This window comes from Acidaminococcus fermentans (assembly GCF_009696675.1).
Lineage (GTDB): Bacteria > Bacillota > Negativicutes > Acidaminococcales > Acidaminococcaceae > Acidaminococcus.
Genome location: NZ_VULN01000001.1, coordinates 57,137 through 172,479 on the forward strand (window position 1 = coordinate 57,137; position 115,343 = coordinate 172,479).

92 protein-coding genes, 2 tRNA genes, 1 pseudogene, 1 CRISPR repeat array and 1 riboswitch (2 of these 97 running past the window's edge) are annotated in these 115,343 nt (G+C 56.6%); of the genes and pseudogenes, 14 read left to right on the forward strand and 81 right to left on the reverse strand.

What is annotated here, in order from left to right; translation table 11 throughout:
* The 3 genes in view from FX155_RS00270 to mraZ are tightly spaced (at most 34 nt apart) and all read right to left on the reverse strand, a layout consistent with a single transcriptional unit that may run on beyond the window.
* A protein-coding gene (locus FX155_RS00270) for a septum formation initiator (RefSeq protein WP_022486907.1) crosses the window boundary here: on the reverse strand, positions 1-144 show its 5' end (the start). The gene continues 273 nt to the left of window position 1, outside the view; only the first 144 of its 417 coding nucleotides appear in the window; it begins with the start codon at positions 142-144; its stop codon lies beyond the left edge, outside the window.
* A gap of 28 nt (positions 145-172) precedes the next feature.
* Positions 173-1,102, reverse strand: coding sequence for a 16S rRNA (cytosine(1402)-N(4))-methyltransferase RsmH (gene rsmH / locus FX155_RS00275; RefSeq protein WP_022486908.1), 930 nt, complete (start codon positions 1,100-1,102; stop codon positions 173-175).
* Between the two features lie 34 nt (positions 1,103-1,136).
* Complete coding sequence (mraZ, locus tag FX155_RS00280) at positions 1,137-1,556, reverse strand: division/cell wall cluster transcriptional repressor MraZ (protein ID WP_229778381.1); 420 nt, start codon at positions 1,554-1,556, stop codon at positions 1,137-1,139.
* 468 nt (positions 1,557-2,024) lie between these two features.
* Between mraZ and FX155_RS00285 the strand changes: the two genes are divergently transcribed.
* Positions 2,025-2,246 carry a DUF1858 domain-containing protein gene (locus FX155_RS00285; protein WP_022486910.1) on the forward strand — a complete coding sequence of 74 codons (222 nt, stop codon included), beginning with the start codon at positions 2,025-2,027 and terminating at the stop codon, positions 2,244-2,246.
* 84 nt (positions 2,247-2,330) lie between these two features.
* Here the strand turns inward: FX155_RS00285 and pyrE are convergent, their stop codons facing one another.
* The 12 genes from pyrE to cas9 form a co-directional block, all read right to left on the reverse strand.
* Entirely contained in the window at positions 2,331-2,903 is a 573-nt protein-coding gene (gene pyrE / locus FX155_RS00290) for an orotate phosphoribosyltransferase (protein WP_154487286.1), read from the reverse strand.
* Positions 2,904-3,623, reverse strand: a complete 720-nt coding sequence (gene pyrF / locus FX155_RS00295) for an orotidine-5'-phosphate decarboxylase (protein WP_022486612.1) — start codon at positions 3,621-3,623, stop codon at positions 2,904-2,906. It lies immediately after the preceding gene.
* A 12-nt stretch (positions 3,624-3,635) separates the two neighbouring features.
* The gene (locus FX155_RS00300) at positions 3,636-4,574 is read right to left on the reverse strand and encodes a dihydroorotate dehydrogenase (RefSeq protein WP_154487288.1); all 939 of its coding nucleotides are present in this window, start codon (positions 4,572-4,574) and stop codon (positions 3,636-3,638) included.
* Positions 4,568-5,335 carry a dihydroorotate dehydrogenase electron transfer subunit gene (locus FX155_RS00305; RefSeq protein ID WP_022486614.1) on the reverse strand — a complete coding sequence of 256 codons (768 nt, stop codon included), beginning with the start codon at positions 5,333-5,335 and terminating at the stop codon, positions 4,568-4,570. Before FX155_RS00305 ends, FX155_RS00300 begins: the two co-directional genes overlap by 7 nt.
* A gap of 3 nt (positions 5,336-5,338) precedes the next feature.
* Positions 5,339-8,545 (reverse strand): carbamoyl-phosphate synthase large subunit, encoded by a 3,207-nt coding sequence (gene carB / locus FX155_RS00310; RefSeq protein ID WP_154487290.1) that lies wholly within the window; start codon positions 8,543-8,545, stop codon positions 5,339-5,341.
* Between the two features lies 1 nt (position 8,546).
* On the reverse strand, positions 8,547-9,623 hold the full coding sequence (gene carA, locus FX155_RS00315; protein ID WP_154487292.1) for a glutamine-hydrolyzing carbamoyl-phosphate synthase small subunit: 1,077 nt from the start codon (positions 9,621-9,623) through the stop codon (positions 8,547-8,549).
* Positions 9,611-10,903 (reverse strand): dihydroorotase, encoded by a 1,293-nt coding sequence (locus FX155_RS00320; protein WP_154487294.1) that lies wholly within the window; start codon positions 10,901-10,903, stop codon positions 9,611-9,613. Before FX155_RS00320 ends, carA begins: the two co-directional genes overlap by 13 nt.
* Positions 10,887-11,843, reverse strand: coding sequence for an aspartate carbamoyltransferase catalytic subunit (locus FX155_RS00325; protein ID WP_075580585.1), 957 nt, complete (start codon positions 11,841-11,843; stop codon positions 10,887-10,889). Before FX155_RS00325 ends, FX155_RS00320 begins: the two co-directional genes overlap by 17 nt.
* Before the next feature lie 228 nt (positions 11,844-12,071).
* A complete protein-coding gene (locus tag FX155_RS00330) occupies positions 12,072-12,650 on the reverse strand; it encodes a PdaC/SigV domain-containing protein (protein ID WP_195839582.1) in 579 nt (192 codons plus the stop codon).
* A gap of 1,310 nt (positions 12,651-13,960) precedes the next feature.
* Positions 13,961-15,051: direct repeats of the CRISPR family, unit length 36 nt; unit sequence GTTGTAGTTCCCTGCTGATTATTGGTTTGGTATAAT.
* 100 nt (positions 15,052-15,151) lie between these two features.
* On the reverse strand, positions 15,152-15,472 hold the full coding sequence (gene cas2 / locus FX155_RS00335) for a CRISPR-associated endonuclease Cas2 (protein ID WP_154487298.1): 321 nt from the start codon (positions 15,470-15,472) through the stop codon (positions 15,152-15,154).
* Positions 15,465-16,364, reverse strand: a complete 900-nt coding sequence (cas1, locus tag FX155_RS00340; RefSeq protein ID WP_154487300.1) for a type II CRISPR-associated endonuclease Cas1 — start codon at positions 16,362-16,364, stop codon at positions 15,465-15,467. The genes cas2 and cas1 overlap by 8 nt, the downstream gene beginning before the upstream one ends.
* A gap of 22 nt (positions 16,365-16,386) precedes the next feature.
* Positions 16,387-19,686 carry a type II CRISPR RNA-guided endonuclease Cas9 gene (cas9, locus tag FX155_RS00345; protein ID WP_154487302.1) on the reverse strand — a complete coding sequence of 1,100 codons (3,300 nt, stop codon included), beginning with the start codon at positions 19,684-19,686 and terminating at the stop codon, positions 16,387-16,389.
* Positions 19,687-20,839: 1,153 nt separating this feature from the next.
* Here cas9 and FX155_RS00350 point away from each other — a divergent pair.
* Entirely contained in the window at positions 20,840-21,787 is a 948-nt protein-coding gene (locus FX155_RS00350) for an Abi family protein (RefSeq protein WP_022486610.1), read from the forward strand.
* 618 nt (positions 21,788-22,405) lie between these two features.
* Here the strand turns inward: FX155_RS00350 and FX155_RS00355 are convergent.
* The gene (locus tag FX155_RS00355) at positions 22,406-22,603 is read right to left on the reverse strand and encodes a hypothetical protein (RefSeq protein ID WP_154487304.1); all 198 of its coding nucleotides are present in this window, start codon (positions 22,601-22,603) and stop codon (positions 22,406-22,408) included.
* 812 nt (positions 22,604-23,415) lie between these two features.
* Positions 23,416-23,842: pseudogene (locus FX155_RS00360) on the reverse strand (sugar phosphate nucleotidyltransferase).
* A gap of 513 nt (positions 23,843-24,355) precedes the next feature.
* Here FX155_RS00360 and FX155_RS00365 point away from each other — a divergent pair.
* Positions 24,356-26,410 (forward strand): transglycosylase domain-containing protein, encoded by a 2,055-nt coding sequence (locus FX155_RS00365; protein ID WP_022488164.1) that lies wholly within the window; start codon positions 24,356-24,358, stop codon positions 26,408-26,410.
* Positions 26,411-26,542: 132 nt separating this feature from the next.
* On the opposite strand, the gene FX155_RS00370 is transcribed toward FX155_RS00365, so the two are convergent.
* From FX155_RS00370 to FX155_RS11600, 21 genes are all read right to left on the reverse strand, one after another.
* The gene (locus FX155_RS00370) at positions 26,543-27,919 is read right to left on the reverse strand and encodes a pyruvate carboxylase subunit B (protein ID WP_022488163.1); all 1,377 of its coding nucleotides are present in this window, start codon (positions 27,917-27,919) and stop codon (positions 26,543-26,545) included.
* Between the two features lie 120 nt (positions 27,920-28,039).
* Complete coding sequence (locus FX155_RS00375; RefSeq protein ID WP_022488162.1) at positions 28,040-29,215, reverse strand: M20 family metallopeptidase; 1,176 nt, start codon at positions 29,213-29,215, stop codon at positions 28,040-28,042.
* A 13-nt stretch (positions 29,216-29,228) separates the two neighbouring features.
* Entirely contained in the window at positions 29,229-29,771 is a 543-nt protein-coding gene (locus FX155_RS00380; protein WP_022488161.1) for a hypothetical protein, read from the reverse strand.
* 31 nt (positions 29,772-29,802) lie between these two features.
* Complete coding sequence (mmuM, locus tag FX155_RS00385; RefSeq protein ID WP_022488160.1) at positions 29,803-30,753, reverse strand: homocysteine S-methyltransferase; 951 nt, start codon at positions 30,751-30,753, stop codon at positions 29,803-29,805.
* A gap of 43 nt (positions 30,754-30,796) precedes the next feature.
* Positions 30,797-32,188, reverse strand: a complete 1,392-nt coding sequence (locus tag FX155_RS00390; protein WP_399508478.1) for an alanine/glycine:cation symporter family protein — start codon at positions 32,186-32,188, stop codon at positions 30,797-30,799.
* Between the two features lie 110 nt (positions 32,189-32,298).
* Positions 32,299-33,489 (reverse strand): Zn-dependent hydrolase, encoded by a 1,191-nt coding sequence (locus tag FX155_RS00395; protein ID WP_154487306.1) that lies wholly within the window; start codon positions 33,487-33,489, stop codon positions 32,299-32,301.
* 447 nt (positions 33,490-33,936) lie between these two features.
* On the reverse strand, positions 33,937-37,509 hold the full coding sequence (locus FX155_RS00400; protein ID WP_022487004.1) for a PolC-type DNA polymerase III: 3,573 nt from the start codon (positions 37,507-37,509) through the stop codon (positions 33,937-33,939).
* Between the two features lie 21 nt (positions 37,510-37,530).
* On the reverse strand, positions 37,531-38,208 hold the full coding sequence (locus tag FX155_RS00405) for an MgtC/SapB family protein (RefSeq protein WP_022487003.1): 678 nt from the start codon (positions 38,206-38,208) through the stop codon (positions 37,531-37,533).
* Between the two features lie 82 nt (positions 38,209-38,290).
* A complete protein-coding gene (locus tag FX155_RS00410; RefSeq protein ID WP_154487308.1) occupies positions 38,291-40,006 on the reverse strand; it encodes a proline--tRNA ligase in 1,716 nt (571 codons plus the stop codon).
* Positions 40,007-40,008: 2 nt separating this feature from the next.
* The gene (gene ispG, locus FX155_RS00415; protein WP_022487001.1) at positions 40,009-41,076 is read right to left on the reverse strand and encodes a flavodoxin-dependent (E)-4-hydroxy-3-methylbut-2-enyl-diphosphate synthase; all 1,068 of its coding nucleotides are present in this window, start codon (positions 41,074-41,076) and stop codon (positions 40,009-40,011) included.
* 8 nt (positions 41,077-41,084) lie between these two features.
* Entirely contained in the window at positions 41,085-42,101 is a 1,017-nt protein-coding gene (rseP, locus tag FX155_RS00420; protein ID WP_022487000.1) for an RIP metalloprotease RseP, read from the reverse strand.
* A gap of 12 nt (positions 42,102-42,113) precedes the next feature.
* On the reverse strand, positions 42,114-43,268 hold the full coding sequence (locus tag FX155_RS00425; RefSeq protein ID WP_022486999.1) for a 1-deoxy-D-xylulose-5-phosphate reductoisomerase: 1,155 nt from the start codon (positions 43,266-43,268) through the stop codon (positions 42,114-42,116).
* Positions 43,269-43,279: 11 nt separating this feature from the next.
* A complete protein-coding gene (locus tag FX155_RS00430; RefSeq protein WP_022486998.1) occupies positions 43,280-44,110 on the reverse strand; it encodes a phosphatidate cytidylyltransferase in 831 nt (276 codons plus the stop codon).
* Positions 44,111-44,122: 12 nt separating this feature from the next.
* On the reverse strand, positions 44,123-44,914 hold the full coding sequence (locus FX155_RS00435; protein ID WP_022486997.1) for an isoprenyl transferase: 792 nt from the start codon (positions 44,912-44,914) through the stop codon (positions 44,123-44,125).
* Positions 44,915-44,980: 66 nt separating this feature from the next.
* Positions 44,981-45,154, reverse strand: coding sequence for an indolepyruvate ferredoxin oxidoreductase subunit alpha (locus tag FX155_RS00440; RefSeq protein ID WP_075579919.1), 174 nt, complete (start codon positions 45,152-45,154; stop codon positions 44,981-44,983).
* A gap of 232 nt (positions 45,155-45,386) precedes the next feature.
* The gene (frr, locus tag FX155_RS00445; RefSeq protein WP_022486996.1) at positions 45,387-45,950 is read right to left on the reverse strand and encodes a ribosome recycling factor; all 564 of its coding nucleotides are present in this window, start codon (positions 45,948-45,950) and stop codon (positions 45,387-45,389) included.
* On the reverse strand, positions 45,951-46,676 hold the full coding sequence (gene pyrH, locus FX155_RS00450) for a UMP kinase (protein WP_279126187.1): 726 nt from the start codon (positions 46,674-46,676) through the stop codon (positions 45,951-45,953).
* A gap of 198 nt (positions 46,677-46,874) precedes the next feature.
* Positions 46,875-47,756 (reverse strand): translation elongation factor Ts, encoded by an 882-nt coding sequence (tsf, locus tag FX155_RS00455; RefSeq protein ID WP_022486994.1) that lies wholly within the window; start codon positions 47,754-47,756, stop codon positions 46,875-46,877.
* A gap of 42 nt (positions 47,757-47,798) precedes the next feature.
* Positions 47,799-48,548 carry a 30S ribosomal protein S2 gene (gene rpsB, locus FX155_RS00460; RefSeq protein ID WP_022486993.1) on the reverse strand — a complete coding sequence of 250 codons (750 nt, stop codon included), beginning with the start codon at positions 48,546-48,548 and terminating at the stop codon, positions 47,799-47,801.
* 671 nt (positions 48,549-49,219) lie between these two features.
* A complete protein-coding gene (locus FX155_RS00465; protein WP_022487565.1) occupies positions 49,220-50,413 on the reverse strand; it encodes an alanyl-tRNA editing protein in 1,194 nt (397 codons plus the stop codon).
* Positions 50,394-51,392: an elongator complex protein 3 gene (locus FX155_RS11600; protein ID WP_022487566.1), complete on the reverse strand. Its 999-nt coding sequence runs from the start codon at positions 51,390-51,392 to the stop codon at positions 50,394-50,396. Before FX155_RS11600 ends, FX155_RS00465 begins: the two co-directional genes overlap by 20 nt.
* A gap of 210 nt (positions 51,393-51,602) precedes the next feature.
* Between FX155_RS11600 and FX155_RS00475 the strand changes: the two genes are divergently transcribed.
* From FX155_RS00475 to FX155_RS00485, 3 genes are all read left to right on the forward strand, one after another.
* Entirely contained in the window at positions 51,603-52,628 is a 1,026-nt protein-coding gene (locus tag FX155_RS00475; protein ID WP_012938730.1) for a branched-chain amino acid aminotransferase, read from the forward strand.
* Between the two features lie 357 nt (positions 52,629-52,985).
* Complete coding sequence (locus tag FX155_RS00480; RefSeq protein WP_195839583.1) at positions 52,986-54,659, forward strand: sensor domain-containing diguanylate cyclase; 1,674 nt, start codon at positions 52,986-52,988, stop codon at positions 54,657-54,659.
* Between the two features lie 77 nt (positions 54,660-54,736).
* A riboswitch (cyclic di-GMP riboswitch) is annotated at positions 54,737-54,813 on the forward strand.
* 95 nt (positions 54,814-54,908) lie between these two features.
* The gene (locus FX155_RS00485; protein WP_022487568.1) at positions 54,909-56,582 is read left to right on the forward strand and encodes a sensor domain-containing diguanylate cyclase; all 1,674 of its coding nucleotides are present in this window, start codon (positions 54,909-54,911) and stop codon (positions 56,580-56,582) included.
* 35 nt (positions 56,583-56,617) lie between these two features.
* On the opposite strand, the gene rnc is transcribed toward FX155_RS00485, so the two are convergent.
* The 13 genes from rnc to FX155_RS00550 all read right to left on the reverse strand — a co-directional run bounded on the left by rnc (position 56,618) and on the right by FX155_RS00550 (position 67,096).
* Entirely contained in the window at positions 56,618-57,322 is a 705-nt protein-coding gene (gene rnc / locus FX155_RS00490) for a ribonuclease III (protein WP_154487314.1), read from the reverse strand.
* 15 nt (positions 57,323-57,337) lie between these two features.
* Positions 57,338-58,585, reverse strand: coding sequence for a beta-ketoacyl-ACP synthase II (fabF, locus tag FX155_RS00495; RefSeq protein WP_022487570.1), 1,248 nt, complete (start codon positions 58,583-58,585; stop codon positions 57,338-57,340).
* A gap of 11 nt (positions 58,586-58,596) precedes the next feature.
* Positions 58,597-59,550, reverse strand: coding sequence for an NAD(P)H-dependent flavin oxidoreductase (locus FX155_RS00500; RefSeq protein WP_022487571.1), 954 nt, complete (start codon positions 59,548-59,550; stop codon positions 58,597-58,599).
* A gap of 87 nt (positions 59,551-59,637) precedes the next feature.
* Entirely contained in the window at positions 59,638-59,880 is a 243-nt protein-coding gene (locus tag FX155_RS00505) for an acyl carrier protein (RefSeq protein ID WP_012938736.1), read from the reverse strand.
* Between the two features lie 40 nt (positions 59,881-59,920).
* Positions 59,921-60,664 carry a 3-oxoacyl-[acyl-carrier-protein] reductase gene (fabG, locus tag FX155_RS00510; RefSeq protein WP_022487572.1) on the reverse strand — a complete coding sequence of 248 codons (744 nt, stop codon included), beginning with the start codon at positions 60,662-60,664 and terminating at the stop codon, positions 59,921-59,923.
* A 1-nt stretch (position 60,665) separates the two neighbouring features.
* Complete coding sequence (gene fabD, locus FX155_RS00515) at positions 60,666-61,613, reverse strand: ACP S-malonyltransferase (RefSeq protein ID WP_154487316.1); 948 nt, start codon at positions 61,611-61,613, stop codon at positions 60,666-60,668.
* Complete coding sequence (locus tag FX155_RS00520; protein ID WP_022487574.1) at positions 61,610-62,620, reverse strand: beta-ketoacyl-ACP synthase III; 1,011 nt, start codon at positions 62,618-62,620, stop codon at positions 61,610-61,612. The genes fabD and FX155_RS00520 overlap by 4 nt, the downstream gene beginning before the upstream one ends.
* Positions 62,621-63,637, reverse strand: a complete 1,017-nt coding sequence (plsX, locus tag FX155_RS00525; RefSeq protein WP_154487317.1) for a phosphate acyltransferase PlsX — start codon at positions 63,635-63,637, stop codon at positions 62,621-62,623.
* On the reverse strand, positions 63,621-64,211 hold the full coding sequence (gene fapR, locus FX155_RS00530) for a transcription factor FapR (RefSeq protein WP_022487576.1): 591 nt from the start codon (positions 64,209-64,211) through the stop codon (positions 63,621-63,623). The genes plsX and fapR overlap by 17 nt, the downstream gene beginning before the upstream one ends.
* Before the next feature lie 116 nt (positions 64,212-64,327).
* Positions 64,328-64,984 carry a fructose-6-phosphate aldolase gene (gene fsa / locus FX155_RS00535; protein ID WP_022487577.1) on the reverse strand — a complete coding sequence of 219 codons (657 nt, stop codon included), beginning with the start codon at positions 64,982-64,984 and terminating at the stop codon, positions 64,328-64,330.
* A 142-nt stretch (positions 64,985-65,126) separates the two neighbouring features.
* Positions 65,127-65,309 carry a 50S ribosomal protein L32 gene (rpmF, locus tag FX155_RS00540; RefSeq protein ID WP_012938743.1) on the reverse strand — a complete coding sequence of 61 codons (183 nt, stop codon included), beginning with the start codon at positions 65,307-65,309 and terminating at the stop codon, positions 65,127-65,129.
* Between the two features lie 24 nt (positions 65,310-65,333).
* Positions 65,334-65,837 carry a YceD family protein gene (locus tag FX155_RS00545; RefSeq protein ID WP_022487578.1) on the reverse strand — a complete coding sequence of 168 codons (504 nt, stop codon included), beginning with the start codon at positions 65,835-65,837 and terminating at the stop codon, positions 65,334-65,336.
* A gap of 62 nt (positions 65,838-65,899) precedes the next feature.
* Positions 65,900-67,096, reverse strand: a complete 1,197-nt coding sequence (locus FX155_RS00550) for an acetate/propionate family kinase (RefSeq protein ID WP_022487579.1) — start codon at positions 67,094-67,096, stop codon at positions 65,900-65,902.
* Positions 67,097-67,211: 115 nt separating this feature from the next.
* Here FX155_RS00550 and FX155_RS00555 point away from each other — a divergent pair, with 115 nt between their 5' ends.
* Positions 67,212-68,432, forward strand: coding sequence for a nucleotidyltransferase family protein (locus tag FX155_RS00555; protein ID WP_195839584.1), 1,221 nt, complete (start codon positions 67,212-67,214; stop codon positions 68,430-68,432).
* A gap of 31 nt (positions 68,433-68,463) precedes the next feature.
* Here the strand turns inward: FX155_RS00555 and FX155_RS00560 are convergent, their stop codons facing one another.
* From FX155_RS00560 to rsmD, 3 genes are read right to left on the reverse strand one after another with little or no spacing between them, the layout of a single operon-like run.
* The gene (locus FX155_RS00560; protein WP_022487440.1) at positions 68,464-69,024 is read right to left on the reverse strand and encodes a hypothetical protein; all 561 of its coding nucleotides are present in this window, start codon (positions 69,022-69,024) and stop codon (positions 68,464-68,466) included.
* Positions 69,025-69,055: 31 nt separating this feature from the next.
* The gene (gene coaD, locus FX155_RS00565; RefSeq protein ID WP_022487439.1) at positions 69,056-69,550 is read right to left on the reverse strand and encodes a pantetheine-phosphate adenylyltransferase; all 495 of its coding nucleotides are present in this window, start codon (positions 69,548-69,550) and stop codon (positions 69,056-69,058) included.
* 53 nt (positions 69,551-69,603) lie between these two features.
* Positions 69,604-70,158: a 16S rRNA (guanine(966)-N(2))-methyltransferase RsmD gene (rsmD, locus tag FX155_RS00570; RefSeq protein ID WP_022487438.1), complete on the reverse strand. Its 555-nt coding sequence runs from the start codon at positions 70,156-70,158 to the stop codon at positions 69,604-69,606.
* 60 nt (positions 70,159-70,218) lie between these two features.
* Here rsmD and FX155_RS00575 point away from each other — a divergent pair, with 60 nt between their 5' ends.
* Both FX155_RS00575 and FX155_RS00580 read left to right on the forward strand, forming a co-directional pair.
* Positions 70,219-71,874, forward strand: coding sequence for a DUF4127 family protein (locus FX155_RS00575; protein WP_022487437.1), 1,656 nt, complete (start codon positions 70,219-70,221; stop codon positions 71,872-71,874).
* Between the two features lie 24 nt (positions 71,875-71,898).
* A tRNA-Pro gene (locus tag FX155_RS00580) sits at positions 71,899-71,975 on the forward strand.
* Positions 71,976-72,918: 943 nt separating this feature from the next.
* Here the strand turns inward: FX155_RS00580 and FX155_RS11605 are convergent.
* Entirely contained in the window at positions 72,919-76,752 is a 3,834-nt protein-coding gene (locus FX155_RS11605) for a zinc-ribbon domain-containing protein (protein ID WP_154487319.1), read from the reverse strand.
* A 183-nt stretch (positions 76,753-76,935) separates the two neighbouring features.
* Here FX155_RS11605 and FX155_RS00590 point away from each other — a divergent pair, with 183 nt between their 5' ends.
* Complete coding sequence (locus FX155_RS00590; protein WP_154487320.1) at positions 76,936-77,076, forward strand: hypothetical protein; 141 nt, start codon at positions 76,936-76,938, stop codon at positions 77,074-77,076.
* A gap of 300 nt (positions 77,077-77,376) precedes the next feature.
* Here FX155_RS00590 and FX155_RS00595 read toward each other — a convergent pair whose 3' ends face one another.
* Together FX155_RS00595 and FX155_RS11715 are read right to left on the reverse strand one after the other, a co-directional pair.
* A complete protein-coding gene (locus tag FX155_RS00595; protein WP_154487321.1) occupies positions 77,377-87,327 on the reverse strand; it encodes an S-layer homology domain-containing protein in 9,951 nt (3,316 codons plus the stop codon).
* A gap of 236 nt (positions 87,328-87,563) precedes the next feature.
* On the reverse strand, positions 87,564-87,692 hold the full coding sequence (locus FX155_RS11715) for an ESPR domain-containing protein (RefSeq protein WP_154487322.1): 129 nt from the start codon (positions 87,690-87,692) through the stop codon (positions 87,564-87,566).
* 827 nt (positions 87,693-88,519) lie between these two features.
* On the opposite strand from FX155_RS11715, the gene FX155_RS00605 reads away from it, so the two are divergent.
* Positions 88,520-88,711 (forward strand): ferredoxin, encoded by a 192-nt coding sequence (locus FX155_RS00605; protein WP_154487323.1) that lies wholly within the window; start codon positions 88,520-88,522, stop codon positions 88,709-88,711.
* A gap of 279 nt (positions 88,712-88,990) precedes the next feature.
* On the opposite strand, the gene FX155_RS00610 is transcribed toward FX155_RS00605, so the two are convergent.
* The 5 genes from FX155_RS00610 to hydE form a co-directional block, all read right to left on the reverse strand.
* A complete protein-coding gene (locus FX155_RS00610) occupies positions 88,991-90,424 on the reverse strand; it encodes an amidohydrolase (RefSeq protein WP_154487324.1) in 1,434 nt (477 codons plus the stop codon).
* A gap of 78 nt (positions 90,425-90,502) precedes the next feature.
* Positions 90,503-91,063, reverse strand: coding sequence for a hemerythrin domain-containing protein (locus FX155_RS00615; RefSeq protein ID WP_022488167.1), 561 nt, complete (start codon positions 91,061-91,063; stop codon positions 90,503-90,505).
* A 13-nt stretch (positions 91,064-91,076) separates the two neighbouring features.
* Positions 91,077-91,685, reverse strand: coding sequence for a hypothetical protein (locus tag FX155_RS00620; RefSeq protein WP_022488168.1), 609 nt, complete (start codon positions 91,683-91,685; stop codon positions 91,077-91,079).
* 14 nt (positions 91,686-91,699) lie between these two features.
* Positions 91,700-91,912 carry a DUF1858 domain-containing protein gene (locus tag FX155_RS00625; RefSeq protein WP_022488169.1) on the reverse strand — a complete coding sequence of 71 codons (213 nt, stop codon included), beginning with the start codon at positions 91,910-91,912 and terminating at the stop codon, positions 91,700-91,702.
* 147 nt (positions 91,913-92,059) lie between these two features.
* Entirely contained in the window at positions 92,060-93,169 is a 1,110-nt protein-coding gene (hydE, locus tag FX155_RS00630) for a [FeFe] hydrogenase H-cluster radical SAM maturase HydE (protein ID WP_022488170.1), read from the reverse strand.
* Positions 93,170-93,284: 115 nt separating this feature from the next.
* Here hydE and FX155_RS00635 point away from each other — a divergent pair.
* A tRNA-Ser gene (locus tag FX155_RS00635) sits at positions 93,285-93,373 on the forward strand.
* A gap of 1,037 nt (positions 93,374-94,410) precedes the next feature.
* On the opposite strand, the gene FX155_RS00640 is transcribed toward FX155_RS00635, so the two are convergent.
* The 11 genes from FX155_RS00640 to FX155_RS00690 all read right to left on the reverse strand — a co-directional run bounded on the left by FX155_RS00640 (position 94,411) and on the right by FX155_RS00690 (position 102,584).
* On the reverse strand, positions 94,411-94,803 hold the full coding sequence (locus FX155_RS00640; protein WP_195839585.1) for a multidrug transporter: 393 nt from the start codon (positions 94,801-94,803) through the stop codon (positions 94,411-94,413).
* Positions 94,804-95,211: 408 nt separating this feature from the next.
* Positions 95,212-95,472, reverse strand: coding sequence for a YkgJ family cysteine cluster protein (locus tag FX155_RS00645; protein WP_154487325.1), 261 nt, complete (start codon positions 95,470-95,472; stop codon positions 95,212-95,214).
* Positions 95,456-96,454 (reverse strand): hypothetical protein, encoded by a 999-nt coding sequence (locus FX155_RS00650; RefSeq protein WP_154487326.1) that lies wholly within the window; start codon positions 96,452-96,454, stop codon positions 95,456-95,458. Before FX155_RS00650 ends, FX155_RS00645 begins: the two co-directional genes overlap by 17 nt.
* 13 nt (positions 96,455-96,467) lie before the next feature.
* Positions 96,468-97,883 (reverse strand): hypothetical protein, encoded by a 1,416-nt coding sequence (locus FX155_RS00655; RefSeq protein ID WP_154487328.1) that lies wholly within the window; start codon positions 97,881-97,883, stop codon positions 96,468-96,470.
* A 202-nt stretch (positions 97,884-98,085) separates the two neighbouring features.
* On the reverse strand, positions 98,086-98,562 hold the full coding sequence (locus FX155_RS00660) for an LURP-one-related/scramblase family protein (protein WP_022488176.1): 477 nt from the start codon (positions 98,560-98,562) through the stop codon (positions 98,086-98,088).
* 89 nt (positions 98,563-98,651) lie between these two features.
* Complete coding sequence (gene coaBC / locus FX155_RS00665; protein WP_022488177.1) at positions 98,652-99,851, reverse strand: bifunctional phosphopantothenoylcysteine decarboxylase/phosphopantothenate--cysteine ligase CoaBC; 1,200 nt, start codon at positions 99,849-99,851, stop codon at positions 98,652-98,654.
* Positions 99,852-99,864: 13 nt separating this feature from the next.
* Positions 99,865-100,086, reverse strand: coding sequence for a DNA-directed RNA polymerase subunit omega (gene rpoZ, locus FX155_RS00670; protein WP_022488178.1), 222 nt, complete (start codon positions 100,084-100,086; stop codon positions 99,865-99,867).
* Between the two features lie 14 nt (positions 100,087-100,100).
* Positions 100,101-100,748, reverse strand: coding sequence for a guanylate kinase (gmk, locus tag FX155_RS00675; protein WP_154487330.1), 648 nt, complete (start codon positions 100,746-100,748; stop codon positions 100,101-100,103).
* A complete protein-coding gene (gene remA, locus FX155_RS00680) occupies positions 100,741-101,031 on the reverse strand; it encodes an extracellular matrix/biofilm regulator RemA (protein WP_022488180.1) in 291 nt (96 codons plus the stop codon). The genes gmk and remA overlap by 8 nt, the downstream gene beginning before the upstream one ends.
* 20 nt (positions 101,032-101,051) lie before the next feature.
* Positions 101,052-101,948 (reverse strand): YicC/YloC family endoribonuclease, encoded by an 897-nt coding sequence (locus FX155_RS00685; protein ID WP_195839586.1) that lies wholly within the window; start codon positions 101,946-101,948, stop codon positions 101,052-101,054.
* A gap of 12 nt (positions 101,949-101,960) precedes the next feature.
* On the reverse strand, positions 101,961-102,584 hold the full coding sequence (locus FX155_RS00690; protein WP_022488182.1) for a hypothetical protein: 624 nt from the start codon (positions 102,582-102,584) through the stop codon (positions 101,961-101,963).
* Positions 102,585-102,687: 103 nt separating this feature from the next.
* On the opposite strand from FX155_RS00690, the gene FX155_RS00695 reads away from it, so the two are divergent.
* Both FX155_RS00695 and ilvD read left to right on the forward strand, forming a co-directional pair.
* The gene (locus FX155_RS00695; protein WP_154487332.1) at positions 102,688-104,427 is read left to right on the forward strand and encodes an Rqc2 family fibronectin-binding protein; all 1,740 of its coding nucleotides are present in this window, start codon (positions 102,688-102,690) and stop codon (positions 104,425-104,427) included.
* A 93-nt stretch (positions 104,428-104,520) separates the two neighbouring features.
* Positions 104,521-106,188, forward strand: a complete 1,668-nt coding sequence (gene ilvD, locus FX155_RS00700) for a dihydroxy-acid dehydratase (protein WP_154487334.1) — start codon at positions 104,521-104,523, stop codon at positions 106,186-106,188.
* Between the two features lie 64 nt (positions 106,189-106,252).
* Here ilvD and FX155_RS00705 read toward each other — a convergent pair whose 3' ends face one another.
* From FX155_RS00705 to FX155_RS00740, 8 genes are all read right to left on the reverse strand, one after another.
* A complete protein-coding gene (locus FX155_RS00705) occupies positions 106,253-107,599 on the reverse strand; it encodes an MATE family efflux transporter (protein ID WP_154487336.1) in 1,347 nt (448 codons plus the stop codon).
* A gap of 55 nt (positions 107,600-107,654) precedes the next feature.
* Positions 107,655-109,643, reverse strand: a complete 1,989-nt coding sequence (gene lysS / locus FX155_RS00710) for a lysine--tRNA ligase (protein WP_022488186.1) — start codon at positions 109,641-109,643, stop codon at positions 107,655-107,657.
* Between the two features lie 26 nt (positions 109,644-109,669).
* Complete coding sequence (greA, locus tag FX155_RS00715) at positions 109,670-110,188, reverse strand: transcription elongation factor GreA (RefSeq protein WP_022488187.1); 519 nt, start codon at positions 110,186-110,188, stop codon at positions 109,670-109,672.
* 203 nt (positions 110,189-110,391) lie between these two features.
* The gene (locus FX155_RS00720; protein WP_154487338.1) at positions 110,392-111,516 is read right to left on the reverse strand and encodes an SLC13 family permease; all 1,125 of its coding nucleotides are present in this window, start codon (positions 111,514-111,516) and stop codon (positions 110,392-110,394) included.
* 432 nt (positions 111,517-111,948) lie between these two features.
* Positions 111,949-112,458, reverse strand: a complete 510-nt coding sequence (tpx, locus tag FX155_RS00725; protein ID WP_154487340.1) for a thiol peroxidase — start codon at positions 112,456-112,458, stop codon at positions 111,949-111,951.
* Between the two features lie 644 nt (positions 112,459-113,102).
* Positions 113,103-114,734 (reverse strand): chaperonin GroEL, encoded by a 1,632-nt coding sequence (gene groL, locus FX155_RS00730; RefSeq protein WP_022487043.1) that lies wholly within the window; start codon positions 114,732-114,734, stop codon positions 113,103-113,105.
* Between the two features lie 73 nt (positions 114,735-114,807).
* Entirely contained in the window at positions 114,808-115,098 is a 291-nt protein-coding gene (gene groES, locus FX155_RS00735) for a co-chaperone GroES (RefSeq protein ID WP_022487044.1), read from the reverse strand.
* A gap of 124 nt (positions 115,099-115,222) precedes the next feature.
* Positions 115,223-115,343: the 3' portion of a cysteine-rich small domain-containing protein gene (locus tag FX155_RS00740; protein WP_154487342.1), read on the reverse strand. The gene runs 140 nt beyond the window's last position; only the last 121 of its 261 coding nucleotides appear in the window; its start codon lies beyond the right edge, outside the window; its stop codon occupies positions 115,223-115,225.

The following is a 115,343-nucleotide window of genomic DNA, read 5'->3' on the forward strand; positions in this document are numbered from 1 at the left end:
GGTTTTTTTCGGTTTGGACGTCTGCTGCCGCTGCCGGGGACGGGAAGGCGCAGGAGTCTCCTCTTCCTGCACGGCTGCAGAACCGTAGGTATAGTATTTCTGAGACGGCCACTCCATGGGTCGGCTGTTTTTCCTGGTATCCATGCTGCCTCTCCTTCGTTGGTTTGTTGTTTCAGATCTTCACGGCCCCCCGCAGCCGGGCGCTTCTGGCTCTGGGATTTTCCGCCAGCTCCCCTTCGCTGGGAGTGAATTCCTTCAATTTTTTCAGTTCCGGCTTCCGTCCGCAGACGCACACCGGCAGTTCCGGCGGGCAGATGCATCCCCGCTGGAGCCGTTTGAAGGCCTGTTTGATGATCCGGTCTTCCAGAGAATGGAAAGTGATCACCCCGATATGGCCCCCCGGTTTCAGATGATGGACCGCCGCTTCCATGGTGGCATCCAGGATCTTCAGTTCGTCATTCACTTCGATCCGGATGGCCTGGAAGGTCCGTTTGGCCGGATGGGGTCCGTCCTGACGGGCCCCCTTGGGAATGGCCGCCTTGATGATGTGGACCAGTTCCCCGGTGGTCCGGATGGGATGATCCTTCCGGGCTGCCACAATGAACTGGGCGATCCGTTTGGCCCACCGTTCTTCCCCGTATTTGTAGATGATCCCGGCCAGGTCGTCTTCCTTGTACCGGTTCACCACCTGTTCCGCCGTCAGGCTGGCCTCCTGGTCCATCCGCATGTCCAGAGGCCCGTCATGCATGTAGGAGAACCCCCTCTCCGGGGTATCCAGCTGATAGGAGGACACTCCCAGGTCGAACAGGATCCCGTCCACCTGGGGGATTCCCAGGTCTTCCAGGATGGCATCCAGGTTCCGGAAATTGTTGTGGACGATCTTTACCTGGCACGGGGCGTCCTTCAGCCGCTCGGTGGCTGCTGCAATGGCGTCCTCGTCCTGGTCGATGCCGATCAGCATCCCCTCCGGGTCCAGAAGTTCCGTAATCCGGTGGGAATGGCCGGCCCCGCCCAGCGTACAGTCCACATAGATCCCCTTGGGATCCGTGACCACCCACCGGACACTTTCTTCCAATAATACACTTTTATGGACAAATTCCATCTCTATTCCTCATTCTATCTGCCGTTGACCGCTTTTATTCAAAATCCAATTCTTCGATCAGTTCCGCCACATCGCTTTCCACGGCCTTGGTGTAATCCGCATAGCGCTGGGCATCCCAGATTTCCGCCTTGCTCCCCACCCCCACGATCAGGGCCGTTTCCCCGATCTGGGCATAGGTCCGCAGGTTGGCAGGCAGCAGGATCCGACCCTGTTTGTCCGGCTCCACCTCACAGGCGCCGCCGAAAATGAACCGGGACACATCCCGCATCTTCTGCTTGGGCATCATTTTCTGGGCAAAGCTGTTCTTCAGTTTTTCCCAGGCTTCCAGAGGGTACACGTCCAAACAGCCGTCCACTCCTTTGGTAACAACAAAGGAAGGGCCCAGGTTCTCCCGCATCTTTGCCGGGACGAACAGACGGCCCTTGCTGTCCAGCGCATGTTCAAATTCGCCCATCAGCATCGGCCATCCCACCCTTCCCAAAAAAATTCGCCACTTTCCACCACTTTTCCCCATTATAGAATGTTTTCCATGAAAAAGCAATGAAAAACCGGTCAAGACACCCGGAGGGCAGGGTCAGGTGGTTAGGTCGCTCACGGGTCCGTAGGGGCGGCAGGCCCGGCCGCCCGCCCCCATTTCCCGCCAGGCGCGGAAGATGGGTCGAAATTCACGAGTCTGGATGGCATGAGCCAGTCCATTCCTTCCAGGCGCGGAAGATGTACCCAGATACGCGAAAGCAGCGGATTTTGACTGGGACATAGTACAAGGACGTACATGTCACAGTCAAAATCCGCTGCTGACAAAGTAGATGGGTGCATATTCCGCGCCTGGGTTATGCGTTAGCCATTGCGTTAGCCATATTGTTCCTTGACAGACTATGGTATAATAAATCATACCCATTAAATGTAATTGAGGAGGATTCAGATGGAAAAGGTTACTGCTGATTCCAGCATTATTGAAACGGTGCAGATGCACCCTGAAATCGTCAACATTTTTATGCAGTATGGTCTGGGCTGCATCGGCTGCATGGCCGCCAACTTCGAAACCATCGGCCAGGGCGCCGCTGCCCACGGCATCGACGTAGATGCCCTGATCGCCGACATCAACGACTGCATTGCAGAAGTTGAAGGGGAAGAAAAGAAATAAGGAAAAAGGGGCTGTCCTTCCGGACAGCCCCTTTTTTGTCACTGGTCAGTGACCGGGGGTGTGAATTTTTTCACACCCCCTTTTTTATTTCCCCGTCCGGCCCCGCTGGGTCAGAGGCACACCCTGTTTGCACAGAGGGCAGTCTTCCGGTTTGTAGGCTTCCACGTCCAGGCGCAGCAGAGGCTCGGTGCGGACGCCGAAATCCACTTTGCCGCCGCTCCGGTCCACCAGGAGGCCTACGCCCACCGGTACGCCTCCTTCGCTTTTCACCACGTCCAGCACTTCCCGTACACTGCCGCCGGTGGTGACGATGTCTTCCACGATCAGTACCCGGGTCCCCGGTTCAATGTGGAACCCTCTCTTGAAGGTCATCTTCCCATTCACCCGTTCCGTAAAGAAGAACCGGGTGCCCAGGTTCTTGGCCACTTCATAGGCCAGCAGGATGCCGCCGGTCATGGGGCCCACCACCAGTTCCACGTTGTCGTTGACGAACCGGGCAGCGATTTCCTTGCACAGGGCTTCCGTGTACCGGGGCTGCTGCAGCACATTGAATTTTTCCACATAGGTGGGGCTGTGGAGGCCGCTGGTCAGCAGAAAATGACCATGCATCACCGCGTTGGTTTCTTCCAGCATATGCAGTACCGTTGTATCGTTCATTTAAAAAGCTCCTTCCATTTCTTCCAGGATCTTCCGTACAGCTTCCTGTTTGTTTTCCGCCTGGGTAATGGGCCGTCCCACCACCAGATGGGTGGACCCGTTGCCGATGGCAGCCGCCGGGGTGGCAATCCGGCTCTGGTCGTTGGTGGCAGCCCAGGCCGGCCGCACCCCAGGGGTCACAATGAGGAAATCTTTCCCGCATTTTTCCCGGATCCCGGCCGCTTCCCGGGGCGAAGCCACCACCCCGTCCAGGCCGCTTTCTTTGGTAAGGGCCGCCAGGTCCAGTACCTCTTCCCCAATGGGTTTGGCATAGTTCAGAGGCTTCCACTGGGCTTCATCCATGCTGGTGAGCACGGTGACGGCAATCAGTTTGGGTGCAGGCCGGCCCAGTTCCGCCGCCGCTTCCTTCACCGCCTTCATGCCTTCCGCCATCATCTTGGGGCCGCCCACCGCGTGGACGTTCATGATATCCGCTCCCAGCCGGGTCAGCACGGCCAGGCTGTGAGCCACCGTATTGGGGATGTCCTGGAGCTTCAGATCCAGGAACACTTTTTTGTCCTTGTCCTTCAGGTACCGGATGATGTCCGGACCGGCCCCGTAGAACAGTTCCATCCCCACTTTGTAAAAGGTCACTGCATCCCCCAGTTCTTCCACCAGGGCTTTGGCCCGGTCAAAGGTGGGGAAATCCAGGGCCGTGATCAGTCTGTCTCTTGCATCCATGGGTTCCACTCCTCAGTTCCGTCCCGGCAGGGCCTGTCCCCGGAGTTCCTCCAGAGAAGCCGCCCCGCTGGCGTCCAGATAATCCTGGATCCCCTGGCTGATGGTTTCCGCCAGGCTGGGATCCGTAAAGCTGCAGGTGCCCACAGCCACTGCCGTGGCCCCAGCCAGGATGAATTCCACCGCATCCTGCCAGCAGCTGATACCCCCCATGCCGATAAGAGGCACCTTCACTGCCTGGGCCACCTGGTACACCATGCGCACGGCCACCGGGTGCACCGCCGGGCCCGAAAGGCCTCCCACGATGTTTCCCAGCACCGGCCGCTTCTTCTGGATGTCGATTTTCATCCCCACCAATGTATTAATGAGGGAAATGGCGTCGGTGCCGGCGGCTTCCACCGCCCGGGCAATTTCCGTAATGTCCGTCACATTGGGAGACAGCTTGGTGATCACCGGCTTATGGGTATGGGACTTGGCTGCCTGCACCACTTCCCCTGCCGCATGGCAGTCGGTGCCGAAAGCCAAGCCCCCCTGGGCCACGTTGGGACAGGAAATGTTCAGCTCGATGGCGTCCACTCCGTCCACATCCAGCATTTCCGCCAGGGTGCCGTAGTCTTCCGCACTGTCCCCGTCGATGTTCACGATCACCGGGGTCTTGGTCACCTGCCGGAGATGGGGCAGGGTTTCCTTCAAAAAGTATTCCACTCCTGGGTTTTCCAGCCCCACACAGTTCAGCACTCCCGCCGGGGTTTCCACCAGCCGCTGGCCCTTGTTTCCGGGCCGGGGCTTCAGGGTGGTCCCCTTTACGGTAATGGCGCCGATATGGTCCAGGTTGAGAAAATCCGTAAATTCCAGACCGAACCCGAAAGTGCCGGAAGCAGTGGTCACCGGTGTCTTCATGATCACCCCCGCCAGGTTCACCTGCATCCGGGGATCTTCATAAGGCTTCACCATTCCACCACCTCCTGGCTCCAGAACACCGGGCCGTCCTTGCAGATCTTCATCCGCTTGCCGCCTTTTCCTTCGCAGGAGCAGGACAGACAGGCACCCAGGCCGCAGCCCATGTATTTTTCCAGGGATACCTGGCAGGGCACCCCGTACTGGTCCACCACTTCCACCACAGCCTTCATCATGGGGCTGGGGCCGCACACGTACACGCAGTCATACTGTCCCGTGGCCAGAAGCCCGGGCAGCACCGCGTTCACCGTGCCCTTCACCCCGTAGGATCCGTCATCGGTGGTTTCATACTGTTTGGCGGTTTTGTCCTTGAACAGGTCCGCCCAGAACACTTCCGCTTTGGTCCGGCCCCCTACGATCACTTCCATTTTGTGATCCGGGTCCGCCTGGGCCAAAAAGTGGAGAGGGGCCAGGCCCATGCCGCCGCCCACCAGGAGACCCCGTTTGGCCCCCAGATGGAACCCGTGGCCCAGGGGCCCCACCACACTGATGGGGTCCCCGGCCTCCATGGCATCCATAAGTTCCGTGGTTTCTCCCACGATCCGGTACATCAGGGAAAAAGTCCCGGCCGCCCGGTCCACCCCGGCCACCCCGAAGGGCCGCCGGAGCAGGGGCTGATGGAGCTTGTTCACCCGTACCGTCACAAACTGTCCCGGCTGGGCCGCTGCCGCCACTTCCGGACAGCGGATTTCCATGAGCCGGATGTCCCCGGAAAGTTTCTCCTGCCGGACAATGGTTCCTTCCATATATACTGCCATGGCTTACTCCGTCTTCAGATCCTGGAGAGCCACCACGCTTACCACGTTCCGCCGGCGCATGGCACCCATGGCCTTGTACAGGGCCCGGGCGGTATCCAGGCTGGTCAGGCAGGGAATGGCGTGTTCCACCGTGGACCGGCGGATCTTGAAGCCGTCCCGGGTAGCGTCGGAACCGTGGGTCAAAGTATTGATCACCATGCAGATCCGGCCTTCCTTGATGTCATCCAGCAGGTTGGGGGTACCGGCGCTGGCCTTTTCCACCCGGCCCACATGGATGCCTTTTCCTTCCAGGAACTTGGCGGTACCGGCGGTAGCCACCAGTTCATAGCCCAGGTTTTCAAACCCTTCCGCAATGGGCACCACTTCTTCCTTGTCCTGGTCCGCTACGGTGATCAGGATGGCACCGCTCTTGGGGATGTGGGTGCCGGCGGCAATGCAGGCTTTGTACAGGGCTCTGGGGAACTGGGCGTCGATGCACATCACTTCCCCGGTGGATTTCATTTCCGGCCCCAGGGTGATGTCCACGTCGGTCATCTTGTTGAAGGAGAACACCGGCGCTTTCACCGCATAGTAGTCCGGGAAGAGCTTCAGGCCCGGTTCCAGGCCCTGATCCCGGATGGATACGCCCATGGCGCATTTGGTGGCTACATCCACCATGGAGATGCCCGTCACCTTGCTCAGGAAAGGCACTGTCCGGCTGGACCGGGGGTTTACTTCGATCACATACAGCTTGTCATCCCGGACAATGTACTGGATGTTGATCATCCCATGGACTTCCAGGCCCAGGGCCAGTTTGGTGGTGTAGTCGATGATCTGTTCGATTACGTGCTCGCTGAGGGTCCGGGGCGGGTACACCGCAATGGAGTCCCCGGAATGGACCCCGGCCCGTTCGATGTGTTCCATGATCCCGGGCATCAGCACGTCCTTGCCGTCGCAGATGGCATCCACTTCCACTTCCGTACCCATCAGGTAGTGGTCCACCAGCACCGGGTGTTCGTGGGAAGCCTTTACGGCGTTGTTCATGTAGTATTTCAGTTCGTCGTCGTTGTAGACGATTTCCATGGCCCGGCCGCCCAATACATAGGAAGGACGCACCATTACAGGGTAGCCCACATCGTTGGCAGCCCGCAGAGCCCCGTCGATGTCAAACACCGTGTGGCCTTTCGGACGGGGAATCCCCACACTGGTCAGCAGTTCGTCGAACCGTTCCCGGTCTTCTGCCCGGTCGATGCTGTCTACGGAAGACCCCAGGATCTTCACCCCGCAGTCATGGAGCGGACCGGCCAGGTTGATGGCGGTCTGGCCCCCGAACTGGACAATGACCCCTTCCGGTTTTTCCCGGTCGATCACATTCAGCACGTCTTCCAGGGTCAAGGGTTCGAAATACAGCCGGTCAGCGGTATCGAAGTCCGTGGATACGGTTTCCGGGTTGTTGTTTACAATGATGGTTTCGTAGCCCAGATCCTTCAGAGCCCATACAGAGTGGACGGAGCAGTAGTCGAATTCCACCCCCTGGCCGATCCGGATGGGACCGGAGCCCAGTACCAGCACCTTCTTGTTGGGGGTGTCTTCCACTTCGTCTTCCACCCCGTAGGTGGAGTAGTAGTACGGAGTTTCCGCGTCGAATTCCGCGGCGCAGGTATCCACCATCTTGTAAACAGGGGTAATGCCCCATTCCTTCCGGATGGCACGGATTTCCAGACCGGTCTTCCCTACCAGTTTCCCGATGGTCACATCGGCAAAGCCCCGTTTCTTCACTTCCCGGAGCAGTTCCGGCGTCAGTTCTTCGCTCTTCAAACGCACTTCCAGTTCCACAATGTGGCGGATCTTCCGCAGGAAGAATTCGTCGATCTTGGTGATGGCATGGGCCTGGTCCACGGTCATCCCTCTCCGGAAGGCTTCGGCGATGGTAAAGAGCCGTTCGTCGTCCACTTTCCGGACCTTTTCAAAGACTTCCTGGTCCGTCAGCTTGTGGAGTTCCGGCATGTCCATATGAGTCAGGCCGATTTCCAGGCAGCGGACCGCCTTCAGCAGACCGGCTTCGATATTCCGTTCGATGGCCATCACTTCCCCGGTGGCCTTCATCTGGGTCCCCAGGGTGTGGTCCGCATTGACGAACTTGTCAAAGGGCCAGCGGGGGATCTTGATGACACAGTAGTCCAGGGTGGGTTCGAAGCAGGCGGAGGTTTTCTTGGTTACCGCGTTTTCGATTTCGTCCAGGGTATACCCGGCAGCGATCTTGGCGGCCACTTTGGCAATGGGATAGCCTGTTGCCTTGGAAGCCAGGGCAGAAGACCGGCTTACCCGGGGGTTCACTTCGATGACGATGTATTCTTCACTGTCCGGATTCAGGGCATACTGCACGTTGCAGGCCCCTTCCACCCCCAGTTCCCGGACGATGTCGATGGCGGCGGTCCGGAGCATCTGGACTTCCCGGTCAGTCAGGGTCTGGCAGGGAGCCACCACGATGGAGTCCCCGGTATGGACCCCCACCGGGTCGATGTTTTCCATGTTGCAGACGGTGATGCAGTTGTCTTCATGGTCCCGGACCACTTCATATTCGATTTCCTTCCAGCCGGCTACGGACCGTTCGATCAGGGCCTGACCGATCAGGGAGTACATGAGCCCTTTGGTGGTAATGTCATCCAGCTGATCCATGTTGTGGGCAATGCCGCCCCCGGTGCCCCCCAGGGTGTAGGCCGGCCGCACGATCAGAGGGAAGCCCACCTTCTTGGCAAATTCCTTGGCCGCATCCACGCTTTCCACAATGGTGCTCTGGGGAATGGGCTGGTGGAGTTTCTCCATGGTTTCTTTGAACAGTTCCCGGTCTTCCGCCTTCATGATGCTGGAGATCTGGGTGCCCAGGAGCTGCACATTGTATTTCTTCAGAATGCCTTTTTTGTCCAGTTCAATGGCCAGGTTCAGGCCGATCTGGCCCCCCAGGGTGGCCAGCAGGGAATCCGGCCGTTCCTTGGCGATGATGGCTTCCAGGAATTCCACATCCAGGGGTTCCACATACACCCGATCTGCAATGTGCACATCGGTCATGATAGTGGCCGGGTTGGAGTTCACCAGCACCACTTCCAGCCCTTCTTCCTTCAGGGCCCGGCAGGCCTGGGTGCCGGAATAGTCGAATTCAGCAGCCTGACCGATGATGATCGGGCCGGAACCGATGACCATGACTTTCTTTACATTCTCTTTTTTTGGCATATCAGTGCCCTCCCATCATTTTGATAAACCGGTCGAACAGATAAGCGTTGCCGCTGGGACCGGGGGATGCTTCCGGATGGTACTGCACTGTGAAGGTGGGATGGTTCAGATAGCGCAGGCCTTCGATGGTGTTGTCGTTCAGGGACCGGTTGATCACTTCCACCGGCAGTCCCTTCAGGGAATCCTCATCCACCATGAACCCATGGTTCTGGGAGGTGATGCAGATCTTGTGGTCCACCAGATCCCGGACCGGCTGGTTGATGCCCCGGTGGCCGAAAAGCATTTTCTTGGTCTTGGCCCCGTTGGCCAGCGCCATGACCTGATGCCCCATGCAGATGCCGAAAATGGGTTTCTTGCCGATCATCTTTTTGATGTTGTCGATTTCCACCGTCAGATCCGCCGGATCCCCAGGGCCGTTGCTCAGGAAAATCCCGTCCGGATCCATGGCCAGTACCTCTTCCGCCGGAGTTTCCGCCGGGAATACGGTCAGTTTGCAGCCTTTTTCCACCAGGCATTCCAGGATGTGCCGCTTCACCCCGTAGTCCATGACGGCTACGGAATATTTGGCGTCGTCCGGTCCCATGGTGTACACCTTTTTGGTGGTTACCTGGGCCACCTGGTCATGTTCTTCGGGAGTGGCCAAAAGAGCCTGGACTTCGTCGTCCGGAGTATCTGCCGGCACCAGCACCCCCTGAAGGGTCCCGTAGGACCGGATCCGCCGGGTCAGCGCCCGGGTATCCACACCGGCCAGCACCGGGATATCGTTCTTTTCCAGGAATTCCAGCACCGTGCCTTCATCCCGCCAGCTGGAGGGTTCGTCACACAGTTCGCTGACGATCAGCCCCTTGTAGCAGCAGCCGTCACTCTGGCAGAACAGGTCGTTGCAGCCGTAGTTCCCGATCAGGGGATAGGTGAAGATGACGATCTGCCCGCAGAAAGAGGGGTCCGTCAGGGTTTCCTGATACCCGGACATGCCGGTGGTGAACACCACTTCCCCCACTGCCTTATGGGTGCTGTACAAAGTTCCTTCATAGACGCTTCCGTCTTTCAATACCAACTTGCCTTTTACTTTTTGCATACTACACCGTCTTTCATCACAAACCGGCCATCGACCATGGTCGCCACTGCCATGCCTTTGCAGTGTTTTCCGTTGAAAGGAGTCACCTTGCCCCGGGTATAGAATTTTTCACTGTCCACCGTCCATTCCCGGTCCAGATCCAGGATGGTGATGTCCGCATTCCGGCCTACCTTCAGGCTGCCGGCGTCCAGATTCATGATCCGGGCCGGGCTGGTGCTCATTTTGTTGACGATTTCATTGATGGAGAATTCTCCCGTATGGTACAGCTCCGTCAGGATCACCCCTACGGAAGTCTCCAGGCCGCAGAACCCGTTGGGAGCATACCGGAATTCCACATCTTTTTCTTCCGGCGCATGAGGAGCATGGTCCGTTACGATGGCATCGATGGTGCCGTCCTTCAACCCCGCCCGCATGGCTTCCACATGATCCCGGCTCCGGAGAGGAGGAGAAACCCGGGTGGCCGTATTGTAACCGGCGCAGGCTTCATCGGTAAGGGTCAGGTGGTGGACCGTCACTTCGCAGGTGATGTTCACCCCTCGGGCCTTGGCCTTCCGGACAATGTCCACAGCCCCCTTGCTGGCAATGTGGGCAATGTGGATGTGGGCCCCGGTGTATTCCGCAATGGCCGCATCCCGGGCCACACAGATGTCTTCGGCGATGGAAGGGATGCCGGGCACACCCAGACGGGCGGAAACGGCCCCTTCGTGCATGAACCCTTCGTGGTTCATCTCTTCGTCGATGTCGTGGCAGATCAGGGGCTTGTCAAAAGCGCTCACATACTGGGCTGCCAGGTTCATTACATAGGCACTGGACACATAGTGGCCGTCATCAGAGAAGCCCATGACCCCGTGCTGGGCCATGTCCCCCATTTCAGACAGTTCCTTGCCTTTTTCCCCTTTGGTAATGGCCCCGATCACTTCCACATGGACGTACCCTTCCTTTTGGGCCCGTTCCTGGATGCCGCTGACCACAATGGAGCTGTCGATCACCGGTTTGGTGTTGGGCATGCAGGCCACCCGGGTGATGCCCCCGTGAGCCGCTGCCATAGTGCCGGTGACCAGATCTTCCTTGGCTTCCAGCCCCGGTTCCCGGAGATGGGTGTGCAGGTCGATGAACCCGGGAGCCACCACCAGGCCCGTAGCGTCGAACACTTCGTTCGCCGCTGCATCAATGTGAGGTGCCGCTTCCGCGATTTTCCCGTCTTCCACCAGAAGGTCCATCACCTGGTCCAGCTGCTGGCTGGGATCTACGATCCGTCCGTTCTTAATTAGCGTTTTCAACTGGCTTTCCTCCCATAATCGTCAAGAATAACACGGCCATCCGCACCGCGACCCCGTTGGTCACCTGTTCCCGGATCACAGCCTGGTCACTGTAGCCCGTATCCCAGGAGATTTCCAACCCCCGGTTCATGGGACCGGGATGCATCACCAGACAGTCCGGTTTGGCCAGTTTCATCCGTTCTTCGTTGACCCCGTAAATCCGGGCGTATTCCCGGGGAGTGGGGAACATGGCCTTGTCCTGGCGTTCCAGCTGGATCCGCAGCACATCCACCACATCCGCCCCTTCAATGGCGTCTTCCACCCGTTTGTGCACCGTGACCCCCAGTTCCTGGATGTCGTGAGGAATCAGGGTCATGGGACCGGCCACATGGACATCCGCTCCCAGCTTGGTCCAGGCCGCAATGTTGCTCCGGGCCACCCGGCTGTAAAGGATATCCCCGATAATGGCCATTTTCAGGCCCTTGAACTGTTTCCCATGTTCCAGGATGGTGAACATGTCCAGGAGACCCTGGGTGGGATGGGCATGGGCCCCGTCCCCGGCGTTGATCACAATGGGGGCTGCAATGTCCGCTGCGTACTTGGCTGCCCCTTCCACCGGGTGACGCATGACAATGGCATCACAGGCCATGGACTGCATGGTCAGGATGGTGTCCTTCAGGCATTCCCCTTTTTTCACACTGGAAGTGCCGGTGCTCAGGTTGATTACGTCCGCCCCCAGATACTTCCCGGCCAGCTCGAAAGAGCTGCGGGTACGGGTGCTGTTTTCATAGAACAGGTTCACAATGGATTTGCCCCGGAGAGACGGGAGCTTCTTGATGTCCCGTTTCATGACCTTCTTCATCTCCGCCGCCGTTCGCATGATCAGATCGTACTCTTCCACGGACAGGGAGGAAAGATCCAGGATATCCCGTCCGGACAGGCTGACTGCCGCCTTTGTCATGTTGTAGCCTCCTATAATAAACTGCAGGTTGAAAAAATAAGCCTTCTCGTCCTAAGACAAGAAGGCTTCTAATAACTGCTTCTAGATAAAAGTCCCTTTCTTAGTCTCACAGGACTAGGTTAAAAGGTGATTCTTTGAAGTTTTTTCTAGTGTAGCACGGGGGAAAAGAAAAGTCAAGGCGGGAGAAAAATCACACCCGGCCCCTCCGGGCCTGTCAAAAGTCAGACGTCAGTTTTTCCGGTTCAAGTAAGCAATGACCTTGGGCGACAGTTCCACCCGCAGGGTCCCCAGGGCGTAGCACCCCAGTTCATAGGGCCGGTAGATCAGGGCGATTTTTCCTCCGCCCTCCAGGAAATAATTGTCGCTGATCTTCAGCTTGTCCCACATGAAAGAATCATTGGCAAAGGTCTTGCTCAGCGGCACCGGCTCATTTCGGCTGTTGTAAATGGGCTGGGACAGGATCAGGCTCTTGTCCGCCGTACTGATCCGGACAAAATAAGGAAGAGGCAGCTTCTCCCCTGTCACCTTGCTGTAAGTCAGCCCCCGGGTATTGGTGTACCCATGGGCCGCCCCCTGGCTGTACCGGAAATCCGCCAGCGTGAGAGAAAGCAGCGTCCCGTCCTCATACTGCACCTGGTAAGAAAACCTCCCCCGGGTGAATTTTCCGGCCGCATAATCATCCCGGAACCCGGCTATATATTGGTAGATATCCGAATTGATCCGGTCCTGGGCCTCCTGATTGCGGTCCACATACACAATGGGGTAGCTCATCTTGTAATTGGCCTCGTCCGCCACATGCTTCTCCACGCTGGCCTCCCCCATCCCCAAAGGCAAAGCCAGCAAACCCGCCAACACAATCCAAGTCAGAAATTTCCCACTCTTTTTCATGATCAATGCCCCCATTTCAGGATAAACACTCACATACCACTTCGTCCATACCATTATTCTACCATAATATATGCCAGTAGGATGGTGAAAAGGGGTCAGCCGCTTTTTAGTCTCACGCCTTTGCCACCGACAAAAATGCCGCCAGAGCCGTCCGTTCCCCCCCCTGGACCCCGTCCATCCGATTGAAAAATGCCGTCTCCGCCGGACTGATGACAACAACGATATTCTCCGCCTAATCAACGACAACCTCCTCCAATCGGTCGAACAAACAACATCCGATCCCAACGCGGTAGGGGTGCGCCGCAGGCACACCCTTCCCGGCCTCCTGGCTGTTTTAATCCGACTGAGATTGGCGATTTTAACCCGACTTCAAGAAGTAACCTGGTTTCATAACCACTTAGCCACCTAACCACTCAATCACTTTTCACTCCCTATAAACTGGTATTGATTAAACCTGCAATTCCAAAATGTATATAAATAGTTCCCGATTACTCTTTGAAGTACCGGCTGTTCATCCCCGCATGCGCGGGGTCCACAAGATAACGGCTTTCCAGGGCTTCCCGCCCGTAGGATCATCCCCGCATGCGCGGGGTCCACGGATAACAACGATGTTTTCCGCCAGGTGTATATCGTACACCTCAAAATCCCTAAAATTTGCGGTCAGAAAATAGGTTAACCTCAAAAATTGCGATTTTTGAGGCTTGATAATTATCTTTACATTCATATTATAATGGCATCGTCCATAAACAACAATACAGGCGCAGGTGTCTCCCTTGTCCCTTTTTCTCCGTCCCGTAGGGGCGGCAGGCCCGGCCGCCCGCATCTGCAAACGCTGCCTCACGCTCAACGTCTCCCGTCTCACGCCAAAGGATGCCAGATGCCGGGCATCTGCCTTTGAACATAAAAAACGGAGGCCGGGAAGGGCTCCCCTCCGGGAAGCCCCTACGCCGTCTCCGTCGAGCTGATGACAACAACGCTTATTCTCCGCCTGGTCAACGACAACTTCCTCCAAATTGGTTGAACAAACAACATCCGATCCCAACGCCGTAGGGGTGCGCCGCAGGCACACCCTTCCCGGCCTATCGGAGGGCAAAAAAAGTACAGAAAACAGAATGCAGAACAGCCTGATAACGTATTTAGTATAGTTGTCTTCTATATTGATAGAAATTTAAATAACTGATAAACTCCAAAGAAATACCTTTATCATAATTTAATCCACGTCCCCATACGTTGTAGTTCCCTGCTGATTATTGGTTTGGTATAATTGAGGGCAAGGGCTTCCCCGATGCGGAGCCGTTGTAGTTCCCTGCTGATTATTGGTTTGGTATAATCCACGCATTTGTCCTTGCAAGGTCAAGTATGTTGTAGTTCCCTGCTGATTATTGGTTTGGTATAATGACGAGGACCACCTGTACATCAACGAAAAGGTTGTAGTTCCCTGCTGATTATTGGTTTGGTATAATAGAAAATCCGGTTATGAGCTATAACTGCGAGTTGTAGTTCCCTGCTGATTATTGGTTTGGTATAATTTACTTTATGCCAATGCACCAGTATGTAATGTTGTAGTTCCCTGCTGATTATTGGTTTGGTATAATCGACGCCAATGAAATCACCATCGGATGTAGTTGTAGTTCCCTGCTGATTATTGGTTTGGTATAATGAAGCAGGGTATCAACGCAAGAGCGGTCTTGTTGTAGTTCCCTGCTGATTATTGGTTTGGTATAATATATATCTATTCGTTAGATTATCATGTCGCGTTGTAGTTCCCTGCTGATTATTGGTTTGGTATAATCCGTGTCTTCTGTGAATTCACAGTGCGTATGTTGTAGTTCCCTGCTGATTATTGGTTTGGTATAATTCAGCTTTTTGAGCATAGCCACTGGCAGTTGTTGTAGTTCCCTGCTGATTATTGGTTTGGTATAATGGGGAAGGTACTCATGATCAGATACAAGAGGTTGTAGTTCCCTGCTGATTATTGGTTTGGTATAATCTACGGGGAAATATGGGTACAGCCTAAACAGTTGTAGTTCCCTGCTGATTATTGGTTTGGTATAATTGGAAGCGATGAAAAGGCTCAACCTTCCGGGTTGTAGTTCCCTGCTGATTATTGGTTTGGTATAATGTGGCAAAGCGGCGAAGATGTGTTTGATTGGTTGTAGTTCCCTGCTGATTATTGGTTTGGTATAATGATAAAATCCTTACTGACGTCCGCGTTTTAGTTGTAGTTCCCTGCTGATTATTGGTTTGGTATAATGTTTTGCTTAAAGTCAAACGAAGCACTAAAGTTGTAGTTCCCTGCTGATTATTGGTTTGGTATAATTGTAATCAGCAAAAGCCCTTGTGTCATCTGGCACAAGGGCTTTTCACTTTTTTCAAAAACTCCTGTAAAAAAGAATTTTTGAAGCCTTATTCGGTTGTTTTCAAAAAACGGAAACATGCTCTGTATCATAGGCCTTTTCTTCGGGCAGATATCGTCCCACCAGCACATCAATCGCTTCATACTGTTTTTCCGTCAGAACAACCATTCTGACGGACCCATTATCCGGCAGCGCACCCATCAGGCGCTGCCGATGCTTTTCTACAGCATCCGGCCCGTTGCAGATCCGTGCATAAACGGAATACTGCAGCATATAATACCCATCTTTCAAAAGAAAGTGGCGGAATTTTGAAGCCACGTGCCGTTGATATTTTGTCTTTACCGGGATATCAAAAAGTACAAGTATACGCATAAATTTATTCATATTGATGCTGTCTCAGCTGAACCAGTTCAGGAATCATCAGTTCTTTCCCTTCCTGCTGGCAGATCCGCATAAAACTCTGGATCATCCGTTCTGCGCCATAATTCAAGCTGTGTATTTGACCCCCTGAAAGCACGTCCACTCCTAACAGATTCACCAGCGCGTGCTTCAGATCCGGTGTCAGATTATCATCCCCTGTCATGTGGTTCAACACAAACAAATCAACAACCGGCCGCAGCGGCTCCATAAAATCATCCGCCAGGTTAAAGCTGTTGTACTTATTGCAGTGATGGATTCCCTTGATAACCATGAATCCATACCCTGTAAGCAGCCTGGCAATCAGCCCCCGCATAATGGCATACCCGTAATTCAGTCCATTGTTTCTTCTATCATCTCCTGTTCTGGTAAACTTTTCCCCAAAGGCCCTGCGGAAATAGTACCGGGCAGCAGTTGCCTCCACATTGTGGATGTCCCCACTGGTTACTGTTTTGGCCAGTTCCATCAGGTAATGGTTTCCTTCTTCATCCCCTCTTTCCTTCAGGCAGCGGCCCTGATTCTGGATTTTGGCCATCACAATCTGCTTCCAGACCTGTTTTGTCTGGGGAACAGATAGCTGCTCCTGTTTTTCGATAACCACAGCATTGGTGGAATTTTGATAAAAGGGCAATACCACTGCACTGGGAATATGCTGTTTGTCGCACAGATAAACCGTCACATTATTGGATACCAGTTGTCCCAAAGCCGCAAGACTGATTCGACTCTGCTGGTTTTCCAAAACAATGGCACTGATATCTTCAATGGGTACTTTGTTGTTATTCTCATTGAGGATAATCAGCTGGTCTTCTCTGCAGGATAAAGTAGCAGCAGAAGCAATCACAATATTGCGATATCCCATTGATCAAAACCTTTCTCATTCATCATCGAGCTTTCTGCTGAATAGTAAACTTTTGACGGACTTCTTTTTTTACAGGATGAACCTCTCCCAGCACATCTACCTGATATTTTTTTATTGATTTTAACGTTTTCACCCCCAAGCTCAATTTCTGATAACAATTATCGTTGGTAATAACTTTAATTGATCCATTAGCAATGCCCGTCTTTACATAATATGCAAAAATTTGATTGCTTTTAATTTCTTTTAACAAATCACTGTCTGGATTTACTAGTGAAAACGAAATCTCTTTTTCGGCCTCAATTTTAATCAGGTCATTGGGATACAAAGAAAAGAGAAAATCTTTCTCATCCATAATTTTCCAGTTTTGATATGGTTTACCAGGTGTTACTGCTCTCTGCGGTAATTCCGCTTTTACTGTATCCGCTACATAAACAGGCACTAGGTAGTATCCTTCCCCCTCCACCTTAAACACATCCACACGGACCATACTGTCGTTTTCCGCAACTCCAGTCTTCCCTTCCACAGGAACTGCCAAAGTCGCTTTTGCCTGGATTTTTACCTTTTTAACCAACGGACCTTGGGAGCCATCTGCTTTAGGCTTATAAAACGGTTCTTGAAATGCATCTTTGCCGTCACCCTTAAAGTCTTCCAGTCGTGTTTTCAATGCCTCATACAGAAGCCGATCGCTATCCGGATTATAATAATCCGTAATTTCTCCATCCTTTCCCAGTTTCAAACTGTTCAGCGGCACTTTCGAGACCGTAATTCCATCCGCAATATGTCTGGCACTGCGGATAGTGTCTTTATGGGCAGCTCCTGTCACCTTTCTTCTAGGCATACGGGAAACAAAAATCGGCTTGATGTCATTCAAATCCTTGTTCATATAAAAGGTCAAACCAGCCAATTCCCGTTCCGGGTGCGGAGAACAGCGAGCCTCCAACTCCTGGCGGAATCCCTCCCATGGAAGCGGAAATCCTTTCAGTACTTCCCCAGTAGATTCATTTACCAGACGGCTTCCCCGTTCATCCACATCATACGTGTTTTCTCTTTCTTCCGAATAAAGCGTCAGATCACGGATCATCTTATCGGTGGTGCAGGCAATGACTACCGCATCCACAGCATGGTGCTTGTCCCCATTGGCCCGAATCTTACGGATACCCCAGCGTTTCCGCAAATAGGAAGTAATCATTCCATTGACAGCCAATACCCGTTTCTTTTTCCCTGTTTCAGAAGGGGCAAATTCCAGATGGTCCCGAATGAAATTATACATAAACCGGGAAATATATTTCGTGTCACTCAGATTCCGTTCCTTAAAGCCGGACATTTCTTCTTCCGTCATTTTTTCTTTCAACAGCCTTTGCCGTTTCCGATAATCCCGGACATTGTTGCCAACCCATACTTTGAACCTGTCTGCCGTATCCTGCCCATATTTCTTTAGAAGATATTGATAGGGCAAACGGTTTCCCTTATCCCGGTTTTCTGAAGAAAACACCAGAACCTTGTTTTTATAGCTGTCATCAAAGCTGATGCTGTAGGGAACGATATGATCGATATCCACATATCCGGTTTCAAACAGCCGCTCTGGCGCTATAGATTTTTGAGAATAAGGACTCTTCCCATCCTGTTCCTTCCACAATTTCCATTTCATAAGATCCATACCTGAGGGATTCAATCTTTGATAATTCTCTTTAATTTCCTGCATCAACCTGTCATTTCGGCTCTGATTGGCTTCGTTATCATCTTTAATTTTCTTCCGTTCCTGAAAATCTTTGGCCATTTCTCGAGCCAGTTCCACATTGACATACAAGGGACTGCTTCCCTGCTTCCGGATAATGGCATTGACCACTTTGATGGTCTGGCCGATGGCACGGCGTACCACTGGATTGGTTATATCTTCCAGTTCCGGTGCATTGGCCGGCAGCAGGAACGTTTTATCCTCTTGATGGGCCCGAAAATCATATCCGGCCGCTTCGCAGGCTTTATCATAGGTCATACCCTGTTCCAGAAAAGGTGTGATCTTTCGGATCGCCTTCAATGACAAATGGGAGAACTTGCTGGCACCGTTCAGTTCCAACAGAGCTTCTATGGCTTTGGGTTCGATTCGCAGCTTTCCCAGTTCCTTCCGCCGGGCATCATCCCCTTTATAAAAAGCAAGAATCTGACCAATTTTGTCCAACTCATCCAAAGTATATTCCTTAATATCAATCTGAGCTTTTGATTTCAGGATTTTCCGCATCTGATGATAGAACGGCAGGAAATTGAATTTGGCTTTTTTCTCAGTATCCTCACGAGGTTCTTTGGTACTGTAAGAAACACCCTGGAACCGATATTCCGGAGAGATCTGCAGTGTTTCCCGGATTTTTCCAAAACGCAGGTCTGCTTTGTCTTTTGCCAGCGCAATGACTTTTTCCCGTTCTTCTTCATCCAGTCCCCGGTTGTCTTTAGCAGAGCTCAAACGCAAATGGTTCACTTTCTGCAGAAGATTGAAATATTCAAAAGAATAACAGACTTTGGGAGCTCTCTTCTCCGCAGGTTCCCCATTGCTTCCATCTTCAAAAGTACAGGTCCCTACCTTGTTCAGAATCTGATTTCCCCCGTAATGGCTGTTTCCTCCAGGTCCCTCATCAAATTGTCTCTGGCTCAGCAGGATGGAAAGATAGGAATTCTGAAAATCTTTATTCAGCTTGCTGTTCCCCAGCTTTTCCTGAGTTTCCAGGATTTTGCGTGCTTCCTCTTCCACCATGCTGCGGTCTACCGTATTGAGATAATTTCCGCCTCGGTTCCGCTTATATTCTGCGTAGCGGGAATCTTTGAAGAACATTTCTCCTACCGTCCGATAGCGGTTTTCTTCCATGGTTTCCTGATTCAGACTGATGGCCTTTTTTAGTTCCCCTGCTTCTGCACTTTTGGATTCAGCTTTCCGATTGCTTTTAAATCCCCGGCGATGGGCCAGATGCAGCAGGACTCGTGCCACCTCTTCATCCGTCAGCCGTTCATCCAGAGCCTTAACACGGAGAGCATATACATCTTCCAAATTTCCGTCATACAGATGATACAGTTGTTCTTCCGTCAACAGTCCATCATTGATAAAGAGATTCCGCATCCGTTCCATACGATGTCTGCGCCGGCGCAGACGGCGACGCATACTTCTGGCTTCTCTTCTGGGCAAAGCAAGAGAAGCCCCGGTTTTAGGCTGTTCTGCTGCATCAAAAATCCGGCTGCCCAAATCCATAATTCCCCAGGGATTTTCTTCATGATCCAGAGCCAGCACGGCCCACCCCACCGATCCGATACCGATATCCAGTCCAATGCCATACGCCATAACCCTTCCCGCCTTCCTTCAATTTTTTTCCAATAAAGAGATAACGCCTTGCCGAATGGCAAGGCGTTAGAGCTCCTCGGTGTGTTACCTTATCATAGTAACCCACTGATCATTGGTTTGGTATAACCGAATTTATTATAACGCACTTACCATATAAAGTAAAGAACATTATGAATATTTTATCATATTTTGCTTTTTTCTTCACTCAAAGACTGTTTATCCTTAATTGAACCTTTTCTCCTTCTACTATACCACATTCCCTGTGTAAAAAAACTCCCAGTAAAGAAATTCTCCCAACACAAAAAGCCGGAGGCCGGGACGGGCTCCCCTCCGGGAAGCCCCTACGCCGTCTCCGTCGAACTGAGGATAACAACGATATTCTCTGCTTGGTCAACGTCATTGCAGGGTACCGGCCGTTTAGCCGGCCCACATTCGTCGGTTCAACGATATCTCCGTCCGCTCGGTCGACCAAACAACATCCGACCCCAACGCTGTAGGGGTGCGCCGCAGGCACGCCCTTCCCGGCCTCCTAGTCGGGCAGACCCAATTATCCTTAAAGTGAAGAACGTTGCAGTCTATCACATCCGTATTCATTCCTGATTCTCCATTCTAATCCATGCCCCCGTATGGGGGCGACAAGGGATGTGTGTCGATTTCTCCATCCATGACGTATTTTCAATCTATGCCCCCTTGCGGGGACGACAGGCCCGGCCGCCCGCATCCGCAAACGCCGTCTCACGCCAAAGGATGCCAGATGCCGGGCATCTGCTTTTGAACATAAAAAACGGAGGCCGGGACGGGCTCCCCTCCGGGAAGCCCCTACGCCGTCTCCGTCAGACTTCGGTAGAATAAACAACATCCGACCCCAACGCCGTAGGGGTGCGCCGCAGGCACGCCCTTCCCGGCCACTTGTTGTTTTCATCCGACTGAAATTGGCGATTTTAACCCGACTCTAACAACGCTTGCATTTTCTCTGTCAATCCTATATGATTATATGAAATAATTTACTGAATTATGCATTAAATAAAATGGTCAATTTTTAGCACGTTGACATTGATATATAAATTCTATATAATGGAGAACAAAGGAGTGCTGAAATCTCTACGGGGATCAGTGCGAATACCTTCTCCATTGTTGGAGAGGGTATTTTTTTATGGGTAAACAAAAAACATTTAAAACAATAGAAGAACAAATTTCATTATTAAAAGCAAGAGGTTTAATCATTTCAGATGAAGCGTATGCTGCAAATTACTTGCTGAGTAACAATTATTACAACATTATAAATGGGTACAGTAAATATTTTATATCCAAAGGAGATACTTATTTACCTGGTGCAAACTTTGATGAAGTCGTCTGTTTATATTCATTTGACCGCGAAATCAAGCAGGCTTTCTTTAACAAAATTCTCAGCGTTGAGGGGCATTTAAAATCCATCTTTGCCTATCATTTTGCCAAAAAATACAGGAATACCCCCTATGCCTACCTGGATACCGCATGCTATGACTCTAGTAAAACACTATCAGTTGTAACAACCATTTACCACCTGTCTGGCATTATAAATCATTATAAAAAACAACCAAACAGCAGTATCGCCCATTATTTAAAAAATTATGGATCTGTTCCTATCTGGGTGCTCATCAACTATATGGATTTTGGCGAACTTCGCCACATGATATCTTCAGTATCTACCCAGCTTCAAAACTCAATAGCCCATGATATGGAAACTTTCATCCAACAAAACCTTCAGAAATCTGAAATTTTCCCACCTGAAACGATGTTGAGTTTCATCGAAAATATCAATGATGTAAGAAATATCTGTGCCCATAATAACCGTTTGATTGATTTTAAATGCAGAAGGGACTGCAAATACTGGTTTCCTCTTCATTCATCAGCAGGCTTAACCGCAAATGATTATCGTAACACTATTTATTCCGTTTATCTATCCATGCAATGCTTCCTCAACAGTGGAGAGTTTAACGTTTTACACAATTCATTGGATTTTCTAATGCAAACTTTAAACAAAAATTTAAAGACAATCTCTGCCAACACGATTATTCAAACACTAGGTTTTCCAAAAGACTGGTTCACCCCCACAAGCTAATAACCCCGCATCTGCAAACGCCGTCTCGCGCCAAAGGATACCAGATGCCGGGCATCTGCTTTTGAACATAAAAAACCGGAGGCCGGGATGGGCTCCCCTCCGGGAAGCCCCTACACCGTCTCCGTCGAGCTTATGATAACAATGATGTTCTCCGCCATGTCAACGTCATCGCAGGGCGCCGGCCATTTAGCCGGCCCACATTCGTCGGTTCAACGACATCCCCGTCCGCTCGGTCGAACAAACAACATCCGATTCCAACGCTGTAGGGTGCGCGCCGCAGGCACACCCTTCCCGGCCTCCTGGTCAGGCAGACCCAATTATCCTTAAAGTGTAGAGATGGTCAGCCCGCTTAGGAAATATCCTGTTTGCCTCCGGCAAAATGTCGCCAGAACCACCCATTTATCCGGTTGCCCTGCCAGTGGAGGCACTGGATCAAAGTCAGCGGACCAGTTCCAGCGAAATATTCCCCTTTCCCAATAATATGTCTTTGGATCGATGGAAAAGCAGCCAACCGTTCTTCCATCTCACACAAGGTATATCACGCTAAAGGGACCCGGCCCCAAGCCATGGTCACTCCATAGCGGCACACATGTCCCCGTACGCACAGGGTACGCCCAATTACTTCTCGGCTGTCTCTTCTGGCTCTTCCAGCCGTTTGTAAAACTTCTCATAACTTTTCCTTGCTTCTTTTGTGGCCTTGTCAGTGAGCTTGTATTTGCCCTCATACACATCATAGGTATACCACTCTGGATTTTCCAGAAACAGCGGCCGATTGTCAAAAATCATTACTTTATCATTCCTTTCTGCTTTAGCCATTTGGTCATGGCCTTGCCCAGATCAGATTCATCCCCGCATGCGCGGGGGCCACCCAGTAAAGAAATAATCTCCAAATACAAAAAACCGGAGGCCGGGATGGGCTCCCCTCCGGGAAGCCCCCTACGCCGTCTCCGTCGAACTGATGACAACAATGCTATTCTCCGCCATGTGTATATCATACACCTCAAAATCCCCAAAATTTGCGGTCAGAAAATAGGTTAACCTCAAAAATCGCGATTTTTGAGGTTTGGCATTTCTTCTCATGTGTATATTATAAAGGTATCGCCTATAAATAACAATACAGGTGCAGGCCGCCCGCATCTGCAAACGCCGTCTCGCGCCAAAGGATGCCAGATGCCGGGCATCTGCTTTTGAACATAAAAAACCGGAGGCCGGGACGGGCTCCCCTCCGGGAAGCCCCTACGCCGTCGACCTCGGACTTATGACAACAACGATGTTCTCCGTCTGGTGAACGTCACTGCAGGGCGCGGCCCACACGGGCCGCCCTCCTTTGCCGGTTCAACGACATCCCCGTCCGCTCGATCAAACAATCAACATCCGACCCCAACGCCGTAGGGGTGCGCCGCAGGCACGCCCTTCCCGGCCACGGGCTGTTTTAATCCGGCTAGGGTTGGCGTTTTTTAACCGACTCTGACACAGGGAACTGAGCTCATAAGCAATTGGCCACTTAATCACTTTACCACTCAGCCACCTAACCATCTTACCGGAACCCTTAGGCTGCTTATTGATCTATGATTACAGTGGCTCACTTTCGATGATATTCACAACTGGGTTTTAATAAGCTCCCTCAACTACTCCCTAAATCCCGGACCCAAATCATCTCTTCTCAAGCCAAATTCCACCACAGCCTTCAAATATCCTAATTTATCCCCCGTATCATACCGTTTCCCCTGAAAATTGTACGCATATACATGCCCCATATGAGCCATGACCCGCAGGGCATCTGTCAGCTGGATTTCCCCGCCTTTCCCCGGCCGGGTCTCTTCCAGGATCTCGAACACTTCCGGGGTAATCACATACCGCCCCAGAGCCGCAAAACGGCTGGGGGCTTCTTCCATTTTGGGTTTCTCCACCATATCCTGTACTTTCAGCAGGAATATACTGAATGGTAGGCTTATCCACAATAGGCAGCATTTCCTTGGGCATGGCTTTGGTTTCCGGCAGAAACCGGGTACCGAAGCCGGCTGCGGGGATTATGGCCTTACGGATTTTTTGCATGAGGAAGCTCCTTTTCGGCATAAATTTATGACTTTAGACTTCATCTGTTGATTATAACGTATAGTGTTAAATCTAGCTATCATAATTTACACAAAGGTGTGAATACTTTTCTTACTTTGTATTCAACTTCAGAGAGTCGGGAATTATGCTAATAAAACTACTATAAGTACAAATAAAAGCGCCCATAAGTCCAGTTTTAATGCAATGTTAAACATCTTATATTTATTAACAGCAATTCTGCTATTAATAATAATATCTTCAGCTAAATCTTGCACACATTTATTCGCTTTAGATTCTTTACGCCCGTAATTAAGATTTATACATTTTATATATTCTTCAGTAGCTTTAAATAATGCAATGCTTCTATAAAAAATCAAATTCTGAGTATTAGAATTCGATACGTCTAAGGAGAAGAGATAAAAGGGGAACTATACACCTCACAAAGCAAATGTGGTATAATATGCTGTAACTTATGGTCTCAATCTATTTCTATCTGTTATAGGAGCTGACGTGATGACAAGCAATAAAAACAGGAACTGGAGGAACCCCTTCGGTTCGTCTTCCCCCCACAAACGGAAAAAGCTGGGCGGAACAATCTTTTCTGCCCTGATGGCCCTGGTGCTGGTGGGCTTCCTTTCGGTGGCTGCCTTCTTTGCCGTGGCCAAATTCACCACCGCCAAGATCCTTACCAAGGATATGGCTCCCATGGCCTCTTCTCAGTTCTTCGATGCCAAGGGCAACCTGATCACCACGGTGGATTCGGAAGAAGACCGGATCCCGGTGACCATCGACAAGGTGCCCAAGAACCTGCAGAACGCGTTTCTGGCTGCAGAAGACATCCGGTTCTATGAACACGGGGGCATCGACTTCCGGGGCATCGGCCGGGCCATCTACACCTACATCCGGTGGGGCGAGGTCCAGGGGGGCAGTACCATTACCCAGCAGCTGGCCAAGAACTACTTCCTGACCCAGGAACAGACCCTGAGCCGGAAGCTCCATGAAGCCTTCATTGCTCTCCAGATCGAGCAGAAGTACACCAAGAAGGAAATCCTGGAAATGTACATGAACCAGATTTACTTCGGCCAGGGTGCCTACGGGGTGGAAACCGCCGCCAACACCTATTTCGGCAAGCATGTGGAGGATCTGGACCTGGCCCAGAGTGCCATGATCGCCGGGATTCCCAAGAGCCCCAACTACTACTCTCCCCTGTCCAACCCCAAGGCCGCCAAGGCCCGGCAGAAGACGGTGCTGGAGCAGATGGCCAAGTACGGGTTCATTACCAAGGAACAGGCTGACAAAGCCTATGCGGAACCTCTGACCTACAAGAGCCTGAATGAATCCCCCGGCTCCAAGAAATACTTCATTGATTACTGCATCCAGCTGCTGGTGGACAAATTCGGTCCGGATGCCGTATACAAACAGGGTCTGAAGGTGTACACCACCCTGGATCCGGAAATGCAGAAGGCGGCGGAAAAGGCGGCAGCCCTGACCCCCACCTATTACACTGACAGCAACAAGCTGAAGCAGCCTCAGAGTGCCATTGTGGCAGTGGATCCCAAGACCGGGTACATCAAGGCCATGATCGGAGGCCGGGGCACGGACCAGTTCAACCGTGCCGTCATGGCGGAACGGCAGCCTGGTTCTTCCTTTAAGCCTTTCGTTTACATGAACGCCATGGAACAGGGTGCCACTCCCAGCGATACCGTCCAGGACTCCCCCATCCCGGGAGACTGGAACCCCCAGAACTATGACCGGAGCTTCCATGGCACCGTGTCCTACCGGACGGCACTCACCTATTCCTACAACGTGCCTGCCGTCAAGGTGGCCATGAAGTACGGAACGGAAAAGACCCTGAAACTGGCCAAACGGCTGGGGATCACCACCCTGGTGGATGATGACGACAACGCGGCCATGGCCCTAGGGGGCCTGACCCACGGGGTGACGCCTCTGGAAATGGCCGGTGCCTATGCGGGCATCGCCAATATGGGGAAATTCAACAAACCCACTCCCATTGTAAAGATCCTGGACCGGAACGGCAAAGTGCTCTATGAACACAAAACCAATCCCACCCAGGCTGTGAAACCGGAAACTGCCTACATGATGATTTCCATGATGGAAGACGTTATGACCCGGGGTACTGGCCGGGGGGCCGCCATCAACCGTCCCTGCGCCGGGAAATCCGGGACCACTGACACTTACCATGATGCCTGGTTCGTGGGCTTTACGCCCAACCTGGCCTGTGCCGTATGGATCGGGGATGACAACAACGAATCCCTGGGCGGCATGACCGGTGGCGGTGAGCCGGCCACTCTGTGGCGGACCTTCATGAGCAACGCTCTGGAAGGGGTGCCGTCGGAAGACTTCGAGACTCCGGACGGGTTCAAGATGCCTGCTCCCAAGTATGAAGCTCCCAAGGCCCAGCCCAAGAAGGAAACCACCAAGAAGAAGGATACCAAGAAACAGAGCAGCAAAAAAGAAGACAGTCTGCCGGGAGACGGAAACGTTCCCCAGCCGCCCCGGTCCGGGAAGAGCTCCACACCCCCGCCCGTACGGCCGCCAAAGCAGTGATAATGAAAAAATCCCCGTCGCAAATGCGGCGGGGATTTTTTTGTCAATGGTCAGCGGAGGGCCGAGAACAACAAAGAACCCGTCCCCAAAAGGGGCGGGTTCTTTTCTTCGGCTGTTGCCGCGGCAGCAGCCTTACCGATTGTTCTTGAAGAAGGCCAGGGCCACTTCGGGGAACAGTGCATAGGACAGCACGTCTTCCACAGAGGCGTTGGGATAGCCTTTGGCGGCCAGGTCGGCTTTCATCTTGTCCATTTGCGGCGGAATGTCGTCGGCCGGTCTGTGGGTGATGGGAGCGATCGTGGTCTTGCCGGTCTTCTTGACGATCCAGCGGCGCACCACTTTCTTCAGATCTTCGCTGATAGGCCCCGGAGTCTTGCCGTATTTGCCCAAAACAATGTCCTGGATTTCTTTGGGGATCATTTTGTACCGTCCCATCATTACGTTCATGGTAGCCATGGTGCCAACGATCTGGCTGGAAGGAGTAACCAGCGGAGGATACCCCAGGTCGGCCCGGACTCTGGGCACTTCCTTCAGCACTTCTTCGTACTTGTCAGCCATACCCATCTGGGTCAGCTGGTTCAGCATGTTGGACAGCATACCGCCGGGGATCTGGAAGCTCAGGACCTTGGGGTTGATGCTGATGTTGCTGGGCAGGTTGAAGGTCTTCACCAGGTCAGCACGGACTTTCTTGAAGTGGTCCGCAATGGGCCCCAGTTTATCCATGTCGATGCCCGTATCTCTGGGAGTCCCTTTCAGGGTGTATACCAGGGATTCAGTGCAGGGATGGCTGGTGGTTTCCGCAAAGGGAGACAGAGCCGTATCCACAATGTCCGCACCGGCTTCGATGCCCTTCAGCAGAGCCATGGAAGCCATGCCGCTGGTGCAGTGGGAATGTACATCGATAGGAATATTGATTTCTTTCTTCAGGGCTTCCACCAGGGAAGAGCAGGCATAGGGAGCCAGCAGGCCGGACATGTCTTTGATGCAGATGGAGTCAGCCCCCATTTCCACCAGTTCCTTGGCCAGCTTCAGATAGTCGCTGTCCTTGTGGTACGGGCTGATGGTGTACACCAGGGTGCCCTGGGCATGAGCGCCGGCAGCCTTGGTGGCTTTCATGGCAGTTTCCAGGTTCCGGGTATCGTTGAAGGCATCGAAGATACGGATGATGTCGATACCGTTGTCCACGCTGCGTTTTACGAATTCGGTGACCACATCGTCTGCATAGTGGTTATAACCCAGGATGTTCTGGCCACGGAGCAGCATCTGCAGCTTGGTCTTTTTCACATGTTTCCGGATGGTGCGCAGCCGTTCCCAGGGATCTTCATTCAGGAACCGCAGGCAGGAGTCAAAAGTGGCGCCGCCCCAGGCTTCCAGGGCATAAAAGCCGCAGTCATCCAGTGCTTCCAGTACGGGCAGCATGTCGCTGGTGCGCATACGGGTGGCACAGAGGGACTGATGGCCGTCTCTGAGAACCGTTTCCACGATTTTAACGGGCTTCGGATTGTTCATTGCTCAACCTCCTATAGGTAAAGAACCGACTAATGGTTTTATACAATATCCATTATATCATACAACTGTCCTGGGGGGTAATACATTGTACTTTATTTTAATTATTAGAATGTTCTTATCTCAGTGTGAAGCTTTTCGTTTCCGGAATTCTTCCCACATGGCAGTAAGCCGGGCCGGATCATCCAGGATGGCGCCGCAGGCACCGGCCAGGATCCGGCTGCCGTACCCGATGGCTTCATGGGCGGCTTCCGTCTTCCCGGCTTTCAGATAGGCTTCGGAATGGGCCGGAGTTCCTTCAGGCACAAAGGCCACCCGGATGCAGGTGCCGGGCATATGGTACAGGATGATGCCGAAATCCGTGGAACCGGTTTTCTGCCGGGGTTCGGACAGCTGGGGCGCCCCGAAGGCCCGGGCCTGTTCCATCACCAGGTCGTTGAGGGTAAGGCAGGGAATCTTGGCGTAGAATTCGTGGGTTTCGGTGATGGTGTGGGTGGTGCCGGTCATAAGGCAGGCCCCTTTCAGGATGTCCAGGAACCGGGGTTCCAGACTCCGGAGGTAGCCGGTGTCATAGGACCGGAGTTCATACTGGGCCAGGGTCCGGTCAGGGACCACATTGGCCGGTCCCCCGGCATCCCGGACGGTGTAGTGCATCCGGGTGTCGTCCTTCACATGTTCCCGGAGAAATTCCATGGCGTTGAAACTGAGGATCGCGGCATCAAAGGCGCTGCGCCCCTGTTCCGGACTCATGGCCGCATGGGCCCGGACCCCGTGGAATTCCACAGTGTAGCTTTTGTTGGCCATGCTCTTTATATCCACACAGGTATTGGGGGCGGCGTGCATCATCAGGGCAATGTCCATGTCCTGGAAGCAGCCGTTTTCCATCATCACGGTCTTGCCCCCGATGGTCTCTTCCGCCGGGGTCCCGTAGATTACCAGGGAGAAGGGCACCCCGGTGCCCTCATACTGGTCCCGGACCGCCAGGGCCGCCCCGATCACGGACGGGCCCTGGAGATGGTGGCCGCAGCCGTGGCCCATGCCTTCCAGGGCATCGTATTCACAGAGGAAGCCCAGCCGGGGTCCTCCCTCCCCCTGTTTCCAGGTGGCCCGGAAGGCGGTGGGCAGGGTCCCCACTCCCTTTTCAACAGTAAACCCCTGTTTTTCCAGGTAGTCTTCCAGCAGGGCGGAGGATTTCACTTCTTCCAGGCCCACTTCCGCCCAATCGTAGATACTGTCCGCCAGGCCGCACAGTTCTGCCCGGCGTTTCTCCCAGCTTTCGGTGATTTTCTTTTGATCCATGGTTTTCTCCTTTTTATCGGCTGTACCGGCGGTACCAGTCCAGATATTCCCGTTCCACGTCGGCAAAGGGCCGCACCTGGTAATCCACAGTCAGGTGCAGGGTCCCCTCCTGTTCCCGGTTTTCCGGATGGTCCATCAGATGATGGAGATCGCTGAACATAAGCGCCCGGTCGATCTGCTCCACTTCCGCCGCCTCTTCCCGGGTAAGGGGCCCTCCCAGGAACCGGTCCAACACCGCCTGGAGCAGGGTGTTTTCCAGTTCCCGGTACCGGGGCATGTTTACCTTGTAGGGATGGGGCACATCGGACAGGTAACATTCCGTGGCGTCGTGGAGCAGGGCCGCCAGGATCACCCGGCGGCTGTCTTCCCGGGCGGCCGCTTCTTTGGCCGCCGCCAGACAGTGCTGACCCACGGAATAAAAGGTCCGCACGTGGCCGTTGCCCCGGCACAACAGGCTCAGGGCATGGGCAATGTCTTCGATCCGGATCTTCTCCGGGTCCGGATGGAGGGGATCGAACTGGATCCCGGTATAGGTGGTGATTTCCCCGTCACTCATGGAGTGAGGCCTCCTTTGCTTGTTTTCCGTTTCACCGCTTCAGGAACTGGTCCCGTGCCGCCGCCACCTGGCGGATATGGTCCGCCACCGTGGTGCAGCAGCCTCCTACAGCCACTGCCCCGGCCTTCATGTAATCCAGGGCGTAGTCACCGAATTTCCGGTCCGTCCCCACCCCATGCCAGGTCTTGGTCACCGGGTCGTATTCTTCTCCACTGTTGGGGTAGACGAAGATGGGACGGTCGGAAGCGGCTTTCAGTTCTCCGATCAGGCTCACCAGGTATTCCGGTTTGGTGCAGTTCACCCCCAGGGCCTCCACTTCCGGGAACTGGCGGACCACTTCTGCCGCAGCTTCCCGAAGGGGCGTCCCTTCGCAGATGTGGTGCCCGTCCCGGCAGGAGAAGCTCACCCAGAAGGCAGCTCCCAGGTCCCGGGCAATGGCGGCTTCCACCAGGGCTTCTTCCAGGGAGGGCTGGGTCTCGAACAGCAGTACATCGGCCCCGGCCTGCCACAGAAGCTCTGCCCGGCGGCGATGGAATTTTTCCAGATCAGCCTGGGAAACCCCATAATGGCCCCGATATTCGGACCCGTCTGCCAGATAAGCCCCGTAAGGCCCTACCCCGGCCAGGCACAAAGGCCAGGCCCGGCCGGCGGCTTTCCCTTCCTGGTCCCACCATTCCTGCCGGGCTTCCTGGAAAATGGTTACAGACCGGGTGATCAGATTTTCCGCTTCCTGCTCTGTAAAGCCGTTGGCCGCAAGACCGGGAATGGACGCCTGGTAGCTGCAGGTGATCCCGGCATCAGCCCCAGCCCGGAAGTAGTCCAGATGGACCTGCTTCACCAGTTCCGGCCGGTCCGCCAATACCCGGGCGGTCCACAGGCTGTTGTTCAGGTCGGCTCCCAGATTTTCCAGGGCTGTGCCCATGGAGCCGTCAATGACCAGGATCCGGTTCCGGTCCAGGATATTCTGCAATGTCTGTCTCATACTTTCTCTCCTTCTCCCCTCTTCACTCTTCTCTTTGTACTCTTCACTCTTCACTCTGCACTCTTCCCTCATCTTCCAGGGTCCCATAGGACACCACCGGAGGATTTTCTCCCTGTTCTTTGGCCGGCAGGAACCGGAACCAGAAATCGTTGAACAGCCGGAAAATCTCCTTCTGCTGGGTCACAATGAACAGGATGGTGATCATCACATAAATGGCGGACAAAATGTCCGTCATGGCCCATAGGGCGTCAGCCCGGGCATGGTAGAGCACCACACAGGGCACCATGTAGTAGAACATATAGAGCCGGGTGCCGATTTTGTTCCGCTGGGTATCTCCAAAGGCGTAGTTGACGGATTTTTCACAGCTGTAGTACATGCCGATGATGGTGGTCCAGGCAAAGACCGTAATGGCCAGGGCCAGGAACCAGGCCCCCGGCTCCCCGAAAGACACCCGGAAGGCGGCGGTGGTGAGCCGGGCGCTGTCCAGGCCGGGGAAATCCGTATAGGCGTGGGTCAGGATCAGGGAAAGGGCCGTCACGGAACACACCACAATGGTATCCAGGAACACTTCTCCCCACCCCCAGGAGGCCTGACGCACCGGGTGATCCGTCCGGGCCGACGCATGGGCAATGATTCCATAACCGGTGCCTGCATCGTTGGAATACAGCCCCCGGGCGATGCCATAGCGCATGGCGTCCTTCATGGTGGCTCCGGCAAAGCCTCCGGCAGCAGCCGTGGGACTGAAGGCACTGCGGAAGATCAGGGCCAGGGCACCGGGGACTTCCTGCCAGTTCTGGATCAGGATGGCCAGGCCCCCCAGGATGTACAGCAGGGCCATGACCGGCACCACCCGTTCCATCACCCGGGAGATCCGCTGGAGTCCCCCGAAAATGGTGGCAAAGCAGGTGATCCCCAGAAAAGCCGCCGCATATTCCGGAGGGATCCCGAAAGCTTCCTTCAGGGCCCCCACCACAGATTCGGTCTGGACGCTGCAGGTCCAGGGACCCAGGGTAAAGCAGGCCACGGACAGGAGCAGCGCCCCCCGTTTCCACCCCAGGGCGTTTTTCATCACAAAGGACCGGTCGCACATGTATTCGTCCATGGATTGGGAATATTTCACCCGGAACCGCTGGCCCAGGATGATTTCACAGGCCTTGGTGGACATGCCCAGGCAGCCGGACACCCACATCCAGAACACGGCCCCCGGTCCCCCGGACACAATGGCCGTGGCCACCCCGCCGATGTTCCCCACCCCGATGGTGTTGGCCATGGCGGTACAGGCAGCGGCAAAGCCGGAAACCGTGCCGTGGCCTTCTCCCTTCTGGAACATTTTGCCGAAGGTATTCCGGAAATGGAACCCCCAATGGCGGAAATTGTAATAGAAATGGAACCGGAAACTCAGATACAGCCCCATGCCCACCAGGATCACCGTCATTGGTGTCCCCCACAAAGCATCTGCAGCCCCCTGCAGCAAAGAAAGCAGCAATCCCTTCAACTCCTTACAAGTAATTTACATTCTATAATATCAGTTGGAACAGACCCTCTTCACTGGATTTCCTCGTCCAGCTCCAGGAGGGTCCGGTAAAGCACTTCTCCGCCCCGTTCCACGTCTTCGGCCGGAGTGTATTCCTGACCGCTGTGGCTGATGCCTTTGTGGCTGGGGATGAACAGCATGGCTACCGGGATCCGGTGAGCGATGGAATCGGCGTCGTGGCCGGCGCCGCTGGGCATCACCTGCCAGGTGGCTCCCAGGCTGTCCGCCGCTTTTTCAAAGGCTTCCATCAGCTTGGGGTCGCAGACGGCGCTGTCCTTGTAAATCAGCTGTTGGATGGTGAACCGGCCGTCCGGAATCAGTTCGGTGGCCGCCTGGATCTCCCGGATCAGTTCGTCGGTGTACTGCCGGTCCACATTCCGCATTTCAAAGGTGCAGGTGACCTTCCCAGGGACCACATTGGCCGCATTGGGCCAGCACTGGATCTTCCCGGCGGTGAACACCAGGCTGTGGCCGATTTTCCGGCAGGCGGCGTCGGCAAAGACAATAAGCTTGGCCATGGCCACCATGGCATCCTGCCGGTCCTCCATGGGAGTGGTCCCCCCGTGGTTGCTCTGGCCTTCTGCAGTCACCAGGTACCGGACGATATTGGAAATACCGCTGACGATACCCAGCTGGACACCGTCCTTTTCCAGTTTGCCTCCCTGCTCGATGTGGGTTTCCAGGTAGCAGGCCGCATCGGAAAAGTCCCGACGGCAGGCCAGGATTTCCTCCACCCTGCGGCCGAACCCTTCCAGAGTTTCCTTGAGAAGGGGCTGGTCCGGGTCCGTAAGCCCCGCCAGGGCCCGGCTGCCGAAGGTGCCTCCCAGGGGGCTGGCTTCTTCCCCGTTGAAGGCGTACACCTCCACCGTGTGCCGGAGCCGCCGGCCTTCTTCCTGCAGACGCTGGACACAGCCGATAGCCGCCGCCACCCCGTAGGCCCCGTCGTAGAGGCCCCCGGAAGGCACCGTATCCAGATGGGACCCCATAAGGATGTGCCTGGCGTCCGGGTCCGTCCCGGGCAGCACGGCCCGCAGGTTCCCGGCAGCATCCCGGCTGGTGGAAAGCCCCGCCTTTTGCAGCAGATTTTCCGCCGCCTCCAGGGCCTGGAAGAATTCCGGGCTGTACAGCCGGCGGGTATAGGACCCATCGGGATTTTTCCCGAAATGGGCAATGGTTTCAAGGATGTCCATGATCCGTGGCATGGTGTGATTCCCTCCTTTTTTGTCAATGGTCAAGGGCAGTCGGAAGCCAACCGCCCCAGGCGTTTGGCCTGAAGAGAAACGCAGCTGACGCTGCTAACCCACCACCATTGCGCAGGCGCAATGGTCCCCCGCCCTTGAAAAGGGGCGGATAAATTGCACAGCAGGCTGAACGCCCTTGTGCATAAAGCAGCGGGCGCAGCCCCAAACGGTATATCCGTCCTTTCTAATGGCAGGAATACGCTTCGTCAGGCCGACGCCCTGGTGCATAAACCAACGGGGCGCAGCCCCGAACGTATATCCGCCCTTTTCAAGGGCGGGGGACCGGCCGCTAGGCCGGTGGTGGGTTAGCAGCCTACGGCTGCGTTTTCCTTCAAAGGAACCTGCCCCCCCGCAGGTTCCTTCCTGCTTCCAGTGACAGGGGCTGTTGCCCCTGCAACAGCCCCTCTTTTAAAACAGCTCGATCTGGTCCGTCTTGGGCATCCCTTCCAGGACACCCAGGTCTTCCAGGATCTCCACGTTGCTGGTACTGATCTTGGCCCGGTTCCGCAGGTCTTCCTGGGAAATGAAGGGGCCTTTTTTCCGGGCCTCCACGATCCCTTCCGCGGCCACGCCCCCGATGCCTCCAATGGCACCCAGAGGCGGCAGCAGCCCGTGTTCCGTCACCAGGAACTTGTGGGCGTCGGATTTGTACAGGTCCACATCATCAAAGGTGAAGCCCCGTTCCAGCATCTCCACACACAGTTCCATGTAGGTGGCCGTATCCTTGTCGTTCACCGAGGCCTTGGTGCCCTGGGCGTTCACGTTCTGAATGAACCGCTTCATGTAGTCCAGGCCCTTGTGGACCAGGGTGAAGTCGAAATGGGGAGCCCGGACCGTAAAGTAGGCGGCGTAGAACTCCTTGGGATGGTGCACCTTGCAGTAGGCAATCCGGTAGGCGCTGAGCACGTAGGCCACGGCATGGGCCTTGGGGAACAGGTACTGAAGGGTGGTACAGGCCTTGATGTAGAAATCCGGGATGTGGGCCTTTTCGAAGGCTTCCAGCTGGTCCGGTTTGAACCCTTTCTTGTGGGCCTTCCCTTTCCGGCTCCATTCCATGATCCCGAAGGCCATGCTGGGCTCCATGCCCTTGTTGATCAGCCAGTTCATGATGTCGTCCCGGGTGGAAATGGTGTCTTCCGTGGGGGTCCCGCTTTTGATCAGGTCCTGGGCATTGTTCAGCCACACATCGGTGCCGTGGGAATACCCGGAAATACGCAGCAGGTCGGAAAAGTTCTTGGGCTTTACGTCGGAAATCATCTGGCGTACGAACCGGGTGCCGCATTCAGGCACCCCGTAGGTGGCCACGTCCGTACCGATCTGCTCCGGGGTCACCCCCAGGGATTTGGTGGACAGGAACAGTTCCATGGTGTCCGGATCCCCGATGGGGATGTTCCGGCAGTAGTCCTCTCCCAGCATCCGGTCCAGCATCTTGATCACCGTAGGATCATCGTGGCCCAGGATATCCAGCTTGACGATCCGTTCGTCAATGGAGTGGAAATCGTAATGGGTGGTGATGGTGCCGCAGCTGGGATCATCCGCCGGATAGGACACGGGGGTGATGTAGTGGACATCCAGGTTCCGGGGGATAACCACAATGCCCCCGGGATGCTGTCCGGTGGTCCGTTTCACCCCGGCCAGTTTGGGGATCAGCCCTTCGATGAAAGCGGTCCGTTTGGGCTCCCCGCGGGTTTCGTAGTACTTCTTGATGTACCCGTAGGCGGTCTTGTCCTTGATGGTGCCCAGGGTACCCGCCCGGAACACATTGTCCCGGCCGAACAGTTCTTCGGTGTATTTGTGGGCCCGGGGCTGGTATTCCCCGGAGAAGTTCAGATCGATATCCGGCACCTTGTCCCCGTGGAACCCCAGGAATACGGCAAAGGGGATGTTGTGCCCGTCCCGGATCATGGGAGTCCCGCATTCGGGACAGTTCTTTTCCGGCAGGTCGAACCCGGACCCTACGGACCCGTCCGTAAAGAATTCCGTATGGTAGCAGTGAGGACACCGGTAATGGGGCACCAGAGGATTCACTTCCGTAATGTTCAGCATGGTGGCCACAAAGGAGGACCCTACGGAACCCCGGGACCCTACCATGTACCCGTCGTCGTTGGATTTTTTCACCAGCAGATGGGCGATGTAGTACAGCACCGAGAACCCGTTGCCGATAATGGAAGACAGTTCCTGCTTCAGCCGGTCCTCCACGATTTTGGGCAGCTTGGGCCCGTACCATTCGTGGGCCTTGGCATAGCTGAGGGATTCCACTTTTTCCTTGGCACCGGGGATGGTGGGCGAATACAGCTGGTCCCGGTCGGGCACCGGTTTGAAGTGCTCCACCTGGCCGCTGATTTTGTTGGAGTTCTCCACCACCACTTCATAGGCCCGGTCCCCCAGGTAGGAGAATTCCTCCAGCATCTCTTCGGTGGTCCGCAGATACAGGGGCGGCTGTTCCTCGTCGGGATAGCCCATCCCCGCCTGGAGGATCTTCCGGGCCAGGGCGTCTTCCGGATTCAGGAAATGGACGTCGCAGGTGGCCACGGTCAGTTTCCCCAGTTCGTCCCCCAGGGCCAGGATCTTTTTGTTGATGGCCTGGAGGTCTTCCACGGTCTTGATCTCCGGGAACCGGGGATCCCGGATCAGATAGTTGTTGTTGCCGGTGGGCTGGATTTCCAGGTAATCGTAGTAGGAGGCGATTTCCCGGAGTTCGTCTTCCGGCACCCCTGCCAGAATGGCCCGGTACACTTCCCCGGCAGCACAGGCGGAGCCGATGATCAGCCCGTCCCGGTACTGGTCCAGGAGCCCTTTGGTAAGCCGGGGCCGCTTGGGTTTGCCCCCGAAATACTGCAAATGGGACAGGGACACCAGCCGGTACAGGTTCCGGAGACCTTCCACATTTTTGGCCAGGAGGATGATGTGGTAGTTCTTCTTGTCTTCCCGGCTGTGGCACAGGTACCCTTCCACCCCGTAGATCAGCTTCAGTTCCCAGCCATTCTTTTCCTTCAGGGCTTTGGCTTCGTCATAGGCAAATGGGAAGGCCTGGACCACCCCATGGTCCGTCAGGGCCAGGGATTTGTGGCCCCAGCGCACGGCGGTGTCCACCAGTTCCTTGATGGGGGTGAGCCCGTCCATCTTGCTCATTTTGGTGTGGCAGTGGAGCTCCACCCGTTTCACGTCCGCCTTGTCTTCCCGGCGTTCCACCGGTTCCTGCATAATGCCTTTGACCCCCACCATCACCAGTTCCGAGTTGGCGTACTTGTCCACGGTGATGTTCCCCTGGATCTTCACCAGGGATCCTTCCGGGATCTTTTTCTGGAGATCGGCACATTCCTTCATGTTCTTTTTCGGGTCGTTCCCCTCGTTCCGTTCCCCAAACCGGATCTTGGCAAAAAGCCCTTCGGTATCGTCACTGAGCTTGATGGTGAGCATGACGGCTCCCGTCCGGAGTTCCCGTACATCGAACCCCACCACGGTGCCTTCCACCACCACATTGTTCTCTTCTTCCACCACTTCCGCCATGGTCCGGGCCTTTTTGGTGATTTTCCGGCCGTAGACCACTCCGTCGGTCCGGTTCCCGCCGCCCCGGCTGGCTTCCACCGCTTCCAGGGCCTTCAGGTATTCCTCGCTCTGGAAGAAGTCGTCCTCCTGGGGCTCCTCTTCCGGCTCTTCCGGTTCCGGAGGCAGGGGGATTTCCTCATCCTCCAGACAGGGAGCCGCCACCTGGTCCGCATTCACGTTCACGAAGGTCACCTGGGCAACAGAACAGGCAGCGGCCAGCTTTTTCGCCACCGCTGCCAGTTCCTGCTGTTCCAGAGCCGTCGCTGCCGCATCGTAGGAGATCTTCCAGGTATTCCTGGCTTCATCCACTTCCACGTACCGGATGGGAAAGGTTTCCACACAGTGCCGCTGTTCCGGGCTCAGGTCCAGAGTGACCATAAAGTCCAGGAACACGTGTCTGTTGGGTACGATCTTATAGCAACTTGCGCTCATTCCAACCTCTTTGTTCCTTTGTCAGTCATCCACCAGGACGACCTTTTTCACCGCTTCGGCGTTTTCCAGTCCGCTGATGATGGCATTGGCATTGTAATATTTGCCGATTTTCACCAACAGATCCACTTCGATCACACTCCGCTGGGGATCATTCCGGATCCCCAGGATCCGGGTCTTGATGTTCCGTTTCTGGAGATACTCCATAACGTCCATCATGCTATCCGGATTTTTGCTCAGGATCACATGGAGCTTGCACCGGGTGGGTTTCCCCGCCGGAAGCACCTTCTTTTCCAGCCCCCGGATCAGGATCAGGGTGATCAGGGCGATCCCAGTGGCAAAGATGCCCAGGGCCATCATGCCGCAGCCCACTGTAAGGCCGATGGCCGATACGATCCACAGACTGGCGGCGGTGGTAAGCCCCTTGACGGTGAGCCCTTCGTGGAGAATGGTCCCGGCCCCTAAAAAGCCGATGCCGCTGACCACCTGGGAGGCGATCCGGGAAGGATCCCGGGCCTGGGGATGGCCGTCGATGCCGTAAATGGACACCACCATCAAAAGGGCGGAACCGGTGGCCACCAGCACATGGGTCCGCAGCCCCGCCGGCCGGTCCCCGCTGCTCCGTTCCAGACCGATGAGCCCGCCCAGGAACGCAGCCATCAGGATCCGCAGGGTAAGCTGGGCCAGCATTCCGTTATCCATGCCTTTGTCTCCCTTCCTGGATTGTTACCGGTCAACGGTCAGCAGGCCTCCACTGGCCATTGACCGTTGACAAAAACAGTGATTACAGCGCCTTGTCCAAAATGTCCCGGATGGCCTGGATCCAGTCTCCTTCGAAGGACACGTCGGCCATTTCGCCGCTGCACCGGAGCTTGGTTTCCATAGCGCCCCGCTTCATGGTCTTGGGTCCGATGACGATCCGCAGAGGGCAGCCGATAAGGTCCGCATCCTTGAACTTCACCCCGGCCCGTTCGTCCCGGTCATCCAGCAGGGTGTCGATGCCGGCAGCGTTCAGGGCATCGTGGACTTCCACAGCCTTCTGCCAGCTTTCTTCATCCTTTACGTTCATGGCCAGCACCATCACCTGGTAGGGGGCGATGTTTTTGGGCATGATGATCCCGTCTTTGTCGTGGTGCTGTTCGATGGCAGCAGCCAGGGTCCGGCCCACGCCGATGCCGTAGCAGCCCATGACCAGGGGATGTTCCTTTCCGTCCACGTCCAGATAGGTGGCATGGAGGGCTTCACTGTATTTGGTGTTCAGTTTGAACACCTGGCCCACTTCGATGCCCCGGGCTTCCTTCAGATGGCCGTCACAGTGGGGGCATTTGTCCCCGGCCACGGCGGTGCTGATGTCCGCCACCTGGGTGTACACGAAATCCCGGGAGGGTTCCGCATTCACATAGTGGACGTCCTTTTCGTTGGCCCCGCAGCACACATTGTGCATGTTCATCACGGAATGGTCGATGAGGATGATGGCCTTGTCCTTGTCAAGGCCGATGGGTCCCATGAATCCGGGCACCGTGCCGGCTTCCCGGATCAGGTTGTCGGGAGCCATGTCCACTTCGTTGCAGCCTACGGCGTTCACCACTTTGGTGTCGTTGACTTCCTTGTCCCCCCGGACAAAGCACAGCACCAGTTTCCCTTCGTCGGTGACAAAGGCCACGGCCTTCACGCTTTTTTCCACAGGAGCCTTCAGGAAGCTGCACACGGCTTCAATGGTATTGCACCCAGGGGTTTCCTTCTTTTCCAGTGCTTTGGGTTCTTCCGCAGGAGCTGCGATGGCGGCACATTCGGCCTTTTCCACGTCGGCGGCATAGTCGCAGGTGTCGCAGTACACGATCCCCGCTTCCCCGCTGTCTGCCAGGGCCATGAATTCATGGCTGCCCTTGCCGCCGATGGCCCCGCTGTCCGCTTCCACCGGCCGGTAATCCAGGCCGCACCGGGTGAAGATCCGGGAGTAGGCATCGTATTCGTCCTGGTAGGATTTGTCCAGGCCTTCCATATCCTTGTCAAAGGAATAGGCGTCCTTCATGATGAATTCCCGGCTGCGCATCAGCCCGAACCGGGGGCGCTTTTCGTCCCGGAACTTGCTCTGGATCTGGTACAGGGTCACAGGCAGCTGCCGGTAGCTCCGCAGGTCGTCCCGTACCAGGGTGGTCACCAGTTCTTCGTGGGTGGGCCCCAGGCAGAAGTCCCGGCCGTGCCGGTCTTTCAGTTTGAACATTTCCGCCCCGTAAGCCGGCCACCGGCCGCTTTCCTGCCAGATTTCAGAAGGCTGGACAATGGGCATCATGATTTCCTGGGCGCCGGTGGGGACCATTTCCTCCCGGATGATCTCTTCGATCTTCCGCAGGCTCCGCCAGGCCAGGGGCAGATAGCTGTACAGGCCGCCGGCCACCTTCCGGATGTATCCGGCCCGGAGCATCAGCTTGTGGCTTTCAATGACGGCTTCTGCCGGTACCTCTCTGAGAGTGGGTGCATACAATTGGGAAACGCGCATGTTTACAACTTCCTTTCGTCTATGATCTTGTGGATTTCTTCAAACAGCTCTTCAACCAGCCGGTCTTCCGGCACTTTCCGGAGGATCTCTCCTTTCCGGAACAGCAGGCCTTCGCCTTTGCCCCCGGCAATGCCCACATCGGCTTCCCGGGCTTCTCCCGGCCCGTTCACCACGCAGCCCATGACGGCTACGGTAATGGGATCCGGGATCTCTTCCAGACGGGCTTCCACTTCATGGGCCACTTTTTCCAGGCTCCAGCAGGTGCGCCCGCAGGTGGGGCAGGATACCAGGGTAGGTCCATGCTGGCGCAGGCCCAGGGATTTCAAAATCTCGAACCCGGCATCGATTTCCGCCAGGGGATCCCCGGTAAGGGAAACCCGGATGGTGTCCCCGATGCCTTCCGCCAGGAGGGTACCGATGCCCACGGCACTTTTAATAAGACCGCTGTGGATGGTCCCGGCTTCGGTGATCCCCACATGGAGGGGATAGTCACACTCTTTGGCCATGAGCCGGTAGGCCGCCAGGGTCAGGGGCACATCGTGGGCCTTGAGAGAAATGACGATATTATTATAATCCATCTCTTCCAAAATATGAATATGGCGCCAGGCGGCTTCCACCAGAGCTTCCGCCACAGGGTGCCCGTATTTTTCCAGCAGGTCCCTGGGCAGGGAACCGGCATTCACCCCGATCCGGATGGGCACCTGCCGCTCCCGGGCAGCAGCCACCACTTTTTCCACCCGGTCCCGTCCGCCGATGTTCCCCGGGTTCAGCCGCAGGGCGTCCACCCCGCTGCGGAGGGCCTCCAGGGCCAGCCGGTAGTCGAAATGGATATCGGCCACCAGGGGGATGGCGATCTGTTTCCGGATTTCTTTCAGGGCCTGGGCCGCTTCCAGCGTGGGCACGGCGCACCGGATGATTTCACAGCCCCGTTCCGTCAGCCGGTGGATCTGGTCCACGGTGGCGGCAATGTTTTCCGTCTTGGTATTGGTCATGGACTGGACGGCCACCGGATGGTTCCCTCCAATGGTGACGCTGCCAATGGTTACTTCACGGCTTTTTCTTCTTTCCATATTCCCTCCTACTGCAGCAGATCATGCATGGTGGCGAAAATGGTCAGGGCCACGATGCAGGCCACCCCGATCATCTGGATGATTTCCTTGGCTTTGGGCGCCAGGGCATGGCCCAGGAGCCCTTCCACCACCAGCACCAGGAACTGGCCTCCGTCCAGGGCCGGGATGGGCACCAGGTTCAGTACCGCCAGGTTCAGGCTCAGGAAGGCCATGAACTCCAGATAGGGCACCGCCCCCTGGGCCGCCACGTCTCCTGCCATATGGGCCACACCGATGGGCCCGGCGATATCCGCCCGGACCTTCCCGGTGATCATCTTCCGCAGCCCGTCCACCATGGCCACGGTGGTCTTCCCTACGGCCAGGCCGGCAGTCTTCAGGCTTTCCCAAAGAGACAGCTGCCGGTGTTCCAGGGGAGGCCGGACCCCGATCAGGAACCGCTTGGATTCCCCGTCGAACCGGGGCTGGAGAGTCAGGGTCATTTCCCGGCCGTCCCGCCTGATCACCACTTTCCCTGGTTTGGGGCCGTTCTCCTGGACCAGGCTGTTGATGTCATTCCATTTCTCCAGTTTCCGGCCGTTGATGCTCACCAGCCGGTCCCCAGCCTGGAGCCCGGCAGCGGCTCCCGGGTATCCTTCCATCAGGGACCCTACCACCGGCTTGTTCACCGGCAGGGTCAGGCCGCTGACCGCAAAGATCCCGAAAAACAGCAGGAAGGGCAGCAGGAAATTCATGAAGGGCCCGGCCAGGATCACCAGCATCCGGGCCCACAGGGGCCGTCCGTTGAACCCCCGGGGAGTCACTGCTTCTCCCGGCTCCATGCCGGCGATCCGGTTGTACCCTCCCAAAGGGCACAGCCGGAGAGAATACAGGGTCTCCCCCACTTTTTTCTGGATCAGCTTGGGCCCGAAGCCGATGGAAAACTCCGTCACCAGCATACCGGTGCCCTTGGCCGCCAGAAAATGGCCCAGTTCGTGGACCGTAATCAGCACACCGAACAGTACGATGGCTGCCAGTATCGTTGTCAAAACACAATCCTCCTACACTCCCTGGGCAACCAGGGCTTCTGCCTTCTGCCGGGCCAGACGGTCCGCTTCCACAATGGTTTCGTACCCGTCCACTTTGGCCGGCACCGTTGCATCCAGCACCTTTTCGATGAGATCAGCAATGTCCAAAAAGGACAGCCGGCCTTTCAGGAATGATGCCACCGCCACCTCATTGGCGGCGTTGAAGGTACAGGGCAGGGTGCCTCCCTGTTTCCCGGCGGCAATGGCCAGGGCCAGGGCCCGGAACACTTTGGTGTCCGGTTCATAAAAAGTCAGAGGCCCGGCCTTCACCAGGTCCAGCTGGTCAAAGGCCACCGGCCACCGGTCCGGCCAGCTGAGGGCGTACTGGATGGGCAACTTCATGTCCGCCACCCCCAGTTGGGCCATCACGGCCCCGTCACTGTATTCCACCAGGCTGTGGACGATGCTCTGGGGATGGATCACCGGCACGATCTTTTCGTATGGGGCGTCAAACAGCCAGTGGGCTTCGATCACTTCCAGCCCCTTGTTGGCCAGGGTGGAGGAATCGATGGTCACCTTGGTGCCCATGGTCCAGGTGGGATGATGGAGGCACTGCTCCACCGTCACGTTCTGGAGCTCTTCCCGGGTCTTTCCCCGGAAGGGGCCCCCGGAGGCGGTCAAAAGGATCCGTTTCAGGTCCTTGTGGGCGTTCCCCTGGAGGCACTGGAAAATGGCACTGTGTTCGCTGTCCACGGGAGTCAGCCGGACCCCGGCCTTCTTCACCGCTTCCATCACCAGGCTGCCGGCGGCCACCAGGGTCTCCTTGTTGGCCAGGGCGATGTCCTTCCCGGCCCGGATGGCCGCCAGGGTGGGCTGCAGGCCTGCGTATCCCACCATGGCTCCCAGTACCGTATCCGCCTGGCTGCAGGTGGCTGCGGCCATGATCCCTTCAGGACCGGCGAGGATTTCCGTAGGGCCCTCATACCGTTCTTTCAGCCTGCGGGCCGCTTCCGGATCGGACAGGGCTGCCAGGGCCGGATGGAATTTCCGGATCTGGGCTTCCAGCAGCTGGTCATTTTTATGGGCCGCCAGGGCCACCACCCGGATCCGTTCCGGATTGGCCGCGGCCACTTCCAGGGTCTGGGTACCGATGGACCCGGTGGACCCCAATACTGCAATGTTCTTCATGGCAACCTCCTTCAGCCCAACAGGACCAGGGTGATGAAATAATAGGCAAAAGGCACCGAGAAAATCAGACTGTCGCACCGGTCCAGCACGCCCCCATGGCCGGGGAAGAAGTTGCCGGAATCCTTGATGTCACAGGACCGTTTCAGGATGCTTTCCACCAGGTCCCCCAGAGGGGCAAAGAACCCGATGCCCACCCCCAGGAGCAGCACCGGCACCAGAGGATACTGGAGCCACAGGCTGCCCAGGAGCCAAACGGTGGCCACACAGCCCAGGAACCCGCACAGGGCTCCTTCCCGGGTCTTTTTGGGACTGACTTTGGGCAGCAGCTTGGTCTTCCCGAAGGCCCGTCCCCCGAAATAAGCAAAGGTGTCACTGGCCCAGGTGGCGAACATCACCGTCCACAGCAGAGCTTCCCCCAGGCTCACCTGGCCCCAGAGGGGAATGGTGTGGACGGAGCCAGTGAGCTCCCGGAGCAGGATGAAATGGGCAAAGGGCAGTCCCAGGTACACCAGGGCCATGCAGGTAAGGCCGGTGTTTTCCGGAAAATGGCCCTGGGCGTACAGATACAGCCCTTCCAGCATCACCAGGAGGGAAAACAGGGTCACCAGGGGCAGCAGCCATCCCGGCTGCCCCAGGCCCGCTGCGGCGATCAAAAGCGCCGTGCCCGCAAGCCCGGTGGCCCGGTACACCTGGATCCCGTCCCGGGTGAGCATATTCCGGTATTCCCGGAAGCCCACCAGCCCCAGGATCAGCACCCCCAGGGCAAACAGGAGACCTCCCATTTTGATCAAAAACAATGCAATGGGGATGGCCACAAGGGCCGTCCGTATTCTCTGTCCCATGTTCTGCGCCTCTTATTTCTGATTCAGGCCGCCAAACCGGCGGTCCCGTTTTTCATAACTGTACACTGCTTCCGTCAGCAGCTCTTCGGTAAAGTCCGGCCAGAAAACAGGGGTGGTCCAGAATTCCGAATAAGCGATCTGCCAGAGCATGAAATTGCTTACCCGCAGGTCTCCTCCGGTGCGGATCAGAAGATCCGGTGCCGGCAGGCCCCGGGTATACAGGTGTTCTTCGATGGTCTTTTCATTTATGGCATCCGGAGACAGGGTCCCTGCCTGGACGGCCCGGGCGATGTCCCGGACGGCGTCCACCATTTCCCGCTGGCCTCCGTAATTGATTGCAATGTTAAGGATGATCCCCGTGTTGTCTTTGGTGACTTCCAGGGCATGGTCCATTTTTTCCTGGACAATGGCAGGCAGCCCTTCACGGGATCCCATGAAACGGATGCGCACATTGTACTGGTTGAATTCTTCCAGTTCACTGGTAAGATACTGACACAACAGATCCATGATGAACCGGACTTCCGTCACCGGCCGTTTCCAGTTTTCCGTGGAAAAGGCGTAGACGCTGAGGGCTTTGATGCCCAGATGATCGGCAAATTTCACGATCCGCCGCAGGGTACGGGCGCCGGCTGCATGGCCGAAGGTCCGGGGTTTCCCCTGGGCTCTGGCCCACCGTCCGTTGCCGTCCATAATGATGGCCACATGGCGGGGGATCAGGTCGGGCTGAAGCATGGAGGTATCCACCCCGTCGATTTCGGGGATGGGCTCCGGTTTGGAAGTGAGGCCTAAAAGTTTTTTCAGCATTGGCATACCCCTATAAAAAAATTTGCGCAGCCTGCTTACGCGGGCTGCGCAACAACGCCAGAAAGCTTATTCAGCTTTGATAGCGCCTACCGGGCAAGCGCCGGAGCAAGCATCGCAATCGATGCAGCTGGCTTCGTCAACCTTGTACTTGCCGTTGTCTTCAGCGATTGCACCTACCGGGCAGGTCCCAGCGCAGGAACCGCAGCCGATGCATTCGTCTTGGTTAATTTTGTGTGCCATTGGTCAGTACACCTCCCTTCGAATTTGCAACCAACAATAATTTGTAATGTATGGTCAGACAGGACGGTCTGCTTAAGGACATAAGCAGATTCATCTTGCCAGACTTGCGCAGGATGGTGAATAGAAGGTTCCGCCCGTACGATCCTGGCCTGCCAGCCTGCCGCCTCCAGCTTTTTCAGAGCCAGGGCCAGGGGCCGTGCCAATACGTCGGGGGCCTGGGAAGCTGCCGTCATCACACCGACATGACTTCCTTTTCTTTCTGGGCCAGGACATCATCGATTTTCTTCATGAATTTGTCCGTCAGCTTCTGGGAAAAATCCGTTGCGTCCTTGGCATCATCTTCGGTGATTTCTTTGGCTTTGACCTGTTTTTTCACAGCGTCATTGAAATCCCGACGGATGTTCCGGATTTCCACCCGGCTGGCTTCGCCCTTTTTGTTGACCACTTTTACCAGTTCCTTCCGGCGTTCTTCCGTCAGGAGAGGCAGGTTCAGGCGAATCACCGTGCCGTCGTTGTTGGGATTCAGACCCAGGTCACTGGTCATAATGGCCTTTTCAATGACCTTCAGCAGGCTCCGGTCCCAGGGTTGGATCACAATCATCCGGGGTTCCGGCACGGACACGTTGGCCACCTGGGTCACCGGAGTGGGAGCCCCATAGTAGTCCACCTTCACCTGATCCAGCAGGGACGGGGTAGCCCGCCCGGTGCGGATGTTGGTCAGTTCGTTCCGGAGCGCATGGAGCGCTTTATCCATCTTTTCTTGGGTTTTGTTCTGTAATTCTTCGATCGTTGCCATTTAGAATCCTCCTACCAGGGTTCCGATTTCTTCACCGGCAGCGGCCTTCAGGATGTTCCCTTCCTCATCGATGTTGAAGACCACGATGGGGATGTGGTTATCCATGCACAGGCTGATGGCGGTGGAATCCATGACACCCAGATTTCTCTGGATCACTTCAATGTATTCCAGATGGTCGAACTTCACTGCATTGGGGTTCACCGCAGGATCGCTGTCGTACACCCCATCCACGCCTTTCTTGGCCATGAGGATGGCGTCGGCTTCGATTTCTGCTGCCCGCAGGGCTGCGGTGGTGTCCGTGGAAAAGTACGGGTTGCCGGTGCCGGCTGCGAAGATCACCACACGGCCCTTTTCCAGGTGCCGTACCGCTCTCCGGCGGATGTAAGGTTCCGCAATGGCCCGCATTTCAATGGCCGTCTGTACCCGGGTAGGTACCCCACGGTTTTCCAGAGCATCCTGGAGCGCCAGGGAGTTGATTACCGTGGCCAGCATCCCCATGTAGTCCGCCGTTGCCCGGTCCATGCCTTTGGAAGCGCCGGCCAGGCCTCTCCAGATGTTCCCGCCACCGTTGACCACAGCCACGTCCAGTCCGCTTTCCCGGACTGCCTGGATCTGGGCCGCAATGGCGTCCACCGTTTTGGGATCGATGCCGTAGCCTTTTTCACCGGCCAGGGCTTCCCCACTGAGTTTCAGAATCACGCGCTTGAACTTTCTTTTACCCGACACTGACAGTACCTCCTACAGAGTTCCGCAGATCTTGAACAAGAAGTCATCCACAGTTCTACAATGCTTTTGGGGGCCCTGTCTCCAGGTGCTCCCGTTCCTTATCATTATAGGTGAAAATGTTCGTTCCTGCAAGACTGAATCTAAAATGTCTCATAAAACAAGGGGCTGCCGCACAAGCGAGAGCCCCTTGCAAGAGTGTTATTTTACGAAGCTGGCAACTTCAGCAGCGAAGTCTTCCTTCTTCTTTTCAATGCCTTCGCCCAGCTGGAAGCGGACGAATCTCTTTGCTTTGGCATTGTGTTCCTTCAGCAGGGCGCTGATGGATTTATCCGGATCTTTGATGAATTCCTGATCCACCAGGCAGATTTCCTTATAGAATTTCTGGATACGGCCCAGCACCATCTTTTCGATGATTTTTTCAGGTTTGCCTTCGTTCTTGGCCTGTTCGGACAGGACTTCTTTTTCATGGTCCAGTTCGCTGGCAGGAACCTGGGTCCGGTCCAGATAGGACGGGTTGGCAGCAGCGATGTGCATGGCCACGTCTTTGGCCACTTCCGCATCCCCGCCTTCCAGTTCAACCAGGACACCGATCTTGCCGGCCCCATGGATGTAATGGCCCAGGGTGTCGTTGCCGTATTCATACACGGCGAAACGGCGGACATCGATCTTTTCGCCGATCTTGGCGATGGCTTCGGTAATCACTTCGCTGACTTTCTTGTCAGTGCCGTCGAAGGTCTGATCGTTCAGTTCAGCCACATCAGCCGGTTTGTGGGCGGCAATGTGTTTGGCAACGCTCAGCACCAGTTTTTTGTATTCGTCAGTGTTGGCCACGAAGTCGGTTTCGCAGTTGACTTCCACCAGGACAGCCACTTTGTTGGCTTCGTCCACATAATCAGCCACCAGGCCTTCAGCAGCCACACGGCTGGCCTTCTTGGCAGCCTTGGACAGGCCTTTTTCTCTCAGGAAGTCGATTGCCTGGTCCATATCGCCGTTGGTGGCGGTCAGGGCCTTTTTGCAGTCCATCATGCCTGCGCCAGTACGTTCACGCAGTTCTTTTACCATGCTAGCAGTAATTGCCATCAGTATTCCTCCTGTAACTTTATGGAATTGGGAAAGGACGGCTTATTCAGCGTCCTTGGCTTCTTCTTCAGCAGCAGCTTCGTCAGCGGCGGCAGCTTCTTCATCCACAGCGCTGGCTTTGCCTTCCAGGACGGCATCAGCCATTTTGCTGGTCAGCAGACGGACGGCACGGATGGCGTCGTCGTTGGCGGGCATCAGGTAGTCCACTTCATCGGGATCGCAGTTGGTGTCAACGGTGGCCACGATGGGGATGTGCAGTTTCCGGGCTTCCAGGATGGCGTTGTGTTCCTTCCGGGGATCGATGACGAACAGAGCGCTGGGCAGCTTCTTCATGTCTTTGATACCGCCCAGGTATTTTTCCAGTTTGGCCATTTCATGGCGCAGGACGATGACTTCTTTCTTGGGCAGCAGATCGAAGGTGCCTTCTTCTTCCATTTTTTCCAGGTCATGGAGTCTCTTGATCCGGGTCTGGATGGTCTTGAAGTTGGTCAGCATACCGCCCAGCCATCTTTCGTTCACATAGAACATGCCGCAGCGTTCAGCTTCTTCTTTGATGGCAGCCTGAGCCTGCTTTTTGGTGCCTACGAACAGCACGGTGCCGCCCTGGGCAGCCAGTTCACGCAGGAAGCTGTAGCATTCTTCCACCTTTTTCACGGTCTTCTGCAGATCGATGATGTAGATCCCGTTCCGTTCGGTGAAGATGTAGGGAGCCATCTTGGGGTTCCAGCGGCGGGTCTGATGACCGAAGTGTACGCCTGCTTCCAAAAGTTGTTTCATGGATACAATTGCCATTTTTGTTTCCTCCTGTTTTTTCCTCCGCAGATCATTTTTCGCTTAACCTTGCCAGCAGCCAGCAAGGACAGCCGCGTCCTGACTCTGCGTGTGTGGTATAGTGGGCTGTGCAATCACAGCCGATAGAGATTATATCATATTTGTTACAAAAGTTGCAAGGGGTTGCTGCACGAAAGGTGCAGCAACCCGTCAATTGTCAATTGTCAATGGCCGGTGGAGGGAACCTGCAGCCGCAGGTTCCTATGAAGGGAAACGCATTCCCGGGGGAATGCTAACCCACCACCATTGCGCAGGCGCAACGGTCCCCCGCCCTTGTAAAGGGCGGATATGTGCATCTTGGGTTGGCGCACTGGTGCATAAGCCATGGGCCGCTGGTCCCGGCGTATTCCCTCCCTTTTCGAGGGTGGATATGTGCACCTTGGGCTGGCGCACTGGTGCATAAGCCATGGGCCGCTGGTCCCGGCGTATTCCCTCCCTTTTCGAGGGCGGATATGTGCATCTTGGGCTGACGTCCTGCTGCACTGGCCATGGGCCGCTGGTCCCAACGTATATCCGCCCTTTTCAAGGGCGGGGGACCAGCCGTCAGGCTGGTGGTGGGTTAGCAGCCAGCGCTGCGTTTCCATCAGGAGGGCTGCTGCCCAGGCAGCAGCCCCTCTTTTCCCCTGCTATTTTTATCCCCTGATTCCTTCCACCAGTTCCTTTACCTTTTCCTCCCAGTCCGCTCCGGCGGTGCCGCCGCCCTGGGCGCTCTGGGGACGGCCTCCCCCCCGGCCTCCAAACAGTTCATTGGCTTTGGCGCAGCAGGCCCTGCAGTCCCCTTCCGCTCCTTCGCTTAAGGCGAACTGGTACATAAGCCGGTCCCCCTCTTTGGTGAACACCGCCGCCAGCACCCCGGGCTGGGCACTGGCCAGCTTCATGGCGCTTTTTCCGTCCGCCGCCGTGCCTTCCAGGGTGAGCACCAGGAGTTTGGTGCCGTTGGGCAGCACCGGTGCCTGGGCCATTTTTTCCGGCAGCTGGAGCCGGATCAGTTCCTGGGTCTTTTCCCGTACCTTCCCCCGGAGATCCAGGATCTCCTGGTGGAGTTTTTCCACCGCTGGCAGCACGTCTTCCGCCTTCACCGACAGGAAATTGCTGGTGTCTTCCAAAATCCGGTTCCGTTCATGCATGGCCCTGAGGGCCCGGTTGCCGCAGAGGAATTCGATCCGGCTGCCTCCCTTGTGCCGGACGAACCGGATGATCTGGATGGACCCTACCATGCCCGTATAGGGGGGATGGGTGCCGCAGCAGGTGCAGATGTCCCCGTTTTTGATGTCCACCAGCCGCACGGTGCCCCTGAGTTTTTCGTTCTTTTTCCGCAGGGGATACTTCCCCAGTTCCGATGCATCCACATAATGGAGGGAAACAGGTTCGTTGGCCCACAGGCACTCATTGGCCATCCACTCCGCCTTTTTGGCCTTTTCCTCGTCGATTTCCTGGTCCAGGTCGATGAACACACTGTCTTCATTCATATGGAAGCCCACATTGTTGGCCCCGCAGGTTTTCCAGAAAGCATAGGACAGGATATGCTCCCCGCAGTGCTGCTGCATCCGGTCCAGACGCACCGGCCAGTCCAGCTTCACGGTGACGGTCTTTCCCGGTTCCACCGGCGCATGGGTCCAGTGGCGCACCTCCGGCCCGTCTTCCGAGGCATAATATACCGGCACCGTATCCAGCCAGCCCTTGTCGGACAGCTGGCCGCCCCCTTCCGGGAACAGCACCGTCCGGTCCAGGATCACTTCATAATGGTCCTCTTTTTGCTCACAGGAACGGACCACCGCCGTACAGCTCTGGAGCAGAGAATCGTTTTCATACAGTTTTTCTGTCATGGAACCTCACCTCGAACTTTTCTCCCGTCTGGAATGCCACCCGGACCTTTCCCGTCTCTTCCCACAGACGGACATTGCTCCGGTGCTGGCCCCGGACGATCGAAGCCAGCCTGTCCGGACAGGTGATAATCATATTATAATCCCCACCGGGGAGCTCTGCAATCTTCTCCAGCACCTGGAGCCCCACCCCCCGGCTTTTCACCAGTTCCCCGAAGGCAGGATGGAAGGGCCCGGCCAGGATGTGCCCCGGAGCGCACAGTTCCCGGTCCGGTTGGAGGCCCAGGCGGATCACCTGGATCCCGGCGGCGGTGAAGTCCCGGTACAGGGGCCAGCAGGCATCCACCGCCTCCTCCACCGTCTGGGGCCTGTATACTCCCTGGCGCCACTGGTCCGCCAGGAGCGTCCCTTCGATCACCAGCACCGGGTAGATCCGTACCATGTCCGGGCGGAGGGCAAGCACCTGGGCTTTGGTGTCTTCCAGGCTGGGCCCGTCCTGGCCCGGGAGCCCGGTCATCAGCTGGAGCCCCAGCCGGAAGCCCCCCTGCCGGATCAGCCGGGAAGCCGTGCGGACCTGGGCAGCCGTATGGCCCCGCCGGGCCAGTTCCAGCACCCGGTCATCCAGGGACTGGGCCCCCAGTTCGATGGTTTCCACCTGGTGGACCCGGAGACGGTCCAGGATTTCCGGGGTGATGGCGTCCGGCCGGGTGGACAGCCGGAGAGGGCCGCACAGCCCCTGCCCTCTCCAGGTTTCCGCCAGATCCAGCAGGGCCTCCTGCCGGTCAGGAGCCAGGGCGGTGAAAGAGCCGCCGTAAAAAGCCAGTTCGTTGGCGGGATCGGGACGGACCCAGCCAAGGAGGTTTTCCATCTGCCGCCGGGCTCCGGCCAGGCTGCTGTCCCCCTCCCCGCTGATGGTCCGCTGGTTGCAGAAGGAGCAAAGGTGGGGACACCCGGCGTGGGGGATGAAAATGGGAAGGATCATGGGATCGGGACTCCTTTCAGATTGTGTTCGCTATTCCCTCCCATTATACCCTTTCTGTATCAGATGTTGCAATTCCTGTGGCCATCCCACCGTCTTTTTTACTATTTCATTGACAAACCCGTTGCAGATGGGTAATATATTGAGGTATACAAAATTCATTTTTGTAACATAATCTATAGCATATCTATAGGAAAGAAATGAGGGGTTTGTATGTCTAATGTAAACATCGATTGGTCCAAACTGGGATTTGAATACCAGCCCATTGCCCAGCGGTATGTTGCCAACTTCAAGGACGGCAAATGGGGCAAAGGCGGTCTCACCGGTGATGCCAACGTGGTCCTGAATGAATGTGCCGGCATCCTGCAGTACTGTCAGGAAGTCTTCGAAGGCCTGAAAGCCTACAAGACCAAAGACGGCCGCACTGTGACCTTCCGTCCGGATCAGAACGCCAAACGGATGATTGATTCCGCCAAACGGCTGGAAATGCCTCCGGTCTCTGAAGAAATGTTCATGGAAGCCGTGGACGAAGTGGTCCGGGCCAACAAAGACTACATTCCTCCTTTTGAAAGCGGCGGCGCCCTGTACCTGCGCCCCTACCTGTTTGCCACCGGCCCGGTGATCGGGGTGAAACCCTCCGCTGAATACCAGTTCCGTCTGTTCGGGACCCCTGTGGGCAACTACTTCAAAAACGGCGTAAAGCCCATCACCATCTGCGTATCCGATTTCGACCGTGCGGCACCCCGGGGCACCGGCCACATCAAAGCCGGCCTGAACTACGCCATGAGCCTCCACGCCTACATCACCGCCCATCACAACGGGTTCGATGAAAACATGTACCTGGATCCGGCCACCCGGACTTACGTGGAAGAAACCGGCGGCGCCAACTTCCTGTTCGTGAAAAAGGACGGCACCCTGGTCACCCCGAAATCCGATTCCATCCTGCCCTCCATCACCCGCCGTTCCCTGATCACCATCGCAACGGATATGCTGGGCATGAAAGTGGAACACCGTCCGGTGAAATTCTCCGAAGTGGCTGATTTTGCCGAAGCCGGCCTGTGCGGCACCGCTGCCGTCATCTGCCCGGTGGGCAAAGTGGTGGACCACGGCAAGGAAATCTGCATCCCCAGCGGGATGGAAGAAATGGGCCCTGTGCTGACCAGACTGTACAAGACCCTGAGAGGTATCCAGATGGGCGAAATCGAAGGCCCGGAAGGCTGGATCCACGAAGTGAAATAATTGATGGCAAGAAAAAAGACTGTCGCTTCCGCGGCAGTCTTTTTTTGTCGGCGGTCAACGGTCAGCGGCCGATGGAAATCATTTTTTGCAAATTGATTTTGAAACAGAATACACCGTTTTTTCCGTTCAAGAGTATATGGCGGGGAGCCGGGCCTGCGCCCCCTACGGTCCCGTACTCGTCACTTTGCTGCATAACCATACTGCGATGAAGGTTTCGCCAGGAACTTGTTGACCCCCACCAGGAAAATACCCGAGTGGACAAATCTCCCTTCTTTGTCTTATAATGAATAAACAGGTAACTTTATGCAACCCTTCTCCTGGCTGAGGGGAGGATACTTTTTTCGAGGTGTATCCGTCATGGCTAAAATCCGCAGTCTCCGTCTTCAACTCACCATCGTCATTGTGGCCATCACCGTTGTACTGACCCTGATCATGGGGATGATGAACATCCGGAGCATCAACATCTATTCCACGGAAGTGGCCAATACCGGACTCAACTGGCAGACCCAGAAAACCGCCGGCAGCCTGAACCGTATGCTGATCAGGACCCAGGATGCGGTGGATTTCATTGCAGGCACGGTCCAGCAGGATTTTACCACCATTTCCCAGGTCCAGGACCCGGACTTCCGGGAAGACCGAAAGGAACGGATCCGCCGCCGGTTTGAAGCAGCGGCGGCCACCATTCCCATTATCGATGGGTTCTACATCCATTTCAATGAAGACCTGATCCAGGCGTCTGACGGGTTCTGGTACAAACGGAAAAACGACCAGCCAGTTTTTGAAGAGCAGCCTTTTTCCCATCCCCGAAAATCTTCCAACCCAATGCTGGAGGAAATGTACCGTTGGTATTATGGCCCTCTGGAAAGTCTTTCTCCCCAGTGGATCCCACCCTATCGGAACCGGGAAGGCGGCCCATTGCTGATTTCCTATGTAAAGCCGGTTTTCGTCAACCGGCGATGTGTGGCTTTGGTGGGCATCGATATCCGGATGGTCAACCTGGTGGATCAGGTGAAAAATGTGCGGATCTATGACAGCGGATATGCCCTGTTGTTTTCCGACACTGGAGTCCTGTACTATCACCCCAACTATGCAAAAGGGACCCAGATCACCACCCTGAAGGATTTCGGCCTGGACCACTCGCCGGATGTGTTCCGCCAGCATGATACTGGTTCCCGCACCATTCCAGTATCCTATCAGGGGGAAAAGAAACAGCTGGCCTTTACCACCCTGGCCAATGGCATGAAACTGGGGGTAGTGGCTCCGGGAAACGAGATTTACGCCTTCCAGAAGGAGGCCATTTACCGGGCCTTTTTCCTGCTGCTGCTGTTTGCCATCATCACCTCCGCCATTGCCATCTACCTGGCCAACCGGATCCTCCGGCCCCTGGAGGAGATCAACGAAGCGGCCTCCCGGATGGGCCGGGGAAATTATGACGTCCCCATCAAGGAATCTTCCCGGGACGAAATCGGCCTGTTGGCCAAGAACATGAACCGGACCATGGACCTGATGAAGATCATGGTCCGGGATCTGAAGACGGAAGCCTTCCAGGACAAACTCACCGGAGTGAAGAATGTATCCGCCTTTGAAAAGCAGGTGCTGGAACTGAACCGGGAAATTTCCGACCCCCTGAACCACCTGGCCTTCGGATTGGTAATGGTGGACCTGAACGGACTGAAAGGGGTCAACGACACCTACGGCCACGAAAAAGGCAATGTGGTGATCCAGCTGACTTCCAAAACCATCTGCCAGCTGTACCAGCACAGTCCGGTGTACCGGATCGGCGGAGACGAATTCCTGGTGCTGCTCCGGCATGGGGATTATGCAAACCGGGAAGCCCTGTGGCAACAGCTCCTCCCCTATCTCCGGAAACGGGACTATACCCTGGAAAAGCCCTGGGAACAGATTTCTTTCTCTGCCGGCCATGCAGAATACCTGCCAGGGACGGATACGTCTTTCGAAGAAGTGTTCCGCCGGGCGGATGAGGCCATGTACCAGCTGAAACGGTCCATTGAAAGAGACGCAGCCCGCTGACCCTGTTCAACATGGGTATGGACAAATGAGCATTCATCCTTTATAATAATAATTGATATCAAAAAAAAAAAAATAAAGAAAACATTTGGCAAAACTGGAGAAATCCAGTGACGCAAAGCTATAAGGGCCTGTAAAATGGCAGCCAGCTGCAGAGACCTGCTCTCTTTTTCCAGGGTTCCCCAGCCGGCTGTCACGGAAACAGCCGGCTTTTGCTTTTTATAATTCTGTATAAAGGAGCGTATTTGTGCTGTGTGGATCAAATTCCGCAGTCTCCGGTCCCAGTTCCTGCTGATCATCCTGGGCATTACCGTGTCCCTGGTGCTGATCATGGGGTTCCTGGACCTGCAGACTGTCACTACTACTTCCACCCGGATCGCCACCATGAGCCTGAACTGGCAGGCCCAGCGGACTTCGGCCCCCATCCAGAGCACCCTGACGGAGGCCAAGGACATGACCGATGCCCTGGCCCGTTCCCTGGAAGCGGATATTGACGATCCCAGAGCCCTGAGGGACCCGGCTGTCCAGCAGCAGATCCTGGATCATCTGGAAAAACAGTTCCATCTGTCGGCGGAAAGTTCTTCCACCATTTTTGGGTATTATCTCCAGTTCAACAGTGAATATACCGGCCACCCCAACGGATTCTGGTACACCTGGGATCCGGAACGGAAAGCCTATGTACCCCACACCCCTGAGGAAATGGGACAGTATTTCTACAAGGACCGGCATCTCCGGAAGTTCTTCCAGGATCTGCGGAAAGGCGGCCAGCCTGTATGGCGCCCGCCTTACAATGACCACAATTTCGCAGTCCGGCGGATCTCCTATGTGGTACCGGTTTACAAGAACCAGCAGTTTGTGGGTTTTGTGGGCCTGAGCATCCGGATGGACACCCTGATTTCCATGATCCGGGATACCAGGATCTACGAAAGCGGCTATGCCGTGCTGTTCTCTAATGAGGGAGAGCTGTACTACCATCCGGATTATCCGGAGGGAGCTCCCACCACCTTGAAAGATTTCGGCCTGGAACCCTATGCGGAGGTGCTGAAAGGCCGGGATTCCAACGACCAGCTGCTGAGCTACCACTACAAGGGCCAGGAGAAGGAACTGGCCTTTATTACCCTGCGGAACAGCATGAATCTGGGGATCATTGCTCCGGATGAGGAGATTTATGAGGAACGGCGGATTTCCTACGGACGAAACCTGTTCCTGATGGTGTTCTTCGGACTCATTACCTCCGGCATGGCCATTGCCGGGGCCAACCGGATCATTCAGCCTTTGAAGGAAATCGACGAAGCCGCCCGGCGGATGGGCCAGGGGAACTATGACACCCTGCTCCACAGCACCCAGAAGGATGAGGTGGGGGATCTGGCCCGGAACATGGACCAGACCATGCTGCGGATGAAGGAAATGGTGGACCGGCTGGAAAACCAGGCCCTGGAAGACAACCTGACCCAGGTGAAGAACACCCGGGCTTACCAGCTAAAGGTCCAGGAACTGGACCGGCTGATCCGGAAGGATCCGGCCAAGGTTCCTTCCTTTGGAGTGCTGATGGTGGATGTGAACGACCTGAAAGGAGTCAATGACCGATACGGTCACGCCCGGGGCAACGATCTGCTCCTGCGGACGGTGAAATACATCTGCGACCTGTTCAAGCACAGCCCGGTGTACCGGGTAGGCGGGGACGAATTCGTGGTAATCCTCCAGAAGGAGGACTACCACAACCGGGAGGCCATCCTGTCCCAGCTGAAGCCCTGGAACCGGAAACGGAACTATGAGGATGACCGGCCCTGGGACCAGCTGGCCTTTGCCTCCGGATTCAGCGCCTACGATCCGGAAAACGACATCAACTTTCTCCATGTATTCCTCCGGGCGGATGCGGTCATGTATGAAAACAAGAAGAAGGCGGAAGGAAACAGAATGAGATAAAAAAATACCGCGCAGATGCGCGGTATTTTTTTATCTCATTTGCAAGCCTTCAGGGCCTCTCTGGCAGCCCGCTGTTCGGCTTCTTTTTTGGTTCTTCCCCGGCCTCTGCCCCGCTCTTCCTGGTTCACCAGGACGCGCATGACGAAGGTCCGGTTGTGGCTGGGGCCTTCTGCGGAAACCTGCTCATAGTCGATTTCCACCGGGCCGTCTTTCTGCACCACTTCCTGGAGCCGGGTCTTGTAATCCCGGTCAATACCGTCGGCAGTAAGCTCCGGGATCCGGTTGATCAGCAGCCGTCCCAAAAGCTCCGTCACCTTGGCAAAACCCTGGTCCAGGTAATAGGCTCCCAGGACGCTTTCAAAGGCATCGGCCAGGATGGAGGGATTCTCCTCCCCATCCAGGTTGATTTCCCCTTTGCCCAGGAGCAGATGGTCTCCCAGATGGTTTTCCGTGGCCAGCTGGGCCAGGGTCTCCTCGCATACCAGGAAGGCCCGGAGCTTGGACAGCTCCCCTTCGTCCATCTGGGGACAGGTTTTGTAGATATGGGTGCTGACCACCAGGCTCAGCACCGAATCCCCCAAAAACTCCAGCCGCTGATTGTGCTGGGGCCGGGGATTCTTTTTGGACTCATAGGCATAGGACGTATGGGTCAGTGCCATATCCAGCAGGTGCAGGTCCTTCATGACCATGCCCAGCTGGCGGCAGAGCCCTTCCAGCTCTTTCTGACGCTGTTCCTCCATGGTACCGGGAGCCCCTTAGTCTTCGTACTTTTTGAAGCACAGGATGGCGTTGTGACCGCCGAAACCGAAGTTGTTGGACAGAGCCACCTTCACATCGGCTTTCCGGGCCACATTGGGCACGTAGTCCAGATCCAGGCCTTCTTCCGTATCCACATCTTCATAGTTGATGGTGGGAGGGATCATGCCGTTTTTGATGGTCAGTACCGTAGCCACGGCTTCCACGCCGCCGGCACCGCCCAGGAGATGGCCGGTCATGGATTTGATGGAGCTGATGGGCACTTCCTTGGCCCGGTCTCCAAATACCCGCTTGCAGCAGTTGGTTTCGTTCAGGTCGTTCCGGTGGGTGCTGGTGCCGTGGGCATTCACATAGTCAATGTCAGCCGGGGTCAGGCCGGCGTCTTTGATGGCCATTTCCATGCATTTCACCTGCATATCCCCTTCCGGATCCGGAGCGGTGATATGGTAGGCGTCACTGTTGTGGCCGTAGCCCACCAGTTCTGCATAGATCTGAGCCCCACGGGCCTTGGCATGTTCCAGTTCTTCCAGGACCACGATCCCGGCGCCTTCGCCCATGACAAAGCCGCTACGCTTCTTGTCGAAGGGGCAGGAGGCCTTTTCCGGAGCTTCGTTGTTCCGGGACAGGGCTTTCATGTTGTCGAACCCGGCCACGGCAATGGGAGAAATGGCTGCTTCGGTACCCCCGGCCAGCATCACGTCCGCATCTCCGTACTGGATGGTCCGGAGGGCGTCCCCGATGCAGTCAGAACCGGTGGAGCAGGCGGTGACAATGGCCGTGTTGGGGCCTTTCACCTTCAGATCGATGGCGATCTGAGCTGCCGGCATGTTGGGGATTTCCATGGGAATGAAGAAGGGGCTGATCCGGCCAGGTCCCTTGGAGACCAGCTTGGTGGCCGCATCCAGGAAGGTATGGATGCCGCCGATGCCAGTGCCTACGCACACGCCGATCCGGTCTGCATCTTCCTTATCCAGGTCCAGGGCAGAATCTTTCACTGCCATTTTGGCACAGGCCACGGCGAACTGGGTCACCCGGTCCATCCGTTTGCCTTCTTTTTTGTCGCCGTAATCCGCAAAGTCAAAATCCTTTACTTCCCCGGCGATTTTGCAGTTAAAATCAGTGGTATCGAACTGGGTAATCAGACCGATACCGGATTTGCCTTCCATCAGGCTGTTCCAGAATGCTTCTTTACCGATGCCAATGGGCGTAATCGCACTGAGGCCGGTCACAACCACTCTTCGTTTCAAAAGGATCACCTCTACTCAATATTGTCCCAGTCTTCCCGGATCCGTCTGAAGATTTCATGGACGGGAAGGATTTCTTTAATTTTCCACATGTTGGCTCCGGTAAACACCAGACCTGTTTCCAGGTCTCCCTGCTGGGCCCGGGTCAGAGCCCGGATGATACAGAAGCTGCGGGAGCAGTGCTTCAGGCAGCTGTCGCAGGTGGTGGGTTTCAGAGGATGGCCTTCCAGCACAGCCTTGGAAAAAGGCGTCAGCACGGCACGGCCCTTGAATCCTACCGGACTATCTATTTGAACCACATCATCTTGGGTCATTTTCAAATAAAATTGTTTTAAGAAAGGAGACCCGTTGGACTCCTCACTGGCAGCAAACCGGCTGCCCATCTGGACGCCACTGGCACCCATTTTCAGCAATTCCGCCGCATCTTTGCCGGTGACAGCGCCACCAGCCGCAATGACCGGAATCTTAACCACCGAAAGGATTTCCGGCAGGATATCTTTGATGGAACGCTGGGTCCCCAAATGGCCCCCTGCTTCAGTCCCTTCCACCACAACGGCGGAAGCACCGAGCCGTTCCGCAATCTTTGCCAGTTTGGCATAGGATACAATCGGCACAATGGGAACATTATATTCCTTGCCGACAGAAAACATATCTCTGGAAAAGCCAGCCCCGGCCACAATCAGATCGACTTTCTCCTGGGCCGCAGTTGTAATGAGACCCTTAAACTCCCGGGCGGCTACCATGGCATTGATGCCAATCATTCCCTTGCCATTGGATAATTTCCGGGCAAGACGGATTTCCTTGCGCAGCTCATCGAAGGGCAGACCAGAAGCAGCGATCAGACCCACACCGCCTTCATTGGCCACTGAAGCTGCCAAACGCGCCGTGGACAAGCGTATGGCCATACCGCCTTGGACGATAGGCATAGTTGCTACTTTTTCACCAATCTTCAGCACTGGCACTTTCAACAAAAATCCCCCATTTCAGATCATAAGATCATGGATAAAGTTCGGAAAGCCCCTGTTGCAGGGCCTTCCGAAAATAATGGGATGCTATTATTTGCCTTCTTTATCCAACAGTTCGACTGCGTCTCTTACGGTGCGGATCTTTTCGGCCACATCGTCGGGGATTTCAGTGTTGAATTCCTCTTCGAAAGCCATGATCAGTTCCACAATGTCCAGAGAATCAGCTCCCAAGTCATCGATAAAAGTAGAGTCCATTTTTACGTCTTCAGGAGCAACGCTCAGCTGATCAACGGTGATGGCCTTTACTTTTTCAAAAGTGCTCTGTTCGCTCATTCCAGTTCACCTCCTTCCAATCCTCTAACATATAATGATACTACATTACCATGCCACCGTCCACATTTAAAACCTGGCCGGTTATATAAGCAGCCCCCTCGGAAACGAGGAAAAGGACTGCATTGGCAACATCTTCAGGCTGGCCGGCCCGTCCCAGAGGGATAGTCCGCGCCATTTCGGCCTTCTGGTCGTCGGTGAGCACACTGGTCATATCCGTGGCAATGAAGCCAGGAGCAATGGCATTGACCGTAATGCCCCGGGAAGCCACTTCCTTGGCCAGGCTCTTGGTGAAGCCGATGACCCCGGCTTTGGCAGCCGCATAGTTGGTCTGACCGGCGTTCCCCATTTCCCCCACTACGGAGGCCATGTTCACGATCCGGCCGCTTCTCTGCTTCATCATGGTGCGCAGGACGGCCTTGGAGCAATTGTACACCCCTTTCAGGTTGGTGTGCATCACATCGTCCCAGTCCGCTTCCTTCATGCGCATCAGGAGCCCGTCCCGGGTGATCCCCGCGTTGTTGATCAGGATGTCCAGACGGCCCAGTTCCTTCACCACCGTGTTCACGATGGTCTGGACACCGTCGGTATCGGCTACGCTGCCCTGGACCAGGAGAGCCTTCCGGCCCATCTGTTCGATGGCCGTCTTGACTTCTTCTGCTGCAGCGGTATTGCCGGCATAGTTGATGGCTACGTCAGCTCCGTTTTCCGCCAGCTTCAGGGCAATGGCACGGCCGATGCCCCGGGAGCCGCCGGTAACCAGCGCCACTTTCCCGACTAAAGTCATTTTATCTGACCTCCTTTAAATAAGCAAGGGTTTTTTCCAAACTGGCCAGGTCTTCCACGTTCTGGCCGGTGTAGGAACGGTCGATTTTCTTGACGAAACCGGTGAGCACCTTGCCAGGTCCCACTTCGATGAAGGTATCCACGCCGTTTTCCATCATGTACCGGACACTGTCTTCCCAGAGTACCGGGCTGGCAGCCTGTTTCACCAGTACCTGACGGATTTCGTCCCCTTTCTGTTCGGGACGGGCGGTGACGTTGGCGATCACCGGGATCTTGGCGTCAGCCACTTCGATGCCGTCCAGCACTTCCTTCAGACGGTCTGCAGCCGGCTGCATCAGGGTGCTGTGGAAAGGAGCGCTTACCGGCAGCATGATGGCCCGTTTGGCACCGGCGGCCTTTAAGGCTTCGCAAGCCTCTTTTACAGCTTCCGTGGCCCCGGCGATGACCACCTGACCCGGGCAGTTGAAGTTCACCGGCTGTACTGCTTCGTTCCGTTTTTCCTGGATGTCAGCGCAGATCTCCCGGATCTTGGCGGTATCCAGGGCAATGATGGCGGCCATGGCCCCCTGGCCCACAGGAACTGCTTCCTGCATGAACTGGCCCCGTTTCCGCACCGTGCGCACTGCATCGGCGAATTTCAGGGAACCGGCGCACACCAGAGCGGAATATTCACCCAGGCTGTGACCGGCGGCCACATCCGGGAACACCCCGTTTTCGTTCAGCACCTTCATGGCTGCAATGCTGCAGGTCAGGATGGCAGGCTGGGTGTTGTAGGTGAGCCGCAGCTGGTCTTCCGGCCCTTTGAAGCACAGATCCGTCATGGAAAAGCCCAGTGCTTCATCGGCTTCCTTGAATACTTCACGGACGCAGGCGTAGTTGTCGTACAGTTCCTTCATCATGCCTACGGTCTGGGACCCCTGTCCCGGGAACACAAAAGCAATTTTACTCATGCTCTGGCCTCCTCATCTTTTTGCCATTTCACTACCAGAGAACCATAGGTGAGGCCGGCGCCAAAGCCCACCATCACCACGTTCTCTCCTTTATGGATCCGTCCTGCATCCCGTGCCTGGCAAAGGGCAATGGGAATGGATGCAGCGGATGTATTGGCGTATTTTTCCAGGTTTACGAAAATCTTGTCCGTGGACAGCTTCAGCCGTTTGGCAGCAGAATCGATGATCCGCTGGTTGGCCTGGTGGGGAATCAAAAGATCGATGTCCTCCTTGCCCATGCCGGCCTTTTCCAAAGCGGCCAGGGCGCTGTGGCCCATGACCTTCACGGCAAACTTGAACACTTCCTTGCCCACCATGTGGATGCAGTGTTCGTGGTTGGCCACGGTTTCCTCGCTGGCCGGCTTCCGGGATCCCCCGGCAGGCATGGTCAGGTACTGGCCCCCGGCCCCGTTGGCCCCCAGGTCAACGGACAGGATGCCGTAGCCTTCTTCCACCGGTCCCAGAACTGCGGCACCGGCCCCATCCCCGAAGAGGATGCAGGTGTTCCGGTCCTGCCAGTTGAGGATCCGGGAAAGGGTTTCCGCTCCTACCACCAGCACGTGTTTGTACATGCCGCTGGCGATGGTCTGGCTGGCAATGCCGCAGGCGTACACAAAGCCGGAGCAGCCGGCAGCCAAGTCAAAAGCCGCCGCATGGGAGGCTCCCAGTTTGTTCTGAAGGATGCAGGCTACGGAAGGGAACTTCATGTCCGGAGATTCCGTGCCCACCACGATCAGGTCCAGCTGGTCGGCGGTGATCCCGGCGTCTTCCAGAGCCCGCTGGGCCGCGATAAAGGCCAGATCAGAGGTTGCCTGGTCCGGAGCGGCAATGTGCCGTTCCCGGATCCCGGTCCGTTCCACGATCCACTGATCGCTGGTATCCACCATTTTTTCCAGATCAAAGTTGGTCAGGACTTTTTCCGGCACATAGTACCCCATGCCCAAAAAGCCCACTGCAGGTTTCGTCATTTATAATTCACCACTTTCTTCGTCGTGCATGATTTCCTGGCGGATCCGTCCCACCACGTCTTTCTGGGTCAGCTCAATGGCCACCCGTACGGCGTTCTTGATGGCTTTGGCCTTGGAACTGCCGTGGCAGATGATGAAGGGAGCCCGGACACCCATAAGCAGGGCGCCGCCGTATTCCGATGCATCCATCTGTTTTTTCATCCGCAGGAGCGCCGGCTTCATAAGCAGGGCTCCCAGTTTGGCAAAGATGCCGCTTTCTATCAGGGTCTTTTTCAGGATCTCCATAACGGCGCTGGCCAGGCCTTCCATGGTCTTTAACACCACGTTGCCCACAAAGCCGTCGCAGACTACCACGTCCACAGTGCCTTTGTTGATGTCCCGGCCTTCCACATTGCCGATGAAATGGATGTGAGAGTCCTGTTTCAGCAAAGGATAGGTGGCCAGGCACTGTTCATTGCCCTTGGTCTCTTCTTCCCCGATGTTCAGAAGGCCCACCCGGGGCTGGGGGATCCCCAGCTGGAGTTCCGCATAAATGGACCCCATGATGGCGTTCTGGACCAGCTGTTCCGGTTTGGCATCCACCTTGGCGCCGGAATCCACCAGTACCGTGGCCCCCTTCACATTGGGGATCACCGTGGCAATGGCCGGCCGTTCGATGCCCCGGATCCGTCCCAGGCCGAACAGGGCGGAAGCCACTGCGGCACCGGTACTGCCGGAGGACACCAGGGCGTCACATTCCTTTTCGTGGAGGAGATGGGTAGCCACCACAATGGAGGCATCCCGTTTCTTCTTTACGCTGATTCCCGGATGGTCCTTCATTTCGATGACCTGGCTGGCATGATGGATGGTTACCCGGGGATTGTTTTCCTGATGTTCCCGGGCCAGTTCCTGGCGGATCACTTCCTGATCCCCCACCAGCACCACGTCGCAGCCATATTCGTCAACCGCCTGAAGCACCCCTTTGATGATCTCGGCAGGGCCATAGTCAGTGCCCATTACGTCAACTGCGATTTTCATCTTCTTGGCTCCTTTGTTCCGGAATGGCGACAATCAGGAACTTGGCACGGAACACTTCCTTGTGGTTGTTCCTGATCTTCACCCATATGGTATATTTGTCTTCCTGTTTCCGGACCACTTCGGCTCTTGCCACCAGAATGGCTCCCACGGTCACAGGGATTTTGTACTTTACATTGGCCACCCCGGTGAGGGCCGCAGGGGCATCGATCACCGCCAGAGCCAGGGAATTGGCCTGGGCGAACATGTACTGTCCCCGGCAGACACCGGTTTTCTGCAGCACCATTTCCCGGTCCACCGTCATCATGGAGATGCCGCTGACCCCGATTTCCAGGTCGATCAGTTCCCCGACGATGTCCTCGCTGGTAATGGCTTTCAGTTTTTCCTGGGCGTCCTCCGCCATATGACGGGTACGCTCCCGGAGTTCCGGGATCCCCAGGGCCAGCCGGTCCAGCCGGATGGTCTGGATGCTCACCTGAAAGGTTTCGGCCAGATGCTCGTCGGTCAGGAACGGATTCCTGGCCAGCAGCTGCTGCAGACGCTGCTGTCTTGCCTTTTTCTGTCCCACAGAACCCATTCTACCACCTACTTTTAGTACCTAGTCATAACACTTACACCTATTATACCAGAGCAGGGGCAAAATACAAGTCTTGACCGGGTGGTCTGTTACAGAATTTACAGGTTGTTCATAGTTTACCGGCCGAACACCGCTTCGAAATCCTGACAGAACTTCTCGATGCCCGTCCGGGTGAGAGGATGCTGGACCATCTGCATCAGCACCTTGTAGGGCACCGTGGCAATGTCCGCTCCCGTTTTGGCACATTCCACCACATGCATGGGATGCCGGATGGAGGCGCAGATCACCTTGGTGGTAATGTCCGGGTAGAGACGGAAGATCTCCATCACTTCCTTGATCAGCCGGGTGCCGTCGGTGGAAATGTCGTCCAGCCGCCCCAGGAAAGGAGATACGTAGGTGGCACCGGCCCGGGCAGCCAGGATGGCCTGGGTGGCGGAAAAGACCAGGGTCACGTTGGTTTTGATCCCTTCGGAAGCCAGGATCTTCACGGCTTTCAGGCCTTCCCGGGTCATGGGGATCTTCACCACCATATTGGGATGGATCCGGGAGATCACCCGGCCCTCCATCACCATGTCCCGGGCCAGGGTGGTGCTGGCCTTCACTTCCCCGGAAATGGGGCCGTCCACAATCTGGGCGATTTCCCGGAGGGTTTCCTCATAGTCCCGGCCTTCCTTGGCGATCAGGGAAGGATTGGTGGTGACCCCGCTGATGATCCCCATGGCCTCCGCTTCCCGGATCTCGTCCAGGTTGGCCGTATCGATAAAGAATTTCATATATAGCTGCTCTCCTCGCATCGATTTAATCATTTCTATTCTATCATTATAAGCCAGTTTGGAGGATTTAGGAAGGGGAAGAAAAAAGGACGCCGCCCCTTTCGGGACGGCGTCCTTTTCAAGGTCCGGCGGACCGGGTTCCTTATTCTTCGTCTTCTTTCACGACTTCCTTGCCATCGTAGTAGCCGCATTCAGTGCATACGTGGTGCGGGCGCTTCAGTTCGTGGCACTGAGGGCATTCAACCAGGCCAGGAGCAGCCAGTTTCCAGTTGGCACGGCGGGAATCCCGACGGGCTTTGGACATTTTTCTCTTCGGTACTGCCATATCGTTACACCTCCTAATCTCAGGCTATTTCTCTAACAACGCCTTGAGAGCCTCCAACCTGGGGTCGATGGAATGGGTATCGCAGTGACATTCCGTCACATTGCGGTCCGCTCCACAGACCGGACAGATCCCCTTGCAGTCCGGTTTGCACAGGACTCTGGCCGGGATGGCCAGGAGCAGGGACTCTCTCAAAGCATCCGTAACATCAACCATATCGAACTGATAGGTGAAGGCATCTTCTTCCAGTCCTTCCGTGCCTTCGGGATAATACCGTTCTTCCACCTGGGCCGTAAGCTCCAGCCGCACATCTTTCAGACAGCGGGCGCAGGTGCCGTGGCAGACGAACTTTTCCCTAGCGGTGAGAAGGAGTACGTCTCCCCCGTTGGAAATCTCCCCTTCCACCAGGATGTGCCCTTCCAGGCTGGCATCTTCCGGCGTCAGGTTCAACTGGGACGGGGCAAGGTCGTACTGGAAAGATTCTGACCCTGTCAGTCTTTTTTTGATTTCTGCTACATTGATTTTAATCATATTATCAACCGTTACATTATATCGATGAAACCGGCCTTTGTCAAGCAAAAGCCCAAATCATCTTATTTGCTGCACAGTCTCAGGGTATCCTGGGCAATGGCCAGTTCTTCGTTGGTGGGGATCAGGAATACTTTCACCTTGGAATCAGCGGCGCTGATTTCGGTGACTTTGCCCCGTACGTTGTTCCGGTCAGCATCCAGTTTCACACCCAGGAATTCCAGGCCTGCGCAAACCTGCTGACGGGTATGGATGTCGTTTTCGCCTACGCCGGCGGTGAACACGATGGCGTCAACGCCGCCCATGGCAGCTGCATAAGCGCCGATGTACCGTTTCACCTGGTAGCAGAACATATCCAGGGCCAGCTGGGCTCTTTCGTTGCCTTTGGCGGCAGCATCTTCCAGGTCACGGAAGTCGCTGGAAACGCCGGAAACGCCCAGGACGCCGCATTCCTTGTTCATGTACTTGTCAACGCCGGCAGCATCCAGGCCCTTCTTCTGCATCAGCACGGGAACCACAGCCGGGTCGATGGAACCGGTACGGGTGCCCATCAGCACGCCGTCCAGAGGAGTAAAGCCCATGGAAGTATCCACGGATTTGCCCCCGTCCACAGCGGTGATGCTGGAACCGTTGCCCAGATGGCAGGTGATGATCTTGGTGTCTTTGATGTCCTTCTTCAGCAGCTGAGCAGCCACCCCGGACACGTATTTGTGGGAAGTCCCATGGAAGCCGTATTTCCGGATGCCATAGTCCTTGTATTCTTCGTATTTCACGCCGAACATATATGCCACAGGAGGCATGGTCTGATGGAATGCAGTATCGAATACGGCAACCTGCGGGGTGTTGGGCATCAGTTTCTGGCAGGCACGGATACCGGAAACGTTGGCCGGCTGATGCAGGGGAGCCATATCGCTGAGATCTTCGATCTGTTTCAGCACTTCATCGGTAATCACAACGGATTCATTGAAGATTTCACCGCCGTGCACCACACGGTGGCCAACAGCATCGATTTCGTCCATGGATTTGATGACGCCGTGGTTGGGGTCAACCAGAGCAGCCAGGACCTTCTTGATGCCGTCCACATGGTCGGGGATGGCGCTTTCCAGTCTTACCTTGTCCTTGCCGGCGGGAGTGTGGGTCAGAACGGAGCCTTCGATGCCGATACGTTCTACCAGACCTTTAGCGATGACAGATTCATCCTTCATATCAATCAGCTGATATTTGATGGAAGAGCTGCCGCAGTTTACAACAAAAATCTTCATTACATTGCCTCCTGATCGACTACTGATTTTAAACCAGTATTATGCTTATGCTATAATACTAATATATGTTAGCAAAGTTTTACGGATTTGTAAAATAAAAATTTGGAGATCTGCCATGGAACAACCTTCTGTCATCGGCCTGGTGGCCGAACACAATCCCTTTCACCGGGGCCACGGCCATCAGCTGGAGGCTGCCCGGGCGCTGCTGGGCCCGGTGCCCGTCATTGCCGTGATGAGCGGCAGTCTGACCCAGCGGGGAGAACTGCCCCTGTGGGACAAATGGCGCAGGACCCGGCTGGCTCTCCTGGGCGGGGTGGACCTGGTGCTGGAACTGCCGGCGGCCGGGAGCCTCCAGAGTGCCCAGGGGTTCGCCTTCTTTGGGGTGGAAAGCCTGGCCGCCACCGGCCTTGTGACCCACCTGTCCTTTGGCTGCGAAGCCCGGGACCCGAAGCTGCTGCTCCAGCTGGCCCGGGAGGACTTTTCTCCGGGTGAATGGGCAGCAGCCCTTTCCGGGGGCCTTTCCTATGCCGGGGCGGCGGAGCAGCTGGCCTGCCGGCGGAACCTGGCCTATCAGGGACTTTTTTCCGGGTCCAACAACCTGCTGGCCCTGGAATACCTGAAGGCCCTGAAGGGCCACCCGGAGATCCAGCCCCTGCCCATCCGCCGGGAAGGGACCCTTTACGGCAGCGCCGCCCTGGAAAAAGGCACCTGGCCCAGTGCCACCGCCTTCCGGAAGGAAGTGGCGGAACGGGGGTTCACCCGGGCTGCAGAAGAAGCCCTGCCCCCGGCCCTCCGTCCCCTGTGCCGGGGCTGGTGCCAGGCAGGGCTGGACCTGGGAGCCCGGGAGGACCGGCTGGATACCCTGCTGGCCTTTGCTCTGGAAAAAGGGTCCCCGGCGGACCTGGCCGCCTTCACCCAGGTGTCCGAAGGGCTGGAAGACCGGATCTGGAAATGCCGGCGGGCGGTCAGCTTTGACGGGCTGGTGGACCAGGTGCGCACCCGGCGGTATTCCCCTTCCCGGATCCGGCGGATCCTGTGGCAGTTCCTGCTGTCCGGCCCGGACTGTCCTTTCCGCCAGGGGGCCCAGGAAGGGCCGCAGTACCTGCGGGTGCTGGGGTTCACGGACCGGGGACGGCAGCTGCTCCGGGCCATGAAGCATACCGCCCGTCTCCCCCTTCTCACCACCATCCAGAAGGACACCCTGGCCAAGGCCCCCTCCCCCGCCTTCCGCCGCCAGCTCCAGCTGGACCTGAGGGCCCAGGACCTGTACCAGCTGGTGACCGAAGGAAAGATCACGGACCGGGATTACAAAGAAAAGCCTGTTATGCTGCCTTGAGCAGCACAACAGGCTTTTTCCGTTGCGTCCCTTATTTCTCTTCTTCCCCTTTGTCCCCGGCGTTCAGCTGGTGGTCGGCGTCGTAGCTGGATTTCAGGGCGTTCCCGTTGTCCCGTACGGCACTGAGGGTCTTGGTGAGGTTTTCTTCCAGATAGTTGAACACGTCCATGGCGTACTGCATGGATTCGCTGTGGAGCTTTTCCGCATAGGCATCTGCAGCCGCCCGCATATCCCGGTCGTACTGCTGGGTGGTGGCGATGATCCCGTTGGCTTTTTCTTCCGCAGCCTTCACCACTTCTTCCTGGCGCACCAGACGGTCCGCTTCCGCCTTGGCCAGATCCACAATCCGTCCCCCTTCTGCATGGGCCTGTTCCACAATGTGGTCGGCTTCCGCCCGGGACTTGTCGATGATGTTCTTCTGTTCTTCCAGCAGGTCATGGGCCCGTTTCACTTCCAGAGGCACCGCCGCTCTCAGCTTGTCCATCACCATGGTGATTTCGTTTTCGTCGATCATCACCTTGTTGACAAGAGGGATCCTCCAGCCATCTGACAGAATGCTTTCCATTTCGTCCAAGATTTTATCCAATTCCATGACCATCGTTCCTTCCTTTTTGTATTCGATCCTACCGTTTGAGAGATTGTTTCCCCCGGGCCATCACTTGCTCCCGGATGCAGTCCGGTACAAAACCGGAAATATCGCCGCCGAAATAGACCATTTCCCGCACTCCGGAAGAGCTGAGATAGGAATATTTGGCGTTGGTCATGATGAACACCGTTTCCAGCTGTTCATCGATTTCCTTCATGAGCAGCGCCCGCTGGAATTCGTATTCGAAATCCGTAAACGCCCGGAGACCCCGGACAATGAACCGGGCCCCTTTCTTTTCGCAGAATTCGTTGAGCAGGCCGGAAAAACATGTCACCCGCACATTGGGGATGTGGGCCGTTGCCTGACGGATCATGGAGACCCGTTCCTCCATGGAGAACATGGCCTTGTCCTTGGCCGGGTTCACGAACACGCTGATGATCAGTTCATCAAACATCTTGCTGGCCCGTTCAAAAATATCCAGATGTCCCATGGTCACCGGGTCGAAACTGCCCGGACATACCGCTTTACGCACGTTGAACCTCCAAGAGAAGCAGATTTGCTACGTACCATTATAACAAAAACGGTTCAGCTTTTCCACACTATTAGGGAGATTTTCGTATCTCCGTACTTTTCCTGCCGGAATTCCGTACCCTGGGGCAGATAGTCTGCCGGATCCTCCTCCAGGGAGTGTTCCAGCACCAGGAGACCGCCCTCCTTCAGCACCGGCCATTTTTCCAGGGCCTCCACCACTTTCCGGTTCAGTCCCTTGTCATAGGGCGGGTCCGAAAAGATCACATCGAAGGCCTTTCCCTGCTGGGCCATCATGGCAAGACCGTTCACCGCGTCGGTGTGGATCAGGGTCACCTGCTCTCCGGCCCGTGCCTTTTCCACATTGGCCTTCACCAGCTTCAGGCTCTCCCGGCTTTTGTCGAAATAGACGATCTGTTCCGCTCCCCGGCTCCAGGCTTCCAGCCCCAGGTTCCCGGTGCCTGCAAAGGCGTCCAGCACGGTGCTGCCGGGGATCCGGCTCTGGATGATGTTGAACAGGGCTTCCTTCACCCGGTCCGCTGTAGGCCGCACCAGATAGTTCTTCGGGGTCACCAGTTTCAGTCCCCTGGCCTTTCCCGTAATGATTCGCATACACAAAACCTCTTCCGTACGTTATAATAGATTATTATACTGTGAAAGGAGCATCCCCCCGTGAAGCTGAAGAAACCCCTTCTGGCTCTTGCCGCTGCAGCCATGGCCGCAGGTGTATTGTATCATACTCTGGCACCCAGAGGGGCTGTTTTTTCTCCCGGAGAGGTACCGGCGGCGGAAAAATGGGCCCTTCTGCCCCTGGACAACCGGCCTCCCTGCCGGGATTTCACCGAAGAACTGGGGGCCCTGGGGGGCATCCATTTCACCGCACCCCCTGATGAGATCATGGACTGGTACGACGAACCGGCCAAGGTACCAGCTCTCAAATCCTGGCTCACCGGCATCATGCCCGGCCAGCAGGGAGCGCTACTTTCTTCGGACCTTCTGATCTTCGGAGGCCTGCTCCATTCCCGGATGGAGCCCCTGACGGACCGGAAGGCGGGAGACTTCTTCACGTACCTGGAGGACCTGAAGGAAGACAACCCGGACAAGCAGTTCTACCTGTATTCCATCATCCCCCGTCTGCTGATCAGCGACCATGTGCTGCCGGACCGGTGGTACCAGTGGCATCTTATGACCTGGACCATTAACATGGACAAGAAGATCCGGGGGCTGCCCTACGACAAGGAGAACTACGAAGAAGTCAAGGCCCTGATCCCCATGGACCTGAAGTGGAAGTACATCACCCTGTACCGGGACAACGACCGGTTCAATGAGGAGCTGGTCCAGTTCGTCACCGAAGAGAACCTGACGGACCTGGTGATCGGCCAGGACGATGCCCATCCCTACGGACTGCCCAACTACAACCGGCTGAACGCGGGAGCCTACCCCAAGGCCTACGACCTGCATCCCCCCATCTACACCTCCCAGGGGGCGGACGAACTGGGGACCCTGGCCGCCGCCAGGATCTACAGCCGGCGCACCGGATACCGTCCCAGGATCAAAGTGCTCTACGGGGACCCGGCCATGAAGGACTACACCCTCCATTTCGTTCCCCTGACCCTGGGGCAGATTGCGGAAGAAAAGATCAAGCTGGCCAACGGGGTGGAAACCGGTTCCCTGGATGAGGCGGATTTCGTCCTGTACATCCACTGCGGCGGGGAAAAGGACGAAGACTATACCAGGATCGCCAGAGACATCAAAAGCCTGATGGAACGGAAACCGGTGGCTCTGGTGGACCTGTCCACCCGGTTCGCCGCCGGAGACTGCATCCTGCCCCATCTCATGGCCAACGGGACGCCCCTGCCCCGGCTGCTGTCCTATTCCGGCTGGAACACCGCCTCCAACGCCATTGGCACTGCCGTGGCCCAGGGGACCATTGTGTCCGGCCAGGCAAAACGGCTGCCCAAGGACCAGCTTCCTGCCCTGTACAGCGCCAATTTCCGGTTCAACTACGCCCGGTTCCTGGACGACTGGGCCTACCAGAAGCTGATCCGGCCCCATATGGCGGAGCTCCAGGACTTCAACGGCGTGGACCCGGAAAAAGGCGGGGATTATCCCAACGCCGCCACCTGCTACCTGTCCCGGGAGCTGGGGATCTACCACCAGGTGCTCCTGTGGTACTGCCGCCAGTTCCCCTACTATGAAGAGGTCGGGACCCGGTACTGGTTCCGGGACGCCCAGTTCGCCGTAAACCTGCCTTGGGAGCGGCCTTTCGAGATCCGGCTGAAAATTTTTCCGGAATTTGGCAAAGAACAGTTGACAAATGGCCGCTGACCCTCTATAATTTATTTGTGTTGTCGGGGCGTAGCGCAGTTTGGTAGCGCGCTTGGTTCGGGACTAAGAGGCCGCAGGTTCGAATCCTGTCGCCCCGACCAACTTTTAAAAAGGACAGCCGTCACCTTCGGGTGGCGGCTTTTTTCGGGTTCATCGTTTGTCGTTTTAGAGGCCAGATGCCAGGCATCTGGCTTTGAACGTATTGGCCCTCTGGGCGGCCGGGACGGGTTTGCCTTCGGCGAACCCCTACAACCTCGTTGTCCATGGACCCATAACAACGTAATACTTCGGAGGGTCCTGACCTTTGCAGGATGTGGCCAATCGATGAAATACGTTGTTATCGGTTTGCCAGACCCTGACGCTGTAGGGGTGGGCCCCAGGCCCGCCCTTCCCGGCCTGCGGGTTTCAGATATTCCCAGGAACCCGCCCTGCGGGTTCCTTCCATCGGCTGGAGACTAGTGACTAGAGACTGTAAGCTCATGTCCATTTGCCCCCGGCAAATGGTCTCCTTTGGCGCGAGACTGAAAAGCGGCTGGCCGCTTTTCGTTCTCCGTTCTCCTTGCAATCCCCTGTAACTGTGTTATAATGAAAATACAAATGGTGCTGTCTGGTGACGGTCAGCCCCATAGCAGTGTATGGAAAGAAATCCGCCTACTGTTGGAAGCTGGAGGCGGATTTCTTTATGCCCGAATTGCAACGATAATCACGAAGAGGATTACCAAAAAGGTAAAAAAATCGTATTTCGTCATAGGGCTCCACCCCATTTCTGGGGCAAGATTTGACCGCCTACCGTATAGACAACACCGTGTACAGTATAACATATCGTGATATGGGAAGCCAGATGCCGGGCATCTGGCTTTGAACGTTTTGGCCCCTTGGGCGGCCGGGATGGGTTTGCCTTCGGCGAACCCCTACGCCGCCGTTGTCCATGGACCGATAACAACGCAATACTCCGGAGGGTCCTGGTCTTTGCAGGGTGCGGCCAATCGATGAAATACGTTTTCATCAGTTTGCCAAGCCCTGACGCTCTGCTCTCTGCCCTCTTTACTTGCCCTTCAGCAGCTTGTTCAGCCCTTCACAGAACGCTGTCAGTTCGTCATCCCGGGCTATGGCCAGGAATTTCCGGTTCCCGGGCTGGAGGATCATTTTGCCGCTCCACATGCTGGTGGGCGGTTCTATCCGGCCGATTTCTTTGAGGGGAACGGCTCCCGTTTCAGAGGAAATGAGGGTATCCCAGGTCAGGAGGAAGCCGTCCCGGGCCGTTCCCCTTACGGTTTTGTCGCAAAGGACAAGGACATCCTTTGGATCCAGCCCATAGCTTTGGGCATAGCTGGACAGGGCATTGGCCATCTTCTTGGGCGGGATATCAGGGGCACAGTACAGATAGGTATTGGTTTTATTGGCCAGGGGAGCCAGCTGCTGTACAAAGGCCAGGAGGGCTGCCCGGTCAGTTCCTTCTGAAGAGGTCTCTTTTTCTGCAGGCCCCACTGCCAGAGGAGCACCGCAATGGGAACAGAACCGGGCCCCCGGTTTGGCCGGGGTTCCGCATTGGGAACAGAAACCTGCGGCCGGGCGGTCAGCAGGGACAGCGGGCGCCTCCTGAGCAGCAGGCCGGGGTTCCTCCGCCGCCTGGCTGCCGGAGGGTTCCCTTTTGTCTTCCTCTTCGTCTTCCTCTTCCTCATCGGCAAAGACACCGTGGGCTTCGGCAAGATTGTATTCTTCCTTGGACAGGATCACTTCTTCTGACAGCCAGGAGGCAAAATTGGCATCCAGACTGCTGCAGTCACTTTCTTCAAAGGTACAAAGGACAAAACCCGTATCACTCTGGAGCGTATGATCCTGGTCCAGGAACACCCGGCAGAAATCATCCACGAAGGCTTTTCCGCCCTGGGAGGTGAAGATATCCCCTTCGTCTGTCAGAAGGAACCCTTTCTTTCCCTTTCCCCAGAGCAGGGCGTTGGAGGCATCACAGAGCAGCAGGACTTCAGAGCGGTCCACACCCAGACGGCTGCCGTAGGCCTTCATGGCGTTGTCCAGAAGGTCTCCGGGGATATTGTCCCCCAGATAGTAATGGCTGCCTTCAAGCTGAGCCCCATGCTTGCTTTCCAGATAGGCCAGAAGGTCCGGGTATTCACCGGCAGCCTTCAGACAGATCCGGGCGGTTTTCGTTTCCTCCGTTTCCGGCTGGAGGCTGGCCGCCCGTTCATACCAGCTCATGGCCTTCCCATAATCGTAACAGTCTTCCAGATCCTGGTTGCCCCGGAGTGCCGCCGCCTTCACCATGGCTTCAGCGTTTTCTCCTGCTGCGGCCTCTTCATAACAGGCCAGAGCCTCCTCAACGCGTCCTGCCGCCTGGAATGCGTCCCCCAGGGCCAGGTCCACCTGCTGCAGAGGGGCCAGGGCTTCTGCCAGATTTCCGGCCAGGGCTGTGCGCAGCAGGTCCCGGGCTTTTTCCAGGTCCTTTTCACAGCCTGTTCCCTTTTCCCGGCACAGACCGGTCTGGAGACATGCCTGGGGATCCTTCGCCTCAGCCCCTTTCTGATACCACTGGAAAGCGGCCTCCTTATGGCCGGCTTTGGCTTCTTCCAGGCCCATCCGGGCACAGGCCGGCCCAACGCCCTTTTCAGCCGCCTGGCGGATCAAAAGGTCTGCTCCTGCCAGATCCACAGCCGTCCCTTTTCCATTTTCTTTCAAACGGGCCAGTTCCCAGCAGCCTTCCGGACTGCCACAGTCCGCCGCTTCCTGGTACAGGGCACAGATTTCTGACCAGTCCGTTTCTTCTTCCTGCCGGAGCCGGGCCCCCTGTTCCAGATCCCAGGCAGCAAGGACTTCCCGGGCCTTCCCGTATCCCAGCTTCGCGCTGCGCCGGAGATAGTCCAGGGCCCTTTCTTCGTTACTGTCCTTGTATTTTTGGTAGTTCTTGAAAAGGGCCTCCTGGAAGGCAGGGGTATGGCGTGCCTTGTTGGTCCGTTCCAGGGCTTCTGCGGCCCCTTCTACGCCCAGTTCCGCAGCCTTCCCATAATACTTTGCGGCCTTGTCAAAGTCCTGGCCGTCTTCCATTTCCGTCCCGGTTTCATAGAGTTCGCCCTCTTTCATATTGGCTTCTCCATGGCCCCATCTGGCCGCCGCGGACAGGTAGTCGTATTCCGGAGACCCGTTTTGGACACTCTGCCGGTAGAATTCCCAGGCCGCATTGGGATTCCCCAGTTCTGCCGCCGTCTTCAGCCATCGGGCCGCTTCTTCCGGGTCCCCCAGATCCCGGCACACAAGTCCCAACCGGCACATGGCTTCCCTGTCCCCCATGTCCGCAGCCGCCTGATAAGAGGCCGCCGCCTGCTGCCGGTCTCCCTTGTCCAGGGCCTTCCGGGCGTCCTTTTTGAAATTTTCCACCTGAGCCGCGGCCACTGCCTCATAAGGCGGGGCAAACCGGATATTATAGAAGCGGATCTTTTTGGCTGCAAAATCCAGAGGCTCCGTCCCTTCATAGGCAAACTGGAGATGGTCACCGAACCCGTAATAAGAAACATGTTCCAGCTCCGGATAGAAGGGAAGGGTCTGGTCGCTGGCATTGACCAGCACAACCCGTTCTTCCTCATACCCTTCCGGATACTCCCGCATCAGATACTGGAGAGCCGCCATTTCCCCAGGGGTCCTGATGGCCTGGCCTTTTTCAATGCCCAGGCAGTCCACCCAATAGGGAAAAGGGATGTTCCCTTTCTGATGGAGGCCGCTCCATAAATCCCCGGCCAGGGAAAGCCCCTCTCCTTCCGCATCCGCCACTTTCAGGATATCCGGAATGGCCTCCGGGGCCAGTTTCGCCATGGCCCGGTATACGGAACGGCTGTCCGCAGTCTGGGTCAGGCAGTCACAAAGGGTCTCCATGGCCGTTTCTTTGCTGCAGCGGCCTTTTTCCATCATCACCTCGATGTTGTCCAGCCGGCTCTCCACTTCTTTGTTCCGGAAGCTGAAGGGAGGGAGCTTGTGATGCTCTGTCAGGGTCACCATCAGGTAGTTGACCAGCCAGACGGAAATCACGTTGTCCGCCAGATTGCCCCCCAGGCTCCCGTAATTCCGGCGGTCCAGACGCTGCCGGATGAACCGTTTGGCCCTGTCTGAATAGGAATTGCCCGTAACAGCCCGTCCCAGGGCGCTCAGTCCGTCGGAAGCCATGTTGAGCATGCCGGCTTTCACCGCACCGGTAATGGCCCCGGTGATGCCGAAGCCGCCTCCCTGCCAGTGGGCCTTGTTCATCTCTTTTTCTTCCCCCAGCTGCTCCAGGTAGCGGGAGATCGCCGCCTGGTCTTCGGCCAGCCCGGTAACCAGTTCTGTTTTCTTGTACTGCTCAAAAAGTCTGTCTTCCAGATCTTTTTTACTTACAAAATCGATGCCGTGATTGAGCAGGACTTCCACCGCCGCCTCTATGGAAGGATCGCAGGCATTAAAGATGATCCTGGTCAGGTCCCTCACCAGGGAAGCCGGGTCCGTGTATTCCTCCACCGCAACGTGTTCCCGGATATACCGGCCCACAAGCCGTCTCTGCCGGGCCCCTTCCCGGTTGAAGGGGGCCCACAGCTGCCGCCGCAGGGCCAGAGGCCGGGGGAAATCGATGTGATATTTGGAAAGGATGACGCACTGGCTGCCCGGCACATCGGGCAGGGTTTCCTCCACAGGTGCAGGGGCCGTCTCTCCACCGGGCTTTCCGGATGCAGAAGGTGCCGCCGGGGCCGCTGTGCTGCCTGCCGGGGCCCCTGCCTCTTTGTCTGCCGCCGGGGCACTTTCCGGCACCGTACCGTTTGGCATTTCCGGCATCCTGGCCCCGCAGTTAAAGCAGAATTTGGCCCCATCCGGCAGTTTCGTACCACAATTTATGCAAAACATTTTCAGTCCTCCTCTGAAAAGATTTTCCTTATGTCAGTACTACTCTACCATACCTGGCCGGAGAAAAAAAGTATGAAAGAGGGCGGCCGGGCCCCTGGGGCCGTTTCTGACTTCTTGCCATGCCCTCCGGGCGGCCGGGACGGGTTTGCCTTCGGCGAACCCCTACGCCGTTGGGGTCAACGTATGGTACAAATGGCGGGCCGCCGGTTGGGCGGCTTCCTGGTGCCCAACCCCAACCGGAAGGTGCCGGGGCTGGTCCGGACTGCCCGGGAAAGCCATCTGGCACCGGCCAAGGGCAAGCAGGGCTGGGGGTTCATGGATTGAAAGAGGTACATAGTCTGTAAAAAAGGGGCTGCTGCCTGGGCAGCAGCCCCTTAGTCGGAAGTCCGGAGTCTGAAGTCGGAAGCCTCAGGACAGGATCCGCCTGGCTGGACGGATCCTTTTGATTATGTAAAACCAGAATCGAAATCAATCTGAGCCATCATTTCGTCCAAAGGTTCTACATATTCAAAAATTTGCATGCAAATTTAACATTCGGCTCCAGACTTCAGACTCCAGACTTGAGCCGCTACGCGGCTCTACAGCTAGGGGGTGCTGCGCGTTCCGCGCAGCACCCCCTCTTTTTTACTTCCCATGATGTTTTTCACTGTCTTCCACGGTCCGCACCCTTTCGATGGTGGGCTTTCCGTGTCTGTCTTTTTCGATCACGTCGATGCGGATGTATTTCAGTTCTCCGTCGAATTCCTTCACCAGTTTCCCCAGGGTCCCATCCTGGTCCAGGGCCGGGTTGGAACCAGCTCCGGCCATAATGGCCCGGTAGATCACCGCGGCGAATTCGTACCGGGTCATCATCCGGTTCCCTTTGAACTCTCCGTCTTCATATCCTTCCACAATACCGGCTCTGGCCAGTTTGGTCACGTAGTCATAGGCCCAGTGGTTTTCAGGGATATCCGGGAACAGGGCATCCTTGTCCACCTTTATCACGGTCCGGCCGGCCATCTGGTTCATCAGGGTCTTCAGCTGCTGCATCTCCCCTTCCTGCTTGGCCACCAGTTCCTTCAGGCCCCGGATTTCCTTGGCCATGGCCACCCGGCTGTTGGATACGTGGTTGTGCTGACCCAGCTTGAAGGTGGCGCCAATGTTCACCATGTTTTCACCGCCGCCGGTGCTGCCTCCCAGGCTGAACATCACGTCTTCGTTGGGCCGGTAGAAGGCCCCCAGGGCCACGGCGTTGGCGCCGCTGTAGCTGCCGGCCCCTACGGCAAAGTCCAGTTTGTCGTCAGGATCGAAGTCCAGAGGATGGAGGGCCGCCAGGGCTGCGGAGTTGGCCCCTACCCGGTCCACCCGGGCGCCCAGTTTATTCACACTGTTGCCCAGCTGGTTGATGGCCCGGCCGGTCTGCTGGAGCTGGCTTACGTTCACCGCATCGGTCGGTGCCGTCCCCGGTGCCACATTGTGGATCTGGTTGCCGCCCATGTCCACCTTGCCGTCCTGGACAGTGATGGTCCGGTTGGCATCCCCGGTCTTCACGATCAGCCCGCTGTTGTTGATGGTGGTGCTGCCGGTGGTGACGCTGTTGAGGCCGGTCAGGTCTTTGGCCAGGCGTACATTGAGGGTATTATCGTCCCCTCTCACGATACCGATGTTTTTGGCATCGCTGACGTCTGCGGCACCGCCTTTGATGTTCAAAGTCTTGCCCAGGTCCACGGTCACATCTTTGCCGTCATCACCCTGGAACTTGCGGCCGCTGTTCACCTTGTCGCTGACCGTCTTCAGCTGATCTTCCGTAGCGGCCCGGCCGTTCTGGATGTGTTCTCCATCCCATTTCCGGTTGTCCAGACCGTTCAGGTAGTTCCCGTCTGCCGGATTGCTGTCTCCCGCTGTATTGGACTGCTTGCCCAGAGTCATGGTGCTGTCACCGGACCCGATGACTACCTGGCCGTTGGAGCCCTTGATGGCAACCTGCTTATTGGGATCATTGCCCAGGATGATATCATCATTCAGGTTCACCGTATGGTCATCCTTCACGGTGATATTCTTGCCGCTCTTGGCTTCCGAAGCCTTTGCTTCATTCTTGGCCAGCTGCTTCACATCCCCGATGCTGGCCGCATTGTTGTCGCCGGCATCGGCATACTGCTTGCCGTCAATGCCGCTGGCAATGTTGGTAATCTGCTTGGCCCCGCCGTTGATGCCGTCTTTGGTGATGGTGATGTCACCGACTTTGACTTCGTTAGTCTTCACCCCATCTTTATTGATGGTCGTTTCGCCAGCCTTGATGCTGCCGTCTTTAGTCAGGTCGACATCTTTATTCAGTTCAACTTTGATGGCTCCATTGTCTATGGAAGTCTTGATGTTGCCAGCTTTTTCCACAGTGCCATCAGCCTTGTAGGTCGTGTCACCTTTAATCTGGATAGCCTTGCCCAAATCCTGCTTGACAATCTTGTCAGCGCCTTTTTCATCAGACGTCAGGGCAAAACCACCGCCCTGGTTCTGATTGGTGATGGAGCCGACAATATCGCGGAGCTGCCCTTCCGTAGCGGCCCGGTTTTCCGTCACATGGTCCTTGTCCCACTTGGTGTTGTTCAGACCAGTGATGTAGTTACCGTTGGCCGGATTCTTGGTGTCGGAATTGGTCTGTCCGCCGATGGTGATTTTGTTGTCACCGCCCACCATGACCTTGGTGAAGTCCGGCGTATCGGTCATGACGATTTCCAGTCCGTCGCCACTCTTGCGGACGCCCAGGTTCTTGCTGGATGCCTTGGCTACAGCGTCTTTATCCAAGCCGCCTTTGATGGACAGGGTCTCATTCAGCTTCCGGGTGACTTCCTGGCCGTCGTTGCCCACGAATTTCAGCCCGTCGTCCAGGGTGGCCACGGTCTGAGCATTCTGGCCATCCTTATCGGTATAGACAATGCGGGTGATGTCCGTGCCGCTAAGATTTTCCTTGCCGGTCTTGCCATCTTTTCCTGCCTGTCCCTTTTCCGTCTTGATGATGGTAGTACTGTACCTCTGTTTACCGTCGGTCCCCGGGAGACCATCTTTGCCGGTGAGGCCAATGGAGCCTTCCTGACCGTCCGCACCGTCTTTGCCCAGGGCCAGATTGTCGTTGAGCTTGATGTTGTAGGTCATGAGGCCATCGCTGTCTCTTTCAGCAGCAATCATCAGGTTGCCGTTCTTTTTGTCATATTCCCCATAGGTATTGGTCCCCGGATCAGCGGTTGCCGGATCAGACTTGTCGTTGACCGTGACCACGGTACGCTTGCCGGCAGCTGTGGTGGCATTAGTGATGGCTTCACTGACTTTGGCCAGCTGATCTTCGGTGGCAGCCCGGCCACTGACATAATCCGGGGCCGTTACACTCCAGTCCTTATTGGACAGACCAATCGTATAACTGCCATCAACCGGATGGTTGCCCTTGTTGGTGGTCAGTTCCGTGTTGGTGAAGTGGCCAATCGTAGCATCACCGGCCTGCAGGGTGCCATCATCCAGATTTACATGTTTGGCCAGCCGGATGTAGAGCTTGCCATTATCATCTTTTGTCACACCGATATTGGCGTCCGTCAGGTCACCCTGGGCTTTGCCCACGATATCCAGCCGTTTATTGAGCTTCTTGTTGATGACTTTTGTATCATCATTCTGGCCGTCATCGCCGGCGAACTTCAGGCCGTCATCGAGCGTAGCTACGGTCTGGGGGTTCTGCCCATTTTTGTCCGTATAGACGATACGGGTGATGTCCGTGCCGTCCACGCCAGGTTTGCCATTCTTGCCGTCAGCACCGGGCTGTCCTTTTTCCGTACGGATTATGGTGGTGGTGATGCCATCAGCGCCGTCTTTCCCGTTGATGCCGATGTACCCATCCTTGCCGTCATTCCCGGCTTTGCCTTCCTGGCCTACCACCACGCTGTCCGCAGAGATGTTCTTGTCCATGAGTACATGGATGGTGGTGTTGCCATCCGCATCCTGTTCCACGGAAGTCAGCAGATTCTGACCGGAGTATTTGTCCAGTTCTTTCGTGCCGGCCCCCTTGATGTTGATGGTGCTGTTCAGTTTATTGCCCACCGGATTGGCTGTTTTGCCGGCCACCGGCATATTGGCCCCGAATTTCAGGCCGTCATCCAGGGTGGACACGGTATGGGTCGTAGTGCCGGCTTCACCGTCCTGATAGACAATGCGGGTGATGCCGTCGGTGCCGTTGACACCAGGCGTACCATTCTTGCCATCGGTGCCATTCTTGCCGATGGTCTTGATGATGGTGGTCACTGTGCCGTCAGCGCCGTCCTTGCCGGTGATGCCGATCTGGCCGTCTTTGCCATCCTTGCCGCTGACTGTCACCGTGTTGGCCGTCAGGTCCTTGTCCATCTTGATGGTGATATTGCCGTCGGCATCGACTTCGGTGGTCAGGTTATCTTCGCTGTAGTCATGGCCTGTCTTGAGATCACTGCCCTTAATGGTCACTTTGCCGCCCAGTTTGGCATTATAAGCCGTGCCGGAGTTGGCCGCGAAATTGAGTCCTTTATCCACTTCTTCCTTGGAAGCCAGGCCGGAGAGCGTGATGGTCTGCTTCGTTGCTTCTGTACCATTGGCATCCTGCACAGTGATCGTCAAATCACCATTATTATCAACGGTGTACTTGCCGTCCTTGCTGGCAGGGTTCTTCACCAGGCGCATATCCGACTGCATGACTTTATCAAGGCTTACATTGAAGGTAGTGCCGTCATTCTTGGTCATGATCAAAGTCTTGCCATCATTCGACACTTCGCCCCTGGTGACATAGTAATCGTGAAGATTGGAAATCGTGCCCTCGAGGCCATTGGTGCCGGTAAGAGCCGCCGAGCCTTTGCCGGATTCATCATAGGTAGCATTGCCGCCGGTGATGTATTTATCGCCGTCTACCGTGCCATGCTTGATATCTTCGGCAACCTGTTTGAGCTGATCTTCCGTAGCCGCCCGGCCGCTCTGGATCTGACTGCTGTTCCAACTCGTATTTTCTAATCCAGTGATATAGTAGCCCGGGCCGGGGTTGGCGCTATTGCCGCCGGACTGCTTGCCGATGGTGATGCCGCCGGTGTAGCTGCCTGAAGCATCCTTATCGCCTGTTACGTTAATCGTCGTAAAGCGCACCGTATCATCCGTTCTCACAGTAACATCGTCGCCGCTGCCGGAGATGATGATGTTCTGTCCCTGCTTGAAGTTGACCTTCCTGCTGGTAGGCGTCACATCTTTCTGCTTGCCGTCGTTGACATCCAGTTCCCAGCCGGCATTGACCGTGTCAGATACCGTCTTGAGCTGGTCTTCCGTAGCCGCCCGGCCGCTGACGATACCGTTGGCATCGGGGTTCCAGGTCGTGTTGGTCAGGCCCGTGACAAAGGTGCCGTCTTCCGTCTTGGCCTTGTCGCCATCCTTCTTAGTGGTGGCAACGCCGGTCTGACTGCCGATGGTCACGCCACCGATGCTGCCCTTGCCAGTACTGCCATCAAAGCTGACTTTATCACCAACCGTAATAGTGCCCTTCGTACCGTCGATGGTAACTTTCTTACCGTCATCGCTGCCCAGCGTGATGCTGTCGTTGAGCTTGACCGTGTTCTTGCCGCCGGCAGCCGCATCATTGTAGGTGACGGTGATATTCGAGTCGCCAGTGAGCTTGGCTGCATCCGTGGTGCTGCCCGCGATATTCTTGACATCGCCGATATTGGCGCCGTTGGTGTCCGTGTTGTAGGTCGGTTTTCCATCAGCCGTGCCGTCGGAGCCGCTTCCCATGTTGTTAACCTGGTTGCCGCCAAAGGAAATCTGGTCGCCGTTGATGATGACGTTCTTGGTCTCATCGCCTGCATTGTTGGTAATCTTGATGCCGCTGTCGTTCTGGACGGTCTTGCCGGTGGTGACGGAGTTCAGGTCCTTGAGGTCCTTGGCCAGTTTCACGGTCAGGGTGTCGGTGCCGTTGGAGACCACGCCGATGTTGTTATCGGTCAGTTTATCCTTTTCCGTCACGCCGCCGTTGATGGTGGTCTTCTGGTTCATGGTCCGGGCAAAGCCGGTGTTGTCCAGTGTGCCATCGGTCTTGATATCGCCGGCGTAGATCTGGCCGTCATCCATGGTGGCGACTTCATACGTATGGCCCTGGTCATCCTTATAGTGGAGGCGAGTGGCCTGGGTGTCATTACCGGCGGAGGTGATGTTCTGGCTGTCCGTCAAGGTCTTGGTACCGTAGGCGGCATTGGTATCCGCCTTGGCCGCCTTGCCGTCCTTGTCCGTCAGGTCCGGATTGCCGGCAAAAATCACATCGCTGGTGGTAACCGACGTAAAGGCCGGATTCTCGTCCATGAGGATGGAGATATCCCCGTTTTCCGCAATCCGGGTGGTCAGGTTGGCGGTACTGTAGCTGTGGTTAGCCGCTTCGTCGCTGGCCTTGATGGAAATCGTATCTCCCAGTTTCCGGCTGACCACCTTGTAGCCCTTGTAGTTGTCCGTGGTGTTGGAAGCATCTTTGGTGTTTGTGGTGAAGCTCAGGCCCGCCCCTTTCAGCTGGGCCACGTTCACCGCATCTGTATCCAGGGACCCGGCTGCCACACCGGTGATCTGGCGGGTCAGCAGGCTGCCTTCCGTGTCGTTGCCGATGGCAAGGGCGTTGGCATTGGAAACCCAAGCCGCGGAAGTATTTGTGCTGGCAGTTCCTGTCAGCACATCATAGCCCTTGGATCCGCTGGCACGGTTGGCCAGAGCCCCGCTGCCCAGAGCCACGCTGTCCGCCAGGGTTGCCTTGGCGCCGCTCCCGATGGCGGCCGCGTTAGTTGCAGCGTCTGTTGTGGTAGCGCCGAGGGCCGCCAAAGAATTCTTGCCGGCGGCGATGGAATTCTCACCAAAGGCGGTGGAGTTCTCACCGGAAGCAAGCGTCTTGTAGCCGAAAGCCGTGGCACCTGCCGCAGCGGCCTTGGTGTCGTTGCCGAAGGCCGTGGCGTAGTCGCCAGAAGCCTCGGTGGAATAGCCGAAGGCCGTGGCATCTTTATAGCCGTCGATGTTGTAGCCGTTCGTTCCTTCATGGGCTTTCGTCAGCACATTGTCCGGCGTAATGGCGACTTCTGTACCATTAATCGTAGTTTTGGCTGAAGAGGTCTTCTTCTGGCCATTGTAGACTTTACCGTTCGTACCTGCCGACGTATCAATGGTAACATTTCCATTGGCATCGACATTGACCTTCCAGAGACTGCCCTGATAATCACGGACGTAGGTGTTGCCATCCTTGCCGGCCAGAACCACATAATCGTGGAGTTCGCTGCCGCTGTCGATTGGCATCTGCTTGATGCCGGCAGTATGAACTTTATTATCAGCAGCAGATGTGTACGTGTAGGCAAGATTGCCATGGACATCCATCTGTTCTGTCTTATTCGTGTCATCTTCCGTGTATTTGTTGGTCACAGCACCATTCTCGTCGAGTTTGGCACCAGCGATGGTATCCGTGCCCCAGGCCGTTGATTCTTCATCGGCGGCGACGGTGGCGTTACCCCAGGCTGTGGAATACTGTGCCAGAGCACGGGTACGGTTGCCAAAGGCCGTGGCGCCCGTGGAAGAAGCGCGGGTATCGTTGCCGAAAGCGACGGAGTCATTGTACTTGGCAATGGTCTTCTCGCCAAAGGCCAGGGAACGGCCGCCGAGAGCCTGCGTGTCTTCGCCGAAAGCCACGGACTGCTGGCCACTGCCGTCATCTGCACCTGCCACCGTATTATGGCCAAAAGCCAGAGAAGCAGCACCTTTAGCCTGAGCACCCTGGCCAAAGGCCGTGGAAGATGCACCGCTGGCCGTATTGATAATATTGACAATATTTCCTTTTTTATCAGTGGTTTCCAGCCCGCCAAAGGCCGTGGCATACTGGCCCGTAGCCTTGGCATTCTTGCCGATGACCGTGGCACCCTTTCCCTCTGCCTGAGCGCCATTGCCGATGGCTACAGCAGAGTCGCCCGTCGCCTTGGCGCTGACACCGGCTGCCATGGAATTTTTAGCCACAGCACCTTCGTTGGTATAGTTGGTATCTGTTTCCGTATCGGGAGACCAGACGCTGTAGTCATGGACATTGACCTTCTGGGTGGCCGCTTTCAGCTGGGCCACGTTGACGGCATCCGTATCCAGAGTACCAGCAGCCAGATTGTTCAGCTGGCGGGTAATGGCAGTGGCAGTGATTTTGCCATCCCCATCCCGTTCTTCTGCCCGGCCGATGGAAACAGCTTCGTCCGTGGACTGCCAGGTTGAGGTATCATCCACAGAAGCCATGCCGGTCCGCGGGTCATAGCCTTCGATATTTTTATCCGCCCCGGATTTGGAATTTTTCCCCAGGACAATGGAGTTGGCCCGCCAGGCATTGGTCCCTTCGCCGATGGCAATGGCGTTTTCACCCCAGGCCCCACTGTTCTGTCCCAAGGCAATGCCATGAGCCGTGGTCCCGGCTCCGGATCCCAGGGCAATGCTGTAATTCCCCCAGGCTCCTCCGCCACCCAAAGAAACAGCATTTTGTCCCGTAGCATTGGAACCAGCCCCTACGGCAGCGGACTGGTATCCGGAAGACTGAGCATTATAGCCTACAGCCGTACCTGTATTGGAGGCTTTGGTTCCAGAGCCTATACCTGTACTTGCATAGGATACATTGGAATTGTAGCCCAAAGCCACGCCATAATTCTGATTTGTCGTAGCATTGGAACCGATGGCCGTAGAATAATTTGCATCTCCGCCAACATGGGCACCGCCAATGGCTGTTGCGTCCGTAACCGAATCATCATAATAGCCATTACCTTCCACGGTGGAACTCTTGCCGATAGCCGTCACATTCTTTCCTCTGGCACTGGCTCCGCCAACGGCCGTAGAATTTTCCCCTCTTGCTGAACTCATGTTCCCCAGGGCCGTAGAATAATTACCTTGTGCATTTGTTCCATACCCTGCCGCTGTAGCCGAAGAGCCGGAAGCCGCAGCACTCAAGCCCACTGCTGTAGAATTGCTTCCACCAGCAGCCGACTGAAAACCGACGGCCGTACTCTGGCCGCCGGAAGCGGTTGAACCACGTCCTACGGCAGTTGCATTATCGGAAGCCACACCGCCTACAGAAACGGCATTATCGCCCGAGGCTGTACCACCCACGGTAACGGCATGACTGCCACTGACTGCAGAATAAGCCCCAATGGCTGTACTCTGTTGACCCGTTGCTGAAGAGCCGCTGCCTACGGCCGTTGCCTGTGAATTTCCAGCTACACCGCCGATAGAAACTGCATGATCCGATGTGGCAGAACCGCCAACAGTGATGGCATACGGGCCGCTGGTGGATGACCCGGAACCAATGGCAACATTGTAATCACTGTTGGTATACCCGCCAATAGCAATAGAACTGCTACCGGCAGCACTAACCCGATTGCTGCGATAATCTGAACCGATGGCAATAGAATTACTTCCAATCGCATGTCCACCGATAGCCACAGCTCCTTCCTGCTGGGCACTGGTCCCGGAACCGATGGATACGCTGTCTTTCCCCATGGCTGCAGCCCGGTATCCGTAAGCAGAGGCATCTTCTCCCGACGCATAGGTCTGGGTACCCACAGCCGTGGCATTGTTCCCCTTGGCCACAGCGCTGACCCCGGCGGCCAGGGCATTGTCGCCGGTGGCGCCATCGTTGAGGTAGTTGTTGTTCCCGGCTGCATCCGTATCTGCTGTGGTCTTCACGCTGTAGTAATGGGTCATGGCGTTTTTCAGCTGAGCCAGGTTGACGGCATCACTGTCTTCACTGCCGGCGGCTACGCCGGTGATTTGGCGGCTGACGCTGCCGCTGCCTACGGAAAGGGCGCCTTCTGTGGATTTCCAGGCCAGGCCGCTCTGGGTGGACGTGGTGCCGGTCTTGGGGTCCCAGCCGGTAATGCCGCCGGAGCGGTCTGCTTTCGAATCTTTACCCAGAGCAATGGAGCCTTCCACGCTGGCATTAGTATTTTTGCCGATGGATACGGCATTTTCACTGGCCACAGCCGTATCCCCCACTGCTACGGCGGAATTGTCCGCAGTGGAATTGTACCCTACTGCCACGGCGTTGTTCCCGTTGGCGGTCACACTGGACCCGGCGGCGATGGAATTGCTGGCGGCCTGGTAGAGGGTGACGGAATAGAGTTTATCCAGGTTGTCGGATTTCTGGTAGTTGTATACCGGCTTGCCGTCTTTCTGGTCGGCCTTTGCGGCATCACTGGTGATTTCGGTTTTGGTGGTTTCTACCCCGGTATCCGGATCTTTGACCGTATAAGTATGGACGTACTGGGGCACAGTAGTGGTGTTGCCGTCGGCGTCCCGGAACACCTGGGGCACCTGGGTGGGATTGCCGCTGCTGTCCTTGTACCAGGCGGCATTGTCGGTAGATGTAGTCTTGTTGCCGTCTTTGTCGGCGTAATAGGTTATGGGTTTGTTGGTGATTTTTGCCGTGTTGCCGATGGCGGTGGAATTGTCCCCTTCAGCCTTGTTATTGTAACCTACAGCTGTGGAGCCGCCGGATTCAGTGGAGGTGTCCAGTTTATGGGCTGCCCCTTCCCCGTCTACCAACTTGGTATTGGCTGCATCCATGGGCTGGCCGTTTTTGGTGGTATCCCCTTCCGTTACGTTGCGGAGGGTATCGCTTTGGGTACCAATGGCAGTGTTATTTTCACCTTTTTTGTCAGTGCTTTGGCCTTGAACTACTTTCCCTACAGTCAGATTGCCCTTGTTATCGTAAGCCGCGGCGCCCCCATTGCCCAGATCAACCGTTTTATCCGCCGCCCATGCTCCTGAGGGCCAGGTGAGGCCCAGAGCCAGGGCCAGAGTCAGGGCATATACCCCCCCGGTATATTTTTCCGCTGGGAATGTTCCTTCCCGTGGTTCCGGGCGATTTCCGATACCACTACCCAGCTGTTCCGCACTTTGCTCCAGATGACCTTGTAGATCCTGTTCATAGGTCTCCCCCTTGCTCAATTTCACCGGAATCACCGTTTCTGCCATATTTCTATACTGTCTGTATTTTGGCATTCCAGTAACGATTTATTCTTATCAGCTGTAGATTTTCATTCCTGTCTGCAATCCATTCTGCTGAAATTACATTTCTCATTGTAATATGTTGTATTTCAGTCTTCAATAAGGAATTTACGCCAAATGAATAAAATTGTGATAATGAATAAAAGATGAAAATAAAGTGAGGAATTTGTGGATATTTGTATTTTTATCATTTTTGCAGTTGTTACAGGTAGATTGTGGGGAGCGAGTCTGTCGTTGGTCGTTCATCGTTGTGGAGACCAGATGCTGACGCATCTGGTTCTGAACGTATGGCCCGACCGACGGCCGGGAAGGACGACGGCGCCGGGTACTGCGGCGCCTAACCCACCACCAGCCTTGCGGCTGGTCCCCCGCCCTTGCAAAGGGCGGATATACGCTCGGGCCTTCGGCCCATTGTTTATTTCAGTACAAGGGCGAAGCCCACGTACTTGTTATCCGCCCTTTGCAAGGGCGGGGGACCGTTGCGCCTGCGCAATGGTGGTGGGTTAGCAGCCCCCTGAGCTGCGTTTCCATTCGGGAGCATTTGCCTCCGGCAAAAGGTCTCCTTTGGCGTGAGGCGGTCCGGCCCCACCGTCCCTGCTCTTCACTCTTCACTCTACACTCTTCACTATTTTTTTCATTCGTTGTTCCACCAACTGTTTTTTTCAGGTTCCCGGGCTATACTGGAACCATAAAGAGGCCCGGTCACCGAATACCGGTGCCGGGCCCAATGTAAAGGGGAGTGACTGTTATGAAATTCAAGGTTAACGAAAATTGTATCGGCTGCGGGCTGTGCGAAGGGACCTGCCCTGCTGTGTTCCATATGACGGACGCCGGTGTGGCGGAAGCCATTCCCGATGTTGTTCCGGCTGAAGAAGAAGCCAATGCCCTGGCTGCCATGGAAGGCTGCCCGGCAAGTGCCATTGAAAAAGTAGAAGACTGAGAGTAAGGAAAAAAGACCGGCGGCTGCCGGTCTTTTTTTTGTCAGCGGTCAGCGGCCGATAGAGACCAGATGCTGCCGCATCTGGTTTTGAACGTTTTTGCCCCCTGGGCGGCCGGGATGGGCTTGCCTGCGGCAAGCCCCTACAGCGTTGGGGTCAAAGATCCATCAGGAAAACCATAGGGACGGAATTGTCGGGGCATCTGTGTTTTTCTGACCAGCAGCCCGAATGTCCGACGGAGACGCCGCAGGGGCGGGCCGAAGGCCCGCCCTTCCCGGCCCTTACAGCTTCGGCAGCTTCTCCACTCCTGCCACCGGGCAGTCGTACTGGCCGTTGTTCTTGGCCTGGAATTCTTCTTTGGCGGCTGTCAGCAGGGCCGGGTCTTCCAGGACTTTCACCGCAGTCAGGGCGATGACTTTGCCGGCGGTGAGCATGCCTTTCTGGCCGATGCTGGAATTCACCTGGCCGGTTTTGTACCAGGAATGGCCCGGAGTGCCCAGGGCTTCGGTGGCCACGTTGAAGTAGTAGGTGGGAGCGATGAAGCCCACGTCCCCCACATCGGTGGAGCCGAAATCCAGTTCTTCCCGGTCGGGATCAAAGTCCTTGATCTCCGTATCCAGGGGCCGGGCCAGTTTTTCTTCCAGCCGGTCCCGGCCGTACCGTTTCAGGATCATGTCCTTTTCTTTGGTCTTCATGCTGTCGCTGAAGGAATCGGTAAAGGCTTTGGCCAGGGCGAAGTCCCGGTCATCCCATTGGGGCGCACCGATGGCGTGGAAGGCTTCGGTGGCTGCCTGGGCCAGGACTTTGTTGTTGATGTATTCGGAATAGCCGGATTCCCGTTCCACAGTGACCTGGGTGCCGCAGATGAGAGCCGCCCCCCGGGCCACGTCGTCCAGCCGGGGAACGATTTCCTTCACCTGCCGGTAATAGGGGGCCCGGACCACATAGCGGACCGCCGCATGGTCCTGGACCACGTTCGGGGCCCGGCCGCCCACGTCCAGATAGGCGTAGTGGATCCGGGCTTCCATGATCACGTGTTCCCGGAGGTAATTGGCCCCCACCCCCATGATCTCACAGGAATCCAGGGCGCTGCGGCCCAGTTCGGGAGCGCCTCCGGCGTGGGAGGTGATGCCTTTGAACTTGTAGGTCCGGCACACGTTGGCGTTCAGGTGGGGGGTGGCGGTGCGGTTTTCCGGAGCCGGATGCCAGGTAAGGAAGAAGTCCACCCCGTCAAAGGCCCCGTCCCGGGCCATGAAGGCTTTGCCGCTGAGGTTTTCTTCTGCCGGAGTACCGAAATACACCACGGTGCCCGGTTTGCCGGTTTCTTCCAGATAGTCCTTCAGGGCCAGGGCGCCGGCCAGTGCCCCGGTGCCCAGCAGGTTGTGGCCGCAGCCATGGCCGGGGCAGCCTTCGTGTTCCGGCTTTTTCACCGGGCAGCCCGCTTCCTGGCTGAGTCCCGGCAAAGCGTCGTATTCTCCCAGGATCCCCACCACCGGGCGTCCCTTGCCCCAGACGCCTTTGAAAGCAGTGGGAATGTTCACCAGATGACGGGTAACGGCGAACCCGTGGTGTTCCAGGGCCTCACAAAGGGTTTCGGCGGACCGGGTTTCTTCGTAGCCCACTTCCGCCAGTTCCCAGATTTTCCGGCTCAGGCCGATCAGTTCCTCCCGGTACCGGTCATCCACCGCCCGTTCAATGATTTTCTGTGCATCCATACCATCACGCTCCCTAGAATAGAAGATGGTTTCATTATAGCACAAAGAAGGGGCTGCTTTTCCAGGCAGCCCCTTTACTCACAGATACTTCTTCTCCAACCGTTCCAAAATTCCCAGGTAATGGTCCTGGACCCCTTTGGCCCCTTCTTCTTCCTCGAATTTCCTGCTTTTGGCGTCGATGTCCGCCAGGTCTTCCGGGGTCAGCTGGTTTTCGGCGAAGGTGTACACCACGTTGTTTTCCTTTTCCACGTGGCGCTTCAGCAGCCGTGCGTAGCCCATGGCTTCCGTCAGGATGTCCAGCTTGTATTCGGTCTTGGGATTCTTTTCGTATTCATCCAGGGCGGTGGCCAGGCTCATGGCGTGGTCCCGGCCCAGGTCGTGTTCCACCAGCATCCCGTGGGTCACCAGGTTATCCGCCACCCGGCCCAGCTTCTGCACCATCACCGGGAACAGGAACTTTTCTTCCTTCCCGTGATGATGTTTGTCCGCATAGTTCCGGATGAAATCCACCATGTCCCGAAAATCCCCCACGTCCACCGGAGACAGTTCCAGGATCCCGATGCAGGCCTGGCGGATCACTTCCAGCATCCGGCTGATGTTCTCATGTTCTTTTTTCATGCACTCAATGCTGTAGGTCATGGTTCTTCCTCCTTCAGGCCGCTTTGGGACGGAGCACGTAATGGGTGTGGTCTTCCTGTTCCAGGGTGTAGCCGGTGTTTTCCAGCATCCCTTCCATCATGGCATCCCGCAGGATGTAGTACACCCGGGGGTTCACGTCCGCTTCCTGCCAGTAGCCCCCGTGGAGATCATCGGTCTGGTCCCAGGCGAAGGCATCCGGATTCTGGTCGGTGACCTGGTTCACCCGGTCGCAGGGCATGCCGTTCAGGAAGGCGTCTTCAAAGGCCCGGTAGATGGCGGAAGCATCGGCGTCCGAACCCAGAGCCCGGTCCTGGCCCACTTCCCGGGCCAGTTTTTCCAGTTCCGGCAGCAGGTTGTCGTTGTGGTGGAGCAGGGCGGACACCAGCTGGGCATAACGGCCTTCCGCATCGTGGATCCGGCCCTGGAGCCAGCCGTGGATGTTGGTGGTGTCGATCAGTTCGTCCAGAGGACGGGTTTCTTCCTTTACATAGTCAGCTGCCGGTTTGTCCCCGGTGCCCCAGCCCTGTTTTTCCGCTTCTCCGGCGATCCGGGCGATGATGGCTTCCTGGAGCTGGATCTTGCCGTACAGCCAGTGATGGATGGGTCCCAGAAATGCGCTCATGGTCTCCCCTCCCCTCAGTTTTCCGCCAGAGCGGCGTTCACAGCGTCAACCACCTTCTGAGGGTCCAGCCCGTGGACGAAGGCAGCGTCATTCAAAGATTCCATCTGGGAAGAAGGGCAGCCCAGGCAGTGCATCCCTACAGCCTGGAGAGCCGGGATGGCTTCCGGATGTTCAGCACAGATCTTGCCAACCAGCATTTCGCCCGTGATTTTCTTTGCGTTTTCCATTTTCATTTCCTCCATTGTATGATGATTTTTGTTTTTCCTTATCAGCAGAACCTGGCCTTGCGGCAGGTTCTTTGTTTCCTTACATGTCATAGTATACGGGAGGAACAAAAAAAGATATGTTGTTTTAACAACATATCTTGGTTTTCTTTATTCAGTTTCGGGATTTTCCGTCTCTTCCGTCTTGGCCTCTTCCAGGGCTGCGGGCTCAGGGTCTTCCACCCGGTGGGGATACAGCAGGGAATCTCCCCGGCCCGGGGTCAGATAGTACCCGTAATTTTTCAGATACCGGTACATGACTTCCACCGTGTGGAGCATCTTTTTCTGAGCGTCCTGGCTCAGGTCTTCCGGGCCGGCAGGAGGCGCCATGGGCATCCGCAGCACATTGGCCCCGCTCTGGACGCTGAGGATCTGGCCGTGGGCATGGATCCGCCGGATGGACCAGGGAGCCACAATGTTGGCCCGGGGGAACAGGATCCGCAGCACCGCCGTAAGCCGCAGGTATTCTTCCAGGGCCATCCGGTCCTGCTGGTAGAAAGGTGTCCCCTCTTCCGGCAGGAAGGGGGTCAGGGTGATGGAATGGGGAGCCAGCTCCTGGAGCAGGGTCAGATCCCGGACCAGGTATTCCGCCTGTTCATAAGGGGCTCCCACCAGGAACCCGGTATCCGTTTCAAAACCCAGGTCTTTCAGATCGTTGATGCAGGCGATTTTGGTGGACAGGGAATGGGTGGGAGGATGGAGCCGGGAAAAATGGAGAGGATCCGCGGTCTGGAAGCTGAGGAAATACCGCTGGGCCCCGGCCTGGTGGAGCCGGTGGTAGGACTGGCGGCTCCGTTCCCCGATGGACAGCCCCAGGGCACAGTCCGGGAACTGCTTTTGCAGGTTCCGGAGCAGGTTGCACATGATCATGTCCGTATAGTAGTGGTCTTCCCCGCCCTGGAGCAGGAAGGACCGGATCCCCATCTGGTACCCCAGTTCGCAGGCGCCCCGGATCTGTTCCCAGTTCAGCCGGAAACGGGGCAGGTCGTTGTTCTCTTCCCGGCGGCGGCAGAACAGGCAGTTCTGGGGACAGTGGTTGGTGAATTCCAGCACCCCCTGGAAATGCACCTTCCGGTGGAACACAAAATTCATGGCCTCCTGGGCCCCCCGGAACAGCTTGGCCCGGAGCAGAGGATCCTCCGTCAGCAGGAGTTCTTTATACTCCTCCTCCGTAAGCACGGAATATTCCTTCAGCTTGTCCACCAGATCCACAATGTCCACCCGCCCTTTCCTTTTGATTGCAGTACTTTTATTATACACTAGGTTGGATAAAAAGAGTAGGCAGAGTTCCTTGACAAGGGAAAATCACTACGATATACTAACTCTGTTAGCTTATGGAGGGGTGGCCGAGTGGTTTAAGGCACCAGTCTTGAAAACTGGCGATTCCGCAAGGGACCGTGGGTTCGAATCCCACCTCCTCCGCCAAATATTGAAAAAAGAGCTGTTGCCCGGGCAACGGCTCTTTTTTTGTGCGGAATGGGCCCCTCTGGGCGGCCGGGATGGGCTCGCCTGCGGCTAGCCCCTACAACCTTGGGGTCAGGGATTCACCACGGAAAATTCTGAGGACGGGGTTGTTGGAGGATCCGTTTCTCTGACCGTTGTTGTCAGTCCCCGATTCCAACTTTGTACGGCAGCCCGGCCCATGGTTCTATATCCGCCCTTTGCAAGGGCGGGGGTATCCATGCCCAGCATGGGTGGTGGGTTAGCAGCCCACAGGGCTGCGTTTTCATTCAAAAGCATTTGCCCATGGCAAATGGTCTCCTTTAGCGGGAGGCGGTTGATGCATGGAGCGGGCGGCCCTGCCGTCCCGCTCTTCCCTCTGCACTCTTCACTCTGCCCTTTCAAACATGCATGAATAACGGTACTGTGATGGAGGCTTCTCCAAGAACTTGTTGACACATACAATACCGTTCCCGTAATTGACTTTCCTGTCTTTCTGGCCTATAATGGAATCAGCCAGAAGGACAAAAGGTGCATACTTGCACGAATACCCCCGGGGGGCTAGCCCGGGGGTATTTTTTGGCTAGTTGCCGTCTTTATCGTGCTCGTCTAACCATTTGCGAATAAGGGTATTCCCACCTTCGCTGCAATTGAAAAAAGAGCTGTTGCCCAGGCAACGGCTCTTTTTTTGTGCGGAATGGGCCCCTCTGGGCGGCCGGGAGGGGCTTGCCTGCGGCTAGCCCCTACGGCGTTGGGGTCAGGGATTCACCACGGAAAATTCTGAGGACGGGGTTATCGGAGGATCCGTTTCTCTGACCGTTGTTGTCGGCCCCCGATTCCAACGTTGTAGGGGCGCAGGGCCGGCGGTCTTATATCCGCCCTTTGCAAGGGCGGGGGTATCCATGCCCAGCATGGGTGGTGGGTTAGCAGCCCACAGGGCTGCGTTTTCCTTCAAAAACATTTGCCCATGGCAAATGGTCTCCTTTGGCGGGAGGCGGTTGATGCATGCCCTCTGGGGGGACTTACGGTTTGATTTTTTTAACCGGATTCCTTACCCAGTTGCTCTCTCGATGCCTTACCTCTTTTTTACTATCTTCCTTCTCTTCCATCTTCAACCAGCCAGCCACTCGTTTTCTCAGTTCTTCGCTGAAGCCTTCCAGATCGTCCTGGGTGATGGCTCCTTCGTGGATCAGGCAGAGGATGTTGCTGAACATCCGGGACCTGCGCATTTCGCAGAGTACGCCTGCATCTTTTCTGTGTTCCAGGAGTTCATCCTCCAGTTTATGGAACCTTTCGGCTGCCTGGGTGTCTTCTTCCAGGATGGCTTTATACTGTTCCAGCAGGGTGGCCATGTAATTTTCCTGCCAACCTGGAAGGCGTTTTCTGAACAGTTTCCAATCGGATTCGATGCACATGGTTGAAATTTCTCCTTTGGTTTCATTCATCGTGGGTCGTTCGTCGTTGTAGAGGCCCCTTGGGCGGCCGGGAAGGGCTTGCCTGCGGCTAGCCCCTACGGCGTTGGGGTCAGGGATTCACCACGGAAAATTCTGAGGACGGGATTGTTGGAGGATCCGTTTCTCTGACCGTTGTTGTCGGCCCCCGATTCCAACGTTGTAGGGGCGCAGGGCCGGCGGTCTTATATCCGCCCTTTGCAAGGGCGGGGGTATCCATGCCCAGCATGGGTGGTGGGTTAGCAGCCCACAGGGCTGCGTTTTCCTTCAAAAGCATTTGCCCGTGGAAAATGGTCTCCTTTGGGCGGGAGGCGGTGGTGCATGGAGCGGGCGGCCCTGCCGTCCCGCTCTTCCCTCTTCCCTCTGCACTCTTCACTCTGCACTTTTATCCTGCAGCTTCCTGCACTGTTCCTGGTTCAGCCGATACCATTCTTCCCGGGGCATTTTGTCCTTCAGGAACCGGTCGTAGTACTCGTCCACCCGGCACAGGAGGGGACGTTCCTGGTAGATGCGGCACAGGCGGGTGGCTCCGTCGTAATGGCGGCACACCCCGTCTCCCCGGTCCAGGTTTTTGGCCAGGGGGGTGCGGCCCACTTTTTTACAGCACTGGCCGCATTTACTGCAGGGAAACATGGTCCAGGCCCTGTGCCAGCATTTTTTCCGATTCCGGGGTCAGGGTCCCGTCTTCCCGGAGGAGAGGGGTATCCAGGACAATTTTCAGGGTCTTGGCCAAAAGGGCCGCCTTCCCCACCTGCTGTTTTTCTTCCGGGGTGTACTTTCTCCAGTCGGTTCCGCTGTGCCGGAGCACGGCCTGGAGCTGTTCCAAGCTGGCGGCGAAATGGCCTTCCAGAGTGTCCAAAAGGCTGCGGATCTGGTCCCCCCGGGTCCGGATGGCGTCCATGAGGGCGATATTGCTGTCGCACCGTTCTTCGAATTCCCTGACTTCTTCCCGGTAGGCCCGGGCCTGGTCCATGGCTTCGTCGGCCTTGTTTTCCAGGAAAATGCCGGCCACCATCAGGGCCGGTGCCGCCACGATGCCGCCCAGCACTGCCGTGCCTCCGGCGATGCCCAGGCCGCCGGCAGCCAGGGAACCTCCTCCCAGCCAGGCCAGGGTGGCGTTGGTGGCGGCGGCCCCGGAAAGGCCGGCAATGGCAGTACCAGTAGAGGCGGTGGCCAGGGCTCCTACGGCTCCGTAGGCTCCCAGGGCCATGGCGCCTCCGGCCAGGCCCCCTTCCACGGCGCCGGTGGAAAATTCCAGGGCCTTCTGGGAAGCAGCGGCGATTTCCTTCAGGGCCGGGCTGTCCGGCCGGAAGTCCCTCAGTTCTTCCAGGCCCACGCTGTTCCGGAAATCCACGTTCTTGATCCGCCGGAATTCCTTCACAAAGGTCTGCAGGGAACCGGTAAGGATATTCATTTTGGTCTCCCCCAGCTGCCCGATGGCGGTTCCGGCCTGTTCCCGGGCTTTTTCCCGTTTTTCTTCCGCCCGCTTGGACCGCCGTTCGTACCGATGGGCCATGTCCTTGGCATCATTCATTTTGCTGACGGCGGAAACGGTCTTCTTCACTCCCTTGCCCCCGATCACCAGGGCAGCAGCTCCTAAAAGCAATGGAATCATGGTTTTCTCCTTTCTACAGAACAAAATCCTTGGTATCGTCTTCCATCAGGTTTTCGAACTCTTCCTGGGAATGGATTCCCAGATCCTGGCCAAAGGCCCCGGCGATCCGGTTCAGGCCGGCGGCCATCTGGTCGAAATCCCCCTCCAGGTCGGCCAGCACAAACTGGTCGTACCCTTCCTGGATGGCCCGGCCCCGTTCCTGGAACAGCCGGGTACAGGCGGCCTGGAAGGATGCCCGTTCTTCCCGGAGCCGGGCGATGTTTTCGGCGGTGATCCGGGCGATGGTTTCGTACCGTTTCCGGGCCGCACGGGCTTCGGCGGCGGCTGCCATGAACTGACCAGCAAAGGTGCCGTACAGGGCGCCGCCCACCAGGCTGCCCACCAGGGCTCCCACAAAGGGAATAGGGATCAGGGCCTGACCGGCAGCTGTGGCATAGCCGGTCCATACGGCAGCACAGCCGGTGTTCCCCAGCTGGGTGATGCATTCCGCGGTGGTGATTTTCCCCTGGCCGTACTGGAGCAGGGTACCTCCCACGGCCATGACCCCGGCCACCACCTTGCCGGGGAGGCCGGCCTTCACCAGGTTCTGGACCAGGGGCGAACTGGCACTGGACAGGGAACGGGCTATCACCGTCACGCTGCCTCCCAGGGCAAAAGCGGTGCCCCCGGAAGCGGCGGTATCCCGGACCAGATCCCGGAGGGCTTCTTCCGTGGTCTTTTCCCCTTTAATCACCGCAACTACATTGCCGGCCCCGGACAGGCAGGCGGTCATCAAGGCGGCTCCCTCAGCCGCCTGGGCCCCGGACTGGAGAAAGGCGTCTCCCATGTGCCCCAATGCTTTTTTCTTCAGGGTCCAGTCAATGGCCTTTTGGGCTTTTGCTTCGTCCTCCAGTGCCTGCTTTTTTCCCCCCTTGGTGAAACGGACCCCTTTGTCCCGGCGGTAGTCCTGGTTGTTGCCCATCTGGGTGTTGCTCCGGTCTCGCTTTGCGTTGTTGAAGCTCCGGTTGGTAATCTGCAGGTTGGCCTTCTGGTTCACCGCTTCCTTGATGTCATCGTTGGTAATCCAGGGATTGTCTTTGTATTTCTGAAATACCTTATGGACGGACTGGGTATGGTCCACTTCCGCCAGATGTTTCTGCCAGTCAGCACCGTACTGGGCTTTGGCCTCCTGTTTCCGCATTTTCAGCAGGTTGCCGGTGTAGGGATCCTTCGGGTCCCCCTGTTGGAAGGCCTGGTTTTTGGCAGCCTGGAGAGCCTGGGGATCTTCGTAGAGTTTCCGGTTGTAGGTGGGCGGTTTCCGGAATTTCTCCTCCAGGGCCGCCAGGGTCCGGTCCAGGGACTGGCCGGCCCAAAGACCCGCCCCGGCCCGGAAGGAAGCGGACCGGGCCTCCTCGGCCTGTTGTTTTTCGGTTTTGGGTTCGTTTGTCATAGGTGGCTCCTTTGCAAGGATTGATTCATTGTGGGTCGTTGTGGAGGCCCTCTGGGCGGCCGGGATGGGCTTGCCTGCGGCTAGCCCCTACGGCGTTGGAGTCAGGGATCCGTGGTTCTGGCGGGCCGCCGGTTGTGCGGCCTCTACGGATCCGTGCCGTCCCGCTCTTCCCTCTTCACTCTGCACTCTTCACTGCTTTTTCCTACTTTTTCTCCCGGCTGCATTTTTCCGCGTCCATGGCCAGGGCGAACATAAGGACGTGGAGGGCGTCAGCGGGGTCGTTGATGTCCATTACATAGGTGTCGGACAGGTGGAACAGTTCTTTGCCGATGGTGGCCACCCGGTTTCCCCGGGCATCCCGGATGGTGTAATCCCACTCCAGGAAGTTCCCTTCCACGGTCCAGCCGTTGAAATCGATGGAAAATTTAGGCGAAAACAGGGACAGTTTCTTGCTGATCCTGCCGATGTACCGGCCGCCTTCATACAGTTCGAATTTGGGCAGCAGGGTGATGATTTTTTCTTTCACCAGGCCCAGTTCGTGGCCCTGGGGGTCGCAGATCTTCAGACAGTGGCCCCAGGCCAGCTGGCCTTTCACCACATAGACGGTATTGCCGTTTTCGTCGTAGATGTCATAGCTGTCGAACCAGGAAAAGATCCGTTGACGGAACAAGAGTTTCATGGCCGCACCTCCCTTTTTGGTTCTATGGTACCACAAAAAGGGGCTGCTGCAAATGCAACAGCCCCTTTTCAGTTGTGAATTGTGAATTGTCAATGGCCGACTGAGTCTCGTACAATATCCAAAATATGGTTTCCCACGTCTTCCTTGCTCATAAGCTCCAGGCTGCGGATCTCTCCGCTGGGGAACAGGAGCTTCACCACGTTGGTGTCGGTGCTGAAGCCGGCGCCTTTCATGGTCACGTCGTTGGCCACGATCATGTCCAGGTTCTTCTTCCTGACCTTGGCGGCGGCGTTTTCCAGCAGATGCTGGGTTTCGGCGGCAAAGCCCACCAGGAACTGATGGGTCTTCTGCTGACCCAGCTGCTTTAAGATATCCGGGTTCTTGTCCAGGTCCAGGGTAAGGGTATCGTCGTTTTTCTTGATTTTCTGCTCTTCCGCATGATGGGGCCGGTAATCAGCCACGGCAGCGGCCATGATCACCACATCCACCTGGGGATAGGCTCCCAGCACCGCATCCATCATTTCCCGGGTGGTTTCCACGTTCTGGAACTTCACGTTCCGGGGAGCCGGGAGAGCCGTGGGACCGGATACCAGGAACACTTCCGCCCCTCTCCGGGCGGCGTCCCGGGCAATGGCGTAGCCCATCTTTCCGCTGGACCGGTTGCCGATGAACCGGACCGGGTCGATGGCTTCCCGGGTGCCTCCGGCGGTGACCAGCACCTTGAGGCCCCGCAGATCCCCTTCCCGGCTGGCCAGGAACCCGTCGATGAAGGATTTGATGTCTTCCGGTTCCGGCAGCCGTCCGGACCCGTTCACCCCGCAGGCCAGATGGCCGGCAGCGCTGGGCATGATGGTGATCCCGTCCTGGCGCAGGGTGGCCAGGTTCCGGACCACCGCCGGGTTGTTCAGCATATTGGTGTTCATGGCCGGGCAGATGATCTTGGGTTTGTCACAGGCCATCAGAGTGGTGGACAGCAGGTCGTCGGCAATGCCGTTGGCCATTTTCCCGATCATGTCGGCAGTGGCCGGAGCCACCACCATCACATCGCACCAGCGGCCCACGGCCACGTGTTCCACATTGAATTCCGCGTTCCCGGCCCACAGATCCGTGGCCACCGGATTCCCGCTGATTTCCTTGAACAAAAGGGGCGAAACCAGATGGGTGGCGGCGTCCGTCATGATCACCCGCACCTGGGCTCCCGCCTGGACCAGCCGGCTCACCAGGGTCACAGCCTTGTAGGCGGCAATCCCCCCGGTGACCCCCAATGCAATCTTTTTGCCTTCCAGCACCTGGGGCCTCCTTTTATTTCTTCATTTCCTTCAGGTCTTCTTTGGTGGCAATGGTCACCAGGCCTTCGCCGATTTCGTGGAGGGCGATGGAAACAGGCTTGTTGGAATCGCACTTCACCAGGGCCGGTGCATGGTCCACCAGCTGCCGGGCCCGTTTGGAAGCCATAATCACCAGGGCATATTTGCTGCCCACTTTGTCAGCCAGATAGTCAATGGAAGGATCAATCATGGACATAGTTACATTCTCCTTTACTTCTCCTGCGCGTTTTCTGCGCAGTCACAGGTGCCGTTATGGCAGATTTCGTCAACAATGTAATAGGTGCGGCCCACCCGCAGGTGTTCCACATCGATGATCTTGCTCACCTTGTCGGTGGCCTTTTCCACTTCGTCGTTGACCACGATGTAGTCATACTTGGAAGCGTAGGCCAGTTCGCTGGTGGCGGCGCTGAGCCGGCGTTTGATCACGTCCACCGCGTCGGTGCCCCGTTTGTAGATCCGCTTGGACAGTTCATCCAGGGAAGGCGGCACAATGAACACGAACACTCCGTCGGGATAGCTTTTCTTCACCTGGAGGGCCCCCTGAGGGTCGATTTCCAGGATTACATCCAGCCCTTCCGCCAGTTTGTCCAGCACATACTGCCGGGGGGTGCCGTAGTAGTTGCCGTACACGGAAGCATGTTCCAGCAGGCCCCCGTTCCTGATCATTTCTTCGAACTCATCCCGGGTCTTGAAGAAGTAGTTCACCCCGTCCACTTCCCCGTTCCGGGGCTGGCGGGTGGTGCAGGACACCGAGTAGGCCATTTGGTCCCGTTTTTCCCGGAGCCGGGCGCAGATGGTGCCTTTGCCGGCGCCGCTGGGGCCGCTGAGTACCAGCAGAATTCCCTGAGGTTTATTCATTGGGTTCCTCCTTTTCTTCCGCAGCCGTATCATCGTCCTCTTCCGGAGTGGCGAACCGGTTGGCGATGGTTTCCGGCTGGAGGGCAGACAGTACAATATGGCCGCTGTCCATAATCAATACGGCTCTGGTCCGCCGGCCATAGGTGGCGTCGATGACCACACCCTTGTCACGGCCGTCCTGGACAATCCGCTTGATGGGAGCGCTGTCCGGTCCGATGATGGTGATGACCCGCTGGCCGGATACCATGTTGCCAAAGCCGATGTTGATCATTTTGATGTCCATAGATGATTTCTCTCCTACTCTTATTGTATATTCTGGATCTGTTCTCTTACCTTCTCGATTTCGCTTTTCATATCCACAATGGTCTGGATGATCCGGGCATCCCCTGCCTTGGAGGCTATGGTGTTGGCTTCCCGGTTCATTTCCTGGACCAGGAAATCCATCCGCCGTCCCACCGGTTCCTCCTTTTGGAGCAGCTGCCGGAACTGCCGGAGATGGCTGCGGAGCCGGACGGTTTCTTCCGTCACATTCACCCGGTCCGCGTAAAGGGCCGCCTCCTGGATCACCCGTCCCTCGTCCAGAGGCCCTGCCCCGGCTTCCTGGAGCAGGTCCCGGAGCTGACCGGTGATTCTTTCCCGGTATTCCGCCACCGTTTCCGGGGCCCGGGTTTCGATGGTCCCCAGCTGGGTCTCGATGGTGCCAATCCGTTTTTCCAGGTCGGCGGCCAGTTGTTCCCCTTCCGCCTTCCGCATGGCCAGCAGCCGGTCCAGGGCTTCTCTGATGGCCTGTTCCATCCCGGGCCACAGCCGGTCCAGATCCACCGTTCCTTCTTCCGGCACCAGCACATCCTCACAGCCGGCTATGAAAAACAGGTCCTGCCGGGAAGCTTCTTCAGTGGATCCCAGCAGGTGCGCAAGTTCTTTCAAACTATCATGATAAGCCTTTGCCAGCCCTTTGTCAACTTTTACCTGACGGCCTTCCGTCCCGGTATACACCGCTGTCACGAACACATCGGCATGGCCCCGGCTGATTTTCCCCAGCAACTGCTTCCGGATCCGGTTTTCCACCGGGTTCAGGAACCGGGGCAGCCGGAGGGCCAGCTCCGCATACCGGTGGTTCACGGTCTTGATCTCGATCTGGAAGGAAAAGTCCTTTTCTTCCCAGGCGCCCCGGCCGTAGCCGGTCATGCTCTGTACCATGTCCCTTCCCCCTTAGTTCATATTGGGCAGCTTCAGCACAAATTCCCGGGTACCGGCGTATTCATCGGTGGCCGCCAGCACCATGGTCCGGTTGGGGTCCACCTTGGACAGGTCGAAATAGACGAAGTACTGGAGATCCCACACATTGTTGTCCTCCAGTTCCCCGGACTGCTTGTTGAGGATCTGCATGTCCCGCTGGGAGGCATTGTTCAGGTTGCAGGCATAGGGTTCCAGCACATTCTGGCCCTGGTACATCCGCAGTTTCAGGTTCCTGGGCTCCAGTTTCACACTGGTGCTCAGGTTGAGACCCAGGGCCAGCACTCCGTCATACTGTTTGGCCACCTTCATGCCCTGGGGCACACTGGGGGTGCCCCCGTCCGCTGCGGTCTGCCGGGCATCCACCGCCGCCGTCAGGAAGGGGGTATAGACCACCACCCGTTCCCGGAGGCCGTAGGGATTCATCTGCTTCCGGTCGTAGACAGTCCAGGGAGCCAGCAGCTCTCCCAGGGACGCCCCCTTCCGTTCCACGCCGTAGACCTGGGCGGCCTGGATGGTGGTGGGCGTCAGGGGAAGCATGGCGAAGGCGGGCTGGGTGAGCAGCAGCAGGGCCGCTGTCAGAGTTCCGATTTTTTTCATGGTATCCTCTCCTCTATGGTTTGACCGAAAAGTCCAATACGGTTTATACTAATCAATATATTATAACGAATTTAACGAAACACTGCAAATATTGGAGGAAACCATGAATCTGGAAGGTATTGCCCTGCAGCTCCTGACCCGGGAACTGACAGGAGCTTTAAGCGGCGGAAAAATTTTCAAGATCTTCATGCCCAGCCGTGAATCCCTGCTGCTGCAGGTGAACCGGCTGAACCGTACGGTGAATCTTTTGATCGACATGAACGGGGCCTCCCCTCTCATCACCCTGCCGGAGACCCTGCCGGAGCGGCCGGACCTGCCCCCCAGCTTCTGCATGCTGCTGCGGAAGCACCTGGAGGAAGGCCGGATCGCCCGGGTGACCCAAAAGGGCCTGGACCGGATCCTCACATTGGATGTGGATCTCATCGGGGCGGAACGGAAGATCATCACCAAACACCTGATCCTGGAACTTACCGGGAAGAACAGCAACATCATCTTCACCGACGAAAAGGGAATCATCCTGGACGCTCTCCGGCATGTAACAAAAGCCCAGAGCCGGGTCCGGCAGATCCTTCCCAACCTGCCCTACACCCTGCCCCCTGCCCAGGAAGGCCTGGATTTTCTCCAGGCGGACCCTCACGCCATCCGGGAGGCTGCTGTGGCCCAGGGGGATGTGAGTCTGGTCCAGGGGCTCATTGCCGCCACCCAGGGGATCGGGAAATACACCGCCCAGGAAGTGGAACTGCGCAGCGGCTTTACGGGACCGGTGAATCTTATGGACCTGGAAGGGGCCCAAAAGGTGGAACAGGCCATCGGAGCCATCCAGCAGGAGATCCGTCAGCGTCTGGAAGGCACGGACCCGACCGTGGTGGCCCAGATCGACAGCCGGAACCGGATGAAGAACCTGGTGCCCTATGAGCCCCAGACCCATCCGGAATGGACCCGGAAGGTGTTCCCCTCCCTGCTGGCGGCCCAGGCCTACAGCGCTTCCCTGGTGCCGGTCCAGATTCCGGAAAAGGACCTACTCACCAAGGTGGTGGCCAGCCAGGAAGCCAAGACGGAAAAGAAGCTGAAATACCTGGCCCAGGACCTGGCCAAAGCGGAAAACGCCGAAACCCAGAAGATCATGGCGGACACCCTGATGGCCTACGGCTGGTCCCTGAAAAAGGGCCAGACTTCCTGTGAACTGGACAGTCTCTACGACGGAAAGAAGCTGAAGATCGCCCTGGCTCCGGAACTGACCCCCATGGAAAACGCCCAGGCCTACTACAAACGGTACAACAAGTTCAAACGGGCGGTGGGAGAGATCCAGCAGCAGCAGAAAGAGGCCAACGATCTGCTGGAATACCTCCAGAGCCTGGAAGTGTCCCTGGAAACCGCCTCCACCAAAGGGGAGATCGGGGAGATCAAACAGGAGATCATCTCCCTGGGCCTTTTGCCCCAGCCCCGGAAGAAACAGCCTTCCCAGAGCCGGTCCACCCCCCTGAAGGTCCAGCTCACCCCGGACACCTTCCTTTATATTGGAAAGAACAACCGGCAGAACGATTATGTGACCTTCAAGCTGGGCCGGGGCAGCGACCTGTGGTTCCATGCCAAGAACATCCCCGGGTCCCATGTGATCTTAAAGACCACCCTGCCCCAGCCCCGGGAAGAGGACATCCTGGCCGCCGCCCAGCTGGCTGCCGGGTACAGCAAGGGACGGAACGCCGACCGGGTGCCGGTGGATTATGCGGAGAAACGGCTGGTGAAAAAGCCCTCCGGAGCCAAGCCCGGATTCGTGATCTACACGGGCCAGACCACCCTATATGTAAAACCTTGTACAACTGTCCACGTCAAAAAGGACTGATTCTGCTTTTCGTTGACACTCTTTTCCCATCGTGTTACAGTATTGGTTATATTACGGCGGAAACGCCAGTACATGAGGGAAAAGAGGAATACTATGAGAAGTACAACAGTGAAAAAAGGTTCCACCCGGGCGGCCCACCGCTCTCTGTTCTATGCCATGGGATATACGGAAGATGAATTGAAAAAGCCGCTCATCGGCATCTGCAATGCCCAGAATGAAATCATTCCCGGCCATATGGATCTGGACCGGATCGCCAAGGCCGTTAAATATGGTGTGCTGGAAAACGGCGGCACCCCCATTGAATTCCCTGCCATCGGTATCTGCGACGGGATCGCCATGGGCCATGACGGGATGAAATACCCGCTGGCCAGCCGGGAGCTGGTGGCGGACAGCATCGAAGCGGTGGCCAACGGCCATGCCTTTGACGCCCTGGTGCTGATCCCCAACTGCGACAAGATCGTTCCCGGGATGCTCATGGCCGCTGCCCGGCTGAACATCCCTACGGTGGTGGTCAGCGGGGGCCCCATGCTCCCGGGCCGGTACCAGGGGAAGGACATCAGCGTCAGCACCGTGTTCGAAGCCGCCGGCCGGTTTGAAGCCGGGAAAATCAGCAAACAGGAACTGTCTGCCATCGAACACTGCGCCTGCCCGGGCTGCGGCTCCTGTGCCGGGCTCTTTACCGCCAACACCATGAACTCCCTGACGGAAGTGCTGGGCATGGGCCTGCCGGGCAACGGCACCATCCCTGCCGCCTACCAGGGTGCCCGGATCGCCTTGGCCAAACAGGCCGGGAAACAGGTAATGGAAATGCTGGCCAAGAACATCCGGCCCCGGGACATCATGACCGCCAAGGCCTTCAAGAACGCCATTACCGTAGACATGGCCATGGGGGGCTCCACCAATACCTGCCTCCACCTGCCGGCCATTGCCCATGAAGCCGGGGTGGACCTGACCCTGGAAGAATTCGACGAAATCAGCAAGAAGACCCCCTACCTGACCAAGCTAAGCCCAGGTGGCACCTTCCACATGGTGGATGTGGAAGAAGCCGGGGGCATCCGGGCAGTGATGAACGAACTGGCCAAGCACGGACTCATTGAAAAGGACTGCCTCACCGTCACCGGCAAGACCGTAGGCCAGAACATCAAGGGCGCCAAGATTCTCCGTCCGGAAGTGATCCACACGGTGAAGGACCCCATCCGGAAAACCGGGGGCATCGCCGTGCTGAAAGGGAACATCGCCCAGGACTGCTCTGTGGTGAAGGAAAGCGCCGTGGCTCCGGAAATGCTGAAACATTCCGGTCCCGCCCGGGTGTTCAACTCCGAAGACGAAGCCATCGAAGCCATTGTGGGCAAGAAGATCAACCCGGGTGATGTGGTGGTGATCCGCTACGAAGGGCCCAAGGGCGGCCCGGGGATGCGGGAAATGCTGAACCCCACCGCCGTGATCACCGGCATGGGCCTGGGGAAATCCGTGGCGCTCCTCACTGACGGCCGGTTCTCCGGAGCCACCCAGGGGGCCTGCATCGGCCACATCTCCCCGGAAGCCCGGGAAGGGGGCAATATCGCCCTGATCGAAGAAGGGGACATCATCGACATCGATATCCCCAACCGGACCCTGAACGTGCGGGTCAGCGACGAAGAGCTGGCCAAGCGGAAGGAAAACTGGGTGTGCCCGGAACCCAAGGTGAAGAAGGGCTACCTGGCCCGGTACGCTTCCCTGGTGTCCTCCGCAGCACAGGGAGCGGTGCTGAAGTTTAATTAAGGATAAAAAAAGACTGGCGCCTACGGCGCCAGTCTTTTTTTCCACGATTGGGGTGTGAATCTTTTCACACCCCCTTTTTTCTCTCCATATCCTTCATCACCCACTGCCAGGCACACCAGGCGAACAGGCCGGCGGTCAGCCAAGCCATGGGGTCGCAGGCGGCGGAGATGGCGTAGCTGTGGGTGTGCATGCCCAGAAGGGCCGTGCCGCCCCGGGCGGCCAGTTCCACCACCCCGCACAGGGTGGGCGCCAGGGCGTACCCCACCCCCTGCATGGCGTTCCGGTAAATGAAGATGCTGCTCAGGGGCAGGTAGAACCACATGGCAATGTCTCCATAGGTTTGGGCCCAGGGCATAAGGGCCGCCGGGTCCGTATCCCCGGAAAAGAAGAAGCCCATGAGCCAAGGCAGCAGATAGTGGAGCACCACCGCCGCCAGCACCGAATACAGGGCCATCACCCGGAGGGATTTCTTCACCCCCAGGCGGATCCGTTCCAGGTCTCCCCGGCCGAAATTCTGGCCTGCATAGGTGGCCATGGTCTGGCCCATGGACAGACACCCCTGGGTCAGCAGCATGGATACCTTGGAAGCCGCCGTATAAGCCGCGGCAGCGGTGGAACCGAACAGGTTGATGGCAGACTGGGCAATCATGATCCCGGAGGCGGTGATGGAAAACTGGAGAGCCATGGGCACCCCCATCCGGAGCTGTTCCCGGGTCTCATACCGGTACAGTCCCCAGTCCTGTTTCTCCGGCACCAGTACCGGGACTTTTTTCAGGATGTACACCAGGCACAGGAGCACGGAGAGCCCCTGGCTCACCACCGTGGCCAGGGCCGCCCCGGCTACTCCCATGCCAAACTGGATGATCAGCAGCAGATCCAGCCCCACATTGAGGCAGGCGGAAAACACCAGGAAGAACAACGGGGCTTTGCTGTTCCCCACGGACCGGAGGAACACGGAAGCCATGTTGTAGAATACGTTGGTGAAAAGCCCCTGGAAAATGATGGTGATGTAAGTCCGGGCATCGTTCCAGATATCCGCCGGCGTGTTCAACAGTTCCAGGAGCCAGGGCACGGCGGCGGTGCTCAAAAGTGTCATGGCTCCGGAAAGGAGCAGCGCCAGAAGGGTGCCGTTGGCTACGCTCCGGCGGACCCCGGCCTCATCCCTGGCCCCAAACCGCTGGGAGGTGAGGATGCCGAAACCGGCGGTGATCCCCAGGGCAAAGCCCAGGACCAGGAACATCAGGGTGCCGGTGGAGCCTACGGCCGCCAGAGCCCCGGCCCCCACATACCGGCCTACGATGATCATATCCGCCATGTTGTACAGCTGCTGGAACACGTTGCCCACGAACATGGGGAAAAGGAATTCCAGGATCAGGGGAAGGATGGGTCCCCGGGTCATGTCTTTTTGCATGGTTGTCACACCTCATAGAAAAAAGGGGCTGTTGCTCACGCAACAGCCCTTTTTATCAGCACAATTTCGCGCCGGCGGGGATATGGGGATCCAGCATCAGGAGATGGAGTTTCCGTTCTTCCCCTTCCATATGTTCCGCGCTGAGCAGCATCCCGCAGGATTCGATGCCCATCATCTTCCGGGGCGGCAGGTTCACAATGGCCACACAGGTCTTGCCGATCAGGTCTTCCGGATCGTAGTAGGCCTTGATGCCGCTGAGGATGGTCCGGTCGGTGCCGGTGCCGTCGTCCAGGGTGAACTGGAGCAGCTTCTTGCTCTTGGGCACGGCGAAGCAGTCCTTCACCTTCACCACCCGGAAATCGCAGTCTGCAAACTTGTCGAAATCCACATAGTCGGTGAAGAGCGGTTCGATGGTCACGTTGGAGAAGTCGATCTTTTCCGGTGCCACCGTTTCGAAAGCCGGAGCTGCAGCAGTTTCGGCTGCCACAGGAGCGGCGGCAGGGGCCTTGGCTGCTTCGTTCTTCCCACCGTCCAGAGGCTTCATGGTGGGGAACAGCAGCACGTCACGGATGGACACAGCCCCCGTCAGGAACATTACCAGGCGGTCGATGCCAATGCCCAGGCCCCCTGTAGGAGGCAGGCCGTGCATCAGGGCGTTGATGAAGTCTTCGTCCATCATCCCGGCTTCGTCATCCCCGGCATTCCGTTCTTCCACTTGTTTTTCGAACCGTTCCTTCTGGTCCAGAGGATCGTTCAGTTCGGTGAAGCCGTTGCACAGTTCCCGGCCGAAGATGTACCCTTCGAAACGGTCGGTGATGTCCGGATCCGCCACACTGCTCTTGGCCAGAGGAGAGATTTCCTTGGGATGGCCGGTGATGAAAATGGGCTGGATCAGGTTCTTTTCCACGAATTCATCGAAGAAGGCGTTGATGATCTTGCCCACGCCCCAGGCGGGTTCCACAGCCACACCGGCTTCTTTGGCCAGCTGCCGGGCCACTTCCACGTCCTTGACGCCGGTGAAGTCCTTGCCGCTGTATTTCTTCACAGCGTCGATCATGGACATCCGGGGCCAGGGCCCGGTCAGGTCGATTTCCGTGCCTTCATACTGGATCTTCAGGGTCCCCAGGACCTTTTCCGCACAGGTGGTGACGATCTTTTCCGTCAGGTCCATCATGGTGTTGAAATCCCCGAAGGCTTCATAACATTCCAGGGTGGTGAATTCCGGGTTGTGTTTGATGTCCATCCCTTCGTTCCGGAACACCCGGCCCAGTTCGTACACCCGTTCCAGGCCCCCTACCACCAGACGCTTCAGGTTCAGTTCCGTGGCGATCCGGAGATACAGGTCGATGTCCAGGGCATTGTGATGGGTAATGAAGGGCCGTGCGGTGGCGCCCCCGGAGATGGTGTTCAGCACAGGGGTTTCCACTTCCAGATACCCCTGGTCGTCCAGCACCTGCCGAATGCACTTGATGATCTGGGTCCGTTTCACGAACACATCCCGGACTTCCGGGTTCACGATCAGATCCACATACCGCTGACGGTAGCGGATTTCCTTATCTTTCAGCCCATGCCATTTTTCCGGCAGGGGTTTCAGGGCCTTGGAGAGGAATTCCAGTTTCTGGACCCGGATGGAGGGTTCCCCCATATGGGTCTTGAACACGGTGCCTTCCACCCCTACGATATCCCCGATATCCAGCAGTTTCACCACGCTGTAGGCTTCTTCGCCCAGTTCGTCCTTCCGGACATACAGCTGGATCTTGCCGGTCTTGTCCTGGAGATCCATGAAACAGGTCTTGCCGTGGCCCCGGATGGCCAGGAGACGGCCGGCCACTTTCACTACAGTGCCGGCAGCTTCCATGGCATCCACCTGGTCATGGACTTCTTTGGTGTGATGGGTCCACTGATAGGCATGGCCAAAGGGCAGGATGCCCTTTTCTTCCAGTTTGTGCATTTTATCCAGACGGACCTGCATCTGTTCATTGACGTCTTCGTCCGCCAGTGCTTCCTTCTCTACGTCCGGTTGGTTCTTCTTTTCGTCGGACATGAAAACCCTCCTGATTCTTTGCGAAATTATTTTGCGTCCTTGGCGGCAGCCTTTTTGGCAGCGCCGGGACGGCTTACGGCTACAATCTTGTAGTCCAGTTCACCGATGGGGGTGGTGACCTTCACCACGGAACCCACCTTCTGGCCCAGGATGGCTTTGCCCACCGGGGATTCATTGGAGATCCGGGGCGGTTCGGCCATAGGGTCGGCTTCGGTGGTCCCTACCACGGTGTATTCTTCCTGATCATGGGTTTCCATGTCTTCGATCTTCACCTTGCAGCCCAGGGAAACCACGTTTTTGGTAATGTCGGAATCCTTGATGATCTTGGCATTCCGGATCATGTTTTCCAGGGTCAGGATCCGGCCTTCCACAAAGGCCTGTTCGTTTTTGGCATCGTCATATTCGGAGTTTTCGCTGATGTCCCCGTAAGAAATGGCAACCTTCAGCCGTTCGGCCACCTGCTGCCGTTTCTCGGAACGGAGATAATCCAGTTCGTCTTCTAATTTTTTGAGACCTTCTTCGGTCAAAATTGTTTGTTCAGCCATGTTTCACGACTCCTTTATAGGCTTTTTGGCTATTACCATATCTTGTAAATTATAGAGTTTTTCCGGGGGGTTGTCAATGGGAAAGGCCCCGCCGGGGCGGGGCCGTCAATGGTCAATGGTCAATTGTCAATTGTCAATGGCCGGAGGAGGCCAAATGCGGACCCATTTGGCGTTGAAGGGATGGGCCCTCTCCGGGCGGGCCCCTACAGAACCGCTGCCATCCCCGCCAGGGGCACCAGGAAGGCCAGGTTGGCCAGGGTGAATGCCTTCAGATAATATCCCTGGAGCCAGGGGTAGCGGCGTACATAATACCCGTAGGAAATCAGGCTGGCCATGGAGGCGATCAGGGTCCCCAGGCCCCCGATGTCCGTACCCAGCACCAGGGCCCGGCCGTTGTCCGTGAACCCGGACAGCAGCACCGCCGCCGGCACGTTGCTGATCACCTGGCTGGCCAGAAGGGCCGTAAAAAATTCCCGCCCCTCCAGAAAGGAAATCAGCAGCTGCCGGAAGGCCGGGATCTGGCCCAGGTTCCCGATCAGCACAAAAAAGGCCACAAAAGTCCCCAGCAGCCGGTAATCCACCCACCGGAACCACCGGGGCCGGACGGCCAGGATCCCCAGGGTCACCGCCCCCAGGGTCACCCGCCAGTCCAGCACATGGGCCACGGTCAAAAGGCACAGACAGAACAGGAACCCCAGGAGCTTTCCGTATTTCCCGGGGCTCCCTTTCCCGGGTTCCCCCCTCCCCCGTTTTTCCAGAGGCCGGCAGGGCACCCACAGGACCACCCCCAGGGCCAGCATCCCCAGGGACACCAGGGTGTAGGGCAGCAGCAGGGCCAGGAATCCCCCCAGTTCCATCTGATAATGGAAGTACAGGTACAGGTTCTGGGGATTCCCCACCGGGGTGACCATACTCCCCAGGTTGGCGGCCAGGGTCTGGAGGATGATGATCCGGGCTGTCTGTTTTTCCGTTGTCTGCCCGGCCAGGCTGAGGAGGGCAAAGGGGACGAAGGTGATCAGGGCCACGTCGTTGGTGACCCACATGCTGCCGAAGAAGCAGGCAAACACCAGCACCGCCCCCAATTGCCGGGTGGTGGACAGCCTTTCCAGGAGATGGTCCAGGAGCCTGTCAAAGAAGCCCGTTTCCCGCAGACCCCCGATCACCCCCATAAGGCAGAACAGAAGGGCCAGTACCGGCAGGTTGAGGGCCCCCACCAGAGCCCGGGAAGGAGGCACCGCCCCAAAGGACAGCAGGGCCCCCAGGGAGGCCAGGAAAAGGATGGTGTTGGCGCGGATCCAGGGGAAAAGAGTATGGAAGAAGAAGTTCATGGAGGTCGTCCTTTCGGTTGGGAAGGGCCCCGCCGGGGCGGGGCCGTCAATGTGGTCAATGGTCAATGGCCGGGGGAAGCCAAATGCGGACCCATTTGGCGTTGAAGGGATGGGCCCGACCGGCGGCCGGGTCGGGCTTGCCTTCGGCAAGCCCCTACGGCGTTGGGGTCGGGGAGTCTCCATGGAAATGTGGGGACGGGGTTGTCGGAGAATCCGTTTCTCTGGCCGTTGTTGTGAACCTCCGGCCCTGAAGCCGTAGGGGCGTGCCCCAGGCCCGCCCTTCCGTGGCCTCCGGTTTTCCCTTCAGGACCCTTTGCCCCCGGCAAATGGTCTCCTTTGGCGTGAGACGTTTTCCCATAAAAAGAACCCGCCCCCAAAAGGCGGGTTCTTTCCTTTGGCTGCCGACTAGTGGCTAGTGACTGTTGGCTGTTCTTACAGCATCCCCTTCACTGCAGCCAGCACTCCGTCGAAATTGATGGCATGGGTCACTTCGGGGACGTATTCCACGTAGGTCACTTTGTCGTTTTTGTCGATGACCACGACCCCCCGGGCTTCCAGCCGCAGGCCGTCCATGAGGAAGCCGTAGTTCTTCCCGAAGGAAGCGTCCCGGTGATCGGACAGGGTCACCACGTTTTCCACCCCGGCGGCGCCGCACCAGCGGGCCTGGGCAAAGGGCAGGTCCATGGAGACCGTGAGCACCACCACATCTTCGGACAGGCCGGTGACATCCTGATTGAACCAGCGGGTCTGGGCGTCGCAGACCCCGGTATCCAGGGAAGGCACCACGGAGATCACTTTGATCTTCCCTTCATAATCCTTCAGGGTCTTTTCCCCCAGTTTGTTGTCGATGAGTTTGAAATCAGGAGCCTGCTGGCCCACTTTCACTTCCGGCCCCACCAGGGCCACAGGGTCGCCGGCAAAGGTTACGGTACGTTTTTCCATATTGAAATTCCTCCTCTATATGATCAGAATGGATAGTTTGTTGGTATAGATATAGTATAGCATTTTAAGAATGATTCGTAAATAGAATTTTGTAAAAGATTGGTGGAAAGAACCCCCTACCCGCTGCCCCGGGTCCTTCCCCCCTTGCCAGGGGACACAGCCCCTTGGGCGGCCGGGTCGGGCTTGCCTACGGCGAGCCCCTACGGCGTTGGGGTCTGGGAGTCTTCTCCGGTCGTTGGGACCAGGTCCCCCAAGGGCCGGTGCAGGAAGGAGGACGGCGCCGGGTATTGCGGCGCCTAACCCACCACCAGCCTTGCGGCTGGTCCCCAGCTACGGCATAAGCGACCTCGCTATCCGCTGAAGCGGATGCTCCCTGCTTACGCCCTTGCAAAGGGCGGATATAGGCTGGGTCCATGGACCCATTGCTTATTTGAGTACAAGGGCGAAGCCCGTGTACTTGTTATCCGCCCTTTGCAAGGGCGGGGGACCGTTGCGCCTGCGCAATGGTGGTGGGTTAGCAGCCCAACGGGCTGCGTTTCCCTTCAAAACCATTTGCCCCCGGCAAATGGTCTCCTTTGACATTAGGCGCAAAAAATCCCCCTGGTTTCCCAGGGGGATTTCGTTGTGCCTGTTCAGGTCTGATCTCACATCATTCCAGGCATCCCAGCGCCCATGGCAGGGGCTGCTGCGGCGCCTTTTTCAGCCGGTTTGTCGGCTACTACGGCTTCCGTGGTCAGGATCATGGAAGCGATGGAAGCGGCGTTCTGGAGAGCACTGCGGGTTACTTTGCAGGGATCCACGATACCGGCTTTGATCATATCCACATATTCTTCGGTGGCAGCGTTGAAGCCGGTGCCTTTGGCAGCCTTCTTCACAGCTTCCACGATGACGGCGCCTTCCAGGCCGGCGTTGTTGGCGATTTGCCGTACCGGTGCTTCAATGGCCCGTCTTACAATATCGATACCGGTCTTTTCATCACCGTCAGCCTTGGCTTCCAGTTCGTCCAGAACCGGCTGTACCTGCAGCAGAGCGGTGCCGCCGCCGGCCACAATGCCTTCAGCCACAGCAGCACGGGTGGCGTTCAGGGCATCTTCGATACGGAGTTTCTTGTCTTTCAGTTCGGTTTCGGTAGCAGCACCAACCTTGATCACAGCTACGCCGCCGGACAGTTTGGCCAAGCGTTCCTGGAGTTTTTCCTTGTCGAACTGAGAGGTGGTGGCAGGGATCTGGGCCTTGATGGAGGCAATCCGGTCAGCCACAGCCTGTTTGTCGCCGCCGCCGTCAACGATGGTGGTCATGTCCTTGGTTACCCGTACCTGACCGGCAGTACCCAGGTCAGCCAGGGTAGCGCTGTCCAGTTTCCGGCCCACTTCTTCACTGATGACCGTAGCACCGGTGAGGGTGGCGATATCCTGGAGCATGGCCTTCCGGCGGTCACCGAAGCCAGGAGCCTTTACAGCCACAGCCTTGAAGGTGCCACGCAGACGGTTCACAACCAGGGTAGCCAGGGCTTCCCCTTCCACGTCTTCAGCGATGATCAGCAGTTCACGGCCCTGTTGTACAACCTTTTCCAGTACGGGCATAATGTCGTTGATCAGGGTAATCTTCCGGTCCGTAATGAATACGTACGGGTTGCTCATAACGGCTTCCATCTTGTCAGGATCCGTTACCATGTAAGGGGAGATGTACCCACGGTCGAACTGCATGCCTTTTACGGTTTCCAGGGAGGTGTCCATGGTCTTGGATTCTTCCACGGTGATTACGCCGTCGTTGCCCACTTTTTCCATGGCATCGGCGATCAGCCCGCCGATTTCTTCATCACCGGCGGAAATGGAGGCAACCTGTGCCTTTTCTTCCTTGGTGCTGACAGCCTTGGCGCTCTTCTTCAGTTCGTCAACCAGGGCATCGGTGGCTTTCTTGATCCCTTTCTTCAGGACCATGGGGTTGGCACCGGCCACCACGTTCTTCATCCCTTCATGGACGATGGACTGGGCCAGCACCGTAGCAGTGGTGGTACCGTCGCCGGCGATGTCGTTGGTCTTGGTGGCCACTTCACGGACCAGGGCGGCGCCCATGTTTTCGAACGGATCTTCCAGTTCAATATCCTTGGCAATGGTTACCCCATCGTTGGTGATGGTGGGAGAACCGAATTTCTTTTCCAGTACAACGTTCCGGCCTTTGGGCCCCAGGGTTACCTTTACGGCATCAGCCAGGGCATTGACACCCCGTTCCAAGCCACGGCGGGCATCTTCATCAAATTTAATCAGTTTAGCCATATTGATCGACTCCTTAATTCCAGATAATGTACGGTTTGGTATTTTCTACCAGATACGGGACGGAGGAAAGCTTTCAGTCTTCCACAACCGCCAGGATATCGCTGTCTCTCAGGATGATGTAGTCTTTCCCGTCCAGGGTTACATCACTGCCGGAGTATTTGGCGAATACCACCACATCCCCTGCCTTCACTTCAGAAGGGACCCGGGTGCCGTTTTCCAGGAGACGGCCGGTGCCTACGGCAACCACTTTGCCGGTCTGGGGTTTGTCTTTGTGAGCAGTATCCGGCAGGTAAATGCCGCTGCTGGTTTTTTCTTCTTGTACAATGGGTTCAACTACAACATGATCATCCAAAGGTTTTAACATCTTACGTATCCCCTTTCATTCTATGAGCAATGGGTTGTTTGCATTTTTATTAGCACTCATTTCACTGGAGTGCTAACTACAGTATCTATAATAGCATGTTTCCAAAAAAAATCAAGCCCTTTGACTATTTTTTGTCAAAAGGCTTGAAAACTTTTTTCTGCAGGGTCCGGACCACCTGGTCGTACCGGTCCGGGTCGTGGGGCAAAAGGCAGCGGCTGCAGTCTTTGTTCCCATCTCCCAGCCGG

Bases quoted from the DNA above. Each gene is read 5' to 3' on its own strand.
- rsmH (WP_022486908.1), bottom strand. From the start codon at position 1,102: ATGGAATTTGTCCATAAAAGTGTATTATTGGAAGAAAGTGTCCGGTGG.
- mraZ (WP_229778381.1), bottom strand. From the start codon at position 1,556: ATGGGCGAATTTGAACATGCGCTGGACAGCAAGGGCCGTCTGTTCGTC.
- FX155_RS00285 (WP_022486910.1), top strand. From the start codon at position 2,025: ATGGAAAAGGTTACTGCTGATTCCAGCATTATTGAAACGGTGCAGATG.
- pyrE (WP_154487286.1), bottom strand. From the start codon at position 2,903: ATGAACGATACAACGGTACTGCATATGCTGGAAGAAACCAACGCGGTG.
- pyrF (WP_022486612.1), bottom strand. From the start codon at position 3,623: ATGGATGCAAGAGACAGACTGATCACGGCCCTGGATTTCCCCACCTTT.
- FX155_RS00300 (WP_154487288.1), bottom strand. From the start codon at position 4,574: ATGGTGAAGCCTTATGAAGATCCCCGGATGCAGGTGAACCTGGCGGGG.
- FX155_RS00305 (WP_022486614.1), bottom strand. From the start codon at position 5,335: ATGGCAGTATATATGGAAGGAACCATTGTCCGGCAGGAGAAACTTTCC.
- carB (WP_154487290.1), bottom strand. From the start codon at position 8,545: ATGCCAAAAAAAGAGAATGTAAAGAAAGTCATGGTCATCGGTTCCGGC.
- carA (WP_154487292.1), bottom strand. From the start codon at position 9,623: ATGCAAAAAGTAAAAGGCAAGTTGGTATTGAAAGACGGAAGCGTCTAT.
- FX155_RS00325 (WP_075580585.1), bottom strand. From the start codon at position 11,843: ATGACAAAGGCGGCAGTCAGCCTGTCCGGACGGGATATCCTGGATCTT.
- cas2 (WP_154487298.1), bottom strand. From the start codon at position 15,472: ATGAATAAATTTATGCGTATACTTGTACTTTTTGATATCCCGGTAAAG.
- cas1 (WP_154487300.1), bottom strand. From the start codon at position 16,364: ATGGGATATCGCAATATTGTGATTGCTTCTGCTGCTACTTTATCCTGC.
- cas9 (WP_154487302.1), bottom strand. From the start codon at position 19,686: ATGGCGTATGGCATTGGACTGGATATCGGTATCGGATCGGTGGGGTGG.
- FX155_RS00350 (WP_022486610.1), top strand. From the start codon at position 20,840: ATGGGTAAACAAAAAACATTTAAAACAATAGAAGAACAAATTTCATTA.
- FX155_RS00355 (WP_154487304.1), bottom strand. From the start codon at position 22,603: ATGGCTAAAGCAGAAAGGAATGATAAAGTAATGATTTTTGACAATCGG.
- FX155_RS00365 (WP_022488164.1), top strand. From the start codon at position 24,356: ATGACAAGCAATAAAAACAGGAACTGGAGGAACCCCTTCGGTTCGTCT.
- FX155_RS00370 (WP_022488163.1), bottom strand. From the start codon at position 27,919: ATGAACAATCCGAAGCCCGTTAAAATCGTGGAAACGGTTCTCAGAGAC.
- FX155_RS00375 (WP_022488162.1), bottom strand. From the start codon at position 29,215: ATGGATCAAAAGAAAATCACCGAAAGCTGGGAGAAACGCCGGGCAGAA.
- FX155_RS00380 (WP_022488161.1), bottom strand. From the start codon at position 29,771: ATGAGTGACGGGGAAATCACCACCTATACCGGGATCCAGTTCGATCCC.
- mmuM (WP_022488160.1), bottom strand. From the start codon at position 30,753: ATGAGACAGACATTGCAGAATATCCTGGACCGGAACCGGATCCTGGTC.
- FX155_RS00390 (WP_399508478.1), bottom strand. From the start codon at position 32,188: ATGACGGTGATCCTGGTGGGCATGGGGCTGTATCTGAGTTTCCGGTTC.
- FX155_RS00395 (WP_154487306.1), bottom strand. From the start codon at position 33,489: ATGCCACGGATCATGGACATCCTTGAAACCATTGCCCATTTCGGGAAA.
- FX155_RS00400 (WP_022487004.1), bottom strand. From the start codon at position 37,509: ATGAGCGCAAGTTGCTATAAGATCGTACCCAACAGACACGTGTTCCTG.
- FX155_RS00405 (WP_022487003.1), bottom strand. From the start codon at position 38,208: ATGGATAACGGAATGCTGGCCCAGCTTACCCTGCGGATCCTGATGGCT.
- FX155_RS00410 (WP_154487308.1), bottom strand. From the start codon at position 40,006: ATGCGCGTTTCCCAATTGTATGCACCCACTCTCAGAGAGGTACCGGCA.
- ispG (WP_022487001.1), bottom strand. From the start codon at position 41,076: ATGGAAAGAAGAAAAAGCCGTGAAGTAACCATTGGCAGCGTCACCATT.
- FX155_RS00425 (WP_022486999.1), bottom strand. From the start codon at position 43,268: ATGAAGAACATTGCAGTATTGGGGTCCACCGGGTCCATCGGTACCCAG.
- FX155_RS00430 (WP_022486998.1), bottom strand. From the start codon at position 44,110: ATGGGACAGAGAATACGGACGGCCCTTGTGGCCATCCCCATTGCATTG.
- FX155_RS00435 (WP_022486997.1), bottom strand. From the start codon at position 44,914: ATGCTGAAAAAACTTTTAGGCCTCACTTCCAAACCGGAGCCCATCCCC.
- FX155_RS00440 (WP_075579919.1), bottom strand. From the start codon at position 45,154: ATGGCACACAAAATTAACCAAGACGAATGCATCGGCTGCGGTTCCTGC.
- frr (WP_022486996.1), bottom strand. From the start codon at position 45,950: ATGGCAACGATCGAAGAATTACAGAACAAAACCCAAGAAAAGATGGAT.
- tsf (WP_022486994.1), bottom strand. From the start codon at position 47,756: ATGGCAATTACTGCTAGCATGGTAAAAGAACTGCGTGAACGTACTGGC.
- rpsB (WP_022486993.1), bottom strand. From the start codon at position 48,548: ATGGCAATTGTATCCATGAAACAACTTTTGGAAGCAGGCGTACACTTC.
- FX155_RS00465 (WP_022487565.1), bottom strand. From the start codon at position 50,413: ATGACAGAAAAACTGTATGAAAACGATTCTCTGCTCCAGAGCTGTACG.
- FX155_RS11600 (WP_022487566.1), bottom strand. From the start codon at position 51,392: ATGATCCTTCCCATTTTCATCCCCCACGCCGGGTGTCCCCACCTTTGC.
- FX155_RS00475 (WP_012938730.1), top strand. From the start codon at position 51,603: ATGTCTAATGTAAACATCGATTGGTCCAAACTGGGATTTGAATACCAG.
- FX155_RS00480 (WP_195839583.1), top strand. From the start codon at position 52,986: ATGGCTAAAATCCGCAGTCTCCGTCTTCAACTCACCATCGTCATTGTG.
- rnc (WP_154487314.1), bottom strand. From the start codon at position 57,322: ATGGAGGAACAGCGTCAGAAAGAGCTGGAAGGGCTCTGCCGCCAGCTG.
- FX155_RS00505 (WP_012938736.1), bottom strand. From the start codon at position 59,880: ATGAGCGAACAGAGCACTTTTGAAAAAGTAAAGGCCATCACCGTTGAT.
- fabG (WP_022487572.1), bottom strand. From the start codon at position 60,664: ATGACTTTAGTCGGGAAAGTGGCGCTGGTTACCGGCGGCTCCCGGGGC.
- fabD (WP_154487316.1), bottom strand. From the start codon at position 61,613: ATGAGTAAAATTGCTTTTGTGTTCCCGGGACAGGGGTCCCAGACCGTA.
- FX155_RS00520 (WP_022487574.1), bottom strand. From the start codon at position 62,620: ATGACGAAACCTGCAGTGGGCTTTTTGGGCATGGGGTACTATGTGCCG.
- plsX (WP_154487317.1), bottom strand. From the start codon at position 63,637: ATGAAAATCGCAGTTGACGTAATGGGCACTGACTATGGCCCTGCCGAG.
- fapR (WP_022487576.1), bottom strand. From the start codon at position 64,211: ATGGGTTCTGTGGGACAGAAAAAGGCAAGACAGCAGCGTCTGCAGCAG.
- fsa (WP_022487577.1), bottom strand. From the start codon at position 64,984: ATGAAATTCTTTATCGATACGGCCAACCTGGACGAGATCCGGGAAGCG.
- rpmF (WP_012938743.1), bottom strand. From the start codon at position 65,309: ATGGCAGTACCGAAGAGAAAAATGTCCAAAGCCCGTCGGGATTCCCGC.
- FX155_RS00545 (WP_022487578.1), bottom strand. From the start codon at position 65,837: ATGATTAAAATCAATGTAGCAGAAATCAAAAAAAGACTGACAGGGTCA.
- FX155_RS00550 (WP_022487579.1), bottom strand. From the start codon at position 67,096: ATGAAGATTTTTGTTGTAAACTGCGGCAGCTCTTCCATCAAATATCAG.
- FX155_RS00555 (WP_195839584.1), top strand. From the start codon at position 67,212: ATGGAACAACCTTCTGTCATCGGCCTGGTGGCCGAACACAATCCCTTT.
- FX155_RS00560 (WP_022487440.1), bottom strand. From the start codon at position 69,024: ATGGAATTGGATAAAATCTTGGACGAAATGGAAAGCATTCTGTCAGAT.
- rsmD (WP_022487438.1), bottom strand. From the start codon at position 70,158: ATGCGAATCATTACGGGAAAGGCCAGGGGACTGAAACTGGTGACCCCG.
- FX155_RS11605 (WP_154487319.1), bottom strand. From the start codon at position 76,752: ATGTTTTGCATAAATTGTGGTACGAAACTGCCGGATGGGGCCAAATTC.
- FX155_RS00590 (WP_154487320.1), top strand. From the start codon at position 76,936: ATGGTACAAATGGCGGGCCGCCGGTTGGGCGGCTTCCTGGTGCCCAAC.
- FX155_RS00595 (WP_154487321.1), bottom strand. From the start codon at position 87,327: ATGGATGCAGCCAATACCAAGTTGGTAGACGGGGAAGGGGCAGCCCAT.
- FX155_RS11715 (WP_154487322.1), bottom strand. From the start codon at position 87,692: ATGAACAGGATCTACAAGGTCATCTGGAGCAAAGTGCGGAACAGCTGG.
- FX155_RS00605 (WP_154487323.1), top strand. From the start codon at position 88,520: ATGAAATTCAAGGTTAACGAAAATTGTATCGGCTGCGGGCTGTGCGAA.
- FX155_RS00610 (WP_154487324.1), bottom strand. From the start codon at position 90,424: ATGGATGCACAGAAAATCATTGAACGGGCGGTGGATGACCGGTACCGG.
- FX155_RS00615 (WP_022488167.1), bottom strand. From the start codon at position 91,063: ATGACCTACAGCATTGAGTGCATGAAAAAAGAACATGAGAACATCAGC.
- FX155_RS00620 (WP_022488168.1), bottom strand. From the start codon at position 91,685: ATGAGCGCATTTCTGGGACCCATCCATCACTGGCTGTACGGCAAGATC.
- FX155_RS00625 (WP_022488169.1), bottom strand. From the start codon at position 91,912: ATGGAAAACGCAAAGAAAATCACGGGCGAAATGCTGGTTGGCAAGATC.
- FX155_RS00640 (WP_195839585.1), bottom strand. From the start codon at position 94,803: ATGTGCATCGAATCCGATTGGAAACTGTTCAGAAAACGCCTTCCAGGT.
- FX155_RS00645 (WP_154487325.1), bottom strand. From the start codon at position 95,472: ATGTTTCCCTGCAGTAAATGCGGCCAGTGCTGTAAAAAAGTGGGCCGC.
- FX155_RS00650 (WP_154487326.1), bottom strand. From the start codon at position 96,454: ATGATTCCATTGCTTTTAGGAGCTGCTGCCCTGGTGATCGGGGGCAAG.
- FX155_RS00655 (WP_154487328.1), bottom strand. From the start codon at position 97,883: ATGACAAACGAACCCAAAACCGAAAAACAACAGGCCGAGGAGGCCCGG.
- FX155_RS00660 (WP_022488176.1), bottom strand. From the start codon at position 98,562: ATGAAACTCTTGTTCCGTCAACGGATCTTTTCCTGGTTCGACAGCTAT.
- rpoZ (WP_022488178.1), bottom strand. From the start codon at position 100,086: ATGTCCATGATTGATCCTTCCATTGACTATCTGGCTGACAAAGTGGGC.
- gmk (WP_154487330.1), bottom strand. From the start codon at position 100,748: ATGAATAAACCTCAGGGAATTCTGCTGGTACTCAGCGGCCCCAGCGGC.
- remA (WP_022488180.1), bottom strand. From the start codon at position 101,031: ATGGACATCAAAATGATCAACATCGGCTTTGGCAACATGGTATCCGGC.
- FX155_RS00685 (WP_195839586.1), bottom strand. From the start codon at position 101,948: ATGGTACAGAGCATGACCGGCTACGGCCGGGGCGCCTGGGAAGAAAAG.
- FX155_RS00690 (WP_022488182.1), bottom strand. From the start codon at position 102,584: ATGAAAAAAATCGGAACTCTGACAGCGGCCCTGCTGCTGCTCACCCAG.
- FX155_RS00695 (WP_154487332.1), top strand. From the start codon at position 102,688: ATGAATCTGGAAGGTATTGCCCTGCAGCTCCTGACCCGGGAACTGACA.
- ilvD (WP_154487334.1), top strand. From the start codon at position 104,521: ATGAGAAGTACAACAGTGAAAAAAGGTTCCACCCGGGCGGCCCACCGC.
- FX155_RS00705 (WP_154487336.1), bottom strand. From the start codon at position 107,599: ATGCAAAAAGACATGACCCGGGGACCCATCCTTCCCCTGATCCTGGAA.
- lysS (WP_022488186.1), bottom strand. From the start codon at position 109,643: ATGTCCGACGAAAAGAAGAACCAACCGGACGTAGAGAAGGAAGCACTG.
- greA (WP_022488187.1), bottom strand. From the start codon at position 110,188: ATGGCTGAACAAACAATTTTGACCGAAGAAGGTCTCAAAAAATTAGAA.
- FX155_RS00720 (WP_154487338.1), bottom strand. From the start codon at position 111,516: ATGAACTTCTTCTTCCATACTCTTTTCCCCTGGATCCGCGCCAACACC.
- tpx (WP_154487340.1), bottom strand. From the start codon at position 112,458: ATGGAAAAACGTACCGTAACCTTTGCCGGCGACCCTGTGGCCCTGGTG.
- groL (WP_022487043.1), bottom strand. From the start codon at position 114,734: ATGGCTAAACTGATTAAATTTGATGAAGATGCCCGCCGTGGCTTGGAA.
- groES (WP_022487044.1), bottom strand. From the start codon at position 115,098: ATGTTAAAACCTTTGGATGATCATGTTGTAGTTGAACCCATTGTACAA.